The sequence below is a fragment of the Streptomyces sp. NPDC039480 genome (assembly GCF_055597165.1).
In genome coordinates this window covers 617,327-699,658 of sequence record NZ_JBVITX010000002.1, presented here as the reverse complement: position 1 = coordinate 699,658, position 82,332 = coordinate 617,327, and the positions used below count along the sequence as shown (strand labels likewise).

At 70.3% G+C, this 82,332-nt stretch carries 76 protein-coding genes and 1 pseudogene; 29 read left to right on the top strand and 48 right to left on the bottom strand.

The annotated features are described in order from the left end of the window. Positions 1-206: 206 nt before the first annotated feature. From ACZ56E_RS09255 to ACZ56E_RS09225, 7 genes are all read right to left on the bottom strand, one after another. On the bottom strand, positions 207-1,868 hold the full coding sequence (locus tag ACZ56E_RS09255) for a dipeptide ABC transporter ATP-binding protein (protein WP_471212626.1): 1,662 nt from the start codon (positions 1,866-1,868) through the stop codon (positions 207-209). After that, positions 1,865-2,935 (bottom strand): ABC transporter permease, encoded by a 1,071-nt coding sequence (locus ACZ56E_RS09250; RefSeq protein WP_471212624.1) that lies wholly within the window; start codon positions 2,933-2,935, stop codon positions 1,865-1,867. The genes ACZ56E_RS09255 and ACZ56E_RS09250 overlap by 4 nt, the downstream gene beginning before the upstream one ends. Then, complete coding sequence (locus tag ACZ56E_RS09245) at positions 2,932-3,867, bottom strand: ABC transporter permease (RefSeq protein WP_468609126.1); 936 nt, start codon at positions 3,865-3,867, stop codon at positions 2,932-2,934. The genes ACZ56E_RS09250 and ACZ56E_RS09245 overlap by 4 nt, the downstream gene beginning before the upstream one ends. Continuing rightward, a complete protein-coding gene (locus tag ACZ56E_RS09240; RefSeq protein ID WP_471212621.1) occupies positions 3,864-5,588 on the bottom strand; it encodes an ABC transporter substrate-binding protein in 1,725 nt (574 codons plus the stop codon). The genes ACZ56E_RS09245 and ACZ56E_RS09240 overlap by 4 nt, the downstream gene beginning before the upstream one ends. Before the next feature lie 135 nt (positions 5,589-5,723). Further along, positions 5,724-5,816, bottom strand: a complete 93-nt coding sequence (locus ACZ56E_RS09235) for an Ms4533A family Cys-rich leader peptide (RefSeq protein ID WP_317850838.1) — start codon at positions 5,814-5,816, stop codon at positions 5,724-5,726. Between the two features lie 80 nt (positions 5,817-5,896). Continuing rightward, positions 5,897-7,387: a DUF3152 domain-containing protein gene (locus ACZ56E_RS09230; protein WP_471212617.1), complete on the bottom strand. Its 1,491-nt coding sequence runs from the start codon at positions 7,385-7,387 to the stop codon at positions 5,897-5,899. Between the two features lie 8 nt (positions 7,388-7,395). Beyond that, entirely contained in the window at positions 7,396-8,397 is a 1,002-nt protein-coding gene (locus ACZ56E_RS09225) for an alpha/beta fold hydrolase (RefSeq protein WP_471212614.1), read from the bottom strand. Between the two features lie 192 nt (positions 8,398-8,589). Here ACZ56E_RS09225 and ACZ56E_RS09220 point away from each other — a divergent pair, with 192 nt between their 5' ends. From ACZ56E_RS09220 to ACZ56E_RS09205, 4 genes are all read left to right on the top strand, one after another. Continuing rightward, positions 8,590-8,817 carry a hypothetical protein gene (locus ACZ56E_RS09220; RefSeq protein WP_471212611.1) on the top strand — a complete coding sequence of 76 codons (228 nt, stop codon included), beginning with the start codon at positions 8,590-8,592 and terminating at the stop codon, positions 8,815-8,817. A gap of 189 nt (positions 8,818-9,006) precedes the next feature. After that, positions 9,007-9,648, top strand: coding sequence for a TetR/AcrR family transcriptional regulator (locus tag ACZ56E_RS09215; RefSeq protein WP_362999487.1), 642 nt, complete (start codon positions 9,007-9,009; stop codon positions 9,646-9,648). A gap of 139 nt (positions 9,649-9,787) precedes the next feature. Next, on the top strand, positions 9,788-10,015 hold the full coding sequence (locus tag ACZ56E_RS09210; RefSeq protein ID WP_358590202.1) for a DUF3107 domain-containing protein: 228 nt from the start codon (positions 9,788-9,790) through the stop codon (positions 10,013-10,015). Between the two features lie 197 nt (positions 10,016-10,212). Then, positions 10,213-10,482: a hypothetical protein gene (locus ACZ56E_RS09205; protein WP_471212608.1), complete on the top strand. Its 270-nt coding sequence runs from the start codon at positions 10,213-10,215 to the stop codon at positions 10,480-10,482. Between the two features lie 20 nt (positions 10,483-10,502). Here the strand turns inward: ACZ56E_RS09205 and ACZ56E_RS09200 are convergent, their stop codons facing one another. After that, positions 10,503-11,240 (bottom strand): ferritin-like fold-containing protein, encoded by a 738-nt coding sequence (locus ACZ56E_RS09200; protein WP_398300916.1) that lies wholly within the window; start codon positions 11,238-11,240, stop codon positions 10,503-10,505. A 463-nt stretch (positions 11,241-11,703) separates the two neighbouring features. Here ACZ56E_RS09200 and ACZ56E_RS09195 point away from each other — a divergent pair, with 463 nt between their 5' ends. Next, on the top strand, positions 11,704-14,031 hold the full coding sequence (locus ACZ56E_RS09195) for a DEAD/DEAH box helicase (protein WP_471212604.1): 2,328 nt from the start codon (positions 11,704-11,706) through the stop codon (positions 14,029-14,031). Positions 14,032-14,536: 505 nt separating this feature from the next. Then, a complete protein-coding gene (locus ACZ56E_RS09190) occupies positions 14,537-15,457 on the top strand; it encodes an alpha/beta fold hydrolase (RefSeq protein WP_471212602.1) in 921 nt (306 codons plus the stop codon). A 20-nt stretch (positions 15,458-15,477) separates the two neighbouring features. Here the strand turns inward: ACZ56E_RS09190 and ACZ56E_RS09185 are convergent, their stop codons facing one another. Further along, positions 15,478-16,419, bottom strand: coding sequence for an NYN domain-containing protein (locus ACZ56E_RS09185; protein WP_471212598.1), 942 nt, complete (start codon positions 16,417-16,419; stop codon positions 15,478-15,480). 196 nt (positions 16,420-16,615) lie between these two features. Here ACZ56E_RS09185 and ACZ56E_RS09180 point away from each other — a divergent pair, with 196 nt between their 5' ends. Then, positions 16,616-16,768, top strand: coding sequence for a hypothetical protein (locus tag ACZ56E_RS09180; RefSeq protein ID WP_167359504.1), 153 nt, complete (start codon positions 16,616-16,618; stop codon positions 16,766-16,768). Between the two features lie 67 nt (positions 16,769-16,835). Here ACZ56E_RS09180 and ACZ56E_RS09175 read toward each other — a convergent pair whose 3' ends face one another. The 3 genes from ACZ56E_RS09175 to ACZ56E_RS09165 form a co-directional block, all read right to left on the bottom strand. Further along, the gene (locus ACZ56E_RS09175) at positions 16,836-17,441 is read right to left on the bottom strand and encodes a MarC family protein (protein ID WP_471213137.1); all 606 of its coding nucleotides are present in this window, start codon (positions 17,439-17,441) and stop codon (positions 16,836-16,838) included. Positions 17,442-17,602: 161 nt separating this feature from the next. Next, positions 17,603-18,478: a PHP domain-containing protein gene (locus ACZ56E_RS09170; RefSeq protein WP_468609143.1), complete on the bottom strand. Its 876-nt coding sequence runs from the start codon at positions 18,476-18,478 to the stop codon at positions 17,603-17,605. Between the two features lie 156 nt (positions 18,479-18,634). Next, on the bottom strand, positions 18,635-19,276 hold the full coding sequence (locus tag ACZ56E_RS09165; RefSeq protein ID WP_468609145.1) for a DUF6758 family protein: 642 nt from the start codon (positions 19,274-19,276) through the stop codon (positions 18,635-18,637). Positions 19,277-19,466: 190 nt separating this feature from the next. Between ACZ56E_RS09165 and ACZ56E_RS09160 the strand changes: the two genes are divergently transcribed. Continuing rightward, positions 19,467-20,759, top strand: a complete 1,293-nt coding sequence (locus ACZ56E_RS09160; RefSeq protein WP_471212595.1) for an MFS transporter — start codon at positions 19,467-19,469, stop codon at positions 20,757-20,759. 29 nt (positions 20,760-20,788) lie between these two features. On the opposite strand, the gene ACZ56E_RS09155 is transcribed toward ACZ56E_RS09160, so the two are convergent. Continuing rightward, positions 20,789-21,373, bottom strand: coding sequence for a suppressor of fused domain protein (locus ACZ56E_RS09155; RefSeq protein WP_468609149.1), 585 nt, complete (start codon positions 21,371-21,373; stop codon positions 20,789-20,791). 500 nt (positions 21,374-21,873) lie between these two features. Between ACZ56E_RS09155 and ACZ56E_RS09150 the strand changes: the two genes are divergently transcribed. Continuing rightward, positions 21,874-23,010 carry a magnesium and cobalt transport protein CorA gene (locus ACZ56E_RS09150; RefSeq protein WP_468609151.1) on the top strand — a complete coding sequence of 379 codons (1,137 nt, stop codon included), beginning with the start codon at positions 21,874-21,876 and terminating at the stop codon, positions 23,008-23,010. Between the two features lie 24 nt (positions 23,011-23,034). After that, positions 23,035-23,548 (top strand): annotated as a pseudogene (locus ACZ56E_RS09145) (hypothetical protein). Positions 23,549-23,680: 132 nt separating this feature from the next. Here the strand turns inward: ACZ56E_RS09145 and ACZ56E_RS09140 are convergent. After that, a complete protein-coding gene (locus tag ACZ56E_RS09140) occupies positions 23,681-24,454 on the bottom strand; it encodes a hypothetical protein (RefSeq protein WP_471212592.1) in 774 nt (257 codons plus the stop codon). A gap of 193 nt (positions 24,455-24,647) precedes the next feature. Between ACZ56E_RS09140 and ACZ56E_RS09135 the strand changes: the two genes are divergently transcribed. From ACZ56E_RS09135 to ACZ56E_RS09125, 3 genes are read left to right on the top strand one after another with little or no spacing between them, the layout of a single operon-like run. Then, positions 24,648-25,925, top strand: coding sequence for a magnesium transporter MgtE N-terminal domain-containing protein (locus ACZ56E_RS09135; RefSeq protein WP_471212591.1), 1,278 nt, complete (start codon positions 24,648-24,650; stop codon positions 25,923-25,925). Further along, positions 25,915-26,472, top strand: coding sequence for a DUF1003 domain-containing protein (locus ACZ56E_RS09130; protein WP_468609159.1), 558 nt, complete (start codon positions 25,915-25,917; stop codon positions 26,470-26,472). The genes ACZ56E_RS09135 and ACZ56E_RS09130 overlap by 11 nt, the downstream gene beginning before the upstream one ends. A 44-nt stretch (positions 26,473-26,516) precedes the next feature. Beyond that, the gene (locus ACZ56E_RS09125; protein WP_471212589.1) at positions 26,517-27,650 is read left to right on the top strand and encodes an Mrp/NBP35 family ATP-binding protein; all 1,134 of its coding nucleotides are present in this window, start codon (positions 26,517-26,519) and stop codon (positions 27,648-27,650) included. Positions 27,651-27,704: 54 nt separating this feature from the next. Here the strand turns inward: ACZ56E_RS09125 and ACZ56E_RS09120 are convergent, their stop codons facing one another. From ACZ56E_RS09120 to sigE, 5 genes are all read right to left on the bottom strand, one after another. Further along, positions 27,705-28,373, bottom strand: a complete 669-nt coding sequence (locus tag ACZ56E_RS09120; protein WP_468609161.1) for a hypothetical protein — start codon at positions 28,371-28,373, stop codon at positions 27,705-27,707. A gap of 120 nt (positions 28,374-28,493) precedes the next feature. Next, on the bottom strand, positions 28,494-28,967 hold the full coding sequence (locus ACZ56E_RS09115; protein ID WP_471212586.1) for a sec-independent translocase: 474 nt from the start codon (positions 28,965-28,967) through the stop codon (positions 28,494-28,496). A 114-nt stretch (positions 28,968-29,081) separates the two neighbouring features. Beyond that, positions 29,082-31,013 (bottom strand): S1C family serine protease, encoded by a 1,932-nt coding sequence (locus tag ACZ56E_RS09110; protein ID WP_471213134.1) that lies wholly within the window; start codon positions 31,011-31,013, stop codon positions 29,082-29,084. A gap of 700 nt (positions 31,014-31,713) precedes the next feature. After that, entirely contained in the window at positions 31,714-32,610 is an 897-nt protein-coding gene (locus ACZ56E_RS09105) for an anti-sigma factor family protein (RefSeq protein ID WP_471213132.1), read from the bottom strand. A 77-nt stretch (positions 32,611-32,687) separates the two neighbouring features. Then, complete coding sequence (gene sigE, locus ACZ56E_RS09100; RefSeq protein ID WP_365358898.1) at positions 32,688-33,461, bottom strand: RNA polymerase sigma factor SigE; 774 nt, start codon at positions 33,459-33,461, stop codon at positions 32,688-32,690. A 153-nt stretch (positions 33,462-33,614) separates the two neighbouring features. Here sigE and ACZ56E_RS09095 point away from each other — a divergent pair, with 153 nt between their 5' ends. Further along, a complete protein-coding gene (locus ACZ56E_RS09095; RefSeq protein WP_468609323.1) occupies positions 33,615-34,313 on the top strand; it encodes an O-methyltransferase in 699 nt (232 codons plus the stop codon). Between the two features lie 213 nt (positions 34,314-34,526). Here the strand turns inward: ACZ56E_RS09095 and ACZ56E_RS09090 are convergent, their stop codons facing one another. Next, complete coding sequence (locus ACZ56E_RS09090) at positions 34,527-34,694, bottom strand: DUF3117 domain-containing protein (RefSeq protein WP_003966491.1); 168 nt, start codon at positions 34,692-34,694, stop codon at positions 34,527-34,529. Between the two features lie 308 nt (positions 34,695-35,002). Here ACZ56E_RS09090 and chcB point away from each other — a divergent pair, with 308 nt between their 5' ends. After that, complete coding sequence (gene chcB / locus ACZ56E_RS09085; protein WP_471212584.1) at positions 35,003-35,803, top strand: 2-cyclohexenylcarbonyl CoA isomerase; 801 nt, start codon at positions 35,003-35,005, stop codon at positions 35,801-35,803. A 27-nt stretch (positions 35,804-35,830) separates the two neighbouring features. Here the strand turns inward: chcB and ACZ56E_RS09080 are convergent, their stop codons facing one another. Both ACZ56E_RS09080 and ACZ56E_RS09075 read right to left on the bottom strand, forming a co-directional pair. Beyond that, entirely contained in the window at positions 35,831-36,421 is a 591-nt protein-coding gene (locus ACZ56E_RS09080; protein WP_471212582.1) for a DNA-3-methyladenine glycosylase I, read from the bottom strand. After that, entirely contained in the window at positions 36,418-36,798 is a 381-nt protein-coding gene (locus ACZ56E_RS09075) for a DivIVA domain-containing protein (RefSeq protein WP_471212580.1), read from the bottom strand. Before ACZ56E_RS09075 ends, ACZ56E_RS09080 begins: the two co-directional genes overlap by 4 nt. Before the next feature lie 125 nt (positions 36,799-36,923). On the opposite strand from ACZ56E_RS09075, the gene folP reads away from it, so the two are divergent. Continuing rightward, positions 36,924-37,784, top strand: a complete 861-nt coding sequence (folP, locus tag ACZ56E_RS09070; protein WP_471212579.1) for a dihydropteroate synthase — start codon at positions 36,924-36,926, stop codon at positions 37,782-37,784. A gap of 46 nt (positions 37,785-37,830) precedes the next feature. Here folP and ACZ56E_RS09065 read toward each other — a convergent pair whose 3' ends face one another. Continuing rightward, positions 37,831-38,607: an LOG family protein gene (locus ACZ56E_RS09065; RefSeq protein ID WP_365358908.1), complete on the bottom strand. Its 777-nt coding sequence runs from the start codon at positions 38,605-38,607 to the stop codon at positions 37,831-37,833. A 109-nt stretch (positions 38,608-38,716) separates the two neighbouring features. Further along, positions 38,717-39,796, bottom strand: a complete 1,080-nt coding sequence (dapE, locus tag ACZ56E_RS09060; RefSeq protein ID WP_471212576.1) for a succinyl-diaminopimelate desuccinylase — start codon at positions 39,794-39,796, stop codon at positions 38,717-38,719. 62 nt (positions 39,797-39,858) lie between these two features. Here dapE and ACZ56E_RS09055 point away from each other — a divergent pair, with 62 nt between their 5' ends. Next, complete coding sequence (locus ACZ56E_RS09055) at positions 39,859-40,767, top strand: heavy metal transporter (RefSeq protein WP_471212574.1); 909 nt, start codon at positions 39,859-39,861, stop codon at positions 40,765-40,767. A 325-nt stretch (positions 40,768-41,092) separates the two neighbouring features. Beyond that, complete coding sequence (locus tag ACZ56E_RS09050; protein WP_468609181.1) at positions 41,093-41,566, top strand: ATP-binding protein; 474 nt, start codon at positions 41,093-41,095, stop codon at positions 41,564-41,566. An 82-nt stretch (positions 41,567-41,648) separates the two neighbouring features. Here the strand turns inward: ACZ56E_RS09050 and ACZ56E_RS09045 are convergent, their stop codons facing one another. Both ACZ56E_RS09045 and fdxA read right to left on the bottom strand, forming a co-directional pair. After that, positions 41,649-42,743 (bottom strand): bifunctional succinyldiaminopimelate transaminase/glutamate-prephenate aminotransferase, encoded by a 1,095-nt coding sequence (locus ACZ56E_RS09045; RefSeq protein WP_471212571.1) that lies wholly within the window; start codon positions 42,741-42,743, stop codon positions 41,649-41,651. A gap of 94 nt (positions 42,744-42,837) precedes the next feature. Continuing rightward, positions 42,838-43,158, bottom strand: coding sequence for a ferredoxin (gene fdxA / locus ACZ56E_RS09040; protein WP_362917932.1), 321 nt, complete (start codon positions 43,156-43,158; stop codon positions 42,838-42,840). A 143-nt stretch (positions 43,159-43,301) separates the two neighbouring features. On the opposite strand from fdxA, the gene ACZ56E_RS09035 reads away from it, so the two are divergent. The 3 genes from ACZ56E_RS09035 (at position 43,302) to ACZ56E_RS09025 (ending at position 46,154) form a co-directional block, all read left to right on the top strand. Beyond that, complete coding sequence (locus ACZ56E_RS09035) at positions 43,302-44,303, top strand: GNAT family N-acetyltransferase (RefSeq protein WP_471212569.1); 1,002 nt, start codon at positions 43,302-43,304, stop codon at positions 44,301-44,303. Positions 44,304-44,401: 98 nt separating this feature from the next. Continuing rightward, positions 44,402-45,232 (top strand): transglutaminase family protein, encoded by an 831-nt coding sequence (locus ACZ56E_RS09030; protein WP_398300861.1) that lies wholly within the window; start codon positions 44,402-44,404, stop codon positions 45,230-45,232. A gap of 67 nt (positions 45,233-45,299) precedes the next feature. Next, complete coding sequence (locus ACZ56E_RS09025; RefSeq protein WP_471212567.1) at positions 45,300-46,154, top strand: transglutaminase family protein; 855 nt, start codon at positions 45,300-45,302, stop codon at positions 46,152-46,154. A gap of 5 nt (positions 46,155-46,159) precedes the next feature. Here ACZ56E_RS09025 and ACZ56E_RS09020 read toward each other — a convergent pair whose 3' ends face one another. The 8 genes from ACZ56E_RS09020 to ACZ56E_RS08985 form a co-directional block, all read right to left on the bottom strand. Continuing rightward, a complete protein-coding gene (locus ACZ56E_RS09020) occupies positions 46,160-46,819 on the bottom strand; it encodes a response regulator (protein WP_471212564.1) in 660 nt (219 codons plus the stop codon). Continuing rightward, on the bottom strand, positions 46,816-47,973 hold the full coding sequence (locus tag ACZ56E_RS09015; RefSeq protein WP_471213128.1) for a sensor histidine kinase: 1,158 nt from the start codon (positions 47,971-47,973) through the stop codon (positions 46,816-46,818). Before ACZ56E_RS09015 ends, ACZ56E_RS09020 begins: the two co-directional genes overlap by 4 nt. Before the next feature lie 59 nt (positions 47,974-48,032). After that, positions 48,033-48,773, bottom strand: coding sequence for an ABC transporter permease (locus tag ACZ56E_RS09010; protein WP_471212562.1), 741 nt, complete (start codon positions 48,771-48,773; stop codon positions 48,033-48,035). Between the two features lie 14 nt (positions 48,774-48,787). Then, positions 48,788-49,720: an ABC transporter ATP-binding protein gene (locus tag ACZ56E_RS09005; protein WP_471212560.1), complete on the bottom strand. Its 933-nt coding sequence runs from the start codon at positions 49,718-49,720 to the stop codon at positions 48,788-48,790. 132 nt (positions 49,721-49,852) lie between these two features. Further along, a complete protein-coding gene (locus ACZ56E_RS09000; RefSeq protein WP_471212557.1) occupies positions 49,853-51,952 on the bottom strand; it encodes a hypothetical protein in 2,100 nt (699 codons plus the stop codon). A 165-nt stretch (positions 51,953-52,117) separates the two neighbouring features. Next, positions 52,118-52,600, bottom strand: coding sequence for a DUF6113 family protein (locus ACZ56E_RS08995; protein ID WP_471212556.1), 483 nt, complete (start codon positions 52,598-52,600; stop codon positions 52,118-52,120). Then, a complete protein-coding gene (gene mshB, locus ACZ56E_RS08990) occupies positions 52,597-53,574 on the bottom strand; it encodes an N-acetyl-1-D-myo-inositol-2-amino-2-deoxy-alpha-D-glucopyranoside deacetylase (protein WP_471212554.1) in 978 nt (325 codons plus the stop codon). Before mshB ends, ACZ56E_RS08995 begins: the two co-directional genes overlap by 4 nt. A 22-nt stretch (positions 53,575-53,596) precedes the next feature. Continuing rightward, on the bottom strand, positions 53,597-53,791 hold the full coding sequence (locus tag ACZ56E_RS08985; protein ID WP_362996229.1) for a hypothetical protein: 195 nt from the start codon (positions 53,789-53,791) through the stop codon (positions 53,597-53,599). 146 nt (positions 53,792-53,937) lie between these two features. Between ACZ56E_RS08985 and ACZ56E_RS08980 the strand changes: the two genes are divergently transcribed. Next, on the top strand, positions 53,938-56,115 hold the full coding sequence (locus ACZ56E_RS08980; RefSeq protein WP_471212552.1) for a S9 family peptidase: 2,178 nt from the start codon (positions 53,938-53,940) through the stop codon (positions 56,113-56,115). 30 nt (positions 56,116-56,145) lie between these two features. On the opposite strand, the gene ACZ56E_RS08975 is transcribed toward ACZ56E_RS08980, so the two are convergent. From ACZ56E_RS08975 to ACZ56E_RS08955, 5 genes are read right to left on the bottom strand one after another with little or no spacing between them, the layout of a single operon-like run. Then, the gene (locus ACZ56E_RS08975; RefSeq protein WP_471212550.1) at positions 56,146-57,183 is read right to left on the bottom strand and encodes an ABC transporter ATP-binding protein; all 1,038 of its coding nucleotides are present in this window, start codon (positions 57,181-57,183) and stop codon (positions 56,146-56,148) included. Beyond that, positions 57,170-58,216: an ABC transporter ATP-binding protein gene (locus ACZ56E_RS08970; RefSeq protein ID WP_471212548.1), complete on the bottom strand. Its 1,047-nt coding sequence runs from the start codon at positions 58,214-58,216 to the stop codon at positions 57,170-57,172. Before ACZ56E_RS08970 ends, ACZ56E_RS08975 begins: the two co-directional genes overlap by 14 nt. Before the next feature lie 6 nt (positions 58,217-58,222). Further along, on the bottom strand, positions 58,223-59,203 hold the full coding sequence (locus ACZ56E_RS08965; RefSeq protein WP_398300841.1) for an ABC transporter permease: 981 nt from the start codon (positions 59,201-59,203) through the stop codon (positions 58,223-58,225). Then, on the bottom strand, positions 59,196-60,119 hold the full coding sequence (locus ACZ56E_RS08960) for an ABC transporter permease (RefSeq protein WP_471212545.1): 924 nt from the start codon (positions 60,117-60,119) through the stop codon (positions 59,196-59,198). The genes ACZ56E_RS08965 and ACZ56E_RS08960 overlap by 8 nt, the downstream gene beginning before the upstream one ends. A gap of 18 nt (positions 60,120-60,137) precedes the next feature. Further along, entirely contained in the window at positions 60,138-61,772 is a 1,635-nt protein-coding gene (locus ACZ56E_RS08955; protein WP_471212544.1) for a peptide ABC transporter substrate-binding protein, read from the bottom strand. Between the two features lie 393 nt (positions 61,773-62,165). On the opposite strand from ACZ56E_RS08955, the gene ACZ56E_RS08950 reads away from it, so the two are divergent. The 5 genes from ACZ56E_RS08950 (at position 62,166) to ACZ56E_RS08930 (ending at position 68,258) form a co-directional block, all read left to right on the top strand. Further along, positions 62,166-63,191, top strand: a complete 1,026-nt coding sequence (locus ACZ56E_RS08950; RefSeq protein WP_471212543.1) for an ABC transporter permease — start codon at positions 62,166-62,168, stop codon at positions 63,189-63,191. Positions 63,192-63,272: 81 nt separating this feature from the next. Beyond that, complete coding sequence (locus tag ACZ56E_RS08945; RefSeq protein WP_471212539.1) at positions 63,273-65,057, top strand: ABC transporter substrate-binding protein; 1,785 nt, start codon at positions 63,273-63,275, stop codon at positions 65,055-65,057. A gap of 88 nt (positions 65,058-65,145) precedes the next feature. Next, positions 65,146-66,126 (top strand): ABC transporter permease, encoded by a 981-nt coding sequence (locus ACZ56E_RS08940; protein WP_471212535.1) that lies wholly within the window; start codon positions 65,146-65,148, stop codon positions 66,124-66,126. 18 nt (positions 66,127-66,144) lie between these two features. Continuing rightward, a complete protein-coding gene (locus ACZ56E_RS08935) occupies positions 66,145-67,191 on the top strand; it encodes an ABC transporter ATP-binding protein (protein WP_471212534.1) in 1,047 nt (348 codons plus the stop codon). A gap of 26 nt (positions 67,192-67,217) precedes the next feature. Further along, positions 67,218-68,258 carry an ABC transporter ATP-binding protein gene (locus tag ACZ56E_RS08930; RefSeq protein WP_471212531.1) on the top strand — a complete coding sequence of 347 codons (1,041 nt, stop codon included), beginning with the start codon at positions 67,218-67,220 and terminating at the stop codon, positions 68,256-68,258. A gap of 153 nt (positions 68,259-68,411) precedes the next feature. Here ACZ56E_RS08930 and ACZ56E_RS08925 read toward each other — a convergent pair whose 3' ends face one another. Further along, a complete protein-coding gene (locus ACZ56E_RS08925) occupies positions 68,412-68,837 on the bottom strand; it encodes a hypothetical protein (RefSeq protein ID WP_471212529.1) in 426 nt (141 codons plus the stop codon). 209 nt (positions 68,838-69,046) lie between these two features. Between ACZ56E_RS08925 and ACZ56E_RS08920 the strand changes: the two genes are divergently transcribed. Both ACZ56E_RS08920 and ACZ56E_RS08915 read left to right on the top strand, forming a co-directional pair. Beyond that, a complete protein-coding gene (locus ACZ56E_RS08920; RefSeq protein ID WP_471212528.1) occupies positions 69,047-70,747 on the top strand; it encodes a helix-turn-helix domain-containing protein in 1,701 nt (566 codons plus the stop codon). Positions 70,748-70,817: 70 nt separating this feature from the next. Continuing rightward, on the top strand, positions 70,818-71,417 hold the full coding sequence (locus ACZ56E_RS08915; protein WP_471212527.1) for a Uma2 family endonuclease: 600 nt from the start codon (positions 70,818-70,820) through the stop codon (positions 71,415-71,417). A gap of 39 nt (positions 71,418-71,456) precedes the next feature. On the opposite strand, the gene ACZ56E_RS08910 is transcribed toward ACZ56E_RS08915, so the two are convergent. From ACZ56E_RS08910 to ACZ56E_RS08875, 8 genes are all read right to left on the bottom strand, one after another. After that, positions 71,457-71,969, bottom strand: a complete 513-nt coding sequence (locus tag ACZ56E_RS08910; RefSeq protein ID WP_471212524.1) for a GNAT family N-acetyltransferase — start codon at positions 71,967-71,969, stop codon at positions 71,457-71,459. Positions 71,970-72,175: 206 nt separating this feature from the next. After that, the gene (locus ACZ56E_RS08905) at positions 72,176-73,324 is read right to left on the bottom strand and encodes an ABC transporter ATP-binding protein (RefSeq protein WP_471212522.1); all 1,149 of its coding nucleotides are present in this window, start codon (positions 73,322-73,324) and stop codon (positions 72,176-72,178) included. Continuing rightward, the gene (locus ACZ56E_RS08900; protein WP_468609227.1) at positions 73,317-74,378 is read right to left on the bottom strand and encodes an ABC transporter ATP-binding protein; all 1,062 of its coding nucleotides are present in this window, start codon (positions 74,376-74,378) and stop codon (positions 73,317-73,319) included. The genes ACZ56E_RS08905 and ACZ56E_RS08900 overlap by 8 nt, the downstream gene beginning before the upstream one ends. Positions 74,379-74,389: 11 nt before the next feature. Further along, positions 74,390-75,352 (bottom strand): ABC transporter permease, encoded by a 963-nt coding sequence (locus ACZ56E_RS08895; protein ID WP_471212520.1) that lies wholly within the window; start codon positions 75,350-75,352, stop codon positions 74,390-74,392. Further along, on the bottom strand, positions 75,345-76,274 hold the full coding sequence (locus tag ACZ56E_RS08890) for an ABC transporter permease (RefSeq protein ID WP_398300810.1): 930 nt from the start codon (positions 76,272-76,274) through the stop codon (positions 75,345-75,347). The genes ACZ56E_RS08895 and ACZ56E_RS08890 overlap by 8 nt, the downstream gene beginning before the upstream one ends. A gap of 82 nt (positions 76,275-76,356) precedes the next feature. Continuing rightward, a complete protein-coding gene (locus ACZ56E_RS08885; RefSeq protein WP_471212517.1) occupies positions 76,357-77,982 on the bottom strand; it encodes a peptide ABC transporter substrate-binding protein in 1,626 nt (541 codons plus the stop codon). Between the two features lie 479 nt (positions 77,983-78,461). Further along, positions 78,462-80,378, bottom strand: a complete 1,917-nt coding sequence (gene typA, locus ACZ56E_RS08880) for a translational GTPase TypA (protein WP_468609231.1) — start codon at positions 80,376-80,378, stop codon at positions 78,462-78,464. A 245-nt stretch (positions 80,379-80,623) separates the two neighbouring features. Continuing rightward, positions 80,624-82,332 (bottom strand): ABC transporter substrate-binding protein (locus ACZ56E_RS08875; protein ID WP_471212514.1); only part of this gene is annotated, 1,709 nt, incomplete at its 5' end.

Sequence of the window (82,332 nt, the reverse complement as noted above, 5' to 3'; positions counted from 1 at the left end):
CACAGACGCACACCCCCACTCTCCCGTGAGGGGATCTGCTGTGGGCCAGGTTTTGTGAGGGGGGACGACCCTGTGGTCTCATGCGGGTGAAGCCACGGCGGTTTTCCCCCCCCGCCACCAGAAGGGGTGAACGGCAGTAACTTTCTCGCGCCGGTAGCGTTCCGTCGCGCTATAGGGGGCCGAAAGCCCCCTTTCGTCACGGAGGGTCAGGCTGCGGCCAGCTCCCTGCGAGCCTCCCTGCGCCGCGCCGCCGCCTCGGGGTCGAGCGCGGGCACGGCGGCGAGCAGCCGTCGCGTGTACGGGTGCTGCGGCGAGCCGTAGACCTCGTCCACGGGTCCGTGCTCGACGATCCTGCCCTGCCGCATCACCGCGACCCGGTCGCTGACCTGCCGCACCACGGCCAGATCGTGCGCTACGAAGACCAGGGCGAGCCCCAGCTCCCGCTGCAACTCGGCGAGCAGCGCGGTCACTTGCGCCTGCGTCGTCACGTCGAGCGCCGACACCGGCTCGTCGCACACGATGAGCCGTGGTTCGGCGGCGAGCGCCCGCGCGATGCCGACGCGCTGGCGCTGCCCGCCGCTGAACTCGTGCGGGTAGCGGTCGTAGTGCGCGGGATCGAGGCCGACGCGCTCCAGGAGTTCGCGCACTCTCCTCCGTACGGAGGAGTCGGTCTCGCCCCGCGCGCGCAGCGGATCGGCGACGGACTCGCCGATGGACCGCCGTGGATTGAGCGAGGAGACGGGGTCCTGGAACACCATCTGCACGCCGGGCACCACCCGGCCACCGGGAACCAGTCGGCCACCGGAAGTGCCCCGACCGCCGGGCTGCTCCACACCCCCGTGGCGGAGCTGCCCCGCGGTCGGCTCCAGGAGTCCCACCAGCATCCGCCCGAGCGTGGTCTTGCCGCTGCCGCTCTCGCCGACCACGCCGAGGGTCTCCCCGCGGCGAACGGTGAGGGAGACGTCGTCGACGGCGGTGACCGCGCGCTTGCCGCGCCCGAACTCCCGCCGCAGCCCGACGGCTTCAAGAACGATCTCACCCGCGCCCGGGTTCGACGGCGGCAGCGGCGAGTCCACCCGCGGCACGGCCTTGAGCAGTTCCTGCGTGTACGTCTCCCGGGGCGCCCCGAGCACGTCACGGACCGCCCCGCGCTCCACCGCCCGTCCGCCCCGCATGACCAGGATGTCGTCGACGCTCTCCGCGGCGACGCCCACGTCGTGGGTGACCAGGAGCAGTCCCATGCCGGTCTCGGTGCGGAGCGTGTGCAGCAGGTCGAGGATCTGCGCCTGGACGGTGACGTCGAGCGCGGTGGTCGGCTCGTCGGCGACCAGCAGCGCGGGCTCGCACGCCAACGCCATGGCGATGAGCGTGCGCTGGCGCATGCCGCCGCTGAACTCGTGCGGGCGCGAGCGTGAGCGGCGTGCCGCGTCGGGGATGCCGACCCGGTCGAGCACCTCCACGGCACGCGCGCGTGCCGCCCGTCGGGACGCGCCCGTGTGCACGCGGTACACCTCGGCGATCTGGTCGCCCACCGCGTAGTACGGGTCGAGGGAGGAGAGCGGGTCCTGGAAGACCATCGCGGCCTTGCCGCCGCGCAGCCGCCGCAGTTCGGCGTCGGACGCCGCCTGTACGTCGACGCCGTCGACGCGCACGGTCCCGCCGACCCGCGCGCCCGTGCCCCGGTGGAGCCCGAGCAGCGCGGACGCCACGGTGGACTTGCCGGACCCCGACTCGCCGACGAGGGCGAGCGCGCCGCCCGCCTCCAGCGTGAAGGAGACCCCGTCGACCGCGCGTACTCCGGTCTCTTCGGCCGCGCGTCCCCCGGACCCGAACTCGACCGTCAAATCAGCGACTTGGACGAGACTCACGCCAGCACCACCCGTCGGTCGGCCACCGCGTACAGGACGTCCGCGACGGCATTGGCGAGCACCACGAAGAAGCCGGTGACCATGACCATCCCGACGACCACCGGCAGGTCGACGACCTTGACCGCGTGCACGAGCTCGCGCCCGATGCCGGGCAGGCCGAACAGCGTCTCGCTGAGGACGGCACCTCCGAACATCGACCCGAAGTCGTTGGCGGTCAGGGCGATGACGGGCGCGACGGCACCGCGCAGCGCGTGCTTCCCGATGATCGACCGCTCCCCCACGCCGTACGCGCGGAAGGTCCGCACATGGTCGTCGGCGAGCGTCTCCAGCATCGAGGAGCGGGTCAGGCGCGCGTACTTGGCCGCCTCGATCAGTGCGAGCGACAGCCACGGCAGGAGCAGGTTCCACGCCCACTGCGTCGGGTCGTCCGCGAAGGCGACGTACTGCGGGAAGGGCAGCCACTGCAGCTGGCCGCAGACCACGATCATCAGCAGCAGGCCGATGACGAAGACGGGCGTGGCGGTGCCCGCGAGGGTGACGGCGGTCAGTACCCGCTCGCCGATCCTGCCGCGCCGCCAGGCGGAGAGCACGCCGGTGCCGACGCCGAGGGCGAGCCACAGCACCATGGCGCCCAGCGCGAGCGACCCGGTGACCGGCAGCTTCGCCAGGATCAGCTCGGTGACCTGCTGGTCGCTCTGGTAGGACATGCCGAGGCAGGGCGCGCCACAGTGCTCGGTGCCGGTGCCGGTCGAGTAGTCCTGGCCGACGACGATGCCCTGGAGGAAGTCCCAGTAGCGCGCGTACAGCGGGTCGTCGAGCCGCAGTTGCTCGGCGACCTGCTGGACCTGGGCGGGTGAGCAGCGGGGGCCGCAGGTGATCTGGGCGACGTCGCCCGGCGCGGCGTAGAACACCACGTAAACGATCACGGAGATGGCGAGCAGCGTGACGGCCGCGCCGACCAAGCGCCGCAGCAGGAACCCCGAGAAGCCAGAGAACCCGGAGAAGCCGGAGAACCCGGAGAACCGCGAGAAGCCAGCGAAGCCTGAGGAGCCTGAGAAGCCGGTCATGCCCGGGCCTCCTGCTTCCGGCCCGTCCCGATCCGCAGCCGCGAGCCGGCCCGCGGGTCGAGCGCCGTGCGCACGCCGTCGCCGAGGACGGTGAGCGCGAGCACGGTCACGAACAGCGCGCCCGCCGGGTACAGCAGGTACTGCGGTGCCGCCTGGTACCAGACGTCCGCGGCGGTGAGCATCTGTCCCCACGACGGCGTCGGCGGCTGCACGCCGACGCCAAGGAAGGACAGCGCGGCCTCGACCGTGATGTTCGCGGGGACGAGCAGCGCGGCGTAGGTGATGACGGGTGCGGCGAGTGCGGGCAGCAGTTCCCTGCGGGCGATCCGCAGGGAGCTCCAGCCGCTGAGCCGCGCGGCGGCCACGTGGTCGAGTTCCTTGAGCGTGACGGTCTGCGCGCGCACGAGCTTGGCCATGCTGCCCCAGGCGATGAGGCCGATGACGAGGGCGACGAGCACGGGCCGCGGGAATCCGCTGGGCACGACCGCCATCAGGGCGAGCGCGAGGACCATGAGCGGCAGGGCCACGATGACGTCGGTGGCCCTGCTCAGCACCTGGTCGACCCAGCGGCTGCCGAATCCGGCGGCGATCCCGACCGCGACCCCGATGAACACCTGTACGACGGTCGCGGCGAGTGCGACGCCGAGCGAGACCCGGGCCCCGTACACGAGCCGCGCGAAGAGGTCGCGCCCGGTCTGCGGCTCGACGCCGAGCCAGTGCTCGCCGCTGATCCCGCCGAGGGGGCCGACCGGCACGCCGCCGCGCGCCGAGTCGATCAGGTCCGGGTGGTACGTGGTGGGGTCCTGCCCCTCCAGAGCGGTGAGCAGCGGCGCGGCGAGCGCCACGAGGACGAGCAGCGCGACGACGCCCGCCGCGACGAGGGCGGCGCGCTGCTCGCGCAGCCGCCCCCAGAAAAGCGTGCGGACCGTCACGACGACTCCACCGCGACCTGGGAGACGTCGAGGACGCCGGTCCAGTCGCTGATGACGACGTTCTTGACGTCCTTGCCGTACAGCCGCTTGTAGACCGGGTGGAAGAGCGGCACGGTCAGCGCCTTCTCGCCGATCTTCTTGTCGAGTGCGCCCCAGCGCTCGGCGGCGGCCTTCAGGTCGGTCAGCTTGTTGATCTCGTCGATCTCGTCGTTGACGGACTTGTCGTTCAGGAAGCCGGAGTTGAAGTTGGCGCCGTCCTTCACGATCTGCCGGCCGTCGAAGATCGGGGCGAGGAAGGGGCCGCCGGAGGGCCAGTCGGCGCCCCAGTGAGCGAGGAAGAGGCCGGGCTCGTCCTTGGCGCTGCGCGTCTTGTCCTTGTAGTCGTTGTCCTCGAGGCCCTGGAGCTTGACGGTGATGCCGGCCTTCTTGAGCGCGTCCTGGATGGCGGTGGCGATCTCGGGGCTGGTCTCGAAGTCCTTGGCGTTGGAGTGGGTGAGCGTGATGGTGAGCCCGTCCTTGTGACCGGCTTCCTTCAGGAGCTCCCTGGCCTTCTTCGGGTTGCCGGACGGGCCTGCCGGGAAGTGGTCGTATTTCGTGTATCCGAAGGCCTTCTGGTTCGGCAGGTACGTGGTGGCGGGCTCGGCGAGCGAGGAGCCGCCCGCGGCGTTGACGACCGAGGAGCGGTCCACGGCGTACGAGATGGCCTGGCGCACCTTCGGGTCGTCGAACGGCTTCACCTTCGGGTTGAAGGCGAGGTAGTTCGTGTAGCCGAAGTGGCCGGTGCCGACGTGCGAGGCGAGTTCCTTGTCGCCGGTGACCTTGGCGAGCTCGGCGGGGCCGAGGTTGGTGTCGGTGGTGACGGCGGCGGCGTCCGCGCCCTGGCTCGCGGAGAGCCGCTGGTTGATGACGGACGAGTCGAGTCCGGACCGTACGTCGATGACGTCGGGGTAGGCCTTCCGCTCGGCGTCGTTCTTCGCGGACCAGTGCGGGTTGCGCTCCAGGCGGAGCCGCTCCCCGTCGTTCTGGTTCTCGACGACCTTGTAGGGGCCGGACGAGATCGGGTGCTCCTCGTACTTGGTGCCCTTGTCCTTGGCCTTCGGCACGGGTGCGAACGACGTCTGGGTGGCCACGTAGTCGAAGTCGCCCACGGGCTTGTTCAGATGGAAGACGATCGTCCGCTCGTCCGGTGTCTCGACCGAGTCCAGGCCGCCCTTGCTCTTGTAGGGCCCTTCGTAGTCGGCGCCTCCGATCAGCCAGTCCCTCAAGAAGGGTGCGCCGCCGGACAGTTCGGCGGCGAAGGACCGCTCGATGCCGTACTTGATGTCGGCGGTCGTGATCGGCGAGCCGTCCTCGTACTTGAGCCCCTTCTTCAGGGTGTACGTCCATACGGTGGCGTTCTTGCTCGGCTTGCCCAGGCCCGTGGCGAGGTCGGGGACGACCTCCGTCCCCTTGGCGCCGTCCTCGCGGTTGCGGGTGGTCAGCGTGCGGAAGACGAGGCTCGGTACGTTGCCGCCGCCGGAGGTGTAGAGCCGCGCGGGGTCGAAGTCGGTCTGCGGGTCGCGGTTGAGGACGGTGAGCGTGCCGCCCTTGGCGGGCTTGCCGCCACCGCCGCTCCCGGCGTCGTTGTCCTTCGGACCCGCGCAGGCGACGACGCCCGAGGCCAGGACCAGGCTGACGGATGCCGCTGCCACGCGACGGGATATGACGGACGTTTGACGCATCGGAAAGAGACCTCTCGGGATGAGTGAGAAAAGGGAGCGACAGAGCTCACCCCGGGAAAGGTGCGGGAGAAAACGGCACGCGGGCACGGAAAAGCCAGGAGCCGGGAAAAAGCGACGCACTCGCCGGGGCGGGCGTCAGCAACAGTGGATGTCGGCCACGCAGAGCGCGGTCACGCCGAGGAGCGCCAGCTCAATGGCGGCGCTCGAAGGGGCGTGACGGTTCGACATGCGGAGAAATATGAACGAACTTCCGACAGATGTCAAAGCGGCCACCGGAGCCGCGGACTCCGAATGACCCGTCGGCGTCCTCAAGCCTTGGGAAAAGCCCAGGGGTTGGCCTTGCACTTGATGCCGTCGTGGTTCAGGAACTTCGTCTGCTGCTGCATGACCGGCGCGAGGCCGCCGTCCTTCGTGCAGTCCGTGTGGTTGAAGCCGAGCCGGTGCCCGACCTCGTGGTTGATCAGCATCTGCCGGTACGGGAAGATCGCGCTGCCGAACTCCTTCTGGACGGCGTCGCCGTAGGTCTTCGCACCCTGCGCCCACCGATAGGCGTTGATCATCACGCGTTCCGTCGCCGCGGAATCGCACGACACATTGTCCTGGGTCGTGTCGAGGCCGGATTTCGCGCACCAGGCGGCGGTCGTTCCCGGACTCGCGAGCGTGATGACGAAATCGGGCTTCCCCGATGAAATGCGCTCGAAGGTGCGGGCCCCGTCGTGGGCCCAACTCCGGTTGTCGTTCAGGGTTTTCTGCACGGCCTGCGCGAAGAGCTCGCCGTCCAGGCCGAGGCCCTTCTCCACGTCGACGCGATAGCGGAACAGCTGCCCCTTGCCGGGTGCTTTCTCGAACCCGGAGATCGCCGCGAAGTCGCCGGACGCCTTGAGTTTCGCGTCCATCGGGTTCTTCTCGCCCATTTTCTGTTCGTACGTCGCCGGGGGGTCGTCCTTCGCCTCGGCGGGCGTCGGACGGCGGTCCGAGCGGGACGCGGGGTCGTCCGTGTCGCGGGCGCCGCCCGGGGCGGCCTTGGTCCGCGTGTCCGAACCCTTCGCGCCGCCGGCGACCTGCCCCGCCACGACGACCGCGAGGACGGTGGTCACGGCGGCGGCCGCGACGCCGGCGAGCGTACGGTTCCTGCCGCGCTTCTTGCCCTCGCGGTCACCGTCGCCGTCGGCAGCCGGTTCGGGAACGGCCTCCCAGTCGGTGACGGAGGCGTACGGATCGCGGGGCGGCGGCGGCTGCGCGGCCGGCTTCGGCTCGCCCGCGGCGACGAGGTCGCCCTCGTCGTCGGGGAACGCGGCCATGTAGTCCTGACGGGGCCCGGGCACGCCGTGCCCGCCTCGGATCGCGGGCCCGCCGCCGGTGCCGGTGACATCGCCCCAGCCGCCACCGGGCTCCCGCTGCTCGGGGTGCCCACCGCGGACGTGCGGCACTCCGTCGGCGGGGGTGCCGTGCGGAGGGGTGCCGTCCGCAGTGGGGGTGTCGTGCGGAGGGGCGCCATCCGCAGCGGGGATTCCCTGCGCAGGGGTGCCGTGCGCAGTGCGGGTTCCGTGCGGAGGCGTGCCGTCCGCAGCGGGGATTCCGTGCGCAGGGGTGCCATCCGCAGTGCGAGTGCCGTGCGGAGGCGTGCCGCCCGCAGCGGGGATTCCGTGCGGAGGCGTGCCGTCCGGTGCCTCCCGTCTGCGCCGCCGCCCCGTGCCGGGCGCGGCCTGAGGTCCCACACCGTGCGAAGCCGGTGTGCCCGAGGTGCTGGTGTTGTTGTCAGTCGTGTCTGCCGGACCGCGGCGGCTGTGACGTCCCACGCGCCGCCTCAGCTCCCCGAACCCGGGCGCGAGCCACCGCGGTTCAGGCCGCTCAAGTCACCGGTGTCGACGAGCAGTTCACGGAACGCCGTCGCCACACTCTCGGGATACTCCATCATCGCCACATGACCCGCGTCGGGCAGCGTGAGCAGCCGCGAGTCGCGGAACGCGGCGGCCGCCCTGCGGGCCATGCGGAACGAGACGAGCAGATCGCGCCCGCCGTAGATGAGCAGGGTCGGCGCGAGCACCCGCTCCGCCTGCCGCCACAGTCCGTGCTGACCGCCCAGCGTGTACGCGTTCACGATGCCGCGCGCCGAGCGGCTCATCGCGTCCCAGAAATAAGGGAGTTGGAGCCTGCGCTCCATCTCGCGGACCGCCGCGCTGAAACCTTCCGGCGTGACCCTTCCGGGGTCGCCGTAACAGAGGCCCATGACGCCGCGCACCCGCTGCTCGGCCGTCCACTCCCTGGTCAGGCGGGTGAAGAGCGCGGCGACGCCCGGCACCGCCAGCAGCCCCGTCGGCACCGCCGTGCGCTGCACGCGCAGCTCCGGCAGGGCGGGCGAGACCAGCGTCAGTGTGCGGACCAGGTCGGGGCGGACCGCGGCGACGCGCGTCGTGATGGCGCCGCCCAGCGAGTTCCCGAAGAGGTGGACGGGGCCGCGGTCGCGCGCGTCGAGATAGCGGATGACCGCGCGGGCGTGCCCGGTGATGGAGTAGTCGCCGTCGTCCGGCGGCGGGGAGTCCCCGAACCCCGGCAGGTCGATCGCCTCGCAGTCGACGACGTCCGCCAGCTGCGGCATCAGGGCCGACCAGTTCTGCGAGGAGCCGCCGAGCCCGTGCACGTACAGCGCGGGGGGCAGTCCGGGGCCGGTCGAGGGCCGGGAACGCACGGTCAGCGAGAGGCCGGGCAGGGCCACCGAGTCGAGCCGCTCCCCCTCCGCGACCGCCACGGCACCCGGCTTGGGCGCGGCGGCGGAGGCCAGCAGGTTCGGCAGCTCGGTCGAAGACATGCGGCAATGTTACGAGACGATCACGCGGTAGTTCACGTGTTCGCCGTCACAGACCGCACACAGATCGCGTAGCGCCCCGCACGGGTCTCTTCTAGGCTCGAAACAGCTCGCCATGAAGAGTGATGGAAAGCGGGGGTACAGGGCACTCGCCCCATAAGCGCCACCACGTACCGCGAGGGAAGAGAGCCATCCATGAGTGTCGACCCCAGTGACCCCGAGACCTTCGAGACCTTCGAGGCGGACGAGAGCATGACCGAGCCCGATGTCGAGGCCCCGGAGGCCGACGCGGCGGAGCAGCAGACCGATCTCACCCCCCGCCGGGACGACCCCCTCGAAGACGTCGATCCGGGCGTCGCCAACGAAGCCGACGTGGCGGAACAGGCCCGCGTCGTGGACCTCGACGAGGACGACTACCGGTGAGAGAGCCCGGCAGCCGGCCGGGACGGTCCCGCCGGCTCGACCGTGTTTGCCCGGCTACGCACTGTTGGACAGGCCTTCTGCGGTCGTCCAGTCCGTGAAATTCTGCGTTCGCACCGCGCACATCACTGTTACCGAAAAGTACGATGGCGGCGCGGCGCTCACCGCACATCGGACCATTTGGGAGGCGGCGTGACAGCCATCGAGCAGACAGAGGCGGCGCGCCCGCGGGGCACACGGCTGCCGCGCCGTGCCCGACGCAACCAGCTCCTGGGGGCGGCCCAGGAAGTATTCGTCGCACAGGGTTACCACTCCGCGGCGATGGACGACATCGCCGAGCGCGCCGGCGTCAGCAAGCCCGTGCTCTACCAGCACTTCCCGGGCAAGCTCGACCTCTACCTCGCTCTGCTCGACCAGCACTGCGAGTCGCTCCTGCAGTCCGTGCGCACGGCGCTCGCGTCCACCACGGACAACAAGCTGCGCGTCGCCGCGACGATGGACGCCTATTTCGCGTACGTGGAGGACGAGGGCGGCGCGTTCCGCCTGGTCTTCGAGTCCGACCTGACGAACGAGGCGGCGGTGCGCGAGCGCGTGGACCGCGTCACGCTCCAGTGCGCGGAGGCGATCTGCGAGGTCATCGCGGAGGACACCGGCCTGCCCAGGGACGAGGCGATGCTCCTCGCCGTGGGCCTCGGCGGGTACTCCCAGGTCGTCGCCCGGTACTGGCTGGCCAGCGACAGCACGGTCCCCCGGGAGAAGGCGGTCCAGCTGATCACGTCGCTCGCCTGGCGCGGCATCGCCGGCTTCCCGCTGCACGGCACGGAAGGCCACTGAGCCCTCGCGCTTTTGTTCCCGTCCCGTGTTCGCTACCGGCGTGCACGGCCGCGGCCGTACCCGTCCCCTCACCGGGCTAATGTGTGCTGGGTACGGCGCGGACGGCCGCGCACAGACTGACCGTCGGAGGGACAAAGCCGTGGAGGTCAAGATCGGCGTGCAGTACGCGCCGCGCGAGATCGTGCTGGAGAGCGGCCAGAGCGCCGAGGAAGTCGAGACCGCGGTGTCCGAGGCGCTGACCGGCAAGTCGCCGCTGCTGAGCCTCGTGGACGACCACGGCCGCAAGGTCCTGGTTCCGGCCGACCGCCTCGCGTACGTGGAGCTGGGCGAGCCGACCGCGCGCAAGGTGGGATTCAGCGCCCTGTAGGACGCTTCTGGTGGATCTTCAGAGAACGGCCTGGCGGGTTCCACCGCCGGGCCGTTCTCGTGCGCTGTACGTGTGCTTCATACGCGTGTCGTACGTGGGGACCGCGGCGTCACCCGATCATGGAGGGTTGCATTCCGGCGGCCGGGGGTACACCGGCTACGACCGATTTGCACCTGGCCGCGAGGGAGGGCACCACCGTGATTCTGGAAGCACTCGGCTCCACATTGCTCGGCCTGGCGCTGGCCTGGGCCACCGCGCACCGCTTCGGCCACCGGCTGCCCGCGCGCAGCCTGGTCCTGTCCACAGGCCCCGCGGGCGCCTTGATCGGCGCCTTCATCACGCATATGGCGCTCGGCTCCGGCCACACCCCGGCGACGCTCCTGGGAGCGGCAGTGGTCTCGGTGGCTCTGTTGTCGCTCCTGCTCCGCCCCACCCGGAACCACCTGCGCCGCTCGGCGACGGCGTAGGAGCGCCCCGTCGAGCGGACCTAGGCCGCCAGGCCCAGCGCGGCCATCCGCTTGGTGTGCGCCTCGGTGATCCGCGAGAACATCCGCCCGACCTCGGCCAGGTCGAACCCGTCCGCCACGCCCCCGACCAGCATCGTCGACAGCGCGTCCCGGTCCGCGACCACCCGCTGCGACTGCGAGAGCGCCTCGCCCATCAGCCGCCGCGCCCACAGCGCGAGCCGCCCGCCCACGCGCGGGTCCGCCTCGATCGCGGCGCGCACCTTCTCCACGGCGAAGCTCGCGTGCCCGGTGTCGTCGAGCACGCCGAGCACGAGCTCCCGCGTATCGGAGTCGAGGCGGGCCGCGACCTCGCGGTAGAAGTCACTGGCGATCGAGTCGCCGACGTACGCCTTGACGAGGCCTTCCAGCCAGTCGGACGGCGCGGTCTGCCGGTGGAAGCCGTCGAGCGCGGCGACGAACGGCTCCATCGCCTCGGTCGGCTCCGCGCCGATCGCCGAGAGACGGTCCCGCAACTGCTCGAAATGGTGGAATTCCGCCGACGCCATCTTCGCCAGCTCCGCCTTGTCGCCGAGCGTCGGCGCCAGCTTCGCGTCCTCCGCGAGCCGCTCGAACGCCGCGAGCTCCCCGTAGGCGAGCGCGCCGAGCAGGTCCACGACCGCGGCGCGGTACTGGGGCTCGGCGGAAGCTTTCGCCCAGTCCTGGGCGGCGATCCCGGTGGGTTCGGCGGCGGATTCAGCGGCGGTGTCAGGCGTCTCCATGAAGCGCACAATAGCCCGCCTGCGGGAACGCGTAAGGCCCTGGTCAGTGACTGTGACGACGACCATGTGACGAATTCGCCGGACACACATGCGAGATTTAGCGGTACAGTGGTAATGCGCCCGCCGAATATTCGACGGGCCGTACGAATGAGGATGCCCGGTCGGTGGCCCGATCGGCTCCGACCCGACAGCCCTCCGGGCGGTGCGCACAGGATGCGTACGGCACGAGGAGGGAACCTCAGCGGTAAGAGCGCTCGAGCGCCGGCAGTGGTCCCGCGCCCCCGGCACGCCCCCAAGCGTCCGGCGGTAGTGGCACGGTCACGACCCCCTGCGTTCGCCTCACGCCGCGTCTCACAGAAGAGGCATAGCCCTGACTACGACTTTCCGAGAGCTCGGGATTCTTTCCGAGACAGCCGAAGCCCTTGAAGCCGTCGGCATCATCAACCCCTTCCCCATCCAGGAGATGACGCTCCCCGTCGCCCTTTCGGGCAAGGACGTCATCGGCCAGGCCAAGACCGGCACCGGCAAGACGCTCGGCTTCGGTCTGCCGATCCTCGAGCGCGTGACCGTCCCGGCCGACGTCGAGGCGGGCCGCGCCACTCCGGAGCAGCTGACCGAGGCGCCGCAGGCGCTCATCGTCGTCCCCACCCGCGAGCTCTGCCAGCAGGTGACGAACGACCTCCTGACCGCCGGCAAGGCGCGTAACGTCCGCGTGCTCGCCATATACGGCGGCCGTGCCTACGAGCCGCAGGTCGAGGCCCTCAAGAAGGGCGTCGACGTGATCGTCGGCACCCCCGGCCGGCTGCTCGACCTCGCGGGTCAGCGCAAGCTCGACCTCAAGCAGATCAAGTGCCTGGTCCTCGACGAGGCCGACGAGATGCTCGACCTGGGCTTCCTGCCCGACGTCGAGAAGATCATCAACATGCTTCCGGCGAAGCGCCAGACGATGCTGTTCTCGGCGACCATGCCGGGCGCCGTCATCGGCCTCGCCCGTCGTTACATGTCGCAGCCCACGCACATCCGTGCCACCGCGCCGGACGACGAGGGCCAGACCGTCGCCAACACGAAGCAGTTCGTGTACCGCGCGCACAACATGGACAAGCCCGAGATGGTCTCGCGCATCCTCCAGGCCGAGGGCCGCGGACTCGCGATGATCTTCTGCCGTACGAAGCGGACCGCCGCCGACATCGCCGAGCAGCTGGAGAAGCGCGGGTTCGCCTCGGGCGCCGTGCACGGTGACCTCGGCCAGGGCGCGCGCGAGCAGGCGCTGCGCGCGTTCCGCAACGGCAAGGTGGACGTGCTCGTCTGCACGGACGTCGCCGCGCGCGGCATCGACGTCGGTGGCGTCACGCACGTCATCAACTACCAGTCCCCCGAGGACGAGAAGACGTACCTGCACCGCATCGGCCGCACCGGCCGCGCGGGCGCCAAGGGCATCGCGATCACGCTGGTCGACTGGGACGACATCCCGCGCTGGCAGCTGATCAACAAGGCGCTCGACCTGGGCTTCAACGACCCGGTCGAGACGTACTCCAGCTCCCCGCACCTGTACGAGGAGATGAACATCCCGGCGGGCACGAAGGGTGTTCTGCCGCGTGGCGAGCGGACCCGCGCGGGTCTGGGCGCCGAGGAGATCGAGGACCTGGGCGAGACCGGTGGACGCGGCCGCGGTGGCCGTTCCGGCGGCGGTCGTACGCAGGATCGCGACCGTGACCGTGACCGTGGCAGGGACCGCGACCGCGACCGGGACCGTTCGGCCCCGGCGGCCGCCGAGGGCGAGCGCCCCGCGCGCACGCCGCGTCGTCGCCGTCGTACGCGCGGTGGCACCCCGCTCGACACGGCTACGACTGCGACCGCGACTGCTGCGGCCGCTCCGGTGGCCGAGGCCGCTCCGGCCACGGAGGTCGCCCCGGTAGCCGCCGAGGCGACCGAGCCGCGCACCCCGCGCCGCCGTCGGCGGACGCGTGCCGGTGCGGCGTCGGAGTCCCTGGCCACGGCCGAGGGCACGACGACGACCGAGACGGAGGTTCCCGCCCCGGCCCCGGTCGCCGAGACGGAGCCCCCGGCCACGAAGCCGCGCCGCCGCACCCGCAAGACCGCGGAGCCGACGCCCGCGGCCGAGACGGTCGTCCCTGAGACGATCGCCCCGGAGGCTGTCCTGCCCGAGACGGTCGCACCCGAGGCGGACAAGCCGAAGCGCCGCACGCGCAAGGCTGCGGAGAAGGCCCCCGAGGCCACGGAGGTCACCGCGCCGGAGGCCGAGGCCGAGAAGCCCAAGCGCCGTACCCGTAAGACGGCAGCCGAGAAGGTCGCCGAAGCGGCAGTGCCGGAGGCCGAGGCGGACAAGCCGAAGCGCCGCACCCGCAAGGCTGCGGAGCCGACTCCCGAGGCCGCTGAGGCCGCGGAAGCCGAGAAGCCCAAGCGCCGCACACGCAAGACGGCAGCCGAGAAGGTCGCCGAGGCAGCAGTGCCGGAGGCCGAAGCGGAGAAGTCGAAGCGCCGCACCCGCAAGGCTGCGGAGAAGGCCCCCGAGGCCACGGAGGTCACCGCGTCGGAGGCCGAGGCCGAGAAGCCGAAGCGCCGCACGCGCAAGACGGCGGCGGCCAAGGTCGCCGACACCGTCGAGACCGTCGAGGCCGGCATCCCCGCCCAGGCGACGGAGGAGCCCAAGCCCCGCCGTCGTACGCGCAAGGCCGCGACCACCGAGGTGGACGCGCCCGAGGCGGAGACCCCCGCCCCGCGCCGCCGCACGCGCAAGAAGGCAGAACCGGCAAAGACAGCGGAGAGCTGACGCACAGCCCTCCACACCGAAGGCCCGCCCCCCCCCACGGGAGGCGGGCCTTCGCACGTCGGCTCACCATGGGGTCCGCCCGTGTCCGTCGTGGGGCTGCGTCAGGGGGCGCCGACTGTGTGTGGGGCGCTCGGCGACGCAGGGGTCCGGCTCTTGGTGGGCCGCGTTAATCGGTACTGACTGTCGTCGGGAGTGGCGGCACGCGGTTGGACGCGGGCAGGGCGGGGGCACCCGGCAGCGCGCACAGCCCGGAGCTGGGCCAGAGGCTCGGCGGCGCAGGGGCCGGACAGCAAAGCCCCGGCCCAACCGGGGGGGCGACCCTCGTGGTGGGCAAGCCCCGCTACCCCGGCCCGCAACTGCCGGCACCTGCCCCGGAAGTCCGGGTCGGCGCCCCCGCAGCGCGTGCGAGGCCCGCACCGGGCCCGCGCCCGGCCGCAGGACCGAGCCCCGCCCTAAGCGGCACACTCGCTGTCGTCCCGTTCTGCGGACCCGTTAGCCTCGGCTCATGAGCAGGCCCCCGACCTTCGTACCGCCCCCGTGCGCGACCGCGCACGCCCTCCGTACCGAGCGTGGTGACTTCGCCGTGCTGGACGCGGTGCCTGCGGCGGGTGGCCGGTGCAGAGGGACCGTTCTCCTGCTGCCCGGCTTCACCGGCAGCAAGGAGGACTTCATCGCCCTCCTTGAGCCGCTGGCCGAGGCTGGCTACCGCGCGGTGGCCGTGGACGGTCGCGGCCAGTACGAGACGCCGGGGCCGGACGACGAATCGGCGTACGCCCAGGGCGAGTTGGCGCATGATGTCCTGGCCCAGGCGGCGGCGGTCCTGGCGGATGGCGAGGCTGGCGACTCCTCTTCCCGGCCTTCCACCCTGCACCTTCTCGGCCACTCCCTCGGTGGTCAGATCGCCCGGGCCGCCGCGCTGCTCGATCCCCGCCCTTTCGCCACCCTCACCCTCATGTCCTCGGGGCCCGCCGCGATCGCGCCTCTCCAGCAGGAGCGCGCCAAGATGCTGGCGGACGCCGTCGCCGCGCTGTCCATGGACGAGGTGTGGCAGGCCATGCAGGCCATGGAGCCGCCACCCCCGCAGGACGCGCAGACGGGGGACGAGGCGGGGGGCCAGCAGGGTGTCGACGGTCTCAGTGAGGCCTTGCGGGCTCGCTGGCTGTTGCACAGTCCCGCCCAGCTCGTCGCCACCGGCAGACAGCTCTCCACCGAACCGGACCGCGTCGCCGAGCTCGCCGCCCTGCCGCTGCCCAAGCACGTCATCTCGGGCGAGCGCGACGACACCTGGCCCGTCCCGCTCCTGGACGACATGGCCGAGCGCCTGGCGGCCCACCGCACGGTGATCCACGGCGCCGAGCACTCCCCCAACACCGACCGCCCCGAGGAGACGGCAGCCGCCCTGATCGACTTCTGGAACCGGTGCTGAGGGGACGGAAGAAGCAGGCCTCAGTACTGTGCCTGCAAGTGCTCCCAGAAACCGTCCCGCAGCGCCCTCCGCAGATCCGACTGGCCGCGCAGCGAGTACTGAAGCAGCCGCTCCGCCTCCACCAGGAGGTCCTGGTCCACCGAACCGGGCAGATAGGGGTGGCCGGGCAGCAGGCCCACCAGCGCCTCGCGGCCCCGCGCCCCGAGCCACTTCGCCGCGATCTGCGCGCCGACGAAGCGGACGTCGTCGCGGGAGGGGCGGTGCGCGGCGGCCCCCGCCTCGTACGGCGTGACGACGCGCCGTGTGACGTACGGCTTGAAGAAGTCGAGGTCGAACGTGCGCTGGCTGTCGACCTCCCACAGCAGCGCCTCCGCCTGATTGCGGCCGTCGGGTGCCTCGATGCCCCACAGGTGGACCCGTGCGCCGTACCCCTGCGCCGCCTCGACCGCCGAGACCAGGTCCTCGTCGCCGCCGATGAGCGCCGCGTCGCTGATGGCGCGGTGCCTGGCCAGTGACTCCAGGTCGCTCCGGATCAGGGAGTCGACGCCCTTCTGCTGGTTGTTGGCGTTGAGGTTGCCGAGCCTGACCTTGACGTCGGGCAGCTCGGCGATCGACTGCTGTTCGGCCGTGTGGATGCGGCGCCTCGCCCCGTCGTACCAGTAGACGCGGAGCAGCCTGCTGTCCGCGAAGATCGTGCGGGCCTTGTCGATGAGCGCCTCGATGAGACCCTCCGCGTCGACGTCGAAGGCCCGTCGGTCCTCGGTCGTTCCCGTGACGAGCCGGCCCGCGGCGGCGTACAGATACCCGGCGTCGACGAAGATCGCGTGCGTGGACGGGGTCTTCGCCACCTCGGCGAGCATGCGCTCGAGCAGGCCGTTGGTGCGCTCCAGCTGAGCGCTGATGTCAGCTGCACCGATGTCGGCTGCGCTGGTGTCCGGTGCGCTGGGGTCGGCGTCGTTCATATCGTTCCCAGTCTCCCGCCCGTCACGCTGCGAACACAACTGCTCTCGCTACTCGCAAGTAATTAGGTTCTCGAAAAATTTCTTTAGCGTAGGGAATGTTTGCACGAGGCAACTCGTTGTACCCGTCAGGAAGACACCGCAAGAACCCAGCAGTTCTCCTTGCAGGAGGATGACCAGACGAAGGGAGAAGCCCCTCATGCGCTTCGAAATCATGCGACTCGACGACGTCGACGGCACCGCCGTGGACAGCACCGTCGTGGACGCCGCCTCCGTCAATCGGATCGTGCAGCAGGCCGCAGCGATCGGCCAGCGCATCTACATCCGCCCGGCCGACACCTCGGCCTCGTAACGCAGACGTCGCAGGGCCCCCGTACGCAAGGTCGTACGGGGGCCCTTCGTGCGTCCGGTCAGCCGCGTCAGCCGCCCTTGATCACCTGCGTGACGCCGTTGATGATCTGCTGCACCGCGATCGCGGAGAGCATCATGCCCGCGAGCCGCGTCACGAGCACCACGCCGCCGTCCTTGATCACCCGGATGATCAGCAGCGAGTACCGCATCACCAGCCACAGCACCACGTGCATGGCCACGATCGCCGCCCAGACGGAGAGCTGCGTACCGACACTGTCCGCGTCCTGGACGGCCAGGATCACCGAGACGATCGCGCCGGGCCCCGCGAGCAGCGGCATGCCGAGCGGCACCAGCGCGACATTGACGTCCTTGGTCTGCTTCGGCTCGTCCGTCTTGCCGGTGAGCAGATCGAGCGCGATCAGGAGCAGCAGCAGCCCGCCCGCGATCATCAGCGCGGGGACGGAGACATGCAGGTAGTCGAGGATCTGGTGCCCCACGACGCCGAAGACCGCGATCACGCCGAAGGCGACGCACACGGCCTGGAAGGCCATCCGCTGCTGCACCTTGGCGGGGCGGCCCGCGGTCAGTCCGAGGAAGATCGGGGTGATGCCAGGGGGGTCCATAATCACGAAAAGCGTGAGAAAGAGGGATCCGAAAACGGCGACGTCGAACACAGTGATGGCCTTGCAGAGAGTCGTACGAAGGGGTGAGCGGTACACGCGCGCACGGCGACCACCACCACGGAACGGTGGAGTGGAAGCGGAACGCGGTGAAGAGAGGCGCGGAGCGCGGAGTAGTGCGCGGAGCGCGGAGTCGAGAGCGGTGGAATCGACCGCTACGCGGCCGGCTGTCCGCCCGCGCCCGGCACGGGGAACGCCCCCGTCGCCCGGCGCGTGATCTCGCCGTAGATCTCGGGGTCGGTCGTGAACTCCCCGAGCACACACGTCTTGCGGCTGCCGTGGTAGTCGCTGGACCCGGTGACCAGGAGGCCGAGCTCCCCCGCGAGCCCGCGCAGGCGGGTGCGGGTCTCGGGCGTGTGGTCCATGTGGTCGACCTCGATGCCGTCCAGGCCCGCGGCCGCCAGCTCGGCGATCACGGACTCGGAGACGATCCTGCCCCGCTTGCTGGCGCCGGGGTGCGCGAAGACGGTGACGCCGCCGGCCGCCTTGACCAGGCGGATCGCGTCGAACGGGTCGAGCTCGTGCTTGTCGGCGAACGCGCGGCCGCCGTCGGCGAGCCACTCGGGCGTGAAGGCGTCGGAGACGGTGGGCACGACGCCCAGCTCGACGAGCGCCTCGGCGATGTGCGGACGGCCGACCGAGCCGTCGCCCGCGATCCGCGCGACCTGCTCCCAGGTCACCGGCACGCCGAGCCCCTGGAGTTTGCCGATCATCTCCTTGGCGCGCGGCACCCGGTCGTCCCTGACCAGCTCGCACTCGCGGGCGAGCTCGGGCTCCTCGGGGTCGAAGAGGTAGGCCAGCATGTGCAGGCCCATGCCGTCGAGGTTGAAGGAGAGCTCGGCGCCGGTCACGAGGGTCAGCCCCGTCGGCAGCTCGCGCAGGGCCCGCTTGGCCTCGGCGTAGCCCCGGGTCGTGTCGTGGTCGGTCAGCGCGACGACGTCGAGACCGGCCGCTGCCGCGTTGCGGACCAGCTCGGCCGGGGTGTCCGTGCCGTCGGACGCGGTGGAGTGGGTGTGCAGATCGATGCGCACGACGCTGGCTCCAGTGCTCTGACGGGGCGGACGAGGGGAACGATGGGGACGCTCAAGGATAACGGGCGCGGGCCGCTTCTCGACCAGCTCCCGAAGAGGCGTCCCTCACGGCACGGCCACCACCCCTGCCCCTCCTCCCCCGCCCGCCGACGTCGCTCACGGCATGAGCAGCCGCGGCGACAGCGCCCCGCACGGCAGCAGATCCACTTCCGCGCCCGCGTCCCGCAGATCGGTGAGGACCAGCTCGTCGTACATCAGCAGCCCCGACTGCTCCGGCCACGCGATGGCCCACAGCCACAGCCCGCGCGCCTCGCCCGCGAAGACCGCGCGGTCGTCCGGCGTCCCCGAGACATGCCACAACGGCGTCGGCCGGCCGGCGGCGAGGACCTTGGTCTGGGGTGGCTTCTCGACGCTCATGTGGGCGCCCGGGTCGGGGCCGTCGATGCCCGCGTACCGCGCGCCGAGGCCGACGCCGAGCTCCTCGGCGACGAGCACCAGCTCGCCGACACCGCCGAGCGGCGCGGGACCGGAGCAGGCCACCGCCGTCGCACGGCCGCCGCTCCTGTCGTCACCCGCGCAGGCCACGCCCGTGAACAGCCAGCCGACCGGCAGGGGCCACGGCATCCACACCGGGACCTGCGCCCGGTGCACCACGACCTGGAGAGCCTCGACGCTGGGCGGGATCACGGGCTGCAGCGGGTGCACGGTGCCGTGCACATCGCACTGCCAGGAGTCGGCAAAGAGACCGGGAGCCCTGACCCGGCCACCACACTTCGGGCAACTGGGTTCGCCCCTCATAGCGCCCAACGGTCCTCCCCGGTCGCCGCTCCGTCAAGGACGATCACCCGTCCGGTGGCCCTGTCACCAGGCAAAATTAGATGTAGCTTGCATCAGTTAGTCTTGCTAACTTAATATGTGTATACATCAACGACCTCCGTCGGACACGGATACGACTCGGGCACGGATACGGCAGTGAAGGAGCGGCTGAATGAACAGCAGCACAGAGGGCCCCGCCGAAGGGGACCCGTTCGACGCCGGGGCGGGCAGCCTGCTCCGGCAGCCGAAGGCCGTGTGGGCGACGGCCGGCGCATCCGTCGTGGCCTTCATGGGCATCGGGCTCGTCGACCCGATCCTGCCCTCCATCGCCAAGGGCCTGGACGCGAGCGCCAGCCAGGTCTCCCTCCTCTTCACCTCGTACTTCCTGATCACCGCCGTCGCGATGCTGGTCACCGGCTTCGTCTCCAGCCGCATCGGCGGCAAGAAGACCCTGCTGCTCGGCCTCGCGCTCGTCGTGGTCTTCGCGGCCCTCTCCGGCACCTCGGGCTCGGTCGGTGAGCTCGTCGGATTCCGGGCGGGCTGGGGACTCGGCAACGCGCTCTTCGTGTCGACCGCCCTCGCCGTCATCGTCGGCGCCGCGGCCGGCGGCAGCGCCGCCGCGATCCTGCTGTACGAGTCGGCGCTCGGCCTCGGCATGGCGTGCGGACCTCTGGTCGGCGCGGTGCTCGGCGACGCCAGCTGGCGCTATCCGTTCTTCGGCACCGCGGCCCTGATGGCGATCGGCTTCCTCTGCATCACCGCGTTCCTCAAGGAACAGCCGAAGCCCGCACGGAAGACGTCCCTGCTCGACCCGGTCAAGGCGCTCGGCCACGGCGGACTCGCCTCCGCGGCCGCCTCCGCCTTCTTCTACAACTACACGTTCTTCACCGTGCTGGCCTTCACACCGTTCGTGCTGAACATGTCGCCGTACAAGTCGGGCGCGGTGTTCTTCGCCTGGGGCGTGCTGCTCGCGGTGTTCTCGGTGCTCGTCGCACCTCGACTGCAGGCGCGCTTCGGCTCGCTGAAGGTGCTCGGCGGCTCGCTGCTCCTGCTCGCCGCCGACGTGCTCGTACTCGGCTACGGCGACCACACCACGGCCATCGTCTGCACGATCCTGTCCGGCGCCTTCATCGGCGTGAACAACACCGTCTACACCGAGCTCGCCCTCGGGGTCTCCGACGCGCCGCGGCCGGTGGCCAGCGCCGGCTACAACTTCGTGCGGTGGTTCGCGGCCGCCGCCGCGCCCTTCTTCGCGCCGAAGATCGAGGAGTGGAGCGACATCCACATCCCGTTCGTGGTCGCGGCCGTCACCGCGGTGATCGGCGCGGGTGTGGTCTGGGTGCGCAGGGCCTCGCTCACCATTCCCCAAGCTCTCGGCTCCGCTCGAGCAGGGGATACCCCAACCGCCGAGGAGCTCGAGCCGCGGCACGCCACCGAGGACGGCGTCGGCGTCTTCGCCAACTGACCGCGCACATAACGGGCTTGTACGGGACTTCAGTCCAGCGGCACGGACTTGCGCAGCGGATCGCGCAGGTCCGTCCCGCTGTTCAGCCAGCGCTCCCGCAGCGCCGCCGCGCCGTGCACCCGCTTCCACGCCGCCTCGTTCGGCGTCATGGGGAGCAGCGGCAGGAACCGGACGGGCTCCATGGGGGCGTCGAGGTCGAGATCCTCGACGAGACCGCCGGGCTCCGCGACCAGCACCGAGGTGAACGGCGCGCCCGGCCACAGCGGTTCACCCACGTCCAGCGACGCGCCGGGCGCCACGATCAGCCCCTCCACCTGCGGCGAGGCGGCGAGGACCGCGAGCGGCCGCAGCACCTTGTCCGTGTCGGCGCGGCCCCCTCGTACCGACAACACCAGCTCGGCGCGCGGGCCCTTGACCGGATCGGCGAGCGCGGCGGTGGGGTCGGCCATCGGCTGGGCGGACATGCCGAGCGTGGCGTAGCGCAGCACGTCGCCGTCCGTGAACCGCAGCACTTCGAAGCGGTCCGTCCCGAGGAAGGTCACCGCGGCGCGCGCGTCCGGTTCTCCCAGGCCAGTACGGAGACGGGCCTCGACCAGCGCAAGAACATCAGCCATGACGCGAGCATAGAACTCGTCAGGGAACGGCAAAGCGGGGGCTTGACACTTCAGTCGGCTGATAGTGTTGGCCGCTGGCTCAGGGCAGCACGCAGAAGCGTCGCTTTCAGGCCCTGCAGACAGACACTGACTTTGCGCCACTGGCGTGAAGGGCGCATGGGACTTCCCTTACGGGGGACCGGCCGGAGGAGGTGGGGCTGCAATGGACCGAAGTCGACCGTGCAGTACCACCCGCTCTTCCGCCCGGTGATTTCCGCAGCTCGACAGCTGCGCAAGCACACACACGCATCGCGAGCACCGTTCGTGCCGTGTGCGACGGAAGAGCACTTCGTTCCCACCTGATCTGTCTGAGTTTCCTGATCTGTGTCAGTAGCGAAGCTGCCACCGCGACGGTGCGGTGCTCCCCGCTTTGTGGACGTGCCAAACATCTACGCAGTAGGACGTCCCCATTCCGGGCAGTTCCAACCGTCGCAGGCGGCCTCCTTCGAAGGAGCCTGCCCATGTCGATGATCCGCGACCTTCGTGCCGCCGTCCGCCCCTCGCTGCGCAAGGACGGCACCGCCTACCCCTCCTCCCCCGCGTCCTACGACACCTACGACGCGACCCGTGACGCCGCGTCGGCCGTCGTCGACTGCGCCGTCTACCGCGAAGGCCGGCGTCTGGAGTGCGCCGACGCCCTCAGCCCGCACGAGGCGATGCTGGAGGTGCGCCGCCGGGGCGGCTTCGCCTGGATCGGCCTGCACGAGCCGACCGAGGCCGAATTCGCCGGTATCGCCGCCGAGTTCGGGCTGCACCCGCTCGCCGTCGAGGACGCCGTCCACGCCCACCAGCGCCCCAAGCTGGAGCGGTACGACGACACGCTGTTCACCGTCTTCAAGACCATCCACTACGTGGAGCACGCCGAGCTCACCGCCACGAGCGAGGTCGTCGAGACCGGCGAGGTGATGTGCTTCACCGGCCGGGACTTCTTCATCACCGTCCGGCACGGCGGCCACGGCTCGCTGCGCGCCCTGCGGCGCCGCCTCCAGGAGGACCCCGAGCTGCTCGCCAAGGGCCCCTCGGCCGTCCTGCACACCATCGCCGACCACGTCGTCGACGGCTACATCGCGGTCGCCGACGCCATGCAGGACGACATCGACGACGTGGAGAGCGAGGTGTTCTCCGCGCCGAGCAAGGGCAAGGGCAGCTCGCGCGGCGTCGACGCCGGGCGGATCTACCAGCTCAAGCGCGAGGTCCTGGAGTTCAAGCGGGCCGTCTCACCGCTGCTGCGGCCCATGCTGCTGCTCAGCGAGCGGCCGATGCGGCTCGTCGACCCCGACATCCAGAAGTACTTCCGGGACGTCGCCGACCACCTCACGCGCGTCCAGGAACAGGTCATCGGCTTCGACGAGCTGCTCAACTCGATCCTCCAGGCCAACCTCGCGCAGGCCGCCGTCGCGCAGAACGAGGACATGCGCAAGATCACCTCGTGGGCGGCCATCATCGCCGTGCCGACGGCCGTCTGCGGGGTCTACGGCATGAACTTCGACCACATGCCGGAGCTGCGCTGGCGGTACGGCTACCCGATGGTGCTCGCCTTCATCGGCGGCGTCTGCTTCGCGATCCACCGGACCCTGAAGCGCAACGGCTGGCTGTGACCCCCACTCGGTAGGCTGCCGTCCATGACTGCTGACCCGCTGCTCGACCGCGCCCTCGTCGAGGAGGCCACCAAGAAGTCCGGCCTCATCTGGGTCCGGGGCGAGGGCTCGCCCGCCCGGGCGCTCTGGCATGTCTGGTACGAGGGTGCCGTGCACCTCGTCGGCGACGGGCCCGGCGAACAGCCGCTGCCCGGGCTCGTCGACGGGGGGCTCGCCGAGGTGACCGTGCGCAGCAAGGACAAGGGCGGGCGGGTCGTCGCCTGGACGGCGGACGTGCGCGAGCTGGCACCCGGCTCCGAGCAGTGGGAGGCCGCTGTCGGCGAGCTGAAGGGGAAGCGGTTGAACGCGCCGGACGCCGAGCGGATCACCGTGCGGTGGGGCGAGCAGTGCCGGGTCGTACGGCTCACTCCGCGTGAGGCGGTGACGGAGTTGCCCTCGGGGTCGCTGGCGGCCCCGCCTCTCCCTACGGGGGCTACAACGCGTGAGCCGTTGCCCGGGGGGGCTTCCTCGGCTGCTCTTCCGGCGCAAGCGCCGTTGAGGTTTCTGCGTCGCGCTGCCCTGCGGGTGCGTTGTGGTTGCTCGCGCAGTTCCCCGCGCCCCTGAGGCTTGCCCCTTCGGGGCTTGCCTCATCCGGGCTTGCCTCAGCCGGGCTTGCCTCAGCCGGGCCTCGTCAGGAGGTCGGGAGTTGCTTTCCGTAGTCGACCATTTCGTCCTTGCCCGGCTCCTGGAGCGGGAAGTCCTTGTTCCAGTCGGTGAGTTTGAGGGTGCCCGCGTGGCCGCCGCGCTCCAGGCGCAGGGGGTAGGGCTTGCCGTCCAGGGAGACGGACAGCGTGCCGCCCGCTCCCTCGTCGCCGGTGATCTTGATGCTGCGGAGCCGGCCCGTCGTACCGCGGTCGCCCTTGGCGAGCGTGCCGTGCAGCGTGAGCATGCCGTCGAGGAGCTTGTCCTTGTCCGTGAAGCCGCTCAGCTGCTGGTAGGCGGGGTCAGCCTCGGGAACCTTCACGTACTTGCCGTCGAGCTTGGCCGCGGCCGTCTCGTCGGCCTGCCCGGGCTTGCCGTCGGTCTTGCCGCTGTCGTGCGTCCAGAACTCCGACCCCGCCTTCAGGTAGAGCTCCTCGCCGATGCGCAGCAGCTGGAACGTCTGCCCCTTCGAGGTGACCGAGCCCGTGCCGCCCTCGCCCTTGAGGCGCATGTCGAGGGTGTACGTGTGGTTCTTGCTGACCACCGTGCCGGAGAGCCGCACCGCCGACGCCGCGTCGGCCGCCCGGCCCGCCTTGCCCTGGATCTTCGCGGCGGAGAGCTTCCCGACGCCGTTCGTGCCCGCGTCCGGGTCCTCACCGCTGCTGCAGCCCGTCAGGCTCGTGGCCGCCGCGACCAGGCCCGCGCACATCGCGCTCACGAAGGCTGTCCTGCGGGCGCGGCTGGCCAGGGGAAGTGCGGTCACAGGTGGCGCTGCCTCTCGTGCGGACGACCTCTACGGCTACGGCAGTACGGCAGCGTACCCGTGCCGGCCGAGTCGATCGGCGGCAGTCCTTCCGGACCCTCCACCGGGGCGTGTCCGACCGGGACGGGCTAGCCTGAAGCCCGTATTGACGGATGAACCAGCATGTAAACCCCGACCAGAAGGAGGCGCGCGCATGGCGGCAGGCGCCCCCAGGGTCTTCGTCTCGCACCTCTCCGGCATCCCCGTCTTCGACCCGAACGGCGACCAGGTGGGCCGGGTGCGCGACCTGGTGGCGATGCTCAGGGTCGCCAGACGGCCGCCCCGGCTGCTCGGCCTCGTCGTCGAGCTCGCCACCCGGCGTCACATCTTCCTGCCGATGACCCGCGTCACCGGCATCGAGTCGGGCCAGATCATCACCACCGGCGTACTGAACGTGCGGCGCTTCGAGCAGCGGCCCACCGAGCGGCTCGTCCTCGGCGAGATGCTGGACCGGCGGGTGCGGCTCATCGAGACGGGCGAGGAGGTCACCGTCCTCGACGTGTCGGTGCAGCAGCTCCCCGCCCGCCGCGACTGGGAGATCGACCGGGTCTTCGCCCGCAAGGGAAAGGGCGGAACGTTCCGCCGCAAGGGGGAGACCCTCACCGTCGACTGGTCCGCCGTCGACGGCTTCTCCGTGGAGGAGCACGGCCAGGGCGCCGAGACCCTCCTCGCCACCTTCGAACAGCTGCGCCCCGCCGACCTCGCCAACGTCCTGCACCACCTCACCCCCAAGCGCCGGGCCGAGGTCGCCGCGGCCCTCGACGACGACCGGCTCGCCGACGTCCTGGAAGAGCTGCCGGAGGACGACCAGATCGAGATCCTCGGCAAGCTCAAGGAGGAGCGCGCCGCCGACGTCCTGGAGGCCATGGACCCCGACGACGCCGCCGACCTCCTCGCCGAGCTGCCTGAGGACGACAAGGAACGGCTGCTCACCCTGATGCAGCCGGGCGACGCGGCCGACGTGCGGCGCCTGATGGCGTACGAGGAGCGCACGGCCGGCGGCATGATGACGACCGAGCCGATCGTGCTGCGGCCCGACGCGACGGTCGCCGACGCCCTCGCGCGCGTCCGCCAGCAGGACCTCTCCCCCGCGCTCGCCGCACAGGTGTACGTGTGCCGGCCGCCGGACGAGACGCCGACGGGCAAGTATCTGGGCACGGTGCACTTCCAGCGGCTGCTGCGCGACCCGCCGTACACCCTGGTCGGCTCGATCCTCGACGACGATCTGCTGCCGCTCGCGCCGGGCACCACGCTGCCGGTCGTCGCCGGGTACTTCGCGACGTACGACATGGTGGCGGCGCCCGTCGTCGACGAGGGCGGCTCGCTGCTCGGGGCGATCACCGTCGACGACGTACTCGACCACATGCTGCCGGAAGACTGGCGCGAGACGGAGTTCCACTTGGAGGAGGAAGAGGCGGACCATGGCAGCTGACCGCGAGCGCGAGAGCCGCGCCGAGTCGCGGAGCCCCCGATTCCGTCTCGACCAGCCGAGGAACCCGCGCCCGAGACTCCTGCCCGACTACGACCCGGAGGCCTTCGGACGGCTCTCGGAGCGGATCGCGCGGTTCCTGGGCACCGGCCGGTTCATCGTCTGGATGACGATCGTCATCATCATGTGGGTGGTGTGGAACGTCTCGGCCCCCGACCACCTGCGCTTCGACCAGTACCCGTTCATCTTCCTCACCCTGATGCTGTCGCTGCAGGCGTCGTACGCGGCCCCGCTGATCCTCCTCGCGCAGAACCGTCAGGACGACCGCGACCGCGTCAATCTGGAGCAGGACCGCAAGCAGAACGAGCGGTCCATCGCGGACACCGAGTACCTCACGCGCGAGATCGCCTCGCTGCGCATGGGGCTCGGCGAGGTGGCGACCCGCGACTGGATCCGCTCCGAGCTCCAGGACCTGGTCAAGGAGTTGGAGGAGCACCGCGCGGTATTCCCGGCGGACGGCTCGCGCCGGAGTGATGTAGGCGACCGCTGACAGACCTTTCCGAGGCGGGGTTACCGCGCCGTACTATCGGTCCTATGGCTACGGAAGACGCGGTGCGTGAAGCACTGGCGACGGTGAACGACCCCGAGATCCAGCGACCCATCACCGAGTTGGGAATGGTCAAATCGGTGGATATCTCCGCCGATGGGGCAGTAGCGGTCACCGTGTACCTGACGGTCTCCGGCTGCCCGATGCGCGAGACCATCACGAAGAACGTGACCGACGCGGTCGCGGCCGTCGACGGCGTCACGCGCGTCGACGTGACGCTGGACGTGATGAGCGACGAGCAGCGCAAGGAGCTGGCGGCCGCGCTGCGCGGCGGCACCGCCGAGCGCGAGGTGCCCTTCGCCAAGCCCGGCTCCCTGACCCGGGTCTATGCCGTCGCGTCCGGCAAGGGCGGCGTCGGCAAGTCGTCGGTGACGGTGAACCTCGCGGCCGCGATGGCCGCGGACGGCCTGAAGGTCGGTGTCGTCGACGCCGACATCTACGGCCACTCCGTGCCGCGCATGCTGGGCGCCGACGGCAAGCCCACCCAGGTCGAGAACATGATCATGCCGCCGTCCGCGCACGGCGTGAAGGTCATCTCCATCGGCATGTTCACGCCGGGCAACGCGCCGGTCGTGTGGCGCGGCCCGATGCTGCACCGCGCGCTCCAGCAGTTCCTCGCGGACGTCTTCTGGGGCGACCTCGACGTGCTGCTGCTCGACCTGCCGCCGGGCACGGGTGACATCGCGATCTCCGTGGCGCAGTTGGTGCCGAACGCCGAGATCCTGGTCGTGACGACGCCTCAGCAGGCAGCGGCCGAGGTCGCCGAGCGCGCCGGCTCCATCGCCGTGCAGACCCACCAGAAGATCGTCGGCGTCGTCGAGAACATGTCGGGGCTGCCCTGCCCGCACTGCGACGAGATGGTCGACGTGTTCGGCACGGGCGGCGGCCAGAAGGTCGCCGAGGGCCTCACGAAGACGACGGGCGCGACGGTGCCCGTCCTCGGCTCGATCCCGATCGACGTCCGCCTGCGCGAGGGCGGCGACGAGGGCAAGCCGGTCGTCCTGACCGACCCGGAGTCCCCCGCGGGCGCGGCGCTGCGCGCCATCGCGGGCAAGCTGGGCGGCCGCCAGCGCGGCCTGTCGGGCATGTCCCTGGGCATCACACCGCGCAACAAGTTCTGAGCACGCGCTGAGAGGGCCGCCCCGTGAGGGGCGCGCCCTCCAGGGGCGGGCTTTCTAGGCGTACGCTCCGATGTCCTTGATGACCGAGAAGCCCAGCCCGTACGCGCTCATGCCGCGTCCGTACGCGCCCAGGTGGACGCCCTCCTTCGTGGAGCCCGCGAGGACCCAGCCGTACTCCGACTCGCGGTAGTGGAACGGCGTCGGCACCCCGTCCACCGGGAGCGACAGCGACGACCAGTCGTCGCCCTCCAGGTCGTCGGCGAGGAACCAGGCCGTCTCCGTCTGCTGGTCCAGCCAGTCGTCGCGCAGCGTGTGGTCCATCTGGGGCGGCCAGGTGAAGGACAGCAGGCCCACCCCGGCGAGCCAGGCCGCCGAGGAGACCGACGTGGCCTCCAGGACACCCGTGCCGTCCGCGCTGCGCCGCACCGGGTTGGCCGCGACGGTCACCACGACCGCGAAGCGCTCCTTGTCGCTGTTGCCGAGGGTGCCCTCGGCGCGGACCGACGGCTCGTCACCGTGTCCGATCGAACCGTGCTCCACGGCACCGTCCGCCGACGCGCCGACCTGCATCAGCCAGCGCTGCCCCGTGTAGGCCTCGTCGAGGCCGTACCAGGGAAAGGGCGCCAGCAGGTAGCCGTCGACCGTGCGCCGGGCGGAGGGCACCGCTTGTGCGGCGCCGTCCGCGGTCTGCACCTGTGCGCCTACCCGACTTGTCGTCTCCATGTACCCGGCCGCCTCCTCGCTCTCGGGTGTCCGGAGCGGCCCGCCCCCCTCGGGCGTCCTCACGCCGGACAACAAGGCAGGATAGCCACACCCGTTGGCGGCGGCAGTTCAGGAGAGGGCTCAGGTGGCGTCCGCGTCGAACGGCGGGCGGTCGCCGGCGTCGAGCTTCTCGGCCTCCGCGGGCTTCTTCTGCATGTCGACGCGGGCTCCGCCACCCGAGGCGGCCGCCGCGGTCGCCGGGGCCGTCGAGCCGCCGTCCGAGGAGTCGCTGTCGCGGCCGTGCACGGCGTCCGCGACCTCGTTCATCTCCTTCTTCAGGTCGAAGCCGTTACGGATTTCCTTGAGCCCGAGCTCGTCGTTGTCGAGCTGCTTGCGGATGAACTTCTTCGGGTTCAGGTCGTCGAACTCGAAGTCCTTGAACTCCGGGCCCAGCTCCTCGCGGATGTCCGCCTTCGCGCTGTCGGAGAACTCGCGGATCTTGCGGATCGTGCGGGAGATGTCCTGGATGACCTTCGGCAGCTTGTCCGGACCGAAGATGAGCACGGCGAGGACGACCAGCGCCACTATCTCGAGTGCGCCAATGTCATTGAACACCTAGAGCTCCTTGCGATGTCCTCCGTGGTCTGGACCGTGCCCACGGTACCCGGCGCGGATGTCCGTCCGGTAGCCGCTGCACGACAACGCGGACCACCGTGGCCAGTCCTTTACTCAGCCGCTGGCGGCCGAGCCGAGCACCAGGGTCACCTCGCGGTCGTCGCCGCCGCGCTCGACCGTCAGCCGCAGGCTGTCCTTCGGGCGGTGCGCGCGGACCTTGACGATCAGCTCGTCGCTGGAGTGCACGGCACGGCCGTCGACCTCGGTGATGATGTCACCCGGCCGGAGGCCGGCCCGGTCGCCGGGACCGTCTTCGTTGACCGACGGGCCGCCGTTCTTGCCCTTGTCGGCGATGCGGGCGCCGTCGCCGTTGAACCGGGTGTCGAGCGTGACGCCGATCACGGGGTGCGTCGCCTTGCCGAAGTTGATCAGCTCTTCGGCGACGCGCTTGCCCTGGTTGATCGGGATGGCGAAGCCGAGGCCGATGGAGCCGGCCTGGCCCCGGTCCGGGTCGTCGCCGCCGCTCGCGGATCGTATGGCGCTGTTGATGCCGATGACGCGGGCCTTGGAGTCGACGAGGGGGCCGCCGGAGTTGCCGGGGTTGATGGGCGCGTCGGTCTGCAGGGCGTCGACGTACGAGATATCGCTCCCGTCGCCCTTCTCGCCGCCGGCGGTGATGGGCCGCTCCTTGGCGCTGATGATCCCGGAGGTGACGGTGTTCTCCAAGTCGAAGGGGGCGCCGATGGCGACGACGGGGTCGCCGACCTGGACGTTCTCCGAGTTGCCGAGGGTCAGGGGGCGCAGGCCGCGGACGCCGGACACCTTGACGACCGCGAGGTCGTAGCCGGAGTCGCGGCCGATCACCTCGGCCTTGGCGGTCTCGCCGCCGCTGAACGTGACCGACACCTCGCCGCCGGTGCCCGCGGGCTCCACGACGTGGTTGTTGGTGAGGATGTGGCCCTTGCCGTCGAGGACGAAGCCGGTGCCTGTGCCCTGTGCGGAGTCGCCGCTGACGTGCAGGGTCACGACGCCGGGCAGGGCGGCAGAGGCGATGCCCGCGACGCTGCCCTTGGGCCGGTCCTTGGACTCGTCGGCGTCCGGCTGCCGGAGCTCGACGTCACCCGTGCCGTTCCGCTCCAGATACGCGCCGGTCGCACCGCCGATGAGCCCCGACACGAGAGCGATGAGCGCCACCCCGACGAGCAACACCCGCCGCCCCCGCTTCTCCCGCTTCTCCCGCGTCTCCGGAGGCAACGACCCGATCTGCTGCAACGGCACATTCCAGGGGTCGTACGCCGACCGGGCCTCCCCCTGCACCGGGACCGGGGAGGACCCGTTGTACGGATCCGGGGCCGGGGCGGCACCGGGGGTGCCGTGCGGAGGGGTCGTCCCGCCGTGATGTGGACCCGCGCCTGCGGTGCCGTGAGGGGGCGTCCCGTGGGCGGGCGTGCCGTGCGGAGGGGTCCCGCCGTGGTGGGGCCCCGAGCTTGCTGCGGTGCCGTGAGGGGGCGTCCCGTGGGCGGGCGTGCCGTGCGGAGGGGTCCCGCCGTGGAGCGGCCCCGGCCCTGCGGTGCCGTGGGCAGGTGCTCCGTAGGCGGGCGTGCCGCCCTGCGGGCCCGTGGGGAACGGGGTGCCGTGGGCCGGGGTCACTGCGGGGTGCTGCACCGGAGGCGCGGGCGCCCAGGGACCGGGCTCGCCGTAGGGAGGAGTGCTGTACGGATCCGGATCGTGCAACGGCCGAGGCCGATCCCCAGCGTCCCCTCCCTGACCGCCCACACCCACACCCTGCTCCCCCGAACCCGCCACCGAGTACGAATCATCACCAACCGATATGGACTCCCCACCCACGGAGCCATGCGCCCCGGAAGCGGAGTGCGCCTGCACCGGGCTGCCCTCACCCGTGACGGACGAGACCTCGCCGGGCTGCCCCGAGGCGTCCGAACCCTGCGCCGGAACACCGGGCTCGGTCGGCATTGCGCCGTGCGGAGCCGCGGCGGTGGGCACCTGGTGCGGGGCCGGGGCCTCCACGGACTGCCCCGGGACCATCGCACCCTGCGCGGACGTGTCCGGCCCCTGCGTCGGAGCACCGGAGTCGGTCGACCTCGGGGGCTGTTGGGCCGAGGCCTCCACGGGCCCTCCCGGGACGAGCGCGCCCTGCGCGGAAGCGTCGGTGCCTTGCATCGGGACACCGGGCGCATCCGACATGGCACCGTGCGGGACCGCGGCGGCAGGCGCCTGGTGCGGGACCGGGGCCTCCACGGGCCGCCCCGGAGCCAACGGGCCCTGCGCGGAAGCGTCGGTGCCCTGCGTCGGAACACCGGGCTCGGTCGGCGTGACGCCGTGCGGAGCCGCGGCGGTGGGTGCCTGGCGCGCAGTCGGGGACTCCACGGGCTGCCCCGGGGACTGCGCACCCTGCGCGGACGTGTCCGGGCCCTGCGTCGAGGCATCGGGCTCAGGCGACGTGGTGCCGTGCGGGACAGCCTCGCTGGGTGCCTGGTGCGGGGCCGGGGACTGCGCGGACGTGTCCGGGGCCTGGGGTGGGGCGTCCGGTGGGGTTGGGGGTTTGGGGCGGGGGCGGGACCACCAATTTGCCTTCGTGGGCTTCCCCTCGTCCATGTTCTCCCCACAACTGGCCCGCGGCGGACGCCGTCTGCATGCTCAACCCCGCGCTCGCCGGTTCCTCGGCGGGCGCGGCCCACCGAGGATTCAACCAGGTTCCCCCGGGAAAGCGGAGGGCAACGTCATGTCAGCGCATCTGCGACGTGCCCTGCAGCGGTCCGCTGCCCGGTGGGGCGGCGCTGGTCCGCACTGGATCGGCGTCTCCCGGCACCAGGCGGTCCTCCGCCGTGTGACGGCCGGGCGGCGCCGGGCGTATCAGCGGGGAGATCGCGGCGGCGCCCGCCAGCATCGGCGCCGTCAGCTGGTGCACGGAGTCGCGGGAGCGCAGCGGGTGCGTGGGGGCTGTCCCGGGCAGCAGGGGTCCCGTCACCTCGGTCGGCGCGACCGGTGCCGTCAGGACGCCGGGCCGCTGCCCCTGCACCGACAGCGGATTGCCGCTGCCCCGGCGGCGCACGGAGTCGGGGGTCACGGCGGTGCCGGACCCCTGGGAGCGCTGCGGGGTCACATTGCTGCCGGAGCCGCCCGCGCGGGTGTCACCCGAGTCGGCGGGGACGCCGACCGTGACGCCGCCCAGCGCGATGGCGGCCAGCGACACCGCACCGGCCGCCGCGAACGCGAAGCGGCGCCCGCGCCAGGTGGGTCTCTCCACCTCGTGCCGCGTGACGTCATGGATGCGGAAGCCCCGGTGCTCGCTGGGCAGCACCGCGGCGTGGGCGCCCGCCGGGACGTACTCCACGAAGGGGTCGGGGTTCACACCGAAGATCCGGTTCCGCGGCAGGCCGGTGGACTCAGTGGCTCCGGTGGCGAATCCGTCGTCGGCGCCGGATCCTCCGGACGGCCCGGAACCGCCTCCCGGAAGACCTTGGAGGCGGGCGAGGAAACTCTCGGTGGGCGGCGGCGGGGCCGCCTGCGCGAAGACGCTCTTCAGGCGACGCTGCGCGTCGGCCTCGGTCTTGCACATCGGACAGGTCGCCAGATGCGCGAGGACGCGCTCCCGCGCGTCATGGCCCAACTCGCCGTCCACAAGGGCGGCGAGCCGGTCCCCCAGATGCTGCTCGGCCTCGGCTACATGCCGCTCGGCAGGATTCGACCGTGATCCACTCACGCGGTCGCGCCCCCTCCTCCCAGCGCCACGGCCCCGGTGACCGCGAGCGAGCGACGCTCGGCGCGGGCCTCGGGAGAGCGGTGCTGGAGGGCCTTGCGCAGCTGCGAGCGGCCCCGGTGGATACGGCTGCGGACCGTGCCGAGCTTGACGCCGAGGGTCGCTGCGATCTCCTCGTACGAAAGGCCCTCGATGTCGCAGAGGACCACCGCGGCGCGGAACTCCGGCGCGAGGGTGTCGAGCGCCTGCTGGACGTCCGCGTCGAAGTGCGTGTCGTTGAACACCTGCTGCGGCGACGGCTCGCGGCTCGGCAGCCGCTCCGCGGCGTCGTCCCCGAGTGCGTCGAAGCGGATGCGCTGCTTGCGGCGCACCATGTCCAGGAAGAGGTTGGTGGTGATGCGGTGCAGCCAGCCCTCGAACGTGCCGGGGGTGTAGGTCGAGAGGGACCGGAAGACACGGACGAAGACCTCTTGCGTGAGATCCTCGGCGTCGTGCTGATTGCCGGTCAGGCGGTACGCCAGGCGGTACACGCGGCCGCTGTGCGTGCTGACGATCTCCTCCCAGGTGGGCGGAGTCCACGCCTGCGATTCCGCGTCAGCGGCAAAGGTCGCGGTCTGAGCGGAGTCATTGGCACGGATGCGGTCAGCGGTGTCGGTCACGGATTTCGGCTCACCCGCCAATCCGAGAAAACGCCGGAGCGCTCCTCCCCGATTCGCAGACGCAGCCGCACCTCCCCTGTCGGCTCTGGTGGTGTCCAGTGGAGCCCCTACCATAACCACCTCGCCCGTTAGCTCCGGATAAGCGTTTTTACGTGAATTTGGTACGGGCTTCTCTGCAGGTGTCCTGTCCCTGCGAGCCGTCCGCTTCAGGTCTTGATCCATCCGTTACCCCCGCTGTGCTCCCACCCCCTATAAACGCCTGGCCTCATCTGCGGGTTCCCGCCCCCAACGGATACAGTCACGGCCAGGCAACCACGGGGACAGGAGAGGGCCATTACCGGCAACCGGCAGACGGGCTGGGCGTTCGCCGACGCCTTTGTCGCCGAGGACGAGGCACTGCGCTGGGCCCGGGACCGGGCCCGGGAGGCAGGCCTGCCCTCGGTGTCGCCCGGCACCGGCGCCGCACTGCGGATGCTCGCCGCCACGGCCGACGCGAAAGCGGTGGCCGAAATCGGCACGGGCACCGGGGTGTCGGGCATCCACCTGCTGCACGGCATGCGGCCCGACGGCGTACTGACCACCGTCGACCCCGAGCCGGACCGCCAGCAGTTCGCCCGTCAGGCCTTCCGCGCGGCCGGCTTCGCGGGCAACCGCGCGCGGTTCATCCCCGGCCGCGCCCTCGACGTCCTGCCGCGCCTCGCGGACGGCGGCTACGACCTCGTCTTCTGCGACGGGGACCGCCTGGAGTCGCTCGAATATCTCGCTGAATCGTTGCGCCTGCTCCGGCCCGGCGGGCTCGTCTGCTTCGAGGGCGTCTTCGCGGACGGCAGGACCGTGGACTCCGGGCCGCAGCCGGTCGAGGTCCTGCACCTGCGCGAGCTGCTGCGGGCGGTGCGGGAGAGTCCTGATCTGGTGCCGTCGTTGCTCCCTGTGGGAGACGGGCTCCTCTGTGCCGTGAAACGGTAGCGCTGCGTTGCGCTGCGCTGGCTTGGGCGGTTTTTCTTGTGCGGGTGCGTTGTGGCTGGGCGCGCAGTTCCCCGCGCCCCTGAAAAGCTCCCCGGGTCCGCCCCGTAAAGGTCCCCCGGCCGCGTCCCCATAAAGGCCCCGGGGCCCGGATACAGCACTGCCCCGGCTCGTCGTACGATGCCGGGGCAGTGGAAAAGTGTGCGCGCTTCCGCGTCAGCCGACGACCTTCTTCAGGGCGTCGCCGAGCGCGTCGGCCTCGTCCGGAGTCAGTTCGACGACAAGTCGTCCGCCGCCTTCGAGCGGAACGCGCATGACGATGCCCCGCCCCTCCTTGGTCACCTCGAGCGGGCCGTCGCCCGTCCGCGGCTTCATGGCCGCCATGCTCGTTCCCCTTCCTGAAACCAGCTCATCGCAGCCGACAACCCAGGTGTCACCGGCATCGAACACATTGCTTCCAGGTCATTATCCCGCATGGCAGGACCCGATGACCAACATCGGTCGGCATCGCTTGGGCAACGCGCGCCCGCAAAACCCCTCATTTCGGCGATGTGGCTGCGATACTTCGCCGTCCCATACGCCCCGTGGGCCCGAAATTCTTTGACGCAGGTCACATGACCGGCCGCATGCCGGAGCCCGATGATCTCCGTCATGCTGAGTTCCTACGTACTGGACCAGCGGAGGGGACCACCATGGCCGACAGCGTGCTCTACGAGGTGAGCGACGGACTCGCGACGATCACGATCAACCGTCCCGAGGCGATGAACGCCATGAACACCGAGGCCAAGGTCGCCCTGCGGGAGGCCGTGCGGTCGGCGGCCGCAGACGAGGCCGTGCGCGCGGTGCTGCTCACCGCGACGGGCCGGGCCTTCTGCGTGGGCCAGGACCTCAAGGAGCACATCGGTTCCCTCACGGCGGACCGCGAGGCGGGCACCGGGCAGACCATGAGCACGGTCAAAGAGCACTACAACCCCATCGTGCGGGCGCTGACGAGCATGCCGAAGCCGGTCGTGGCGGGGGTCAACGGCGTCGCCGCGGGCGCGGGCCTCGGCTTCGCGCTCGCCGCCGACTACCGGGTGGTCGCGGACACCGCCAAGTTCAACACCTCGTTCGCGGGTGTCGCCCTGACCGCCGACTCCGGGGTCTCCTGGACGCTGCCGCGCGTGATCGGCCCCGGCCGCGCCGCCGACCTGCTGCTCTTCCCGCGCAACATCTCCGCGCAGGAGGCGTACGAACTGGGCATCGCCAACCGGATCGTGCCCGCCGACGACCTCGCCGACGAGGCCGCGCAGGTGGCCCGCGCCCTGGCCGAAGGCCCCACCCTGGCCTACGCGGCGCTCAAGGAGTCCCTCGCCTACGCGGCGGGCCACTCCCTGGACGAGGCGCTGGACAAGGAGGACGAGCTGCAGGCGAAGGCGGGCGCGTCGGAGGACCACGCCATCGCCGTGCAGGCCTTCATCGCCAAGGAGAAGCCGAAGTACCTGGGGCGCTGACCGGCCGCATCCGGGGAGCCGGCTCCCTTACGCCGCCTCGCGGGCCACGCAGTCCGCGAGGTGATCGTCGACCAGGCCGCAGGCCTGCATCAGTGCGTACGCCGTGGTGGGGCCGACGAAGCGGATGCCGCGCTTCTTCAGGGCCTTCGACAGGGCCATCGACTCGTCGGTGATCGCGGGCACATCGGCGATGCTGCGGGGGGCCTGGCGGGTCGCGGGATCCGGTGCGTACGACCAGATCAGGGAGTCCAGTTCGCCCTGGGGCCAGTCGGCGAGCACGCGCGCGTTGGCCAGGGTGGCGTCGATCTTGGCGCGGTTGCGGATGATCCCGGGGTCGGCGAGCAGCCGCTCGCGGTCCTCGTCGGTGAACTCCGCGACCGCGGCGACCCTGAAGCCGGCGAAGGCGGCGCGGAAACCCTCGCGGCGGCGCAGGATCGTGATCCACGACAGGCCGGACTGGAAGGCCTCCAGGCAGAGCCGCTCGTACAACGCGTCGTCGCCGTGGACCGGGCGGCCCCACTCTTCGTCGTGATACGCCACGTAGTCCGCGGTGGACAGGCCCCAGGGGCAGCGGAGGCCACCGTCCGGGCCCGGGACCGCGCCGCTCTCCGTGCTCACTGGTCGTCGCCCTTCCGGTCCTCGGTCTCACGTGGTTCGTACCCCTCGAAGAGGGTGCGGCCCGCTACCGCCGTGGCCTGCGCGCCGGCCAGGGCCGCCTCCAGCTCGGCGATGCGGGCGTCCCGCTCGGCCAGCTCGGCGCCGAGGCGGCCGAGCACCTCGTCCACCTCCGCCATGTGATAGCCGCGCAGGGTCATCGGGAAGCGCACCGCGTCGACGTCGGCACGGCGCAGGGGGCGGTCCGGGGGCAGCGGATCGGTGAACCGCTCCGGCTCGACGTCGGGCAGCGCGCCGCTCTCGCCGCCGCCGACCACGGCGAGGGTCACCGCGCCGACCACCACGACGAGGGCGATGACCAGGAACAAGAACAAGACCATCTCTTCAGGCCCTCACGCTCGACTGCCCGTGCTGAAACTGTCAGGGTCCGATCGTGCCATGCGCCTGTGACAGTTAAGGTCGCAGGCGGCCGAACCGCGACAAGGACCCAGGAGGACCACAGGGGATGCTCAGGCTTGGCAGGCGCGAGTTCGACGCGCACGAGCCGGTGATCATGGCGATCGTCAACCGGACCCCGGACTCCTTCTACGACCAGGGGGCCACCTTCCGCGACGAACCCGCGCTCGCGCGCGTGGAGCAGGCCGTGGCCGAGGGCGCCGCCATCGTCGACATCGGCGGGGTCAAGGCGGGTCCGGGCGACGAGGTGACCGCCGAGGAGGAGGCGCGCCGCACGGTCGGTTTCGTCGCCGAGGTCCGCAAGCGGTTCCCCGATGTGGTGATCAGCGTCGACACCTGGCGGCACGACGTCGGTGAGGCGGTCTGCGAGGCGGGCGCCGATCTGCTCAACGACGCCTGGGGCGGCGTCGATCCGCAGCTCGCGGAGGTCGCCGCGCGGTACCGGGTGGGTCTGGTCTGCACGCACGCGGGCGGCGCCGAGCCGCGTACCAGGCCGCACCGCGTCACGTACGACGACGTGATGGCCGACATCCTGCGCGTGACGGTCGGCCTGGCCGAACGCGCGGTCGAGCTGGGCGTCCCGCGCGAGTCCGTGATGATCGACCCGGGCCACGACTTCGGCAAGAACACCCGCCACAGCCTGGAGGCCACCCGCAGGCTCGGCGAGATGGTGGACACGGGCTGGCCCGTCCTGGTCTCCCTGTCCAACAAGGACTTCGTGGGCGAGACCCTCGACAAGCCGGTCAAGGAACGCGTCCTCGGCACCCTGGCGACGACGGCGGTGTCGGCGTGGCTGGGCGCGCAGGTCTACCGCGTGCACGAGGTCGCCGAGACCAAGCAGGTGCTGGACATGGTGGCGACGATCGCGGGGCACCGGCCCCCGGCGGTCGCACGCCGGGGGCTGGCCTGAACGGGAACTCCCCTTCGGGGAGTTCTCACTCCGGGCTGCGTCCGGGCTACTTCCCGACTTCCTTCGTCACCAGGGAGATGGCCTCCTCCACGTCGTCCGTGACGTGGAAGAGGAGGAGGTCCGCCTCCGAGGCCTTGCCCTGGGCGATGACCGTGTTCTTCAGCCAGTCGACCAGGCCGCCCCAGTACTGCGAGCCGAAGAGGACGATGGGGAAGCGCGTGACCTTGCGGGTCTGGACGAGGGTGAGCGCTTCGAAGAGCTCGTCCAGCGTGCCGAGGCCGCCGGGCAGGACCACGAAGCCCTGCGCGTACTTCACGAACATCGTCTTGCGGACGAAGAAGTAGCGGAAGTTCACGCCGATGTCGACGTACGGGTTGAGGCCCTGCTCGAAGGGGAGCTCGATGCCGAGGCCGACAGAGGTGCCCTTCGCCTCGACGGCACCTTGGTTGGCGGCCTGCATCGCGCCGGGTCCACCGCCCGTGATCACGGCGAATCCGGCCTCCACGAGCGCCTTGCCGATCTCGACCCCGGCCGCGTACTCCGGAGAGCCCTCCCCCGTGCGCGCCGAGCCGAAGACACTGATCGCGGGCGGGAGTTCCGCGAGGGTGCCGAAGCCCTCGATGAACTCGGACTGGATGCGCAGGACTCTCCAGGGGTCCGTGTGCACCCATTCGGAGGGACCGTCGGAGTCGAGGAGACGCTGGTCGGTGGTACCGGCCTGCACCTTGTCCCGCCTGCGCAGCACCGGGCCGAGCCGCTGCTCCTCAGGACGCTTCCTGGCAGCGTGGGCAGCGCGCTCGGCGCTGTTGTCGGGGTGGCTCATCGTCTGCTCCCTCCATGCGTACGTGACTCACAGCGTAGATCTACGCGGGTTACGTCCGAGGGACCTCGGGATGACCGGCACCAAGAGCGGCACCGGGTGCCTCACCGGCCTATGACGTCAGCCAGGCCCGCAGCTTCTCCTCCGCCACCGGGATCAGGGACACCTCGACGCGCTCGTCGATCTTGTGGGCGAGCAGCGGGTTGCCGGGGCTGTAGTTGACCGCGGGCACGCCGAGCGCGCTGAAGCGGGAGACGTCCGTCCAGCCGAACTTGGGGCGGGCCTCGCCGCCGACGGCCGCCATGAAGGCCGCCGCGGCCGGGTGGGTGAGGCCGGGGCGGGCCGCGCCCGTGTGGTCGTCGACGACGAACTCGTCGACGCCGCAGTCCGCGAAGTAGTCGCGCACGAAGGCGAGGGCCTCTTCCTCGGTGCGGTCCGGGGCGTAGCGGAAGTTGACGGTGACGGTGCACTCGTCGGGGATGACGTTGGTGGCGACGCCGCCCTCGATGCGGACGGCGTTGAGGCCCTCGTGGAACTGGAGGCCTTCCACCATCGGCTTGCGGGGCTCGTACGCGGCGAGCTTCTGGAGGATGGGGGTGGCCGCGTGGATGGCGTTGGCGCCCATCCAGGCGCGCGCGGAGTGCGCCCGCACGCCCTTGGTCTTGAGGAGGACCCGCAGGGTGCCCTGGCAGCCGCCCTCGACCTGGCCGTCGGTGGGCTCCAGGAGGACGGCGAAGTCGCCCGCCAGCCAGTCGGGGTGGGCCTCGGCGACGTGCCCGAGGCCGTTGAGGTGGGCGGCCACTTCTTCGTTGTCGTAGAAGACGAAGGTGAGGTCGCGGTTGGGTTCGGGCACCGTCTGCGCGATGCGCAGCTGGACGGCGACGCCCGACTTCATGTCGCAGGTGCCGCAGCCCCAGAGGATCCCGTTCTCGTCGAGGCGGGACGGCACGTTGTCCGCGATCGGCACCGTGTCGATGTGCCCGGCGAGGATGACCCGCTCCGCGCGGCCGAGGTTGGTGCGGGCCACCACGTTGTTGCCGTGCCGGTCGACGGTGAGGTGCGGCAGGGCGCGCAGGGCCGTCTCGATGGCGTCGGCGAGCGCCTTCTCCTCGCCGCTCGGGGACGGGAAGTCGACCAGCCGCGCGGTGAGCTCCGCGGCATCGAGCGTGAGGTCAAGCGGTGTCTGAGGCATGCCGACGACCCTAACGCCAGCGGGCGCGCGGGCCTGTCAGTGGACTCCAGTACCTTGGACGCGTGCTTGAGCGCCCCAGTCTCGTCCGGCGCGGCCGTCTCCTCCGTGTCGGGGCCGCGGCCGCCGTGCTGCTCGCCGTCGTGGGCTATGTCGCGCTCCAGTACGTGTACGGGGGCAAGCGCGAGCCGCGGTGCACGGTGGTGTCGGGGGAGGGCGACGGCGCTTCGTACACCTTCACGGCCGAACAGGCGGAGAACGCCGCGACGGTGGCGGCGGCCGGCACCTCGCGCGGGATGCCGGAGCGCGCGGTGGCCATCGCCCTCGCCACCGCTCTGCAGGAGTCCGGCCTGCGCAACATCACGCACGGGGACCGGGATTCGCTGGGCCTCTTCCAGCAGCGCCCCTCGCAGGGCTGGGGCGACGAGCGGCAGATCATGGACCCGGCGTACTCCGCGGCCCGGTTCTACGAGCATCTGGCCGACGTCCCCGGCTATTCGCGCCTGCCCCTCACGGTCGCCGCGCAGCGCGTGCAGCGCAGCGGTTATCCGCAGGCCTACGCCAAGCACGAGCCGGACGCCGCGCTGCTCGCCGCCGCGCTGACCGGCCGCGCGCCCGCCACCTTCGGCTGTGAGGGCCGCCCGACCGCGGGCACTGCCCCCGCGGGTCCGGCGCGGGTGCGGGCCGCCCTGTCCCGCGACTTCGGCCGCGAGGTGCGCCCCGGCGGCGCCCCGGGGCGCGCGGTGACGGTCCCGGTGGCCGCCCGCCCGGCCGACGACCGGGCGTCGCGGCGCGGCTGGGAGCTGGCGCACTGGGCCGTGGCGCAGGCCTCGGCGCTGCACATCGAGCGGGTGTCGTACGACGGCCGGGAGTGGCGCGCCGGGGGCTCCGGGGAGTGGCGGAAGGCGAAGGCGGCCGGCGCCGCGGGAGCGGGCAGGGCCGCGGGCGAGGTTCGAATCGTCACTGGGCAGTAGTACGGCGCTTCACTCGTTCAGGGCACGCCGGGCGTGACGGAGCGAGACCGTGTCCGAGTTTTCCGCCGACACTCCGCACAATCCCCGAATCCCTTGCGGACACGGAGGATGAAGGATTCTGCAGCGAATTGGCCCGTAAGCCGTTTGCCCCCTTTTCTCCGCAGCCGATAATGCGACGCATTGCCAACTCTTTACGTTGGCGCACCGCAACCTTCGCGGGCTTCGAGCGGTAGTCACTGCGTCTGATCGCCGGAAGCCGTCCGGCGCGACGCCGGAGCCGATCCGGCCGGACACTCCAACGTTCTCTCCCGTCTGAAGGAGCATCATGTCCCTCCCCCTGACCCGCCGGATCGCCCGTGCCGCGCTGCTGAGCGCAGCGGGTGCAGCTTCCGTGGTCGGTGCGGCCGGCTCCGCGAGCGCCGTTGACCTCCCGGCCGGCCCCGACCTGGGCGGAGTGTCCGCCGTGGACGGCGACAGCCTCGGCAACACCGTCGACGACGCGGCTCAGAACGTCGGCAACCTCGCGGGCGACACCGGAAGCAAGGCCGTGAAGAAGTCCGTCCCGGCCGCGACCAAGGCCGTCGGCCGGGCCGGCAAGACGGCGACCCCCGCCGCGCAGAAGGCCGCCGGCGAGGTCGCGGGCAGCACGGGCGAGGTGCTCGGCGAGACCGCCAACTCGGCCACCGAGGGCGGGCTGCCGACCGAGGGCGCGCTGGGTCAGGGCCTGCCCACCGACTCGCTGACCAAGGGCGGCCTGCCGACCGACCAGCTGCCGGTCAAGAGCCTGCCGCTGGGCTGACCGCCCGCACCGCGCACGGAGGGCCCGGAGCCATTGGCTCCGGGCCCTCCGTCGTATTCGGAAGCGACGGTTCAGCGCCGCGTCACGCCAGCCGCTCGACCGCCGCCGCGACCCGCTCGTCCGTCGCCGTCAGCGCCACGCGCACGAAGCGGTCGCCCGCCGGGCCGTAGAAGTCGCCGGGCGCCACCAGGATGCCGAGGCCCGCGAGGTGGCCGACGGTGTCCCAGCAGGACTCGTCGCGGGTGGCCCACAGGTACAGGCTCGCCTCGCTGTGCTCGATGCGGAAGCCGTGCTTCAGCAGGGCGTCGCGCAGGGCCGTGCGCCGGGCCGCGTACCGCTCGCGCTGCTCGCGCACGTGCTCGTCGTCGCCGAGTGCCGCCACGACGGCGGCCTGGGTCGGCGCGGAGGTCATCATGCCGCCGTGCTTGCGGATCTGCAGCAGGTCACCGAGGACGTCCGCGTCACCGGCGACGAACGCCGCGCGGTAGCCCGCGAGGTTGGACCGCTTGGAGAGCGAGTGGACGGCCACGATGCCCTCGTACGAACCGCCGCACACGTCCGGGTGCAGCACCGAGACCGGGTCGGCCTCCCAGCCGAGCTCCAGGTAGCACTCGTCGCTGACGAGCAGCACGCCGTGCTCGCGCGCCCAGGCGACCGCACGGGTCAGCTCCTCCTTCGAGAGGACGCGACCGGTGGGGTTCGAGGGCGAGTTGAGCCAGAGGAGCTTGAGGTTCGTCGGGTCCAGCCGGGTCGGGTCGTCATAGGCGACGTACTCCGCGCGGGCCAGCCGCGCGCCCACCTCGTACGTCGGGTAGGCGAGCCGCGGATAGGCCACCACGTCGCCCGGGCCGAGGCCGAGCTGCGTCGGGAGCCAGGCCACGAGCTCCTTGGAGCCGACGATCGGCAGGACGTTGCGGTGGGTGAGATCGCGGGCGCCGAGCCGCCGTCCGCACCAGCCGGTGAGCGCGTCGCGCAGCTCGGCCGTGCCCCACACCGTCGGATAGCCGGGCGAGTCCGCGGCGGCGATCAGCGCTTTCTGGATCAGCTCGGGAACCGGGTCCACCGGGGTGCCGACCGACAGGTCGACGATGCCGCCGGGGTGGGCGGCCGCCGTGGCCTTGTACGGCTCGAGCTTGTCCCAGGGGAAGGTGGGAAGCCGGTCGGAGACTGCGGACACGTGTTGACTCCCGTGCTGGTACTGGTTGTTGCCTATGCCTCGGTCCCGTGCGGCGGAGATGCCGTACGGGACCGGGGCGACGCTCAGGCTGCCGTTACTGGTTCTGCGGCGGCAGGGCGGCGATGAAGGCGTGGTCGCGCTCGATCAGGCCGAGCTTGCTCGCGCCACCGGGCGAACCGAGCTCGTCGAAGAACTCGACGTTCGCCTTGTAGTAGTCCTTCCACTCCTCAGGAGTGTCGTCCTCGTAGAAGATCGCCTCGACCGGGCAGACCGGTTCGCAGGCTCCACAGTCGACGCATTCGTCCGGGTGGATGTACAAGGACCGCTGGCCCTCGTAAATGCAGTCGACCGGGCACTCCTCGATGCACGCCTTGTCCTTGACGTCGACACAAGGCTGCGCGATGACGTAGGTCACGCTGTCGTTCCTCCTCGATACGGGCGTTGGCGGGCCGTCTTCAGGCTCCGCTCGCCTGGCGCGCGGGAGCGCGGCGTCGTCGATGCCCGCCCCTAGTATCTCCGTTCCCGGGCATGATCCGAACAGGAGGGGCTTGCAGAGCTGTGGAAATCACCGGCGGCGGACGACTAGAGGTCCGCATCACCCCTGCTGACGTGGGAAAACGAGTCTCGGTCCGGCGCTTGAGCGACGCTTTCGCGTCGGCTGAGAAGTTCACCGACACGGTGGGTGTTCTCACATCGTGGGACGAAGGTGTGGTGCTCATCACACGACGGAACGGTGAGAGCGTCCGGATTCCGGAGCGTTCCCTGGTGGCGGGCAAGGTCGTGCCGGCCGCGCCCGCGCGCCGCCGGGGGCCCGCCGCCTCGTACGAGGAGCTGGCGCGGGTCTCCGCCCGGGCCTGGCCGCCCGTGGAGAGCGAGCGGCTCGGGGAGTGGCAGCTGCGGTCGGCGGGCGGGTTCACGCGGCGGGCCAACTCCGTGCTGCCGCTGGGCGATCCGGGACGGCCGCTCGACGAGGCCCTCGCGTACGTACGCGACTGGTACGCGGCCCGCGACCTGCCTCCGTACGTGCAGACCGCGACCGGCGCCGAGGGCACGCAGGAGCTGCTCTGCGCCGGCTTGGAGGAGCGCGGCTGGGTGCGCGAGGTGACCGCCGAGCTGTACGTCGGCGGGCTCGCCCCGGTCGGGGACCTGGCCGCGGACGTGGACCGTGTCGTGCTCTCCCGCACCTTCGACGAGCCGTGGCTGCGGCGGTACCAGCGGTTCGGGGTACCCGGACCACATGTGCACAAGGTGCTGGCGGGCGGGCCCTCGGTATGGTTCGCTTCCGTGCCCGGGAGCGGTGCCGCCCCGGCCGCCATCGGGCGGTGCGTGGTGGACGGACGCTGGGCGGGCTTCATGGCCGTCGAGGTGGACCCGGAGCACCGGCGCCAGGGGCTCGCCACCGCGGTGATGACCGCACTGGCCCGGCAGGCCCTGACCGAGGGCGCTTCGGCGGCCTGGCTGCAGGTCGAGGACGGCAACGACAGCGCGCGGGCGCTGTACGGCGGGATGGGTTTCGCCGCTCATCACGCCTATCACCACTACCGGTACGGCCCTGCCTGAGCGGGAGCGGCGGGCCCGACGGAGCACGGCACGGCAGGCACGACAGAGCAGAGCACGGCACGGAGACAGCGCCCGGCGAGGGCAGACACGAGGCACGTATGCACGCGGAGTCCGGCGAATGGCGGCGGCGGTTCGCCGAAGAGGCGCGGTCGGAACGGCCCGGTCTCGCGCCGCTGTGCCTGCTGATCGGCGCCGAGGCGGATCCCTCGCTCGACGAGGCGGGGATCGACGCCGCCGAGATCGAGCTCGACCGCCTGGCCGGTCTGCTGCCGTTCCGGCCCGGGGGGCCGCGCGCGTGGGCGACCGCGATGGCCGAACTCCTCGGTGAACAGTGCGGGTTCGAGGGGACACCGGGCGATTACCAGCGGCTCGACTCCTCGCTCCTGCACCAGGTCCTGCGCCGCCGCAGGGGCCTGCCGATCCTGCTCTCCGTGGTCTGGATGGAAGTCGCGCGCCGCGCGGGCGCCCCCGTCTACGGCGTCGCGCTCCCGGGGCACTTCGTCGTCGGCTTCGGCCCCCGCGACGACCAGGTGCTCGCCGACCCCTTCGACGGCGGCCGGCTGCTCACCGGCACCGACGCGGAGCTGCTGGTGGCCGGGACCGCGGGCACGGGCATCCAGCCGTCCATGCTGACGCCCGCCGACCCGCTGAACATCGTGCAGCGGATCCTCAACAACATCCGCGCCTGGGCCGCCGCCCGGCCCGAGCGCTCCGACGTCGCCCTGTGGGCCCTGGAGCTGTCGCTCCTGCTGCCCGCCCATCCGGCCCGGCTGCGCTACGAACGGGCCCAACTCCTCGTCCAGCGCGGCGACTTCCTGGGCGGCGCGGCGGAGCTCGACGCGTACGCGGACGTGGTGACTCCGGTGGAGCCGACCACGGCGGACCGGGTGCGCCAGCAGGCGCGGGCCGCGCGGGCGATGCTGAACTGACCGGTCCGGACGGTGCGGCCCCGCCCGGAGGGACGTATCGATCGAGGCGACCGGGCACCACGGACGTATGCATCCCCGACCCCCCGGAACCACCGAGTGGCGGCGGCTGTTCGCGGCCGAGGCCGAGTCCGCGCGGCCCGATCTGGCGCTGCTGTGCCTGCTGATCGGCACCGAGGCCGACCCCTCGCTCGACGAGGCGGACATCCACGCCGCACAGCGCCTGCTCGACCGGCTCGCGGAACAGGCCGTGCTCGCCCGCCGCTCCCGCCGCGCCGACGATCCGCGCGCCTGGCCCGCCGCCCTGGCCGAGCTCCTCGGCGTGCGCTGCGGCTTCAGGGGCAGGCCCGGCGACTACCAGCGGCTCGACGCCTCCCTCCTGCACCGGGTGCTGCGCCGCCGCAGAGGCCTGCCGATCCTGCTCTCCGTCGTCTGGATCGAGGTCGCGCGCCGCGCCGGAGCCCCCGTCCACGGCGTCGCGCTCCCCGGACGCTTCGTCGTCGGCTTCGGCCCCCGCGACGACCAGGTGCTCGCCGACCCCTTCGACGGCGGCCGGGTGCTCACCGGCACCGACGTGGAGCTGCTCGTGGCGGCGGCCACGGGGTCCCCGCCCGTGCCGTCGATGCTGAGCCCCGCGAGCCCGCTGGACATCGTGGCGCGCATCCTGAACAACATCCGCGCCTGGGCGGCGTCCCGCCCCGAACGCGCCGACGTCTCGCTCTGGGCGGTCGACCTCTGTCTGCTCCTGCCGTCAGCGCCGCCCCGGCTGCGCTACGAGCGCGCCCAACTCCTCGTACACAAGGGGGAGTTCCTGGCGGGTGCGCGGGAGCTCGACACGTACGCCGACGATGTCGCAGCGCTGGACCCGGCGACGGCCGACCGTGCCCGGCGGCAGGCGCTGGGGGCGCGGGCGATGCTGAACTGACGGGCTCAGAGCCAGCCCTTGTCCCTGGCGGCGCCGACGGCCTCCGCGCGGTTGCGGACGGCGAGCTTCTGGATGGCCGTCGAGAGGTAGTTGCGGACCGTGCCCTGGGAGAGGTGCAGGGCCTTGGCGAGCTCGGCGTTGGTGGCGCCGCCCGCGGCCGCGCGCAGCACCTCGCGCTCCCGGTCCGTCAGGGGGTTCGCGCCCTCCGCGAGGGCGGCCGCCGCCAGCGTGGGGTCGATGACCCGCTCCCCCGCGAGCACCTTGCGCACGGCCGCGGCGAGCTGGGCCGCGGGGGCGTCCTTCACGAGGAACGCGTCGGCCCCCGCCTCCATGGCGCTGCGCAGATAGCCGGGGCGCCCGAAGGTGGTGAGCACGACGATCTTCAGGGCGGGGAGCGCGGCGTGCAGTTCGGCCGCCGCCTCGATACCGGTCATGCCGGGCATCTCGATGTCGAGCAGCGCCACGTCCACGGCATGGGCGCGGGCCGCCGCGAGCACCTCGTCGCCGCGGGCCGCCTGGGCGACGACCTCGATGTCCGGCTCAAGACCGAGCAGCGCCGCGAGGGCCTCACGGACCATCGACTGGTCCTCGGCCAACAGCACCCTGATGACACCGCGCCCGCTGGTACCACCGTCTGTGCCGGTCACGCTGTTCCCACTGCTCATGAGGGGGATCCTACGGGCGCCTCCCCCAGCGGCACCCGGACCGCCAGACGGAAGCCGCGGCGGGTGCCCGGGCCCGTCTCCAGGACACCGCCGACGGCCTCCACGCGTTCGGCGAGGCCCGTCAGACCGTTCCCTGCCGCGGCGCCGGAACTGCCGACTCCGTCGTCCTCCACCGTGAGTTCGAACAGCGGTCCGTCGAGCGTCTTCCGTGCCGTGAACGCCACCGTGCACCGGTGGGCCCCGCTGTGCCGCACGACGTTGGTCACGGCCTCCCGCAGCGCCCACGCCAGTGCCGCCTCCGCCTCCTCCCCCGGCAGTTCGGCGGGCGGCTCAAGGGGCACGTCGGCCTCGATGCCCGCGGCGGCCAGCGCGGTGCGGGCGCCCGCCAGCTCACCGGCCAGGGTGCGCCTGCGGTAGCCAGAGACGGCCTCGCGCACGTCCACCAGGGCCTGGCGGCTGACCTGCTCGATGTCGGCGACCTGCCGGGCCGCCTGATCGGGGTGGTCGGGCAGCATCCGGCCCGCGAGCTCGCTCTTGAGCGTGATGAGGGAGAGCGAGTGGCCGAGCAGGTCGTGCAGGTCCCTGGCGAGCCGCAGCCGCTCCTCGTTGGCCGCCAGCTGGGCGACGGTGGCCCTGGCCTGCCGCAGCTGGATCGTCGTACGGACCAGCTGGCGCACCCCGGCCATCGCGAACCCCACAAGGATGCTGAGCACGGTCAGATTGCCCAGGAGGTCCCGCAGACTGTCCGTGCGCAGGCCGATCGCGATCATCACGCCGGTGACCGCGGGGATGACCCGGGCCGCGTACCGCATCGGCAGGACGGCGCCCGCGGACACGGAGACGTAGACGAAGAGCCCGAGCCATTGGGTGCCGAAGCACCACGCGAGGACCACGGCGAGCGTGAACTGCGCGGCGAACGACACGTACACCGCGCGCCAGTCGAGCACCTTGGTCGTGTAGCGGAAGACGAGCGAGAGATAGCAGGCCACGAAGGCCGCGAGGCCCAGCGAGCCGAGGACGGTGGCCGTGGCGCTCCGCTCGGTCACCACGAGGTCATGGACGGGGCTGGTCAGGAAGACCAGCCAGATGCCGATCCAGACGGCCTTCGTGAGGATCTGGCGGCGGCCGAGGACCGGCTGCCCGAAGGTCCGCATCGGGTGGGTGTCGTCGTACCGGTCGGTCTCACTGGCGCGCTCGGCGCCCCGGATCGTGCTCACGCCTTCAGTGTGTCCTTCCGGTACAGCCACGCCGCGCCGCCCGCGAAGAGAAGGAAGTAGGCGACCAGGAGCGTGATGTCCTTCGCGTGCGGTGCGTCGCCCAGTTCGATGGCCTGCCCGAGGGCAGCGTACGCGTGGGTGGGCAGCCAGGACGCCGCCTCCTGGAGCCAGTGCGGGAACGTCGTCACCGGCATCCACAGGCCGCCGAGCATGGAGAGCCCGAAGTAGACGATCATCGTGATCGGGCGTACGGCGTCGCCGGACGCGAGGTAGCCGATGGCCACGCCGAGGGCGGCGAAGCAGAGGCTGCCCACCCAGATCGCGCCGGTCAGCGCCAGCCACTGCCAGGCGTCGAAGCGGACGTCCTTGACGATCGCGGCGACCGCGAACACCACGACGATGGACGGCAGGCTGACCACGGCCGCGCTCGCGGTCTTCGCCAGGACGTACCCCCGCCCGGGAAGCGCCGTCAGGCGCAACTGCCGCACCCAGCCGCTCTCGCGCTCCTTGGCGATGCGCTCGCTGTTGCCCATGAGTACGGCGGTGAGGGCGCCGAAGGACGCCATCGAGACCATCATGAACGCGGGGACGGACAGGCCCGTGCCGGAGACCTGGTCGGCGCCGTTCTGGGTGCCCGCGATGATCAGGAAGAGCATCGACGGATAGACGACGGAGAAGAAGAGGAACTTGCGGTTGCGCAGGGCGCGGATGATTTCGAGCTTGATGAGGCTGTTCATGCCGTGGGTGCCTTTCACGCGGTCCTGGCCTCTGCGGCCTCGGTGATCGCCACGAAGGCCTGCTCCAGGCCGAGCCCGGCGACTTCGAGGTTGCGGGGATACACGCCGAGTCCGTACAGCGCGTGCACGGTGGCGTCGGCGTCCGTCGACTGGAGGCGGACCGTGTGGCCCGCGATGTCGGCGGTGGTGAGGAAGGGCAGCGCGCGGAGCCGGCGCGCGAGCTCCTGATCGATCCGCTCCAGGTCGAACGCGACCTTGCGGGCGCCCGCCTTCGCCTTGATCTCGGCCGCGGTGCCGTCCGCGAGGAGCCGGCCGCGGTGCAGGACCAGGACGCGGTCGGCGATCGCGTCGGCCTCCTCCAGGTAGTGCGTGGCGAACAGGACCGCGCGGCCCTGGTCCGCCTGCTCCCGCATGGTGGCCCAGAACGCCTGGCGTGCGGTGACGTCCATGCCGGTGGTCGGCTCGTCGAGCACGATCAGGTCGGCGGCGCCGGCCGTGGCGAGCGCGAAGCGGACGCGCTGTTCCTGGCCGCCGGAGAGCTTGTCGGCCTTGCGGTCCGCGATCTGGGTGATGCCCGCGTGGGCGAGCACGTCGTTGACGCGGTGGGGCCTCGGGTGCAGCTCGCAGGCGAGCGTCACCAGCTCGCGCACGGTGACCTCGCCCATCAGTCCGCCGCTCTGCAGCATGGCGCCGACCCGGCCCGCCGTGATCGCCTCGCGCGGCTCGGTCCCGAAGACCCGCACGGTTCCGCTGTCCGGGCCGCGCAGGCCGAGCAGCAGGTCGAGGGTGGAGGACTTGCCCGCGCCGTTCGGTCCGAGGAGCGCCACCGTCTCGCCCGGGTGGAGGTCGAGGGTCAGGCCGTCGACGGCGCGGACGTCGCCGTAGCTCTTGGTCACCTGCTCGAAGCTCACCGCGCTGGCGGCGGGTGGTGCAGTGGTCGTCGTCATGTGCACCATCGTCACAAAACCGCAGGTCACGGCGGCAGTGTCGATTGTGGTGACTACGGGATGACAGATGTCATGCCGGAGGCCGGACGGTTCACCGAGGTGAGCCGTCCGGCCTCCGTGTGCCCGCGTGTGTCAGCTCGCGTTGGTCTCGATGACGCCGATCCGCTCGGCGGGCGTCTTGCCGACCAGCGCCTTGCCCATCGCCGCGGCGACGTCGGTCGGCTGGACCGGCGTCTTGGAGCCGTCGCCGCGCTGGATCAGGACACCGTCGAAGACGTTGCCGTACAGCTTCTTGAGCTCTTCGAGGTTGTAGTGCACCTGAAGGGTGCCGTCCTTGAGGGCCTTCGTCTCCAGGATCTTCGGCAGCGACCTCTCCGGGCCGAAGGGGATCGACTTGGCGCCCGCCTTGATCGTGACGTTGGCGGACATGGCCGGCTTGGCGAACCGGGTCATGAACTTGTCGACCTCGGCCTTGGAGACGGCCGGCTTGCGCGTGGTGACCGGCACCTGGACCGCGCCCGCGCTGCCCGTCTCGACCTGCTTCTTGTACGCGTCGGCGACCGAGGCGGTCGACGCCTGCGGGTCGATGCCCTTGCCGACCTTGCCGTAGACCGGCTGGGCCTTGCCCGGCACGAACTTGACCGTGCCCTCCTGCGCCGTGCCCGAGCCGCCCGCCGCGCGCTCCAGGGCGGCTGCGAGCTTCTCCTCGTCGACGGGCATGACGGGCTCGACGACGCGCTGGCCGCCGAAGAGCGAGCCGATCACCGAGACGGGGTTGTAGTCGCTGCCCGCGGCCTCGCGGACGGTCGCCTGGCTGTCCAGGGTGAGGCCCGCCTGGTCCGGCTTGAGCGTGACCGCGTCGCCGTCCACCGAGAGCTTCAGCGGCTTGGTGACGCGCGCGTCGAGGGCCGCGTCGAGCTTCTTCACGGCCTCGTCGCGGGTGCCGCCGCCGATGTCGACGCCGAGCACGGTGGTGCCCTTCGGGACGTCGGCGTGGTTCATCAACAGGCCCGCGCCGTACGCCCCGCAGCCCGCGACCACGACGGCGACCGCGAGGAGGACCAGTTTGTTGCGGCCCTTCTTCTTTTTCGGCGCGGGAGCGGCGGCCGGCACGTCCGAGCGCACCGGGTCGGGCAGCTTCGGCGGGGTGTGCGGAACCGGTCCTTCGCCCTGCGGGCCCGGCGCGAACGGGGAGTTGTCCTGCACGGGCGGTACGACGGGGATGCCGCTGGTGAGGGTCTCACCGGAGACGTTGGCGCCGGGCGCGGGTGCGCCGGGGCCACCGAGGCCGCCGGGACCGCCGGGCGGCGGCGAGACCGGGCCGGCCTTCTGCGGCGTGAGGATCGCGGTGTCGTCGCTCATGGCACCGGAACGGGGCGGCCGCGCACCGGCGTCGGCGGGGCCGCCGGGTGCGCCCGGAGCGCTGTGCCGGCCGGGCGGCGCCAGCGGGCTGTCGCCCGTGACGGGGCCGCCGGTCGGTCCTGCGGGCCGGGAGTCCCCGGAGCCGCCCGTACCGCCGGAGAAGTACGGCAGGTCGCCGCGGTGCGGGTCGCTCTGCGGGCCGCCGGAGCCGAGGGGGCCCGACGCCACGGCGCCGGACACGTCGAACTGCCCCGTACCGGAACCATTCGCCGCCGGACCATTCGCTCCGGGGCCATTCGCCCCTGGACCGTTCGCCCCTTGGGCACCCGAACCGCTCCCGGAGTCGTTCCGGGCAGGCTTGCGCGGCGCGAACCAGTCGCTTGTCTTCTCCTCGGCCGAGGGCTGAGAAGGGGAGGACGAGGAGGGTGAAGCCCCCTGGCCGCCCTCACCCGGCGCGGCACCGGAATTGGAACCGGAAGCGGAACCGACGCCAGGACCCGAGGAAGCCGTGGAGCCCGAGGCTCCGGCCCCCATCGCCCCGCCCGTGTCGCCCGCGCCCGGTGCACCCGGCGCGGCGCCGTCCCCGCGGCCGTCGTCGCCCAAGGGCGAGGAGTCCCCGTACGAGCCCTCGTCACCGACGGGCGTACGCATGACGACCGGCGGGATGGGCCGCGAACCGGGGATGTTGATCCGGATGCGGGTGGTCAGCGTGGTCTGGGTCTCGGGCTCGTCGGGCCGCCGCGCGCCGTCCCCGCCGCCGTCGGCGGCAGCGCCCTGTGCCGGGGAGCCGTACGGCGGCGTCCCCGAGGGGTATGCGGCTCCACCGCGCCCCTGGGGCCCGGAGGACGAACTGTCAGTTTCACGACTCAAGGCAGGTTCTCCTGGTTGACTCCGCCGCCCGGCTCGACCTCGTCCGGGGTCCCCCCGGCCGGAGGTTGGGGGAGGCTCGGCGGCCGCACCACCATACTGGCCGCCGTCGGCACTCATTCCGTGACCGGCGTCAAACCCCTGCGGGACACGGTCCGAAGTGGTACGTCACTTGCCAAGTCGGGCGGCGGACGCGCTCGGTTGCGACCCCTGCCCGAGCGTGGCGCACATCACAGCGACGGCCATTCCGCCGAGCAGGAAGCCGTACGAGCCGAGATCCGCGCCGAAGAGGAAGTCGCCCTCGGGTCTGGTGGCGGTGAGCAGCATCACCACGACGAGCCAGCCGGCGGCGGGCGCGACGGCTCCCGCCTTGGTGCCGACCGCCCGTGACCCGCCGTAGAAGGCACCGGCGGCACCGACGAGCGCGAGCAGCAACCCGGCGGGGAAGAAGCCGCCTTGGACGAGTGCTCCGGCGGCGCCGACGACGGCGCCGAACACGAAGAGCCCGGCATAGGCGGCGAGGCGCCCCGCTCTGAGGGGCTGGGCGAGGAAGCTGCCGCCGGCGGGGGCGGCGGCCGCGCCGGAGGGCGCGGGTCTGCGGGAGGCGGCCCCGGAACCGGAACCCGACGCCGCACGGGATCGCGTACTCACAGCGCGGTCACCTCCGCCACATCCGTCACCCTCTCAAGTCCCGCGAAGAGATCCGTCTCACGGGACGATCCCTCGGATGATCCCGTGGATCCCTCTGATGATCCCCCGGGTGAACCCGAAGATCCCTCTGTCGACGCTTCTCCCCGCACCAGCTCGTAGTACTCCACATCGAAGATGGGCTGCGCGAGCTGGTTGGAGAGGACGAAGAGCGGGCCGCTCACCGTGATCTGGGTGGCGTGGGCCGCCATCGCCGCCGTCTTGGCGGCCTTGAAGACGCGGCCGTCGATCTCGGTCGTGATCCGCTCGTCGTCCGTGACGCCGGGCACGTCGGCGACGGCGGCGGGTGTGCCGAACGGCGAGTGCCCCAGCGCTCCCCCCATCCAGCGGAAGCGCTCCTCGACCACGGACCGCGGGGCGCGGTTCCAGTAGATCTTGGCGATGGTGTGGGGCGCGCCGAGGTCGGCGCGGAAGGCGGGATCGGCCGCGAGGTCGGCGGCGCGCATGGCGACGCGGTGCGCCTTGATGTGGTCGGGGTGGCCGTATCCCCCGTCGGGGTCGTACGTCACGAGGACCTGCGGGCGCACCTCGCGGACCACCTCGACCAGGTGGGCGGCCGCCTCGTCGAGGTCGGCCGACCAGAAGGCGCCGGGGCGGTCGTTCTGCTCGGTGCCCATCATTCCGGAGTCGCGGTAGCGCCCGGGGCCGCCGAGGAAGCGGTGGTCGGTGACCCCTACTTCCTTCATGGCGGCGGCCAGTTCCCCGATGCGGTGGGCGCCCAGGGCGTCCTCGCGGTCGGCGGCGAGACGGGCGAGCTCGGCCGGGATGACCTCGCCCTCCTCGCCGAGCGTGCACGTCACCAGGGTGACGTGGGCGCCCTCGGCCGCGTACTTGGCCATGGTCGCGCCGGTGGTGATCGACTCGTCGTCGGGGTGCGCGTGCACGAGCAGCAGGCGCCGGGCGGGCAGTTCCGTCATGGGACCACCCTACGAGCACCGGTCAGAACTTGATGTCGCCGATCATTCCCGCCACGTTCGTCGTCAGCTCGTTGATGGTCGGTGCCATGGACGAGCTCGCCAGGTAGAAGCCGAGCAGCGTACAGACGACCGCGTGCCCCGCCTTCAGACCTGACTTCTTGACCAGCAGGAAGACGATGATCGCCAGCAGCACCACCGCCGAAATCGAGAGTGCCACGGCGGTCACCTCCAAGTCGTAGCCGTAACCCAGTGCGGACGCCAGCAGGTACATACCCACCAAGCGCTACGGATCATAACTATCCGTGCGGACGCATGACTCGGAGCACGGCAGCATGGGGGGCGCATGAGCCATAGGCTCGGAGGATGACCACCGAGAACCCAGGAAATCCCAGGCCTGCCGAGAGCCCGGCGCAGCGGCTCTCCTTCCCGCGTCAGCACGCCCGCACGCAACGCTTCACCCTCGGCGCGCCCCGTGCGTTCACGGTGGCGCCGGACGGTTCGCGCCTTGTCTTCCTGCGCTCGTCCGACGGCACCGACCGGGCGAACCGGCTCTGGGTCCTGGACGTGTCGGACGGCGGCGGCGAGCGCGTGGCGGCCGATCCGCACGTGCTGCTCGGCGGCGCCGCCGAGCAGTTGTCCGCCGAGGAGCGCGCACGGCGCGAGCGGAGCCGTGAGGGCGGCGCGGGCATCGTGGGCTACGCGACGGACGCGGCGGTGGAGCTGGCGGCGTTCGCGCTGTCGGGCCGGCTCTTCGCGGCGGAGCTGCGCGCGGGCACGGCGCGCGAACTGCCCGCGCCGGGCCCGGTGATCGACCCGCGCCCCTCGCCGGACGGGCGGCACGTCGCGTACGTGGCGCGGGGCGCCCTGCGGGTGACGGGCGCCGACGGGACGGGCGACCGGGCCCTGGCGGAGCCCGAGCCGGGCCAGGAGGCGACGGTCGGCTACGGTCTCGCGGAGTTCATCGCGGCCGAGGAGATGGGGCGTTCACGGGGCTTCTGGTGGTCGCCGGACTCGGACCGGCTGCTCGTCGCGCGGGTGGACGACGCTCCCGTGCGGCGCTGGTGGATCGCGGACCCGGCGCATCCGGAGCGCGAGCCCGAGCGGGTCGCGTACCCGGCCGCGGGCACGCCCAACGCGGACGTACGGCTGTTCGTCCTGGGCCTGGACGGGTCGCGCACCGAGGTGGTCTGGGACCGCGTCCGCTTCCCCTACCTCGCGCGCGTGCACTGGTCGGCGGACGGTGCTCCGCTGCTGCTCGTGCAGTCGCGCGACCAGGGCAGCCAGCTGTATCTGGCGGTGGATCCGGACGGCGGGTCGACGCGGATGGTGCACGCGGAGGAGGATCCAGAATGGCTTGAACTTTTCCCTGGGGTGCCGTGCTGGTCGCCCAGCGGGAAGCTGGTGCGGATCGCGGACGAGGGCGGCGCGCGCGTCCTCGCGTGGGGGGAACGGCCGCTGACGGGGCCGCAGTTGCACGTCAGGGCGGTCCTCGATGTGACGGAGGAGGACATTCTGATCTCGGCGTCGGCGGGCGCGGCTGCGGCCGACCCGGAGACCGGTGAGATCCATGTGTACCGCGTCAACGAACTGGGCGTGGAGCGCGTGTCCCAGGAGCCCGGTGTGCACTCCGCGGTCCGTGGGGGCGGCCGCGGCGGCCTCACCGTACTGGTGTCCGCCACGCTCGACCGTCCCGGCGCTCAGGTCCAGGTGCTGCGCGAGGGCAAGCAGGTGGCGACCGTCGCCTCACACGCCCAGCGCCCGGGGCTCACTCCGCGCGTGACGCTCACGGAAGGGGGCACGCGGAAGATTCCGTGCGCCGTCCTGCTCCCCACTGATTACAAGGACACGGACGGGCCCCTTCCGGTACTCCTGGATCCGTACGGCGGCCCGCACGGTCAGCGCGTCCAGCGCGCCCACAACATCTTCCTGACCTCGCAGTGGTTCGCCGATCAGGGCTTCGCGGTGCTCGTCGCGGACGGCCGCGGCACGCCGGGCCACTCCCCCGGCTGGGAGAAGTCGATCAAGTACGACAAGACCCTGACGCTCGAGGACCAGATCGACGCGCTCCACTCGCTCGCCGACCGGTTCCCCTTCGACCTCGGCCGAGTGGCGATCCGCGGCTGGTCCTTCGGCGGCTACCTGGCCGGCATGGCCGCGCTGCGCCGCCCCGACGTGTTCCACGCGGCGGTGGTCGGCGCCCCGGTGACGGATCTGCGGCTCTACGACACGCACTACGAGGAGCGGTACTTGGGCGACCCGGCCCGCAACGAGGACACGTACCGGTACAACTCCTTGATCTGGGACGACGGGCTCGTCGCGGCGGCCGAACCGCACCGCCCGATGCTGATCGTGCACGGCCTCGCCGACGACAACGTAGTGGTGGCGCACTCGCTGCGGCTCTCCTCGGCGCTGCTCGCCGCGGGCCGCCCGCACGAGGTCCTGCCCCTGTCCGGCGTCACGCACATGACGCCCCAGGAGCAGGTCGCGGAGAACCTGCTGCTGCTCCAGGTCGACTTCTTGAAGCGCTCCTTGGGGCTCTGACCGGGCGATGACCGGGCGCGGGCCCGCGGCCTACGGCACGACCTGCTTCTCCTCCGCGAAGTGGCAGGCCGAGTCGTGCGCCGCGGGCCCGTCCTCGTACCGGAACTCCGCGGGCACCGCGAGCGCCGGGACCTCCAGCGCGCACCGCTCCCGCGCCTTCCAGCAGCGGGTGCGGAACCGGCAGCCCGAGGGCGGGTTCGCGGGCGAGGGCACGTCTCCGGAGAGGATGATCCGCTCCCGGTGCTCGCGCGCCTCGGGGTCGGGGACCGGCACGGCGGAGAGCAGCGCCTGGGTGTAGGGGTGCGTGGGGTGTTCGTAGATCTCCTCGTCCGAGCCGATCTCGATGATCCGCCCGAGGTACATCACCCCGACCCGGTCGGAGATGTGCCGCACGATCGACAGGTCGTGGGCGATGAAGACGTAACTCAGGTCGAACTCGTTCTGCAGCTTGTCCAGGAGGTTGATGACCTGTGCCTGGACGGAGACGTCGAGCGCGGAGACCGGTTCGTCGGCGACGATGACCTCGGGCCGCAGCGCGAGGCCGCGGGCGATGCCGATGCGCTGGCGCTGGCCGCCCGAGAACTGGTGGGGATAGCGGTTGATGTACTCGGGGTTGAGGCCGACGACGTCCAGGAGTTCCTGGACCTTCTGGCGGCGCGAGCCCTTCGGGGCCACCTCGGGGTGGATCTCGTACGGCTCCCCGATGATGTCGCCCACCGTCATCCGGGGGTTCAGGGACGTGTAGGGGTCCTGGAACACCATCTGGATGTTGCGGCGGACCGCCTTCAGCGCACGCCCGGACAGCTTGGTGATGTCCTCGCCCTTGTAGCGGATCTCGCCCGCGGTCGGCCGCTCCAGGTTGACCAGCATCTTCGCGACCGTCGACTTGCCGCAGCCGGACTCCCCCACGATGCCGAGCGTCTCGCCCCGCGCCAGGTCGAAGTCGACGCCGTCCACGGCCTTGACCGCGCCGACCTGCTTGCGGAAGACGATGCCCTGGGTCAGCGGGTAGTGCTTGACGAGGCCGCGGACCCGGAGAATCGGCTCGCCGCCGTCACCGTGACGCATCGAGCGTCTCCTTCCAGAAATGGCAGGCGCTCCTGCGGTCGGCGGTCAGTCCCTCGTACGTGACCTTCGCGAGCGGTGGATCGTCGGTCACACAGATGTCCTGGGCCATGGGGCAGCGGGGGTGGAAGGGGCAGCCGGGCGGGATGTTCATGAGGTTGGGCGGCAGGCCCTTGATCGCGTAGAGCTCCTGGCCCTTCTGGTCCAGGCGCGGGATGGATTCGAGCAGGCCGAGGGTGTACGGGTGGGCGGGGGCCCGGTAGATCTCGTGGACGGGGGCCCGTTCGACGATGCGGCCCGCGTACATGACGGCGATGGTGTCGGCGACGTCCGCGACGACGCCGAGGTCGTGGGTGATGAGGATCAGGCCCATGTTCATCTCGCGCTGGAGTTCCGCGAGCAGGTCCATGACCTGCGCCTGGACCGTCACGTCGAGGGCGGTGGTGGGCTCGTCGGCGATGATCAGCGAGGGTTCGAGGGCCATCGCCATGGCGATCATGATGCGCTGGCGCATGCCGCCGCTGAACTGGTGCGGATACTGCCCGACGCGCTCCCTGGCCGCCGGGATGCGGACGCGGTCCATCAGCTCGACGGCCTTGGCCTTGGCGTCCTTCCTCGACATGCCCTTGTGCACGACGTACATCTCGCCGAGCTGCTCGCCGACGCTCAGCACCGGGTTGAGTGAGGACAGCGCGTCCTGGAAGATCATCGCCATTCCGGCGCCGCGGACCTTGCGCCGCTCCTCCTCCTTCAGCTTGAGGAGGTCCCGGCCCCGGAAGAGGATCTCCCCCTTGGTGATCCGCCCGGGCGGCATGTCGAGGATGCCCATGACGGCCTGGGCGGTCACGGACTTGCCGGAGCCCGACTCGCCGAGGACGGCGAGGGTCTCGCCCGCGGCGACGCTGTAGTCGACGCCGTTGACGGCCTTGGCGACGCCGTCCCTGGTGCGGAACTCCACGTGCAGGTCGCGGACTTCGAGCAGCTTCGAGGCCTGGGGCTCCTTGGGCACGGGGGCCTCGGATGCCACGGTTGCCATGGGCGCCTACCTCAGCTTCGGGTCGAGGGCGTCGCGCACCGCGTCGCCGAGCATGATGAACGCGAGGACGGTGATAGCGAGGGCCCCGGCCGGCCAGAGCAGCATGTGCGGGGCGTTGCGGATGTACTGGGAGGCGGCCGAGATGTCGATGCCCCAGCTGACGGTCGGCGGCTTCAGTCCGACGCCGAGGTACGAGAGCGTGGCCTCCAGGGCGATGTAGGTGCCGAGCGCGATGGTCGCGACGACGATGACCGGCGCGACGGCGTTCGGGGTGATGTGGCGGAGCAGCATCCGGGAGTTGGAGGCGCCGAGGGCCCGCGCCGCCTGGACGTAGTCGTTCTGTTTGGCGGTGATGACGGAGCCGCGCGCGATGCGGGAGATCTGCGGCCAGCCGAGCAGCACCATGAAGCCGACGACCGGCCAGACGGTGGAGCTGGTGACCACCGAGAGGAGCACCAGGCCGCCGAGGACGACGGGGATGGCGAAGAAGATGTCGGTGATGCGGGAGAGGACCGCGTCCCACGCGCCGCCGAAGAAACCGGCGAGCCCGCCGAGCACGCTGCCGATGACGGCGACGCCGAGGGTGGCGCAGACGCCGACGGTGACCGAGACCCGGGTGCCGTAGACGACCCGGGTGTAGACGTCGCAGCCCTGCTCGTTGAAGCCGAAGGGGTGGCCGGGCGCCGAGCCCTTCTGCGCGTTGGCGAGGTCGCAGTCGAGCGGGTTGCGGGAGGCGATGAGCGAGGGCCAGAGGGAGATGACGACGAGGAAGAGGATGATCAGGCCCGAGACGATGAAGACGGGGTTGCGGCGCAGGTCCCGCCAGGCGTCGGACCACAGGCTGCGGGCCGGGGCGGAGGGGCCGCTGCCGTCGGGGCCGCCCGCCGCCGTCTTCTCCAGCGACGTCGCCTCGCTGGTGGCGAGGTCCATCGCGCCGCCCATGCCGGTGGCGGCCATGGCGCGCTCCGGCTCCTGCGGTTCAGGCATAGCGGATCCTCGGGTCGAGTACGGCGTACAGGAGGTCGACGATGAGGTTGGCCACCAGGAAGACCAGGACGAGGACGGTCACGAAGCCGACGACGGTCTGGGTGCTCTGGCGGAGGATGCCCTGGTAGAGCTGGAAGCCGACGCCGTGGATGTTGAAGATCCGCTCGGTGACGATCGCGCCGCCCATGAGCGCGCCCACGTCGGTGCCGATGAAGGTGACCACCGGGATCAGTGAGTTGCGCAGCAGGTGGCGGGTAATGACGCGGCGCCGGGGCAGGCCCTTGGCGATGGCGGTGCGGACATAGTCGGCGCGCCGGTTCTCCGCGATGGAGGTGCGGGTCAGGCGGGTCACGTACGCCAGTGAGACGGAGGCGAGCACGAGCCCCGGGATCAGCAGTTCGTTGAAGGGGGCCTCGCTCGACACGGAGGGTTTGATGACGCCCCACTGGACGCCGAGCAGGAGCTGCAGGACGAGTCCGGTGACGAAGGTGGGGATGGAGATCACGACGAGCGTGAGCAGCAGCACCACGGTGTCGATGGGGCGGCCGCGCCGCAGGCCCGTGAGGACGCCCAGCGTGATACCGATGACGATCTCGAAGACGATGGCGACGAGGGTGAGGCGGATGGTGACCGGGAAGGCGGCCGACATCAGCTCGGTGACCTTCTGGCCGTTGAAGGCGGTGCCGAAGTCGCCGGTGAAGACGTTGCCCATGTACGTCAGGTACTGCTGCCACACCGGCTTATCGAGGCCGAACTCCTTCTTCAGGCGGAGGGCCGTCGCGGGGTCGCACCTGCGGTCCCCGCACAGCCCCGCGACGGGGTCGCCCATCACGTTCACCATCAGGAAGATGAGCAGCGTGGCGCCGATGAAGACCGGGATCATCTGCAGCAGGCGCCGGATCACATAACGTCCCATGGCGGGGCTCCCGGCGTCTCAGTCGACCTTGATCTCGTTGTAGACGGGCACGCTGAACTGGTTCAGCGCGACGTCGGAGACCTTGTCCGAGTAGCCGGCGCTGCCGTTCTGGTACCAGAGCGGGATGGCGGGCATGTCGCGGGCGAGGATCTTCTCGGCGTCCTGGAACTTGCCGATGGCCTTGCTGGTGTCCGTCTCGCCGTTGGCTTCGTTGACGAGCTTGTCGAACTCCTCGTCGGAGAACTTGCCGTCGTTGGACGGGGCGTCCGTGAAGTAGACCGGCTCAAGGAAGTTCTGGATCAGCGGGTAGTCCATCTGCCAGCCCGCGCGCCAGGCCCCGTCGAGCTCCTGCTTGGAGGCCTTGCTGCGGAAGTCCGCGAAGGTGCCGACGGGATTGGCGACGCACGCCTTCTCCTGGTCGAGGGCCTTGTTGATGGAGTTGCAGACGGCGTCGACCCACTCCTTGTGGGAGCCGGTGTCCGCGTTGTACGTGACCTTGAGGGTGCCGCCGGGGATGCCGCCGCCCTCCTCGACCAGCTTCTTGGCCTTCTCCGCGTCGTACGTACAGGCGTCGCCGCACAGCCCCTTCTTGAAGCCGCCCTTCTCGCCGAGGACCGGCGAGGTCCAGTCGGAGGCGGGTGTCCGCGTCTTCTGGAAGATGGTGTCGGTGATCTGCTCGCGGTTGATGGCCATGGACAGGCCCCGGCGGACCTTCTCCATGCCCTCCTTCTTCCACTCGCTGTCGTAGAAGGGGAAGGAGAGGGTCTGGATGATGCCGGCGGGGGTGTTGATGTAGCGGTCGCCGAGGTCGTTCTTGGCGTTCTTGAGCTGCGAGGCGGGAACGTCGTCGACGAGGTCGAGGTTGCCGGCCATCAGGTCGGTGTAGGCGGTGTTGTTGTCGGTGTAGACCTTCATGTCCACACCGCCGTTGCGCGCCTTGTCCTCGCCGGGGTAGCCGTCCCACTTCCGCAGGGACATCTGCGAGCCCTTGGTGTACGAGTCCACGGTGTACGGGCCGTTGCCGACGGGCTTGGACAGCCAGGCGTCATGGTTGTCGTAGAACGCCTTGGGCAGCGGCGCGAAGGCCGGGTAGCCGAGGGTGTCGGGCCAGGTGGAGAACTTCTGGCTGAGCTTGACCGTGAAGGTCTTCTCGTCGACGACCTTCAGTCCGGAGAGGGTCTCGGCGCTCGGGTCGCCCTTCTCGGGGTGGACCTTGTCGTACCCCTCGATGTAGCCGAAGAAGTAGGCGTTCTTCTGGTTGTTCTTCAGATGGGCGCCGTAGTTCCAGGCGTCCACGAAGGACTTGGCGGTGATCTTCTCGCCGTTGCTGAACTTCCAGTTGTCCTTGATCTTGACGGTGAAGTTCTGCGCGTCCTTGGTCTCGATCGACTCGGCGACCATGTCCTTGGCCTCGCCGGTCTTCGGGTCGTACCGCTTGAGACCCCGGAAGAGCATGTCGAGGATCTTGCCGCCCTGCACCTCGTTGGTGTTCGCCGGTTCGAGCGGGTTCTGCGGGTCGCCCCAGGAGGAGCTCACGATGCCGGAGCCGTCACCGCCGCCACCGCCGCCGCTTCCCCCGCCCCCGCAGGCCGTCGCCGCGAGAGCGACCGCCACCGCACCTGCGGCCCACTTGGCGTGCGTGGCTCCACGCATGGAGTCCTCCTGTTCCGGCCGTAACCGTGATTCGGTTGCTCGAGTGGCTCACGTACCGCCAAATATCGCCTCAAGACGGACCTCACGCACATTTACTCCACCCGTACGAGGCCGATCCCATCCGGATGTACGCATTCCGAGACGTCGGCGCCCGCATATCGGACTCATTGCCGTGGTCACCCCGGAATGCCCCACCTCGTCCATCACGCATGATTACGCCCAGGTAATGGCATGCCCATGTTCATGCAAAGTCTTGATCAAGAAACCCAAGAGCGGCCCAAGGCGCCTGACGATTCATTGACCGCGTGGGAAACGCCTTGCGAAAGTCGCGCCTAGCCCGTGGGTGCTGGTTGTCCTGCGGATTCCTGATGACCCCTCCGGGCCTGGAGCGCCATGACCTCGCCAACTCCCGCCGTCGCCGCCACGCTTGAAGTGACGGACAAGGCATCCGGCACGCCTTCTTCGCCCAAGGACCAGGGCAGCAAGGGCCGTTCGCCGGGCCGCCTCGCCTGGACCCGGTTCAAGCGGGACAAGTCCGGCGTCGTCGCCGCATGTGTCGTGCTGTTCTTCTTTGTCGTCGCGCTGTGTGCGCCGTTGATTGCGAAGGTGTACGGCAAGAATCCCTACGACACCTACGGACTCGACCAGCCCGGGCTGCTCAACGACTTCAACTACCCGGTCAAGCCGAACGGCGGTATCGACGGGGACTTCTGGTTCGGTATCGAGCCGGTGCTCGGCAGGGACGTCTTCACCTTCCTCCTGTACGGGATCCGCAACTCCCTGCTGATCGCGACCGCGACGACGGTCCTCGTCACCCTGCTCGGCATCACCATCGGCCTCACCGCCGGATACATCGGCGGCAAGACGGACTACCTCATCGGCCGGGTCATCGACATCCTGCTGGCCTTCCCGTCCACGCTGTTCTACATCGCGTTCTTCCCGGTGATGATCTCGGTCCTGGTCAGCCCGGAGGACAAGATCCCGCTGTGGCTCACGGTCACCAGCCTCATCACGGTGATGACCGCTTTCGGCTGGGCTCCCATGGCACGACTGCTGCGCGGCGAGGTACTCGCCCTGCGCGAGCGGGAGTTCGTGGAGGCGGCCAAGGTCACCGGAGCCTCCCCGGCGCGCATCATCTTCAAGGAACTGCTCCCGAACCTGTGGACGCCGATCCTCATCCAGGCGACGCTCCTGCTGCCGCTGTTCGTCACCGCCGAGGCGGGCCTCGCCTTCCTGGGTGTCGGGCTCGAGGAGCCGACGCCGGACTGGGGAGTGATGATCCAGAACGGCTCGAAGTACTACCAGGACGACATCACCTTCATGGTGTTCCCCGGCCTCGCCATGGTGATCTTCGTGGTGGCCTTCAACCTCCTCGGCGACTCGGTGCGCGACGCGCTCGACCCGAAGACCAAACGCTGACACTCCCCAGGACCGGCACGCGCGACGGGGCCGTGACGGTCCGCTCTCCGCTCTTTTCCTTCACACAGGGTTGGTAGCCACATGTCAATCTCCCGCAGAAACCTCCTCATCTCGACATCCGTGGCGGCAGGCGGATCACTCGTCCTGTCCGCGTGCAGCAGCGGCGACTCGGGCGGGGGCAAGGGCGGATCGCACGGCGGTGCCACGGAGTACACGAACGCGTCCGTGAAGGTCGGCACCGAGGAGGACTCGACCGGGCCCGCGCCCGAGGTGCCCGGCGGACAGAAGGGCGGCACGATCTACGGTGTCGCCGAGGACGACGTGTCGCACATGGACCCGCAGCGCATCTACTTCGCGTACAACTCCTCGATCGCCAACCTGTACGCACGCTGCCTCACCGGCTACCAGACCGACATGAAGGGCCGTCAGATCCTGGTCGGTGACCTCGCCACCGACACCGGAAAGGCCTCCAACGGCAACAAGACCTGGACCTTCACGCTGAAGGACGGTCTGAAGTGGCAGGACGGCAGCGAGCTCACCGTCGACGACGTCCGACACGGCATCGAACGCGGCTGGGCCCCGTTCATCACCGAAGGCGCCATCTACGTCCAGCAGGCGCTGACGGGCAAGGGCGCCAAGTGGCGTGACGCGTACGAGGGCCCGTACAAGGGCAAGCACTTGGACTCGATCGTCACCGACAAGGCGAAGAAGACCATCACCTTCCACCTGAAGGAAGCCCGCCCGGAGTTCAACTTCACGCTGGCGATGCACTCGTACGCCGCCACGCCCGTGAAGCACGACACCAAGGAGAAGTACGACAAGGCCCCCTTCTCCTGTGGCCCCTACATCGTCAAGCACCGCACCATCGACAAGTCGATGACGCTGACGCGCAACAAGCACTGGGACCGGAAGACCGACCCGATCCGCAACGCCTACCCCGACAGCTTCGAGTTCGAGTTCGGACCGACCGGCCCCGAGTCCTGCGACCGCTTCATAGCGGACCAGGGCAAGGACCAGCAGATGGTCGCCATCTACGAGCCGATCCCGGCCGAGCGCATGCAGAAGGTGCTCACGACGCCCGACATCAAGAAGCGCAGCTTCAACGGTCTGTCGTCCGGCACCTACTACTTCGCCATCAACATGAAGCGCGTCACCGACGTCGAGGTGCGCAAGGCGCTTCTCGTCGCCTGGCCGCTGGAGCAGAGCCGCAAGATCTACGGCGGCACCACCGCGGGCGACTACGCCACGACGATCCTCAGCCCCGACATCGTCGGCCGCGAGAAGTTCGACCTCTACGGCAAGCTGGACATGCCGCAGGGTGACGTGAAGAAGGCCCACGAGATCCTGAAGAAGGCCGGCAAGCTCGGCACGAAGATCGTGTACGCCTTCCCCCGGCGCCCCACTTACGACAAGACCAAGATCGTCATCGAGAAGAACCTGAAGGCCGCCGGCTTCGACCCGGTCATCAAGCCGCTCAACTCGACGGACTTCTACGACCAGGCGCAGCGGCTGGACAACAAGTTCGACGTGATGTGGTTCGGCTGGTCCCCCGACTGGCCGACCGCCTACACCATGATCCAGCCGATGTTCGACGGCACCGCCATCGGCGACGGCCAGAACAACGTCTCGCAGTGCGACGTCCCCTGGATCAACGAGGCGATCAAGAAGAACGCCGTCATCTCGGACCCGAAGGAAGCCGGCAAGGCCTGGGCCGCGCTCGACAAGCGGATCATGAAGGAGGTCGTGCCGATCATCCCGGAGACCTACCAGCGCCGTTGGTACCTGCACGGCTCCAAGGTCGGCGGTGCCATCCACGACCCGCAGTTCGCCGCGACGCTGCTGCACAAGACCTACGTCAAGGCCTGACGACCGGCCCCCGGGGCGGGCCCACCGCGTCGTGCGCCCGCCCCGGCCCCCACCTCCCTAACGGCATCCGTCAGGAATCCCAACTGTCATGCTCCGCTTCCTCATTCGCCGCACCATCGGCGGCGCGGTCATCCTGCTGATCATCAGCGCGATCGTCTTCCTGCTCTTCTACGCCGCCCCGCGTGACCCCGCGCGCCTGGCCTGCGGCAAGGTCTGCCCGCCCGACACGCTGGCGCTGGTGAAGCACAACCTGGGGATCGCCGACCCGCTGCCGCTGCAGTACTGGCACTGGTTCGAGGGCCTGTTCGTCGGACGCGACTACGACACGTACGGCTTCTGTGACGCGCCCTGCCTCGGCTACTCCTTCCGCAACCGCGAGCCCGTCCTCGCCACCATCCTCGACCGCTTCCCGACCACTGTCTCCCTGTCGCTGGGCGCCGCGGTCGTGTTCATCATCTTCGGTGTGGGCACCGGCATGCTGGCCGCCATCAAGCAGGGCAAAGCCCTCGACAAGATCGCCTCGTCGGCCTCGCTCATCGCGTCCTCGATGCAGATCTACGTCGTCGGCGTCTTCGCCGTGTACCTCCTCACCGACCAGCTGCACCTGCTGGACCGGCCCACGTACACGCCGATCACCGAGAACCCCGCCAAGTGGTTCTCCGGACTGCTGATCCCCTGGCTCGTGCTCGCGCTCATCTTCACCGCGAACTACACACGTATGACCCGCTCCCAACTGGTCGAGACGATGAGCGAGGACTACGTCCGCACGGCCCGGGCCAAGGGCCTCTCCAGCCGCACAGTCTTCTTCCGCTTCGCCTGGCGCGGCGCGATGGGACCGATCGTCACCATCTTCGGCCTCGACGTGGGCGTGCTCCTGGGCGGCGCGATCATCACCGAGAAGACCTTCGCCCTGCACGGCATCGGCGAGCTCTCGGTGAAGGCCGTCGACACCAGCGACCTGCCTCTGTTGCTCGGCGTCGTCCTGGTCGCCGCCGCGGCGATCGTCGTCTTCAACATCATCGTCGACGCCCTCTACGCGCTGATCGACCCGCGCGTGCGGCTGTCCTAGGGCTCAGGGAGAGATCTGATGAGCACCACCCCCTTCCTGTCCGTCCGCGACCTGCGCGTCCACTTCTCCACCGAGGACGGCGTCGTCAAGGCCGTGGACGGCCTCGACTTCGAGGTGGAGCAGGGCAAGACCCTCGGCATCGTGGGCGAGTCCGGCTCCGGCAAGTCCGTCACCAACCTCGCCATCCTGGGCCTGCACCACAAGGACAGCACCGCCATCGACGGCGAGATCCTGCTCGACGGTCAGGAGCTCCTGACCGCCACCGAGCGGGAGCTGGAGAAGCTGCGCGGCAACAAGATGTCGATGATCTTCCAGGACGCGCTCGCGTCCCTGTCGCCGTACCACACCATCGGCCGGCAGATCGGCGAGACGTTCCGCAAGCACACCGGGGCCTCCAAGAAGGAGGCCAGGGACCGGTCGATCGAGATGCTGACGAAGGTCGGCATCCCCCAGCCCGACCTGCGCGTGGACGACTACCCGCACCAGTTCTCCGGCGGCATGCGGCAGCGCGCGATGATCGCGATGTCACTCGTCTGCAACCCGACGCTGCTCATCGCCGACGAGCCGACCACGGCCCTCGACGTGACGGTCCAGGCGCAGATCATGGACCTCCTGAAGGACCTGCAGCAGGAGTTCGGCACGGCGATCATCTTCATCACGCACGACCTGGGCGTGATCGCCGACATCGCGGACGACGTCCTGGTGATGTACGGCGGGCGGTGCGTGGAGCGCGGCACGAAGAAGGAGGTGCTGCGCGCGCCGCAGCACCCCTACACGTGGGGCCTGCTCGGTTCGATGCCGTCGCTGGACGGCCCGGTGGACGTGCCGCTCTCGCCGATTCCCGGTTCGCCGCCCAGCCTCCTCAACCCGCCCTCCGGGTGCCGCTTCCACCCGAGGTGCGCGTTCACGGAGCAGGTCGGGGGCGGGCGCTGCTCGGGCGAGCAGCCGCTGCTCGAGCTGACCGGGGGCCGGGGCGCCGCCTGTCACCTCAGCGACGGGCAGCGGTCGGAATTCTTCGCGGACTTCGCGGGCGACGCCGGTCGCGGCGCGCGTACCGCCGACTGACGTACAAGAGACGGGACTTCACCACGATGAGCAGCACCACTCCCACTCCTCTCCTGGATGTCAGCGGGCTGACCAAACACTTCCCGGTCATGGGCGGGTTCCCGTTCAAGCGGAAGATCGGCGCCGTGCAGGCGGTGGACGGTCTGGACTTCACCGTCGCCGAGGGCGAGAGCCTGGGCCTGGTCGGCGAGTCCGGCTGCGGCAAGTCGACGACGGGCCGCCTGATCACGCGCCTCCTGGAGCCGACCGGCGGAAAGATCTCCTACCGCGGCCAGGACATCACGCACGCCTCGCGCAGACAGCTGGCGCCGGTCCGCTCCGAGATCCAGATGATCTTCCAGGACCCGTACGCGTCGCTGAACCCGCGCCAGACGGTCGGCAAGATCATCTCGGGTCCGATGGAGGTCAACGACATCAACCCGGCGGGCGGCAGGGAGGCCCGCGTCCGCGAGCTCCTCGAAACGGTCGGCCTCAACCCCGAGCACTACAACCGCTTCCCGCACGAGTTCTCGGGCGGCCAGCGCCAACGCATCGGCGTGGCCAGGGCGCTCGCCCTGGAGCCCAAGCTGATCGTGGCGGACGAGCCGGTCTCGGCGCTCGACGTCTCGATCCAGGCGCAGGTGGTGAACCTGCTCCAGAAGCTCCAGAAGGACCTGGGCATCGCGTTCCTCTTCATCGCCCACGACCTGGCGGTGGTACGCCACTTCTCGCAGCGGGTCGCGGTCATGTACCTGGGCCGGATCGTGGAGATCGCCGACCGCGAGAGCCTGTACGGGAACCCGCGCCACCCCTACACGAAGGCGCTCCTGTCGGCGGTGCCGGAGGCGACGGCGGACGACGTCCCGCGCCGCGAACGCATCCTGCTGAAGGGCGACGTCCCCTCCCCGGTCAACCCCCCGTCGGGCTGCCGCTTCCGAACTCGCTGCTGGAAGGCGACGGACAAGTGCGCGTCGGAGGACCCGCCACTGATCCAGATCGACGGCAACCGGGACGGCCACCTGACGGCATGCCACTACCCGGAGGACTCGACGGAACTGACGGTCCCCGCGGCCCGCAAGTCGCTCTGACCGCCCCGCATTCAACAACCCGGGGCCTGCCCACCCTCCCCCTCCGGGCAGCGCCCCGCTCCCCGGAACCGGCCCGCCCTCCCCCTTGACCCGAGCGGGGCGGGGCCGGTTCCGGGCCCGTCGTACGGCCCGGTTCCTCTCAGACCGGACCGGCTACTTCACGGTGCACTCGACCAGCCCGAGCGCCGTGCTGGTGCACTTGGCGCGCTCGTCGTCCTGGATCTTCGTGTAGACGTTGATGTTCACCCAGGTCCAGCTGCCGCTCCCCCAACGGACCTTGTACTCGTTCTGGCCGCCTCGCGGACGCAGGGAGTCGGCGTCGAACCAAGTGCCCGTCTCGGTGTGCGGGGCGATGCTCTCGAGGGTGCACTTGAACGTCTTGTAGGAGATCCGCGAGCCACCGTCCTTGTTCCACACCTTGCACTTGGAGGATCCGCCCCCGAGATCGCCGGCGTAGAAGTAGTAGGGCGTCCGGTTGTCGATGGTGCCGAAAACGCCCGCCGACGCCGTGCCGGAGCCGACCAGCGTCAGCGCGCCCGTCGCTGCCAGCAGGCCTGCTCCCTTGAACAGTTTCCGCATGGTTCCCCCTCTGTTCGTACTACTTCTCGGTCCTGTCCGCCCGGTCCGGCGGCACCACCCAAAGCTGGCAGTGCCCCCGTCGGGCAACCAGAGATCTTGCGTCCCACAGTCGGCGTGGGACGTCGGCCACGCCATGGCCTGCAGAGATGAGATGAGGTCGGGACACCCGTGGGATGCTGGGCGGCAGGGCTTTCACGGGGGTGGGGGCCATGGGGCAGGCACAGGGCGGCCGGGAGCTGGCGACCGCGCTGCTCGCATTGAAGGAGCGCAGCGGACTCAGCTATCAGGAGCTGGGGCGCCGTGTGTTCGTCAGCAGCTCCACTCTGCACCGCTACTGCAACGGAAAAGGCACTCCGGGGAATTACGAGTTCCTGGTCAGGTTCGCGCAGGAATGCGGGGCGGGGCCGGATGAGCTCAGCGCGCTGCTGTGCCACTGGCAGGAGGCGGAGAGAAACCCGGACGGCTCTCCCCCCGACCCGGAGGGCCCTTTCCCTGATCATGGCGGGCCCTCCCCCGACCCCACGATCCTCCGAAGACCTGCCCGGACGCTCGACGGCAGTGGCCGTCGCCGACACCGGAGCCCGTTACTGACCCGCATCACCGCGGGCGCGCTCGTCGTGCTCTTCATACTGAGTACCGCGGTCGCCAGCTCGCCGAGGGCAGCGAAGAAGGCCGACGTGCCCATGCTGCTCGGCGCGACGAGCTGGGCCGGGGCGTCGACCCCCATTGCCCCCGAGCTGTTCGGCGTGACGATGAACAGCGCCAGCGGGGCCATGCCGTCCTTCCGCGTGGGCGCCCTGCGCCTGTGGGACAGCGAGACGCGCTGGGCTCAGATCCAGCCCCGTCGCGGCGCATTCGACTGGTCCACCCTCGACCGGCTGCTCGCGGGGGCCGAGCAGGCGGGCCTGCCCACTCTGTTCGTCTTCGGCGGTACGCCCGCGTGGGCGGCGCCGACGGCCCGTAAGGCCGCCTATCCGGAAGGCGCCCGTGCGGCGCCCCCGGACGACCTGGCGGACTGGGATGCCTTCGTACGCGCCCTCGTACGCCGTGCGGGAAAGCGCATCGACGCCTACGAATTATGGGTGGCGGCCAATCACCACCACCACTACAACGGCAGCGTGCAAACGCTCGTCGAGATGACCCGCCGTGCGAGCGGCATCATCCGCGAAAAGGACCCGGGTGCCCAGATCGTATGTCCCTCCTTCACAGAGCTGTGGAAGAGGAAATCCCACAGGCTCTTGCGACGCTTCGCGGAAATGGGCGGCTATCAATATTGCGACGCGGCGGGCGTCAAGCTCTACCAGCGCAAGAACACCGATCCGCCCGAGAGCATGCTGGAAGCCGTTCGCGGGGTGGACCTGACATTCCAGCAGGCGGGCTACCACCTGCCGTTGTGGAACACCGGTACTACGCAGACCCTGCTGCTCAACGAACCGCTGGACGACGAGACGGCAGCCGACTTCGCGGTACGTTTCTATCTGACCGGCCTGTACGCACGGAATCGCAACGTGGCACGCATGTACTTCTACGCCTGGGGGAATGGCAAGATCCCCCTCGTCCTCCAGGTCGAGGGACAGCCCCCCACCAAGGCGGCCCTTTACGTCGCCCGTCTCCAGCAGTGGCTGACCCGCGCCAGGGTCCGCTCCTGCGGGCACGGTTTGGAGCTCGCCCTCCCCGAGAACGTCTGGCAGTGCGAGTTCCTCGTCCGGGACGGTGCCGGGGCCTCCCACACCGTCCGCGTCCGCTGGGCGCACGCGGGCAGCGCAGATACGCCCGTAGGGGCGGGCGCACGACGTGTCGAGCACCTGGACGGGACCGCGCACGAGGTCGACCGTCAGGACACGGTACGCGTCACGGAGCGCCCCCTACTCATCCGCTACAAAGCCCAACCTCCACCACCGCGCCCCTGACCCTCGGCCCATTTCCATACCGCCTCCCCAGCAGCCGCTCTGGCCGGCCCGCCTTGGCTACCCTGCAGACATGGACTACGCCAAGATGCGGGCGATCGCCGAGGAGCTCGGAGCTTATTCCGAACACCTGGAGGGTTCCTGGAACGTCGAGATCGGGCCGTCAGGCCCGATACTGGCCATGATGTGCCCTTCGAAGCGCCACGAGGGCATTGTCCGCCGCATCTGCAAGCAGCTGGATCAGCAGCTCCCCGCCACTCACCCGGGCTATATCTGCGCCAACGGGCCGGAGGTCGAGCATCCATCGATCGGCCGAATGCGCCGTCCCGACGCCCTCGTGATCCCCGAAGAAGTGCTGGACGAAGAGGGGCTCGCCGTCGACGCCACGCAGGTACTGGCCGTCGTCGAGATCGTTTCGCCGTCCAATCCCAGCAATGACTATGGCGAGAAACTCCGCGAGTACCCGGCCATGGGCATCGGTCATTACCTGATCGTCGATCCCCGGACCGGAACGATCGAGGTGCACTCCGAGCCGTGTGGAGACCGCTACCGGAATAAGGAACCGTACATCTTCGGAGATGAAGTGCCGTTCGGCCCCTGGACGGTGGAGACCAGCGCATTCCGGCGCTACGGGAAGCCGGGAAACGTCGAGAGCTGGCGCTCGGGGGCGTGATGAGGGAGCGGACAAGCCGAAGCCTCCCCCGCCAGGCACTCAGCAGCGGTCCGTCGCCAGGCGTGCGTGCAGTTCCACGTCGTATCGGATGCCGTCGTACGACAACTTCTGCCGCTGCAGCCCCTCCACCGCGAAGCCGGCCGCATGGGCCACCCGGCACGAGGCGGGGTTGTTCGTACGGTGCCCCAGTTCCAGGCGGAACAGCCCGAGCTCGGTGAAGGCCCACCTCGCCGCCGCCCCGCACCCGTACGCCGCCACACCCCTCCCCCGCGCCTCCGGCGCCGTCCAGTACGACATCCAGCCGGTGCCGTGGACGCGGTCCACCGCGCCCACCGAGGCGTTACCGAGAGCCGTGCCGTCCTCGTCGACGACGGCGAAGGCGTACGCCGACCCGGCGTCACGCTCGGCCTCGCGACGCGCGACCCAACCGAGCGCCGACTCCTCGGAGTTCACCGGCTCGTCCGCCTGCCACGCCATCTCCGGTTCGGAAAAGGCGGCCAGGACGGCGACAGCGTCCTCTTCCCGCCAGGGGCGGAGACCCAGGTCACCCACGGCGGGCAGGGGCCGGAGTCACCGGGATGATCTCCGTAGGCCACTTCTGCCACCCAAGCTGGTTCATGGCGCTCCTTCTCAAAGGCTGTCCATCACGTGCTGGATCAGGCCACAACGAGTCCCGTGCTCAGTGTGACTCCGCGAACGCGAGGGCGCCCGGGACTTGTCGGTCCCGGGCGCCCCTCAGTTACGGTCACGCACTGGCCTCAGCCGACCAGTACCGCCTTCTCCTCCGCGAAGTGGCACGCCGACTCGTGGGCCGCCGGAGTGTCCTGGCCCTTGAAGCGCTCCGGGATCGCGAGCAGCGGGGTCTCCTTCGCGCACTTGTCCTCCGCCTTCCAGCAGCGGGTGCGGAAGCGGCAGCCCGAGGGCGGGTTCGCGGGGGACGGCACGTCGCCCGTCAGGATGATCCGCTCGCGGCCCTCGCGGGCCTCCGGGTCCGGGACGGGGACCGCGGAGAGCAGCGCCTGCGTGTAGGGGTGCGTCGGGTGCTCGTAGATCTGCTCGTCCGAGCCGATCTCCGCCATCTTCCCGAGGTACATCACACCCACGCGGTCCGAGATGTGCCGGACGATCGACAGGTCGTGCGCGATGAAGAGGTAGGAGAGGTTGAACTCGTCCTGGAGCTTCTCCATCAGGTTGATGACCTGGGCCTGGACGGAGACGTCCAGGGCCGAGACCGGCTCGTCGCAGATGATGATCTCGGGGTTGAGGGCCAGACCGCGCGCGATGCCGATGCGCTGGCGCTGACCGCCCGAGAACTGGTGCGGATAGCGGTTGATGTACTCGGGGTTGAGGCCGACGACGTCCAGGAGTTCCTGGACCTTCTGGCGGCGCGAGCCCTTCGGGGCCACCTCGGGGTGGATCTCGAAGGGCTCCCCGATGATGTCGCCCACCGTCATCCGGGGGTTCAGGGACGTGTAGGGGTCCTGGAACACCATCTGGATGTTGCGGCGGACCGCCTTCAGCGCGCGCCCGGACAGCTTGGTGATGTCCTGGCCCTTGTAGAAGACCTCGCCGGCCGTGGCCCGCTCCAGGGTCATCAGGAGCTTGGCGACCGTGGACTTGCCACAGCCGGACTCGCCCACGATGCCCAGCGTCTCGCCCTGGTACAGATCGAAGGAGATGCCGTCGACCGCCTTGACCGCGCCGACCTGCTTCTTGAGCAGAATTCCCTGGGTGAGAGGGAAGTGCTTGACCAGGTTGCGGACCTGGAGGATCGGCTCGCCGCGCTCGACCGGCGCCTCGATGGCCGCGACGGCCTCCTCGGCGGTGGCCGCCTCGACCGTTTCCACCTCGGAGACGTTCGGCGTTTCGTCCTGAGGCCCGTCGGACTTCTTGAGCGGCTCAGCCATGGATCGTCTCCTTCCAGAAGTGGCACGCGCTGCCGCGGCCCGGCAGCTCCGCGCCGTCCTGCTCGGTGACCGGCACGAGCGCCGGGACATCCGTGCGGCAGATGTCCTGCGCCTTGGGGCAGCGCGGGTTGAACGCGCAACCGCCGGGGATCTTGAGCAGGTTGGGCGGCAGGCCCTTGATCGCGTAGAGCTCCTGGCCCTTCTGGTCCAGGCGCGGGATCGAGTCCAGCAGGCCGCGGGTGTACGGGTGCGCGGGGCGCTTGTACAGCTCGTGCACCGGCGCCGTCTCGACGATCCGGCCCGCGTACATGACCGCGATCTTGTCCGCGACGTCGGCGACGACGCCGAGGTCGTGGGTGATCAGGATCAGACCCATGTTGTACTCGCGCTGGAGCTCGGCCAGCAGGTCCATGACCTGTGCCTGGACCGTCACGTCGAGCGCCGTGGTGGGCTCGTCCGCGATGATCAGGTCCGGCTCCAGGGCGAGCGCCATCGCGATCATGATGCGCTGGCGCATACCGCCGGAGAACTGGTGCGGGTAGTCGTTCACCCGCTCCTTGGCGGCCGGGATCTTGACCTTCTCCATCAGTTCGATGGCCTTGGCCTTGGCCTGCTTGCGGCTCATGCCCTCGTGCACCCGGAACATCTCGCCGAGCTGGTAGCCCACCGAGAGGACGGGGTTGAGCGAGGACAGCGCGTCCTGGAAGATCATCGCGATCTTGCGGCCGCGGATCTTCCTGCGCTCCTCGCCCGACATCTTGAGCATGTCCTGGCCGCGGAAGAGGATCTCGCCCTGCGGGATCTTGCCGGGCGGCATGTCGAGGATGCCCATGATGGCCTGGGCCGTCACGGACTTGCCGGAGCCCGACTCACCGAGGACCGCGAGCGTTTCGCCCGCGTCCACGCTGTAGTTGACGCCGTTGACGGCCTTGACCACACCGTCGCGGGTGTGGAACTCGACGTGGAGGTCATTCACGTCCAGGAGCCGGCCACTCTTCTCCTCACCCGAGCGGGGGGCGGGGATGGAGTCGGCCTTGAGATCGATGCTGGTCATGTACGCCTCCCTCAGCGCAGCTTCGGGTCGAGGGCTTCGCGTACGGCGTCACCCATCATGATGAACGCCAACACCGTGATGCTCAGCATTCCTGCCGGGAAGAACAGCGTGTGCGGGTTGTTCCGGATGTCCTGCGTCGCGTCGGAGATGTCGCCGCCCCACGAGATGGCGCCGTCCCCGAGGCCGAGGCCCAGGTACGACAGGGTCGACTCGGCCACGATGTACGTGCCGAGCGAGATGGTCGCCACGACGATCACCGGGGCGACCGCGTTCGGCAGGATGTGGCGGAACAGGATCCGCTTCGTCCCGGCACCGAGGGCACGCGCCGCCACCACGTAGTCGGAGTGCTTGGTGGTGATGACCGCGCCACGCATCACGCGGGCGATCTGCGTCCAGCCCAGGAAGGCCAGCGCGCCCATCACGACCCACACGGTGCGGTCGGTGAAGGCGTTCAGGACGACCATCGCGCCGAGCAGGAACGGGATGCCGAAGAACACGTCGATGAGACGCGAGATCAGGCTGTCCCAGAAGCCGCCGAAGTAGCCGGCGAGCATGCCGCAGAGGCCGCCGAAGAGGGTGACCAGCAGGGTCACACCGACGCCGACGAGGATGGAGTTGCGCGCGCCGTGGACGACACGCGAGTAGATGCTGCGGCCCGTCCTGTCGTATCCGAACCAGTCGGCCTGGAAGAAGTGGCTGAGCTCGGGCTTGCCCAGGAAGTGGTTGACCTGGTCGCCCGTCTCCGGGTCCGCGCCGGTGAACATGCCCGGGAAGGCCGCCACGAGCAGCAGGATCAGGATCAGGACCGCCGAGATCACGAAGAGCGGATTGCGCCGCAGCTCCCGCCAGGCGTCGCCCCAGAGGCTGCGGGGCTTGCCCGTCGAGGCCGGGGCGGAGACCGCGGAACCCGCCACGACTTCGTCCTGCGCCGCCGCGGTCTCGTCCGTGGTCGAGGTCTTGGTCAGATCAGGCATAACGGATCCTCGGGTCCAGGACCGCGTAAAGCAGGTCGACGATCAGGCTGGCTGCGAGGTACACGAGCACCAGGACGGTGACGACACCGACGATGACCGCGCCCTCACGGCGGGCCAGCGCCTGGAAGAGCAGGTTGCCGACGCCCGTCACGTTGAAGATGCCCTCGGTGATGACCGCGCCACCCATCAGGGTGCCGATGTCCGTACCGAGGTAGGTGACGACCGGGATCAGCGAGTTGCGCAGCAGGTGCCGGGTGACGATGCGCTGCCGGGGCAGGCCCTTGGCGACCGCGGTGCGCATGTAGTCGGCCTGCCGGTTCTCCGCGATGGAGGTGCGGGTCAGGCGGGCCACATAGGCGAGGCCGACCATGCCGAGCACGAGCGCCGGCACGAGCAACTGACCCATGTTCTCGGAGTCTTGGACCGTTGGTGTGATCCAGCCCAGCTCGTTGCCGAAGAACAGCTGGCAGAGCAGGCCGACCACGAAGATCGGTACGGAGATCACCAGAAGGGTGAAGAGCGTGACCGTGTTGTCGACGAACCGGCCGCGCCGGATGCCCGCGAGGACACCGAGCGTGATGCCGACGATGAGCTCGAACGTCCAGGCCATGGAGGCCAGTCGCATCGAGACCGGGAAAGCCTGGGTGATCTCGTCGAGCACCGGCCGGTTACCGGCGATGGTGTTGCCGAAGTCCCCTTGCAGCAGACCGCCCATGTAGTGCAGGTACTGCTCCCAGAGGGGCAGATCGAGACCACGGTCGTGCCGGATCTGCGCGACCTGCGCGGGGTCCGGCGGCTTGTCGCCCCACAGCGCCCGCACGGGGTCGCCGGGGAGCACGTTGACCATGATGAAGATCAGCAGGGTTGTCCCGATGAAGACCGGGATCATCTGGAGCAGTCGCCGCGCGACGTAACGCCCCATTGGTGCCTCCGTCCAATCCGGAGCCGCCCGAAGCGACGCCCGGGGATGACCGGGCGTCGCTTCGGGAACGGACCTCCGTCGACTACTTCTCGAAGACCTCGATGTCGGCCAGGACGGGGTCGCCGGCCTGGTCGAACACGACGTTCTTCACGTTCTTGGAGTGCGCGGAGAGCGTCTTGTTGTACCAGAGCGGGATGCCCGGGAAGCTGTTCTGCAGCTCCTTCTCGGCCTCCTGGTACAGCTCCGCGGACTCCTCGATCGTCTTGGCGGCGTCGGCCTTCTTGGTCAGCGCGTCGAACTTCTTGTCCGAGAAGCCGCCCTTGTTGCCGTCGACGCCGGTGCCGTAGAGGTCGGCGAGGAAGTTGCCGTTGAACGGGTAGTCGAGCACCCAGCCCGACCGGTACATGGCCTTGACCTGCTTCTTGTCCCGCACCTCGGTGTCGGCCTGGAAGTCGGTCTTCGGGTCGCCGACGCACTTCACGCCGGTCGACTTGGTGATGCTGTTGCACACCGCCGTGACCCAGCCCTTGTGCGGCTGGTCGGCGTTGTACTGGATGGAGAGCTTGTTGCCCGGAACGCCGCCGCCGTCCTCGACGAACTGCTTGGCCTTCTTCGGGTCGAACTTGCAGTACTCGCCACAGGCGCCGGCCTTGTAGCCCTTGACGCCCTTGGCGACCCAGCCGGAGGCCGGCTCGCGGGTGCCCGCGAACGTGGTCTTGGCGATCGTCTCGCGGTCGATGGCCATCGAAAGGCCCTGGATGACCTTGACGTCCATGTCCTTGAACGTCTTGCTGTAGAACGCCGGGTTGACCGTGTTGATCGCCGAGAAGTCCTGCTCGATGGCGCGGTCGCCGAAGTCCTGCTTGAAGTTGGCGAGCTCGCTGTCCGGGATCAGCGGCATCGTGTCGACGTTGTCCGAGCGCAGGTCGTTGTACGCGGCCTGCGGCGTCGTGTACGCCTTGAAGTTGATGCCGCCGTTCTTCGGCTTCTTCTCACCCTTGTAGCCGGACCAGGCGGTGACCTGGATCGACTTCTTGTGGTCCCAGCTCTTGAACTTGTAGGGACCGTTGCCGACGGGCGACTCGCCGTACTTCTTCGGGTCCTTCAGCGCGGCCGAGGGCATCGGGAAGAAGGGCTGGTAGACCAGCTTGTACGCGTAGTACGGGATGCCGTTCTTCAGCGTGATGGTGAAGGTGTTCTCGTCGACGACCTTCAGGCCGGACATGGCCTTCTTCTTCGCCTTGCCCTTCTCCGGGTGCACATCCTCGTAACCGACGATGTCGCGGTACCAGGAGCTGTTCTGCTGGGCGTTGGCCGGGTCGGCGGCCCAGTTCCAGGCGTCGACGTACGACTTGGCGGTGACGGCCTCGCCGTTGTGGAACTTCCAGCCCGGCTTCAGCTTGACGGTCCACACCTTGTTCGCCTTGTCGGGGGTGACCGACTCGGCGTTCTCGTAGGTGATCTCGCCCTGCTTGTCGTAGTGGACCAGGCCCGTGAAGAGCGAGTCGATGACGACGCTGCCGTACGCCTCCATGGTGTTGGACGGCTGCAGAGCGTTCTGCGGCTCACCATTGGCGTAACTGACGATCCCCTTGGGGTCGACCTTTCCGCTGCCATTGCTGTCACTGTCGCCGCCGCCACAAGCGGTGGCGGTCAGCGCCACAACACCGGCTATCGCGACCCACTTGGCGCTCTTGGCACCACGCATGGGGTTCCTCCTCATGAGTCCACTTGTTCACTACAAGAGGGGGTACGTGCAACCGCGCCGACACCCCTGACGGCGAAGATCGAGTACCCCAGTGTGCTCGTGAGTCGGCGCTCCCCACAGCGCGTGACCCATTGACCCGAGCTATACGCGGTCAACTATTAGCCATGCGGTACCGGTCGACCACACTCTTTTGGTCTCGGTTCAATCACACCTGGCACGTACAACTTCCAAAATCCGGACAAACCGATCCGAGATAGATGGTTGCGAAACGGACGTGTTACACATCTAACGGTCAGTGACGTCCGGATAGCGGACACTTCGTGGTCAAAAACCGGTTGCCGGGAGAGCTCCGCTCGGCACCGGCCACACCGTACCCGTCAGCGGAAACGCAAGAGGCCGACTTCCGCCCAACTCCCTCGGGAGCAGCGAAAATCGGCCTCTTGAGCGGCTGTCTGCCGCTAACCGCCTACATCAGCGGGTCAGCTGTGCTTGGCGCGGGACGCGGAACGGCCGCGCTCCTTCTGGTCCAGAACGACCTTGCGGATGCGCACGGCCTCCGGGGTCACCTCGACGCACTCGTCGTCGCGGCAGAACTCCAGGGACTGCTCGAGCGACAGCTTGCGCGGCGGCACGATCGCCTCGAAGGAGTCGGCGGAGGCGGAGCGCATGTTGGTGAGCTTCTTCTCCTTGGTGATGTTCACGTCCATGTCGTCGGCGCGGGAGTTCTCGCCGACGATCATGCCCTCGTACACCTCGGTGCCGGGCTCGGTGAACAGCACGCCGCGCTCCTGGAGGTTCGTCATCGCGAAGGCGGTGACGGCGCCGGCGCGGTCGGCGACCAGAGAGCCGTTGTTACGGGTCTTCAGCTCGCCGAACCACGGCTCGTGGCCCTCGTGGATGGAGTGGGCGATGCCCGTGCCGCGGGTCTGCGTCAGGAACTCCGTACGGAAGCCGATGAGGCCGCGGGACGGCACGACGAACTCCAGACGGACCCAGCCGGAGCCGTGGTTCGACATGTTGTCCATGCGGCCCTTGCGGACGCCCATGAGCTGCGTGACGGCGCCCATGTGCTCCTCGGGCACGTCGATCGTCATGCGCTCGACGGGCTCGTGCGTCTTGCCGTCGATCTGGCGGGTGACCACCTGCGGCTTGCCGATGGTCATCTCGAAGCCCTCGCGGCGCATCTGCTCGACCAGGATGGCCAGCGCCAGCTCACCGCGGCCCTGCACCTCCCAGGCGTCCGGGCGCTCGGTGTCGAGGACGCGCAGCGAGACGTTACCGATCAGCTCGCGCTCCAGGCGGTCCTTGACCTGGCGGGCGGTGACCTTGCGGTCCTTGACCGCGGACTTGGCGTCCGCGCCCTTGCCGGTGCCGCCGCGGCCGACCAGCGGCGAGGTGTTCGTACCGATGGTCATGGAGATCGCCGGCTCGTCGACCGTGATCAGCGGCAGCGCGATCGGGTTCTCCGGGTCGGCCAGGGTCTCGCCGATCATGATGTCGGGGATACCGGCGACCGCGCAGATGTCGCCCGGGCCCGCCATCTCGGCCGGCTTGCGGGTGAGCGCCTCGGTCATCATCAGCTCGGTGATGCGGACGTTCGCGATGGTGCCGTCGCGCTTGATCCACGCGACCGTCTGGCCCTTGCGCAGCTCGCCCTGCTCGACGCGGAGCAGCGCGATGCGGCCGAGGAAGTTGTCGGCGTCCAGGTTGGTGACGTGCGCCTGGAGCGGGGCGCTCTCGTCGTACGTCGGGGCCGGGACGTGCTCCAGGATCGTGGAGAAGAACGGCTCCAGGTTGGTGGAGTCCGCCGGGACCGTGCCGTCCTCCGGCTTGGTCAGCGAGGCGACGCCGTCACGGCCACAGGCGTAGACGATCGGGAACTCGATCTGGTCCTCGTCCGCGTCCAGGTCGAGGAAGAGGTCGTACGTCTCGTTGACGACCTCGTCGATCCGGGAGTCGGGGCGGTCCGTCTTGTTGATGCAGAGGATCACGGGCAGCCGCTGCTGCAGCGCCTTGCGCAGCACGAAGCGGGTCTGCGGGAGCGGGCCCTCGGAGGCGTCGACCAGCAGGACGACCGCGTCCACCATCGACAGACCGCGCTCGACCTCGCCACCGAAGTCGGCGTGGCCGGGGGTGTCGATGATGTTGATCGTGATCGGGTCCCCGCCGTCCTTGGGGTGGTACTTCACCGCCGTGTTCTTGGCGAGGATCGTGATGCCCTTCTCACGCTCCAGGTCGTTCGAGTCCATCATGCGGTCGTCGAGGGACTCGGCGGCGTGCGCGGCGAAGGAACCGGCCTGCTTGAGCATGGCGTCGACGATGGTCGTCTTGCCATGGTCGACGTGAGCGACGATGGCGACGTTGCGGATATCGTGACGCGTCGAGGTCACAGGCATAGTGCGGCGTACTCCTGGAGTGAGTGGATGGTCACACGCACCTCTGAAGTACGCGAACCCTGCCGGGCTGGACACGCCACGGCCTCACCCCAGTCTACGTGTCCCTCGCGGAGGCAGCCTCCGCGGGGGCTTTGCAGGGGTGGGGAAAGCCTCGGGAACTATGGGGAAACAGCAGGTCAATGGGTAGAACGAGCTTGCCCGCCGGGGTGGCCGGCGGGCAAGAGAGTTGAGCGTAATCTGAGCCGTTACTTCTTGGACGGGCCCGCGGAGGCCTTCGCGCCCGGCTTGAGGAAGCCGATGTCCTCGTAGTGCGGGGCCTGGAAGCCGAACGCTCCGGCGTTCGCCAGGTTCGGCCGGGCGGCCAGCAGCTGGGGGCGCTGGTAGAGGGGGATGGAGCCCGCCTCGGCCCAGATGCGGGCGTCCGCCTTCCGGACCAGGGAGCGCGCCTCGTCCTCGTCCAGCTCGCCGACGGCCTGCTCGAAGAGCTGGTCGATGTGGTCCGTGCCGACGCGCGTGTAGTTCTGCTCGACGTTCAGCGAGCCGTCCGCGGCCGGCACCGGCTTGGCGAAGATCGGACGGGCGTCGGTGGCGGGGAAGGCCGACGCGGGCCATGAGTACAGGGCCAGGTCGTACTGGCCGGACGCGATGTGGTCCTTGAAGTAGCTCTCGTCGGCGACCTTCGCCGTCTCCGTGCGGACGCCGATCTTCTGCAGCATCCGGGAGATCCGGTCGGCCACCGCGCGCAGCGACTCCGACCCCTCCCCCGAGGGCAGCACGAAACGGAGGGTGAGGGGCTTGCCGTCCTTGGCCAGCGGGCCGCCCGCGGCCTTCGCCGCCCCCTTGGGCGCGGCGGTGCCCTTCGGGGCGTACGCGCCGGGGGCGCCGCCCTTGGCGTGCTGCCTGGAGTGGTCTCCCGGCTCCCGCTTCTTCTCCTTGTCGGCCTCGCGGGGCAGGGCGACGACGTCGGCCTGCCGGTTCAGGACGGCCCGCTGGTAGGCGGCCGCGGGGGCGGGGGCGAGCACGGAGGTGCCGTTCTCACTGGGCTTGCCGTCCTCTTCGCCGACGATGTAGGTGCCGTCGTCCGAGGCGCCGTCGTCCGAGGACTTGGCCTTCCCCTTCTCCGTATGCGTCGACTTCTCCCCCTTCGCCCCGTTCTCGCCCTTCTCGCCCCTCTTCGTGTCCTTCTCGTCGGCCTCGCCGCCCGCCGCCTTCTCCCCCTTCTCCTTCTCGGTCCCGTCCTTCTTGCCCTTCAGGGCGCCCGGGGTCCAGCCGGCGTCCGCGAGCAGCGCCCGCGCCTCTGCGGTGTCCTGCTTGCCGAGGGCTCCGCTGTTGTCCGCGTACGCCTGCTGCCCCGCGAGGGCGAGATGGCTGCCGACGGGGACGGCGGGCAGGCCGAGCGGCTTGAGGACGGTCTTCGCCAGCTCCTTGCGGTTCAGGGCGCGGGCGACCGCGCGGCGCACCCGGTCGTCGGCGAGCGGGCCCTCGGAGCCGTTGAGCGCGAGCTGGGTGTAGGCCGGTTCCAGGGACTTGCGGACCACGTAGCCGCGCAGGCCCGCCTGTTCGGTGGCGTACTCCTTGACCGCCTTGGCGGTCCGGGCGCGCGCCTCGATCTCCGCGTCGGCGGCCTCCTCGTCGGAGCCGTGGGCGATCGCCCAGGAGCGCAGCGCCTTGCCGGGGGTGAGCCCGGCGCCTGGGCCGTGCGCCTGCGGGCCCTCGGGACCGTGCGCCTGCGGGCCCCCGGCCCCCTCGTCCCGGGCGGCCCCGGTGATCCGTCCGGCCTCCGCCGCGTCGATCGTGGCGAGGTCGACCTTGCCCTTGGCGAGCGCCTCGGTCCGCTCGGCGCGCGCCACCTCGCGCAGCACGATCCTGTCGAGCTTGGCCGGGCGGCCCCACCAGCGCGGGTTGCGCTCCAGCGTGACGTCACCGGCCTTGCGGTCGACGGCCCCGAGCGCGA

Excerpts from the sequence above, each read along its gene's own strand:
- ACZ56E_RS09150 (WP_468609151.1), top strand. The coding sequence starts at position 21,874 with ATGTCGATGATCCGCGACCTTCGTGCCGCCGTCCGCCCCTCGCTGCGC.
- ACZ56E_RS09120 (WP_468609161.1), bottom strand. The coding sequence starts at position 28,373 with ATGGAGACGACAAGTCGGGTAGGCGCACAGGTGCAGACCGCGGACGGC.
- ACZ56E_RS09225 (WP_471212614.1), bottom strand. The coding sequence starts at position 8,397 with ATGTCTTCGACCGAGCTGCCGAACCTGCTGGCCTCCGCCGCCGCGCCC.
- ACZ56E_RS09165 (WP_468609145.1), bottom strand. The coding sequence starts at position 19,276 with ATGAGGGGCGAACCCAGTTGCCCGAAGTGTGGTGGCCGGGTCAGGGCT.
- ACZ56E_RS09025 (WP_471212567.1), top strand. The coding sequence starts at position 45,300 with ATGCATCCCCGACCCCCCGGAACCACCGAGTGGCGGCGGCTGTTCGCG.
- ACZ56E_RS08890 (WP_398300810.1), bottom strand. The coding sequence starts at position 76,274 with ATGGGGCGTTACGTCGCGCGGCGACTGCTCCAGATGATCCCGGTCTTC.
- dapE (WP_471212576.1), bottom strand. The coding sequence starts at position 39,796 with ATGCCTCAGACACCGCTTGACCTCACGCTCGATGCCGCGGAGCTCACC.
- ACZ56E_RS09130 (WP_468609159.1), top strand. The coding sequence starts at position 25,915 with ATGGCAGCTGACCGCGAGCGCGAGAGCCGCGCCGAGTCGCGGAGCCCC.
- ACZ56E_RS08920 (WP_471212528.1), top strand. The coding sequence starts at position 69,047 with ATGGGGCAGGCACAGGGCGGCCGGGAGCTGGCGACCGCGCTGCTCGCA.
- ACZ56E_RS09010 (WP_471212562.1), bottom strand. The coding sequence starts at position 48,773 with ATGAACAGCCTCATCAAGCTCGAAATCATCCGCGCCCTGCGCAACCGC.
- ACZ56E_RS08965 (WP_398300841.1), bottom strand. The coding sequence starts at position 59,203 with ATGCCTGAACCGCAGGAGCCGGAGCGCGCCATGGCCGCCACCGGCATG.
- ACZ56E_RS08975 (WP_471212550.1), bottom strand. The coding sequence starts at position 57,183 with ATGCGTCACGGTGACGGCGGCGAGCCGATTCTCCGGGTCCGCGGCCTC.
- folP (WP_471212579.1), top strand. The coding sequence starts at position 36,924 with ATGCTCAGGCTTGGCAGGCGCGAGTTCGACGCGCACGAGCCGGTGATC.
- ACZ56E_RS08945 (WP_471212539.1), top strand. The coding sequence starts at position 63,273 with ATGTCAATCTCCCGCAGAAACCTCCTCATCTCGACATCCGTGGCGGCA.
- ACZ56E_RS08980 (WP_471212552.1), top strand. The coding sequence starts at position 53,938 with ATGACCACCGAGAACCCAGGAAATCCCAGGCCTGCCGAGAGCCCGGCG.
- ACZ56E_RS09185 (WP_471212598.1), bottom strand. The coding sequence starts at position 16,419 with ATGAACGACGCCGACCCCAGCGCACCGGACACCAGCGCAGCCGACATC.
- ACZ56E_RS09090 (WP_003966491.1), bottom strand. The coding sequence starts at position 34,694 with ATGGCGGCCATGAAGCCGCGGACGGGCGACGGCCCGCTCGAGGTGACC.
- ACZ56E_RS08940 (WP_471212535.1), top strand. The coding sequence starts at position 65,146 with ATGCTCCGCTTCCTCATTCGCCGCACCATCGGCGGCGCGGTCATCCTG.
- ACZ56E_RS09250 (WP_471212624.1), bottom strand. The coding sequence starts at position 2,935 with ATGACCGGCTTCTCAGGCTCCTCAGGCTTCGCTGGCTTCTCGCGGTTC.
- ACZ56E_RS09155 (WP_468609149.1), bottom strand. The coding sequence starts at position 21,373 with ATGGCTGATGTTCTTGCGCTGGTCGAGGCCCGTCTCCGTACTGGCCTG.
- mshB (WP_471212554.1), bottom strand. The coding sequence starts at position 53,574 with ATGACGGAACTGCCCGCCCGGCGCCTGCTGCTCGTGCACGCGCACCCC.
- ACZ56E_RS09005 (WP_471212560.1), bottom strand. The coding sequence starts at position 49,720 with ATGACGACGACCACTGCACCACCCGCCGCCAGCGCGGTGAGCTTCGAG.
- ACZ56E_RS09220 (WP_471212611.1), top strand. The coding sequence starts at position 8,590 with ATGAGTGTCGACCCCAGTGACCCCGAGACCTTCGAGACCTTCGAGGCG.
- ACZ56E_RS09160 (WP_471212595.1), top strand. The coding sequence starts at position 19,467 with ATGAACAGCAGCACAGAGGGCCCCGCCGAAGGGGACCCGTTCGACGCC.
- ACZ56E_RS09180 (WP_167359504.1), top strand. The coding sequence starts at position 16,616 with ATGCGCTTCGAAATCATGCGACTCGACGACGTCGACGGCACCGCCGTG.
- typA (WP_468609231.1), bottom strand. The coding sequence starts at position 80,378 with ATGCCTGTGACCTCGACGCGTCACGATATCCGCAACGTCGCCATCGTC.
- ACZ56E_RS09200 (WP_398300916.1), bottom strand. The coding sequence starts at position 11,240 with ATGGAGACGCCTGACACCGCCGCTGAATCCGCCGCCGAACCCACCGGG.
- ACZ56E_RS08960 (WP_471212545.1), bottom strand. The coding sequence starts at position 60,119 with ATGGGACGTTATGTGATCCGGCGCCTGCTGCAGATGATCCCGGTCTTC.
- ACZ56E_RS08895 (WP_471212520.1), bottom strand. The coding sequence starts at position 75,352 with ATGCCTGATCTGACCAAGACCTCGACCACGGACGAGACCGCGGCGGCG.
- ACZ56E_RS09030 (WP_398300861.1), top strand. The coding sequence starts at position 44,402 with ATGCACGCGGAGTCCGGCGAATGGCGGCGGCGGTTCGCCGAAGAGGCG.
- ACZ56E_RS09125 (WP_471212589.1), top strand. The coding sequence starts at position 26,517 with ATGGCTACGGAAGACGCGGTGCGTGAAGCACTGGCGACGGTGAACGAC.
- ACZ56E_RS08950 (WP_471212543.1), top strand. The coding sequence starts at position 62,166 with ATGACCTCGCCAACTCCCGCCGTCGCCGCCACGCTTGAAGTGACGGAC.
- ACZ56E_RS08885 (WP_471212517.1), bottom strand. The coding sequence starts at position 77,982 with ATGCGTGGTGCCAAGAGCGCCAAGTGGGTCGCGATAGCCGGTGTTGTG.
- ACZ56E_RS09190 (WP_471212602.1), top strand. The coding sequence starts at position 14,537 with ATGAGCAGGCCCCCGACCTTCGTACCGCCCCCGTGCGCGACCGCGCAC.
- ACZ56E_RS08935 (WP_471212534.1), top strand. The coding sequence starts at position 66,145 with ATGAGCACCACCCCCTTCCTGTCCGTCCGCGACCTGCGCGTCCACTTC.
- ACZ56E_RS08915 (WP_471212527.1), top strand. The coding sequence starts at position 70,818 with ATGGACTACGCCAAGATGCGGGCGATCGCCGAGGAGCTCGGAGCTTAT.
- ACZ56E_RS09195 (WP_471212604.1), top strand. The coding sequence starts at position 11,704 with ATGACGCTCCCCGTCGCCCTTTCGGGCAAGGACGTCATCGGCCAGGCC.
- ACZ56E_RS09050 (WP_468609181.1), top strand. The coding sequence starts at position 41,093 with ATGTCCCTCCCCCTGACCCGCCGGATCGCCCGTGCCGCGCTGCTGAGC.
- ACZ56E_RS08925 (WP_471212529.1), bottom strand. The coding sequence starts at position 68,837 with ATGCGGAAACTGTTCAAGGGAGCAGGCCTGCTGGCAGCGACGGGCGCG.
- ACZ56E_RS09065 (WP_365358908.1), bottom strand. The coding sequence starts at position 38,607 with ATGAGCCACCCCGACAACAGCGCCGAGCGCGCTGCCCACGCTGCCAGG.
- ACZ56E_RS09240 (WP_471212621.1), bottom strand. The coding sequence starts at position 5,588 with ATGCGTCAAACGTCCGTCATATCCCGTCGCGTGGCAGCGGCATCCGTC.
- ACZ56E_RS08900 (WP_468609227.1), bottom strand. The coding sequence starts at position 74,378 with ATGACCAGCATCGATCTCAAGGCCGACTCCATCCCCGCCCCCCGCTCG.
- chcB (WP_471212584.1), top strand. The coding sequence starts at position 35,003 with ATGGCCGACAGCGTGCTCTACGAGGTGAGCGACGGACTCGCGACGATC.
- ACZ56E_RS09110 (WP_471213134.1), bottom strand. The coding sequence starts at position 31,013 with ATGGTCCCGGGGCAGTCCGTGGAGGCCCCGGCCCCGCACCAGGTGCCC.
- ACZ56E_RS08955 (WP_471212544.1), bottom strand. The coding sequence starts at position 61,772 with ATGCGTGGAGCCACGCACGCCAAGTGGGCCGCAGGTGCGGTGGCGGTC.
- ACZ56E_RS08970 (WP_471212548.1), bottom strand. The coding sequence starts at position 58,216 with ATGGCAACCGTGGCATCCGAGGCCCCCGTGCCCAAGGAGCCCCAGGCC.
- ACZ56E_RS09015 (WP_471213128.1), bottom strand. The coding sequence starts at position 47,973 with ATGCGGACCTTCGGGCAGCCGGTCCTCGGCCGCCGCCAGATCCTCACG.
- sigE (WP_365358898.1), bottom strand. The coding sequence starts at position 33,461 with ATGGTAGGGGCTCCACTGGACACCACCAGAGCCGACAGGGGAGGTGCG.
- ACZ56E_RS08930 (WP_471212531.1), top strand. The coding sequence starts at position 67,218 with ATGAGCAGCACCACTCCCACTCCTCTCCTGGATGTCAGCGGGCTGACC.
- ACZ56E_RS09020 (WP_471212564.1), bottom strand. The coding sequence starts at position 46,819 with ATGAGCAGTGGGAACAGCGTGACCGGCACAGACGGTGGTACCAGCGGG.
- ACZ56E_RS09235 (WP_317850838.1), bottom strand. The coding sequence starts at position 5,816 with ATGTCGAACCGTCACGCCCCTTCGAGCGCCGCCATTGAGCTGGCGCTC.
- ACZ56E_RS08905 (WP_471212522.1), bottom strand. The coding sequence starts at position 73,324 with ATGGCTGAGCCGCTCAAGAAGTCCGACGGGCCTCAGGACGAAACGCCG.
- ACZ56E_RS09075 (WP_471212580.1), bottom strand. The coding sequence starts at position 36,798 with ATGGTCTTGTTCTTGTTCCTGGTCATCGCCCTCGTCGTGGTGGTCGGC.
- ACZ56E_RS09135 (WP_471212591.1), top strand. The coding sequence starts at position 24,648 with ATGGCGGCAGGCGCCCCCAGGGTCTTCGTCTCGCACCTCTCCGGCATC.